We start from the raw sequence: 112680 nt of genomic DNA on the forward strand, positions 1-112680 counted from the left end.
ATGATCGTACGCACCACTTCCTCGAGCTGGGCGCAGGGCATCGTGCAGAGCCTGGAATCGGCAGGGGTCGATTGCCGCCAGCTGTTCGGCGAACTTGGCCTTGATTATTCGGCCCTGAACGATCCCGATGCGCGTTTTGCGCAAGACGACATGACCCGCCTGTGGCAGCGTGCGGTGGCAGTTTCCGGCAATCCCGCGATCGGACTGGACATGGCGCGCCAGGTGCGTCCCGCTGCGCTGAACGTCGTTGGCTATGCGTTGATGTCCAGCTGCAATCTGAAGGAAGGTTTCGCCCGGCTGGTGCGTTATCAGCGGATCATCGCCGAAGGGGCCGACCTGGATTTCCAGCCCTGTGCAGAAGGGTATCGGCTGAGCCTGACGATCCTCGGCGACCGATTGCCCCCGGCTCGACAAAGCGCTGAAGGCTCGCTGGCGGGGTGTCTGACGTTCTGCCGTTGGCTGAGCGGCACGATGCTGCGGCCGTTGGAGGTGAGTTTTCAGGGACCGGCACCGGACGATCTCGAGCCCTACCGGCAACTGTTCCAGGCGCCGCTGCGCTTCGATGCGCAGCGCTATGCGCTGCTGTTCCGTCAGGCCGACGTCGAAATGCCCTTGCCGACTGCCAACGAGGCGCTGGCGCAGCTGCACGATCGTTTCGCTGGTGAGTACCTTTCACGATTCGCCGACACTCGGGTGCTGCATCGCACACGGCAGATTCTGTGTCGGCTGCTACCCCAGGGCGAACCCCGACGCGAGATCGTTGCGCAGGCATTGTGTCTGTCCGAGCGCACCCTGCAGCGGCGCCTGCAGGAGGAGGGGAGCACCTTTCAGCAACTGCTCGACGATACCCGTCGCGACCTGGCCGTCCAGCATCTGGCTCAGCCGGATCTTGCACCACTGGAAATTGCCTATCTGCTGGGCTTTGCCGACCCGAGCAATTTCTACCGTGCGTTCAAGCGCTGGTTCGGCATGACGCCTGGCGAGTACCGTCTGGCTGCGCGATCCCGACTCTAGGAACCAGCGTGCATGGGCGTAGCCTTAGCTACAGCAGATCGGGTATTGATATGCGCCTTTTCAAGTAGCGGAGACACCCAATTGGCTAGCAGCCTCCTCGCGTTGATTGACGATATTGCCAGCGTGCTTGACGACGTGTCGGTCATGACCAAGGTCGCGGCGAAGAAGACCGCCGGTGTGCTGGGCGATGATCTTGCCCTCAATGCCCAGCAGGTAACCGGCGTAAAGGCCAACCGCGAACTGCCGGTGGTCTGGGCGGTGGCCAAGGGATCGTTTCGCAACAAGGCGATTCTGGTACCGGCTGCATTGTTGATCAGTGCCTTCCTGCCGTGGGCGATCACGCCCTTGCTGATGCTCGGGGGCGCCTTTCTCTGTTACGAGGGCTTCGAAAAACTGGCGCACCGCTTTCTGCGCAAGGATCACGGCGAGCATGACGAGACGGTGAAGGCGCTTGCCGACCCTTCGGTAGACATGGTCGCGTTCGAGAAGAAAAAGATCAGCGGCGCGGTGCGCACCGACTTCATCCTGTCTGCCGAAATCATCGCCATCACCCTCGGCACGGTCGCCGCGGCGTCATTCAGCCAGCAGGTGCTGGTGCTGGTCGGCATCGCCATTCTCATGACGGTGGGCGTCTATGGCTTGGTCGCCGCCATCGTCAAACTCGACGATCTTGGCCTGGCGCTGAGCAAACGGGCCAGTGGCGTGGCCAGTGCCGTTGGGCGCGGCATTCTGAGCGTCGCGCCCTGGCTGATGAAGTCGCTGTCGGTCATCGGCACCGCGGCAATGTTCATGGTCGGTGGCGGCATCCTCACCCACGGCATCCGCGCCGTGCATCATTTCATCGAGAGCAGCGCGCATGACGCCCTCGGGCTGCCTTACGTCGGGGCGGTGCTCGGCGGACTGCTGCCAACGCTGCTCGATGCCGCGTTCGGCATCGTCGCAGGCGGTGTGGTGCTGGCTCTGGTGACACTTGGCGGCCGGCTGTTCAAACGCGGCTCAGGAGCTGCAGCCTGATCAGTGACGCCAGAATGCCGGGGTCAGCAAGACCAGGACGGTGATGATCTCCAATCGACCCAGCAGCATGCCGATCGACAGTAACCATTTGGCGGTGTCGGGCAGCGTGGAGAAGTTGCCCGCCGGGCCAATGATCTCGCCCAGTCCCGGGCCGACGTTGCAGACGGCAGTCGCCGCGCCGGTGAGCGCGGTGATCGGATCCAGCCCGAGCAGCGCCAGGCACAGCGCCAGTACGCCGATGGTCATGGTGATGAAGAAAGAGAAGGTGAGAATCGAGCGGACGATTTCTTCGTCGAGATTGTGCCCGTTGTACTGCTGACGGATTACGGCGCGGGGGTGAATCAGCTGCTTGAAGTTGGCCCGCAGCAGCGAATAGGCAACCTGAAAGCGGAACATCTTCAGCCCGCCGGACGTCGAGCCCGAGCAGCCGCCGACGAAGGTGAGATAGAAGAACGCCATGACGGCGAAGCCGCCCCACTGGGTGTAGTCGTCCACCGCAAAGCCGGTGGTGGTGACCACCGATACCACGCTGAACGTGACAATGCGCAGGGCATCCAGCGCGGGAATATCGTTGTTCAACCAGTACCAGCCGCTGAACAGCAGGCTGGTGATGGCAAGCATCATCACGAAGCCTCGTACCTGCTGGTCCCTGAATAACGCCGTGTGATGGCCACGCAGCGTCATCACATACAGGGTGAACGGCAGGCTGCCAAGCAGCATGAAGAAGATCGCGACCCAGTGCGCGGATGGACCGAACTTGCCCATCGATGCATCGGAGGTGGAGAAGCCGCCCGTGGCGACCGTCGACATCGCATGGTTGATGGCATCGAAGATGCTCATGCCCGTCAGGAGGAACGCCACGAATGCCGCGATGGTGAAGGTCACATAGATGACCAGCAGGTACTGACCGGCAACGTGCGAGCGTGGCATCACCTTCTCGGACCAGTCCGACGACTCGGTCTGGAACAGCCGCATGCCGCCGACGCGCAGCAGCGGCAGGATCGCGATCGCCATGCCGATGAAGCCGATACCGCCCAGCCAATGCAGCAGCGAGCGCCACATGAGCAGCCCCGGGGACGCGCTGTCGAGTCCCGAGAGTACTGTGGCGCCGGTGGTGGTGATGCCCGACATGGTTTCGAAGAAGGCATCCGAATAGCTGATGTGCTGTATCAGCATCAGTGGCAAGGCGGCGAAACAGCAGACCACTACCCAGCTGATCGTGGTCAGGAAGTACATGTCACGCGGTCGCAGGTTGGTGTTGGCCGGTCGACCCGGCGCGACCAGGGCGAAGCCGCAGGAGAAGGTGATCAGGCTGCCCCAGATGAATGCCTGCAGGTCATCGGTGCGTTCGAACGCCAGTAGGGTCAGCATCGGAATGATCATGCTGACGGCCAGGGTAATCAGGAAAATGCCGAGGATGAAACCGATTATGCGTAACGTCGGCAAGGCCATGTAGAGGGTGCTCGGCACGGTGAAAGAGGGCGGACATTCTACTCGCGTCGCTCCGCCAGTAAACCGCCCGACGGCTGGTTGAAAAATGTTTTCTCGGCAGCCGCGGCGCCTCTTCCCAAGCGCAGCGGCATGAATAGAATAGCCGCCCGGGCGCCGGCCCATTCCGGTCTCTGGGTGTTCACCTGCCATGTCCATCGAAAATCCCTGCCTCACGTGCGGCGCTTGCTGCGCGTACTTTCGTGTGTCCTTCTATTTTGGTGAATGCGTATCGGCTGGCGGCGCGGTTCCGGATCATCTGACGGTCCAGGTTTCGCCATTTCATGTGGCCATGCTCGGCACCGACAGCAAGCCCGCCCGCTGTGTTGGCCTGCTGGGCGACGTAGGTTGCGGGGTTCGTTGCAGCATGTACGAACAGCGATCCAGTACCTGTCGCGAGTTCGAGGCCTCCTGGGAGAATGGCGAGCACAAACCGCACTGCGATGCGGCGCGGGCGGCACATGGGTTGCCGCCGCTGGTGCCACCGTTGCAACCGCAGCTGTCTCCGGATCGCGTGGCCTGAGCATCAGACCGGATCAAGTGCCGGCCATCACTCGCGATACAGCGGCAACACCCTCTAGAATGTCCGACCGCCTTAGGAGGTAATGGATGGACGCTCTGGACCTGTTGCTCAATCGCGTATCGGTCACTCGCCTGTGCGAGCCAGCCCCCGATGCCGCTCAACTCGATCTGCTCTTCCGCTCGGCGTTACGCGCGCCGGATCACGGCCAACTGCATCCCTGGCGCTTTCTGACCATCGAGGGCGACGCGCGACACAAGCTCGGTGAGCTGTTTGCCGCCGCCTTGCAATTGCGTAACCCGGAAGCCTCCGAAGAGGCCTTGCAGAAAGCGCGCAACATGCCGCTGCGTGCGCCGATGCTGATCGTGGTGATTGCGAGCCTCAAGGCGCACCCGAAAGTGCCCGACGGCGAGCAGTTGCTCGCTGCAGGATGTGCAGCCCATGGCCTGCTGCTGGCTGGGCACGCCCAGGGTATCGGTGCGGTGTGGCGCACCGGTGAGTTTGCCTACGACCCTCATGTACTCGAGGGGCTGGGTTTGCGCGAGCAGGAGCACGTGCTCGGCTTCCTGTATCTCGGAACACCCGAAGGACGGGTGCGCACGGCGCCGGTGCTCGACCCGCAGGCCTTCGTTGCTGGCTGGGATGGTCAACCCGGTATCTGAAGGCTTTGGCCTTGGGCCGAATCGTCTGCCAGCGGCAGACGCAGACTGGCAACAAAGCCGCCGTCGGGATGGTTGGTCAGCTCCAGTTGTCCACCATGCCGCTCGGCTGCGCGGCGGGCGATGGCCAGTCCGAGGCCATGCCCGGCAGCCGTCTGCCCAGGCGCGCGGAAGAAGGGCTCGCTGAGTTGCAGTAGATGCTTGTCGGCGACTCCTGGGCCGTGGTCGCGCACGCTGAGTACCACCTCGTTTCCTTCGCGCTGCGCATGCAGCTCCACGGGTACACCCTCTGGGTTGAAGCGCAGGGCATTGCGCAACAGGTTGTCCAGCGCCCGTTCCAGCATGTCCGTCCAGCCAATCAGGCGAAGCCCGGGTTGTACCCGGCTGTCGATGCGCTGATTCGGGGCGATGATGCGGGCGTTGTCTTCCAGTTGTTCAAACATTGCTGGCAGATCGACGCCCGTTGCGGTGCCTGGCTCGGCATCCAGGCGCGAGAGTTCGAGAATCTCGCTGATCAGGGCTTCCAGTCGGTCGCACTCCTTGGCCAGGCGCGGCCAGATCACTTCGCGCTCGCTCGGACTGGCGCGCTCGGCGAGTGCCTGGGCTATGCGCAGGCGCGCCAGGGGGGAGCGCAGCTCGTGGGACACATCGCGCAACAGCTGACGCTGGCTGCTGATCAGCGCCTGCAAGCGCGCGCCCATACGGTTGAAGTCGCTGGCCAGTAGGCCAAGCTCGTCGCGGCGGGTCGCCAGGCGGGCCAGAGATTGCTGTTGATAGCTGGTTTGCCCCAGGTCATGCACCGCCCGGCGCAGTCGATCCAGCGGGCGGGTTATCGATAGCGTCAGTAGCAGGCTGAAGCCGGTGAGCACCACCAGGGCGATGCCCAATGCGCTCAGCGGCCACGCCAGGCTGCCTCGGTGCCAGGCTTGCAGCTCGGGATGCGGAATGCGGTAAATGAACAGATAGGTTTCACCGCTGGTGGGGCTGGTGTAATCAGCGGTCAGGCGCCGCCAGGGTAGCTGGCGCTCGCGATTCTGATGGCGTGCCTCGAAAGCGGCGGCGCGCGCGGGAAAGGTGCCGCGAATGATCGGCTGACCGTTTTCGGCGAGTACCTGCACATCGACGCGCGAGCGATGCCGGTGCTGTTCGAGCAGACGCTGCGCGGCCACGGGGCCTTGGCGCTCGTAGACTTCCGTCCATGTTTCGGCAAGACCTTGCAGGGCCGGGTGACGACCGAGAATCCAGGCGTCCTGGTTCAACGCATGGCCAAGCAGCATCGCCAGGCCGGCAACCAGCGCGATGGCCAGCCAGAATGTCGCGAGAATGCGCCAGAACAGTGATCGCACAGGTCTCTCCACGGCAAAGCCCGGCCAGCTTCCGTCCAGCGTTGCGTACGCTGGCGGAAACTGGCCGGGCAGGTTTCAGGAAAGCCCGGGATCAGTTCTTCTGATCGCGTTCGGCTTTCCATTCAAGGAATTCGGCACGCTCGGCGCGCTTTTCTTCCATCTTCTTCATGCCTTCGTCGAAGGCTTGTTGCTGCTCGGGCTTGAGCAGGGCTCGCATGCTCTGGTGGGTCGTTTCCCGACTGGCGTCCAGATCCTTCTGCATGGCCTTGCGCTCGGCTTCAGGCAGCTTGTCGAGATAGCGCTGGGTGATTTCCTGGCGCTGCTTCATCTGCTCGCCCATCAGCTTGCGCATTTCGCGCTGTTGCTCTTTGGTCAGGTCCAGGCCGTGAAACATGTGTGGGGCGCGCTTGCCCGCATGCTGACCGTCCTGCATGCCACCAGGCATGGCTACGGCGAGGGCTGGCAGGGCGGCGGCGAACAGTAGGGCTACGAGTGATTTGCGCATCTGAATACTCTCCTGGATATGGGACACCGGCCGTGCCGCAGCATGATCTGATTGCTGGCGGCGGGCTGTGACCGGATGAGCTCAGTCTATGCAGGGCAAGGTCAAGCGCGGTCAGCCCAGGGTAAAGCCTCGGTAAAGACGGTCAGACAGCGTAAAGGTAGCCACGGCTGCGCAGCGCCACGATGCGCGGGTTGCCGTCGGCGTGGGGGCCGAGCTTGCGGCGCAGGTTGCTGACGTGCATGTCCAGGCTGCGGTCGTAGAGGGTGAGCTTGCGCCCCAGTGCGTGCTGGGCCAGGGCCTGTTTGTCCATCGGCTCGCCGGGTTGCGCCAGCAGCGCCTCGAGAATGCGGCCCTCCGACAACGTCAGGCTGACCTCGGCACCGCCGACACTGGCTATGCCGCGCGCTGGGCTGTAGCAGAGATCGCCGAGTTCGACCTGACTCGGCGTCGCCGTCGGCTGGCTACGGCGCAGAACGGCACGCAGGCGCGCGGTAAGTTCGCGCGGGTCACAGGGCTTGGCAAGGTAATCGTCGGCGCCGAGTTCCAGACCCAGAATGCGATCCAGCGGTTCGCCACGGCCGGAAAGCATCAACACCGGCAGCTGCGGATGCTCGCTACGCAGCTGTTTGAGCAGCTCCAGGCCGCTGCCATCGGGGAGCATCACGTCCAGGACCACCGCTGCCGGTTGGTGCTCTGCAAGTGCCTGGCGCGCACTTTTGCCATCGTGGCAGGCGTGGGCGACGAAGCCTTCCTGAGCCAGCCAGCTGATCAGCAGCTCGCAGAGCTCCTGGTCGTCGTCGATAAGCAGTAGTTCACTCATGTCGGCTCGATTGATCAGTTGAGCCATTGGCGCCGGCGGCGACCGCGCGAGACCAGCAGGCCCAGGGTAAAACTGACGACACCGACTGCACCGCCCACGGCAAACCATTGCTGCTGATCGTTCAGCAGTACCGGCATCGCTTTCGCCTGCTCGGTTTGCAACTGCAGGCGCAGGCGCCGGTTTTCTTCGCGCAGGCGCAGCAGCAATGCTTGGGTAGTGTCGGCACCCGGCGTCGCGGCCTGAGGTTCAGGGGCGACTTCCATCCCTTCGAAGTCGATGAGCTCACTGGATTCGACCGCTGGAACGTAGGGTTCCGGTGCCGCTTCCTCGGCGTGTAGCACGGGGGCGAGTAGTGTCAGGGCAAGCAGCAGGGAGAGCGGTCGTTGACGCATCGGAACTCCTATTTCCTTACGAGGCCGTGGAGCGCCAACGGCCGGGGCAGAATCGCTATTCCCTGCTGTGTCGGCTCAGGGCAGTACTTTCTTGAACGGCTTGACCACTACGTTCGCGTAAACACCCGCGACTATATAGGGATCGGCATCGGCCCACTGCTGTGCCGCTTCCAGAGAGTCGAACTCTGCGACAACCAGGCTGCCGCTGAAACCCGCTTCGCCCGGGTCGTTGCTGTCGATGGCCGGGTGCGGACCGGCGAGCACCAGGCGACCTTCATTCTTCAGCTGTTCCAGGCGTGCCAGGTGGGCCGGGCGGGTAGCGAGACGGTCTTGCAGGGAGTTCGGGGCGTCAGTGGCGATAACGGCGTACAGCATGGTCGGTCCTCGTTCGCGTGGATTGCGGGTGTAGCGGTAGAAAAGCTAAGCGCATGCATGTTGGCGGCAGCAGCGTTGCCGGCGGCGCTAGTACGGACGCGTTGCGTTGCGTTGCCTGCCGTGCAGCGCGGCATCATAGCAAACGGCGCTTGTGGCGGAAGTGGCACGCTTGTTCGGGACGCAGGTAGACCGCACGGTGAACGGGATCAGCGGTCGAAGCAGGAACAAGTTTGCAGGCAGCGGCGCTGTGCCGAAGGCGCGTATGCAAGCCAAAGCCTCGGCGCGGCGTTAGACTAGCCGGCCGTTTGCACGTGAGCGCCTGTTTGTTCGGGCCGGTAAAACGCCAAACGCCACGGCTCACGGTTGTTTTTTCTCGAGGTCTCAGCACCTCACTGGAGTGCGTTACTAGATGATTGTCGATCTGCATTGCCACAGCACCGCCTCGGATGGCGCGCTGGCACCTGCCGTTGTGGTAGAACGCGCTCATGCGCGGGGCATCCGGTTGCTGGCACTCACCGACCACGACACGGTGGACGGTCTTGCCGAGGCGCGGAGCACAGCACAGAGGCTGGGCATGCAGCTGGTCAACGGCATCGAGCTGTCGTGTCTATGGAACGGGGCTACCATTCATGTATTGGGCTATGCGTTCGACGCCGAGGCACCGGCGTTGCAGCAGTCGATCGCGCAGTTGCACGAGGGGCGCTGGCGCCGCGCCGAGCTGATTGCTCAGCGGCTTGAGGCGAAGGGGATGCCCGGTGCGCTCGAAGGAGCCCGCGCGGTCCAGCAGGAACTCGGCGATAGCGGTAACGCACCGGCGCGGCCGCACTTCGCCGATTTCCTGGTACGCGCCGCTCATGTGCGTGACCGCGCCGAGGCGTTCCGCAAGTGGCTGGGCTCGGGCAAGCTCGGTGATGTCAAGCAGCACTGGCCGAGCCTTGAGCAGACGGTGCAGACCTTGCGCGACTCCGGTGCCTGGATCAGCCTGGCGCACCCCTGGCAATATGATTTCACGCGCAGCAAGCGGCGCCGACTGGTCGTCGATTTCGCCCAGGCTGGCGGTCATGCGCTGGAAGTGGTTAATGGCATGCAGCCGCTGGAACAGGTCGGCGGTCTGTCCACGCTGGTACGAGAGCTGGGCCTGATGGCCACGGTTGGCAGTGATTTCCATGCGCCCGGCGACTGGTCGGAGCTTGGGCTGTACCGCAGCTTGCCGGAAGACCTGTCGCCGCTTTGGAGACATTTCGATCATGAGCGCCGCACATCTGCTGCCAGCTGAACAGGGAGTTTCCATGAGCCAGTTTTTTCAGATCCACCCGGATAACCCCCAGCCACGCCTGATCAAACAGGCCGTGGAAATCATCCGCAAGGGCGGCGTGGTGGTGTACCCGACCGATTCCAGTTATGCCGTCGGTTGCTCGATGGGCAACAAGGCAGGCATCGAGCGCATCCGTCGCCTGCGCCAGCTGGACGACAAGCACAACTTCACCCTGGCCTGTCGCGATCTGTCGCAGCTGGGGCTGTTCGCCAAGGTCGATACCGCGGCCTTCCGCCTGCTCAAGGCTCATCTGCCGGGGCCGTACACCATCATCCTGTCGGCCACCCGCGAAGTGCCACGCATGTTGCTGCACCCCAAGCGGCGCACCATCGGCCTGCGTGTGCCGGCGCAGCCAATCGCCCAGGCACTGCTGGAGGAACTCGGTGAGCCGCTGATGAGCGTCAGCCTGATCCTGCCCGGGCAGGAACTGCCGATGAGCGATCCGTACGAGATGCGCGATGCGCTGGAGCATCAGGTAGACCTGATCATCGATGGCGGTTACGGTGGCGTCGAGGCATCGACGGTGGTCAGCCTGGTCGACGATCAACCCGAGGTAGTGCGGGTCGGTTGTGGCGATCCGGCACCCTTTATGGCCTGAGGCTGAAAGGCAGCGTGCCCGTACACTATCAACTAAGGACACCCTTTTGAGCTCCATGGATTCGCAGCGGCGCGTGGTTTCCGGTATGCGCCCGAGTGGCCGGCTTCACCTCGGCCACTACAACGGCGTGCTGAAGAACTGGGTCAAACTGCAGCACGAGTACGAGTGTTTCTTCTGCATCGTCGACTGGCACGCGCTGACCACCGACTACGAAAACTCCGGCGAAATCTCGCAGAACATCATGGATATGGCGGTGGACTGGCTGGCCGCAGGCGTCAGTCCGAGTTCCGCAACGCTATTCATCCAGTCACAGGTGCCGGAGCACGCCGAGCTGCACCTGCTGCTGTCGATGATCTGCCCACTGGGCTGGCTCGAGCGGGTGCCGTCCTACAAGGAGTTGCAGCAGAATCTGCAGCACAAGGATCTGGATACCTACGGCTTCCTCGGCTATCCGCTGCTGCAGGCGGCGGACATCCTGATCTATCGTGCCGGGCTGGTGCCGGTTGGTGCCGACCAGCTGCCACATATCGAATTCGCCCGCGACGTCGCGCGGCGCTTCAACCATCTGTATGGGCGCGAAGCGGATTTCGAGGACAAGGCCGAAGCGGCGATCCGCAAGCTCGGCAAGAAGACCTCGCGGCTCTATGTCAGCCTGCGCAAGAGCTATCAGGAGCAGGGTGACGTCGACGCGCTGAACACCGCGCGCGCCATTATCAAGGAACAGCAGACCATCACCATCGGCGATCAGGAGCGCCTTTACGGCTATCTGGAAGGCTGCGGCAAGCTGCTGCTGCCTGAGCCACAGGCGCTACTGGGCGAGTCGCCGAAGATCTCCGGGCTCGACGGCGGCAAGATGGCCAAGTCGAACAGCAACGCCATTTACCTGCGCGACACGCCGAACGAGATCGAGGAGAAGATCCGTCGCATGCCCACCGATCCGGCACGCGTACATCGCAGCGACCCGGGTGAACCCACGCGCTGCCCGGTCTGGCAAATGCATCTGGTGCACTCCGCTCAGGATGTCTGCCAATGGGCCGAACAGGGCTGTCGCAGCGCCGGTATCGGCTGCCTGGAGTGCAAGGCGCCGCTGATCGACTCGATCAAGTCGGACCTGGCGCCGTTGCAGGAACGCGCGCTGGACTACGAGCAGAACCCCGATCTGGTTCGCAGCATCCTCGCCGAAGGCGCTGAACACGCGCGTGACGAAGCCCGTGAGACGCTGATCGAAGTTCGTCAGGCGATGGGCCTGAATTACCGCTGACGCGCGCCCGCAGCCTCTGAGGATGTCCATGCAGCAAACCGAGTCCCCCAGTCCCGAAGCGCTCCAGCCCGGCGAGCAGCTACGCCTGGCGCTGGTCTATGGCGAGGCGGTGACCGAGTTGCCGCTGGACCTCTACATCCCGCCGGATGCGCTGGAAGTCTTTCTCGAAGCGTTCGAAGGCCCGCTGGATCTGCTGCTCTACCTGATCCGCAAGCAGAACATCGACATCCTCGATATTCCGGTCGCCGAGATCACCCGGCAGTACATGGGCTACGTCGAGCTGATGAAATCGGTGCGCCTGGAGCTGGCCGCCGAGTATCTGGTGATGGCCGCGATGCTCGCCGAGATCAAGTCACGCATGCTGCTGCCGCGCTCGGCGGAGGTCGCCGAGGAAGAAGACGATCCGCGCGCGGAGCTGATCCGCCGGCTGCAGGAGTACGAGCGTTTCAAGGCCGCCGCCGAAGACATCGACGAGCTGCCGCGGGTCGGCCGCGACCTGCAGGTGCCGCGTCTCGATGCGCCCGAGGCCCGGGCGCGCAAGCTGCTTCCGGAAGTCAGTCTGGAAGAGCTGCTGGTGTCGATGGCCGAAGTGCTGCGCCGCGCCGATATGTTCGAGAGTCACCAGGTCACCCGCGAAGCGCTGTCGACCCGCGAGCGCATGAGCGAGGTGCTCGAACGCTTGAAGAATGGTGGCTTCGTTCCCTTCGTAGCGCTGTTCCGCATCGAGGAAGGGCGCCTCGGCGTGGTGGTGACCTTCATGGCCGTGCTCGAACTGATCAAGGAGTCGCTGGTCGAGCTGGTGCAGAACGAGCCCTTTGCGCCGATCCATGTGCGCAGCCGTACCGAATAGGCATTTGCAGGAGTCAATCGTGGACCTGTCCGATCCCAAGGATCTCGCTTCGCTGCTCGAAGCCTTTCTGCTCGCATCCGGCAAACCGCTATCCCTGGAGCGCCTGGGCGAGCTGTTCGAGGAAAACGAACGGCCGTCATCGGCGCAGCTGAAAAAAGCGCTCGAGGTGCTGGAAAAATCCTGCAAGGGCCGCGCCTTCGAACTCAAGGAGGTCGCCAGTGGTTACCGCCTGCAGGTGCGTCAGCGCTTTTCGCCGTGGGTCGGTCGGCTCTGGGAAGAGCGTCCGCAGCGTTACTCCCGCGCGATGCTGGAAACCCTGGCGCTGATCGCCTATCGACAGCCGATCACCCGTGGTGAGATCGAGGACATCCGCGGCGTCGCGGTTAACAGTCAGATCGTCAAGACACTGCTGGAACGCGAGTGGGTTCGTGTGGTGGGCCATCGTGACGTGCCGGGTCGGCCGGCGATGTTCGCCACGACCCGGCAGTTCCTCGACCATTTCAACCTGAAGAACCTCGATGAGCTGCCGCCGCTCGCCGTGCTGCGCGAAATGGAGCCCGAGTTGCGGCCGATACTCGACGATGAGGACGCTCCGGTGCCCGTCGCCTTGCAGGCGCGGGCCGACGAGGTGGCCGACGAGGAGGCGGCGCCGCTGCGTGAGCAGACCAGCTTCCGCAGCCTGCTGGCCGAACTCGACGGCATGGAGCAGGGCCTGAAGACCGACTTCGACGATCTGCTCGAAGCGCAAGCCTCGGACATCGATCCCGACGAGGAACAGTCGAGCCCCTGAGTGCGGCTATCGCGGGATGCCGAGCGCGTCTCGCTGCGAACGCTCGCCCGAGGCGCCCGCACTGTCTGGCTGCACGTCGCGCGCAACCATTGGCCTTGCGTCCTGTCCGAACGCCAACCGACTCCGGATGGTTTATGGTTGTCGAAGAACAAAATTCCGCAGCAGGAGAGACGCATGCACCCGCGAGTTCTGGAAGTCACCGAGCGCCTGGTCGAGCGCAGCCGCAAGACCCGCGAGCGCTATCTGGCGATGATGGCCGCCGCCGCTAGTGAAGGCCCGCAGCGAGGTGGGTTGCAATGCGCCAACTTCGCCCATGGCGTCGCCGGCTGCAATTCTCCCCAGGACAAGCAGAGTCTGCGCCTGATGAACGCGGCGAATGTCGCAATCGTTTCCGCATACAACGACATGCTGTCGGCGCATCAGCCCTACGAGCATTTTCCGGAAATGATTCGCCAGGCGCTGCGCGAGATCGGTTCGGTCGGCCAGTTCGCTGGCGGCGTGCCGGCCATGTGCGATGGCGTGACCCAGGGCGAGGCGGGCATGGAGATGAGCCTGGCCAGTCGCGAAGTGATCGCCATGAGCACCGCCGTTGCGCTGTCGCACAACATGTTCGATGCCGCGCTGATGCTCGGCATCTGCGACAAGATCGTACCGGGCCTGATGATCGGCGCGCTGCGCTTCGGCCATCTGCCGACCATCTTCGTGCCGGGTGGGCCGATGCCCTCGGGGATTCCCAACAAGGCGAAGGCCGAGGTGCGCCAGCGCTATGCCGAGGGCAAGGCCAGCCGCGAGGAGCTGCTGGAATCGGAGATGAAGTCCTATCACAGCCCCGGCACCTGCACCTTCTACGGCACCGCCAACACCAACCAGGTGGTGATGGAGATCATGGGCCTGCATCTGCCGGGCTCATCGTTCGTCAACCCCTACACGCCGCTGCGCGATGCGCTGACTCGCGAAGCGGCGCAGCAGGTCACGCGCCTGACCCATCAGGCCGGCAACTACACGCCGCTGTGTCAGGTGGTCGACGAGAAATCCATCGTCAACTCGGTGGTCGCGCTCAACGCCACCGGTGGTTCGACCAACCACACCCTGCATATCCCGGCGTTCGCCCGCGCCGCTGGCATCCAGCTGACCTGGCAGGACATGGCCGATCTTTCCGAGGTGGTGCCGACGCTGGCCAAGGTCTACCCCAACGGTCAGGCCGACGTGAACCATTTCCACGCCTGTGGCGGAGTGCCGTTCATGGTGCGCACGCTGCTCGACGCCGGGTTGTTGCACGAGGACGTGCACACCGTGGTCGGCAAAGGCCTGCGCCGCTACATCCAGGAACCGTTCCTCGACGGTGACAGGCTGGTCTGGCGCGACGGCCCGACGCAGAGTCTCGATGAGAGCATCCTGCGTCCGGCGGAGCGGCCGTTTTCGCCGGAAGGCGGATTGCGCGTGCTGGAGGGCAACCTCGGTCGCGGCGTGACCAAGATTTCCGCCGTGGCACCCGAGCACCGTGTAGTCGAGGCGCCGGCGCGGGTATTCATCGATCAGAGCGAGCTGGCGGCGGCGTTCAAGGCCGGCGAGCTGGAGCGCGATTTCATTGCCGTGGTGCGTTTCCAGGGGCCGAAAGCCAATGGCATGCCCGAACTGCACAAGCTCACGCCATTCCTCGGTGTGCTGCAGGACCGAGGCTACAAGGTGGCGCTGGTCACCGACGGGCGCATGTCCGGTGCGTCGGGCAAGGTGCCGGCGGCCATTCACGTCTGCCCCGAGGCGCTGGACGGCGGGCCGCTGGCGCGGGTGCGCGATGGCGACATCCTCCGCGTCGACGGCGAAAGCGGAGAGCTGCTGGCGTTGGTCGACCCCGTCGAGTGGGGCGCGCGGGAACCGGCGATTCGCCCAGAAGACATGGGCATCGGTTGCGGCCGTGAGCTGTTCGCCTTCATGCGCGCCTCGTTCAGTACGGCAGAGCAGGGCGCCAGTGCCTTCACCGAGAGCCTGGAGGCGCTCAGATGAGCACTGCGCTGGTTGGAGATATTGGCGGTACCAATGCACGTTTCGCCCTCTGGCGTGATCAGCGCATCGAGCAGATTCGCGTGCTCCCCACCGCGGACTACGCGAGCCCGGAGTTGGCGATTCGCGCCTATCTGCGTGAAGTCGACCAGCCGCTGGAAGCGCTCGAGGCGGTCTGCCTGGCCTGTGCCGGGCCGGTGGGCGGCGATCTGTTTCGCTTCACCAACAACCATTGGCAGCTGAGCCGCGAAGCCTTCTGCCGCGAGCTGGGCGTGAAGGAGCTGTTGCTGATCAACGACTTCACCGCCATGGCCCTCGGTATGACGCGGTTGCACGACGGTGAGCGCATCACGGTTTGCCAGGGCGAGCCTGAACCAGGACGCCCGAGGCTGGTCATAGGGCCCGGCACCGGGCTTGGCGTTGCGGGATTGTTGCCGTTGTCGGGCGGCGGATGGCGCGCGTTGCCCGGAGAGGGCGGGCATATCTGCCTGCCGATCGGCAGCGAGCGCGAAGCGGCAATCTGGGCGCATCTGCATCGTTCGCTCGGCCATGTGAATGCCGAAGCGGTGCTAAGCGGCCCGGGGCTGCTGACGCTCTACCGCGCCTGCTGTGCGCTGGACGGGCAGCAGGTGGAGTTCGATTCGCCTGCGGGTATCACCAAGGCCGCGCTGGCGGGCGACGCCTACGCGATGGCGGTGCTGGAACAGTTCTGTCGCTGGCTGGGGCGTATCGTCGGCGACAACGTGCTGACCCTCGGCGCCCGTGGCGGCGTTTACATCGTCGGTGGCGTAGTGCCGCGTTTCGCCGAGATGTTCCTGCGCAGCGGTTTCAGCGAGGCGCTGCGCGAGAAGGGGCAGATGAGCCGCTATTTCGATCGCCTGCCAGTATGGCTGGTGACCGCGCCGTATCCGGGCCTGGAAGGCGCGGGCGTGGCATTGCAACCGTTGTTGGAGGGAGCCTAGGCTGCGACATGGCGGGTCGGCGGGTGACCCCATAACAACAAGAAAAGGGACGTGACGTGAGCCAAGCAGGTAAGAACATCCTTCTGGTCGATGACGATCAGGAAATCCGCGAACTGTTGCAGACCTATCTCAGCCGCTCGGGTTTTCAGGTGCGCGGCGTGCCGGACGGCGGTGAGTTTCGCGCTGCCCTGTGTGCCGAGCCGGCCGATCTGGTGATTCTCGACGTGATGCTGCCCGACGAAGACGGCTTCAGTCTCTGTCGCTGGATTCGCCAGCACGAGCGGCTGGCTTCGATGCCGATCATCATGCTCACGGCGAGCTCCGACGAGGCCGATCGGGTGATCGGCCTTGAACTCGGCGCCGACGATTACCTGGGCAAACCCTTCAGCCCGCGCGAGTTGCTGGCGCGGATCAAGGCATTGCTGCGGCGGGTCAGCTTCGCCCAGGAACGCGGCAGCGATGTGCTGGCCTTCGATGAGTGGCGGCTGGACATGATCAGCCACCGCCTGTTTCACGCTGACGGCGAAGAAGTCTTTCTCTCTGGCGCCGATTTCGCCCTGCTCAAGCTGTTTCTCGACCATCCGCAGCAGATCCTCGACCGCGACACCATCGCCAACGCCACGCGCGGCCGCGAGGTGATGCCGCTGGAGCGCATCGTCGACATGGCGGTCAGCCGTCTGCGCCAGCGCCTGCGCGACACCGGCAAGTCGCCGCGGCTGATCCGCACCGTGCGTGGCAGCGGCTATCTCTTGGCCACCCAGGTAACGCCGCACCATGAATCTGCGCACTGAGCGGCGGCGCCTGCGGCTGGTGCCGCGCTCGCTGCTCGGACGGATGCTGCTCCTGACCCTGCTGGCGGTGTTGCTGGCTCAGGGCCTGTCGAGCCTGGTCTGGCTGTCACAGCTGCGCGCCAGCCAGATGGAAGGCCTGCTCACCAGCGCCCGCAGCCTGGCGCAGTCGATGGCCGCCAGCGTCAGCTACTTCCGTTCGTTGCCACTGGGCTATCGTCCGCTGGTACTCGATCAGTTGCGCAGCATGGGCGGCACGCGCTTCTTCGTCTCGCTCAACGACAATCCGCTGGACATGAAGATCCTCCCCGAAACGCCGCGCAAGCGGGCCGTCCTGCATGAGGTCGAGCAGGTGTTGCGTCAACGGCTTGGTGGCGAGGTGGATCTGACCATCGAGTTCGTCAGCCCGGATGACCTGCGCATCTTCAACAGCGGCATCAAGCTCGACGAACTGCCGCGCTCCTGGGCGCATTACGCGCTGGGGCTGGAGCCGCTGTCGCCACCGGTACTGGTGACGCAGATCCAGATCGCCCCGCAGGAGTGGCTCTATCTGGCCTCGCTGATGCCGGCACCCTACGTCAGTCTGGAGGACGAGGGTCTGCCGATTCAGCAGCTGTGGTTCATCGTGCTGACCAGCGCCTTTCTGCTGCTGTTCATCGGCTTGCTGGTGCGCTGGCAGAGCCGACCGCTGAAGCGCCTGGCCAAGGCGGCGCGGGAAATGTCCGTGGGCGGCGAAGTGCGGCCGCTGACCGAGGCTGGGGCCAGTGAGATCGTCGAGGTGAGTCGCGCCTTCAACAACATGCGCGAGCGTATCAGCCGCTACCTGACCGAGCGCGGCCAGTTGTTCAGCGCGATTTCCCACGACTTGCGCACGCCGATCACGCGGCTGCGTCTGCGCGTCGAGCTGCTGGAGGATGAAGCCCAGCAGATCAAGTTCACCCGTGACCTCGACGAGCTGGAATTGCTGGTCAAGGGCGCTTTGCAGTGCGTGAAGGACACCGATATCCACGAGAACGTCGAGGCGGTGGATCTCAATCTGCTCCTCGAGCATATCGTCGAGCCGTATCAGGCCTGTGACCGCACCCGCGTGACCCTCGACGGGCACGCTTCGGCGCCTTATCCCGGCAAGCCACTGGCGCTGAAGCGCTGCATTGGCAATCTGCTGGATAACGCCTTGAAGTACGGCGAGCGCGCCCATCTGCATGTCGAGGATGGCAAGGAGGCGCTTGTGCTGCACGTCGATGATGAGGGCCCCGGTGTGCCGGAGCAGCGTCTCGAACAGGTCTTCGAGCCTCACGTGCGGCTTTCCGGTCAACAGCAGGGCTATGGGCTGGGCCTCGGCATTGCGCGCAACATCGCCCACGCCCACGGCGGTGAGCTGAGCATGCGCAACCTGCAGCATGGCGGGCTGAGGGTGACGCTTACCCTGCCGCGCTGACCCGTGCGTCCGCCCCGTGCGTCCGCCCCGCGTTACCTGCCGCGTACCTTTGTAACGGCCTTGTGACCATCGGCCATCCCTTCGTTACCCAGTGTCCATTTTTCTGCGCATAGACTCGATCCATCGCAAGCGACCATGACTTGCAGGATAAAAACAAGAAGGTGCCCCTCCATGAATGCGTTCCATCGTCTCGCTCTATCCGTTTCCCTTGCCCTGCCTGTACTCGCCCATGCTGGTGAAGTCGAAGTTCTGCACTGGTGGACCTCCGGCGGTGAAAAGCGCGCGGCCGATACCCTGCAGAAGCTGGTCGAGCAGAAAGGCCACAGCTGGAAGGACTTCGCCGTCGCCGGCGGTGGTGGCGAGGCTGCCATGACCGTACTGAAAACCCGCGCCGTTTCCGGCAACCCGCCATCCGCCGCACAGATCAAGGGCCCGGACATTCAGGAGTGGGGCGAGCTCGGCCTGCTCGCCAACCTCGATGACACCGCCAAGGCCGAGCGCTGGGACGAACTGCTGCCCGAGCAGGTGCGCAAGATCATGCAGTACGACGGCTCCTACGTAGCCGTGCCGGTCAACGTGCATCGGGTCAACTGGCTGTGGATCAACCCGGAGGTGTTCGAAAAGGCCGGCGCCAAGCCGCCGAAGACTCTCGATGAATTCTTCGCCGCTGCGGACAAGCTCAAGGCCGCCGGCTTCATTCCGGTCGCCCATGGCGGCCAGCCTTGGCAGGACGGCACCGTGTTCGAGGGCTTCGTGCTGGGCATTCTCGGCCCGGACGACTATCACAAGGCCTTCGTCGAGCTGGATAACGACACCCTGACCGGCGACAAGATGGTCCAGGCCTTCACCGCCCTGAAAAAGCTGCGCGACTACATCGATGCCGATGCGGCCGGGCGCGAGTGGAACCGTGCGACCGGCATGGTCATCGACGGCAAGGCTGGCATGCAGATCATGGGCGACTGGGCCAAGAGCGAGTTCACCGCCGCCAACAAGGTCGCCGGCAAGGATTACCAGTGCCTGCCATTCCCCGGCACCCAGGGCAGCTTCGCCTTCAATATCGACTCCCTGGCGATGTTCAAGCTCAGCAGCGACGACAACCGCAAGGCTCAGGACGACCTGGCGCGCACCGTGCTGGAGCCGGAATTCCAGACCTTCTTCAACCAGAACAAGGGCTCGATTCCGGTTCGCCAGGACCAGGACATGAGCGAGTTCGATGCCTGTGCCCAGCAGTCGATGACCGACTTCAAGGAAGCCGCCAAGGGCAGCGGTCTGCAGCCCAGTCTGACTCATGGCATGGCTGCTTCTAGCTACGTGCAGGGCGCGGTGTTCGACGTAGTCACCAACTTCTTCAACGACCCCAAGGCCGACCCGCAAAAGGCGGCCAAGCAGCTGGCGGCGGCGATCAAGGCCGTGCAGTAACGCCAAGGGCGGACCGCGTCCGCCCCGGTTCCCGAAACGTGCGTCCCGGTACAGGCTTTGGCCTGTGCCGCGGGCGACGACATCCCGGATTTCCATGAGGGATCACACCAATGAGCTCCATCGCGCTTCAAGCCAGGCCCGCCAAGGCCTCGCCGCTCGACGCCCTGCAGCGCTGGCTGCCCAAGCTGGTGCTGGCGCCGAGCATGCTGATCGTGCTGGTCGGCTTCTACGCCTACATCGGCTGGACCTTCCTGCTCTCGTTCACCAATTCGCGCTTCATGCCCAGCTACAAGTGGGTCGGTCTGCAGCAGTACGAGCGCCTCTGGGACAACGACCGCTGGTGGGTCGCCAGCCAGAACCTGCTGGTCTTCGGCGGCTTGTTCATCGCCGTCAGCCTGATCATCGGCGTCGTGCTCGCCGTGCTGCTGGACCAGCGCATCCGTCGCGAAGGGCTGATCCGCACCATCTACCTGTACCCCATGGCGCTGTCGATGATCGTCACCGGCACCGCCTGGCAGTGGCTGCTCAATCCCGGCCTGGGCCTGGACAAGCTGCTGCGCGACTGGGGCTGGGAAGGCTTTCGCTTCGACTGGCTGGTCGATCCGGATCGGGTCATCTATTGCCTGGTGATCGCGGCGGTGTGGCAGGCCTCGGGCTTCGTCATGGCGCTGTTCCTCGCCGGTCTGCGCAGCGTCGATCAATCGATCATCCGCGCCGCCCAGGTGGATGGTGCGAGCCTGCCGACCATCTACCTGCGCATCGTGCTGCCGAGCCTGCGCCCGGTGTTCTTCAGTGCCTTGATGATTCTGGCCCATATCGCGATCAAGAGCTTCGACCTGGTCGCGGCGATGACTGCCGGTGGTCCGGGGTATTCCAGTGATCTGCCGGCGATGTTCATGTACGCCCATACCTTCACCCGTGGCCAGATGGGCCTGGGTGCGGCGAGCGCCATGCTGATGCTCGGCGCGGTGATGGCGATCATCGTGCCTTATCTGTACTCCGAGCTGAGGAACAAGCGCCATGTCTGACTTCGCGCAACCGCGCCTGACCCTCGGGCGCCTGACCATCTACGCCACCTTGTTGTTGGCCTGTGCCGTCTACCTGGTGCCGCTGATCGTGATGCTGCTGACCAGCTTCAAGACCCCGGAAGACATCCGCACCGGCAACCTGCTGAGCTGGCCTGAAGCGTTCAGCGCCATGGGCTGGCTGACGGCCTGGGACAGTATCGGCGGCTATTTCTGGAACTCGGTGAAGATCGTCATTCCGGCGGTGCTGATTTCCACCGCGTTGGGTGCGCTCAATGGCTATGTGCTGTCGATGTGGCGCTTCCGTGGCTCGCAGCTGTTCTTCGGTCTGCTGCTGTTCGGCTGCTTCCTGCCGTTCCAGGTGATCCTGCTGCCGGCGTCCTTCACCCTCGGCAAGCTAGGCCTGGCCAATACCACCACCGGTCTGGTGTTGGTCCATGTGGTCTACGGCCTGGCCTTCACCACACTGTTCTTCCGCAACTTCTACGTCAGCGTGCCGGATGCGCTGGTGCGCGCGGCGCGGCTGGACGGTGCCGGCTTCTTTACCATCTTCGGCCGCATCCTGCTGCCGATGTCGGTGCCGATCATCATGGTCTGCCTGATCTGGCAGTTCACCCAGATCTGGAACGACTTCCTCTTCGGTGTGGTGTTCGCCAGTGGCGACACCCAGCCGGTCACCGTGGCGCTGAACAACCTGGTGAACACCAGCACCGGTGCCAAGCAATACAACGTCGATATGGCCGCCGCGATGATCGCAGGCCTGCCCACACTGGTGGTCTACGTGGTCGCCGGCAAATATTTCCTGCGCGGGCTGACTGCCGGCGCCGTCAAGGGTTGAGGAGAACAACGATGGCTTCCCTGGAACTGCGCAACGTTCAAAAGAGTTATGGCAACAGCCAGATCGCGACGCTTAAGGACATCGCGCTGAAGATCGACGCCGGTGAGTTCCTGATCCTCGTCGGGCCTTCGGGCTGCGGAAAATCCACCCTGATGAACTGTATCGCCGGGCTGGAGAACATCACCGGCGGCGAGATTCTCGTCGACGGCGAGGACATCAGCCAGGCCAGCCCGAAGGATCGCGACATCGCCATGGTGTTCCAGTCCTACGCGCTGTATCCGACCATGAGCGTACGCGACAACATTGCCTTCGGCCTGAAGATGCGCAAGGTGCCGGCGGCGAAGATCGAGGAGGAGGTGGCGCGGGTCGCCAAGCTGCTGCAGATCGAACCGTTGCTCGAGCGCAAGCCGTCGCAGCTCTCCGGTGGCCAGCAGCAGCGCGTGGCCATGGGCCGGGCGCTGGCGCGGCGGCCGAAGATCTACCTGTTCGACGAGCCGTTGTCGAACCTCGATGCCAAGCTGCGGGTGGAGATGCGCACTGAGATCAAGCTGATGCACCAGCGGCTGAAGACCACCACTGTGTACGTCACCCATGACCAGATCGAGGCGATGACCCTCGGCGACAAGGTCGCGGTGATGAAGGATGGCGTGATCCAGCAGTTCGGCACGCCCCACGAGATCTACAACAACCCGGCCAACCTGTTCGTCGCCAGCTTCATCGGCTCGCCGCCGATGAACTTCGTACCGCTGCGCATCCGTCAGCGTGACGGGCGCTGGGTGGGTGTGCTCAACAGCGAGCAGGGCAGCTGTGAATTGCCGTTGCCGATTACCAGCGACGACGGGTTGCGTGATCGCGAACTCATTCTCGGCATCCGACCGGAACAAATCGGCCTGGCTCCAGCAGGATCAGCGGATTTTTCTCTGGCGGTCGACATCGAAGTGGTGGAACCCACCGGGCCAGACACCTTGGTGGTGTTCACGCTGAATCAGGTCAAGGCCTGCTGCCGCTTGGCGCCGGATCAGGCGCCGCGGGTGGGGGAAACGCTCAGTCTGCAATTCGATCCGCGCCGGGCGCTGCTGTTCGATGCCCAGACCGGCGAGCGGCTGGGCGTGGTGCAGCCTGAGCCCGTGCGTGAGAGCAAGGTCACCCGATTGGTTTCCAACGGAGCGGGTACCGCGCAGTGAAACGCCGCCTGCCTTGCCAGCAGGCGGTGCGAAAAGTGGACGGTTAAGGAATGAACAGAGTCGTCTTGGCTCGATCCAGCGATCAATAACAACAAAAGCGGAGTGGATATGAAAAAAAACCTGACAGCCCTGGGCGTAGCGACTGCCGTTGCCGCGATGGCCCTGCCATTGAGCGGCCATGCCCTGGAATTCACCGGCTACATGCGTAGCGGCGTCGGTGAATCGGTCAACAGCGACTCGCAATCGTGCTTCCAACTGCCCGGCGCACCGACCAAGTACCGCCTCGGTAACGAATGTGAGCAGTACGGCGAGCTGGACCTTCGTCACGACCTCTACACCTTTGCCGATGGTTCGGTGCTGAGCGTGGAGGGCATGGCGGCGCTGTACAACCAGTACAACCATACCCCGAAGTTCACCGGTGATCATGGCTGGGCGCGGATGGTGCAGGCCTATGCCGAGTGGAGCAAGGTGCCGGCGCTGAACAACGGTTCTTTCTGGGCTGGTCGCCGCTTCTACAAGCGTAATGACATTCATATCTCCGATTTCTACTACTGGAACCAGAGCGCCACCGGCGCCGGTGTCGAGGACATGGAGATTGGCGGGCTGAAGTACAGCTACGCCTTCTCGCGCAAGGACAGCGTGTTTCAGAAGGACTACGTCAATCGCCACGACTTCAACGTCGGCGGCTTCGACAGCAACCCGGGCGGGGAGCTGGAATTTGGCCTCAGCTACATCGATAAACCCAGTCGAGACGACGCCAATAGTGGTTGGGCGGTGACGGTGCAGCACGTGCAGTCTGACTTTCTCGGTGGCAAGAACACTCTGGCGTTGCAATATGGCGAAGGGCCCGGCACCGGCCTCGGCTATACCGGCGACGTGACCCTGGACGACAGCGCCAAGAGCTGGCGCGTGGTGGAGTATTTCGACTGGCAATTGACGCCGCGCTTCGGCGGCCAGTTCCAGGTGGTCTATCAGAAGGATAAGCGTGCTGACGGCGGCGATCAGGACTGGTGGTCGGTGGGTGCGCGCCCGGTCTATGCGTTCAGCGAGCAGTTCAAACTCGTCACTGAAGTGGGGCATGACCAGATCGACGCCACCGACGGTACGCGCAAGCTGAGCAAGTTCACCGTCGCGCCGACCTGGTCACCGTCAGGTCCGGGATTCTGGGCGCGCCCGGAATTCCGCCTGTACTACACCTACGCCAGCTGGAACGATGCCGCGCAGCGTGCCGCCAACCTGATGGCCGAGGGCTCTGCGTTGTCCGACAGCGGCGCGTTCGGCAATGCGCAGCACGGTTCGAACTTCGGCGTACAGGTAGAACACTGGTGGTAACAGTCGCGCCTTAGCGCGTCGCCATCCAGATCAGCAGTCCGGCCTGGAACAGCGCCAGCGCGATCAGGCAAACGATGGTGAATCGCAGCGCACCGTCCTCACGACGGAAGCGGGCGATTCGCTCCTGCAGATCGCGGATCTGGTTTTCCTGCGCCTGCAGGTTGCGGTCGGCCTGCTCCAGCATCGCTGCGGCATCCTGCAGTTCAACGACCTGCACCTTCTCGCCGTTCCAGTCGGGGCGCAGCGCGCTGACCCGCGGCGCGCCGTAAGTCGCCTTGGTCGCCTGATCCTTGGGGTAGTCGATATCGAAGCCCTGGGTGCGCAGGCAGTGGTCACGGCGCAGGCGCTGGTCGTCGCTCGTCACATCCTTGGGCAGCGATCCGCCCTCGACCAGATAATGGCCCCAGCGTCGCTGTGCCCACGCCGCGCCTTGCGCCAGCAAAAAACGGCCGAGTCCGCGATTGGTCGGTTCCAGCCACAGACCCGAGTCCGGCCCGAAGCGCAGCTCCTTGCTGCGGTGATCAGCCCAGACCTCCAGTACGTTGTTCTTGCGCGAGCGCACCTGGCCGGGGATGTTGATGAACATCCGCAGCAGACTCTGCTCAGGTGTATGGCGTTCCAGTTGTGCCAGTTCGACGAAGCGCAGTGGGCGCGCGCCGCCGTCGCGCTCGGTTGGCAGCGGGGCCAGGCGCAGCAAGCGGAAACGGTCAGGCTTGAGCTCCGCCCACGGATGCTTGGGCGGTGCCGGCTGTTCTTTGTCGGTGCTCTGGGCGGTCTCGGTGTCGGTCATCTGCGCGTTCCTGGCCTGCGCGGCGGCTCGTTCCGGAGTGATATCGGGCCATCGTCACGGTGCTATCGGCTGCGCGCCGCCTAACTGGAGGCTGGCAGGATGCCATTAGTCCGCAGGAAGTGCTGGATGTGCTCGAGCACGCCGCGTGCGAGCGGCAGATTCGGGTCGTCGTAGGAAGCCAGCTGCGCGGCGCTCGCCGGCACGATGCGCAGCACGTGGTTCATGCCGTCGACCAGGGCCAGCTGGGCGTCCGGCTTCGCTCGCTGCAGCGCTTCGGCGTCTTCGACACCCACCTGGATGTCGTGTCGGCCCTGGAGGATCAGCGCCGGAACATCCACCGCCGCGAAGGCCGCGGCCGGGTCGTAGGCGAACAGCGAGATCAGATAAGGCTGCACGCTGGGTCGGAACAGCACCTGCAGTGGTTCGGGCACTTCGGCGTGGGTGCGTCCGGCCTTGAGTTCGTCAATCAGGAATTGGCTGGTGGCGAGCAGCGCGGGCGGCAGGCGACCCTGCAACTGCGCACGCAGTACTTCGTCGATCGACCTGCCGCTGCCGGCGATGCTGATCAGCGCGGCGGCGCCCGACTTCGGCGCGGCGAGACTGGCGATCAGTGCGCCCTCGCTGTGGCCGACGAGGATCAGCTCGCTGAAGCGGGGGTCGCCCTTGAGCCTCGCGCTCCAGGCCAACGCGTCGCTGACGTAGGCGTCGACGCTGAGGTCGCGCTCGTTCGGTGCGGCTGCCAGGCTGGCGCCAACCCCGCGCTTGTCATAGCGCAGACTGGCCACGCCTTGTCGCGCCAGGCCTTGGGCGAGGCGTTTGAGGCTGTCGTTGTGCCCGGCCGGGTTGTTGCCATTACGATCGGTCGGCCCGGAGCCTGCGATCAGCAGTGCCACCGGCACCGGTTGCTCACTCTTGGGCAACAGCAGGCTGCCCTGCAGTACGCCGTTGCCGGTGTCCAGATTCAGGGTCTGATTGAGCAGGGTCTGAGCCTGCGAGAGAGAGGGCATGGTCAGTAGCAGCAGTATCAGCAGGGCACGCATGGATGGACTTCGTTGGTCACGGAGCAGGTTGGACGCAGCAATCGGCGCAAAGGTCAGTATGCGCCGGCAACAGGGGCGATGACACCGCAGCGCCCTCAGGTATACTTCCGGCCCCTGTTTTTCGGTCGATCGCGGAGCGTCCTGCATGTCCGGCAATACCTACGGCAAGCTGTTCACCGTCACCACTGCCGGCGAAAGCCATGGTCCTGCGCTGGTGGCCATCGTCGACGGTTGCCCGCCCGGGCTGGAGCTGTCGCTGGAAGATCTGCAGCGCGACCTCGACCGTCGCAAGCCGGGCACCAGCCGGCACACGACCCAGCGCCAGGAAGCCGACGAGGTGGAAATCCTCTCCGGCGTATTCGAGGGCAAGACCACCGGTTGCCCGATCGGCCTGCTGATCCGCAACACCGATCAGAAGTCCAAGGACTACTCGGCGATCAAGGACCAGTTCCGCCCGGCCCACGCCGACTACACCTATCACCACAAGTACGGCGTGCGCGACTACCGTGGCGGTGGCCGCAGCTCCGCGCGCGAGACTGCCATGCGCGTGGCGGCCGGCGCCATCGCCAAGAAGTACCTGGCGACGCTGGGCATTCAGGTGCGCGGCTACATGAGCCAGCTCGGCCCGATCGAAATTCCGTTCAAGACCTGGGACAGCGTCGAGCAGAACGCTTTCTTCAGCCCCGATCCGGACAAGGTGGCGGAGCTGGAGGCTTACATGGACCAGCTGCGTCGCGATCAGGATTCGGTGGGTGCGAAGATCACCGTGGTCGCCGAGGGCGTGCCGCCGGGCCTCGGTGAGCCGATCTTCGACCGCCTCGACGCGGAGCTGGCCCACGCGCTGATGAGCATCAACGCGGTGAAGGGCGTGGAGATCGGCGCCGGTTTCGCTTCGGTCGCCCAGCGTGGCACCGAGCACCGCGACGAGCTGACGCCGCAGGGATTCCTCTCCAACAATGCCGGCGGCATTCTCGGCGGCATATCTTCGGGGCAACCGATCATTGCCCATCTGGCGCTCAAGCCAACGTCCAGCATCACCACGCCGGGCCACTCGATCGATGTGAGTGGTGCGCCGGTCGATGTCATCACCAAGGGCCGCCATGACCCGTGCGTCGGCATTCGTGCCACGCCGATCGCCGAGGCGATGATGGCCATCGTGCTGCTCGATCACCTGCTGCGTAATCGCGGCCAGAACGCCGACGTGCAGGTGACGACACCGGTGCTAGGCCAGCTTTGACCAGCAATCGACACGCTGCGAGCCGCACACGGTTGGCCTCTATGCCTCCGTTTGCGGCCTGAAGCCTGCCGCGTATGAATGCTCCGCTGCCGTACTGGCGCCTGTCCGGCTTCTATTTTTTCTACTTCGCTTTGCTCGGCTCCACGGCGCCGTTTCTCGGCCTGTACTTCGATCATCTGGGCTTTTCGCCGGAGCGGATCGGTGAGCTGATCGCCATTCCCATGCTGATGCGTTGCCTGGCGCCGAATTTATGGGGCTGGTTGGGCGATGCCACCGGGCGTCGGCTGGAGATCGTTCGCCTCGGTGCGCTGTGCACCTTGTTGTCCTTCGGGCTGATCTTTTTCGACAAGAGCTTTGCCTGGCTGGCGATGGTGATGGCGTTGCATGCCTTTTTCTGGCACGCGGTGCTGCCGCAGTTCGAAGTCATTACCCTGGCCCATCTGCATGAACAGGCGGAGCGCTACAGCCAGGTCCGGTTGTGGGGCAGCATCGGTTTCATCCTCGCGGTGGTCGGGCTCGGGCTGCTGTTCCAGCGGCTGAGTCTTGATCTCTACCCGACAGCGGTGGCCGTGGTCATGGTCGGTATCGTGCTGAGCAGCTTCTGGGTGCCCAATGCCCACCCGCGCCAGCGCGCCGAGGTGGCCGGGCAGGGTGGTTTTCTCGCTCAGCTGCGGCGTCCTGGTGTGCTGGCTTTCTACGCCTGCGTGGCGCTGATGCAGCTGGCACACGGCCCGTATTACACCTTCTTCAGCATCCACCTCGAAGCGCTCGGCTACAGCCGCAGTTTCATCGGGCTGATGTGGGCGCTGGGCGTGGTCGCGGAAATCCTGCTGTTTCTGGGCATGGCGCGCCTGCTCGAGCGTTTCTCCCTGCGCCAGGTGCTGCTGGCCAGTTTCCTGATTGCCGCGCTGCGCTGGGTCCTACTGGGACAGTTCGCCGATCATCTTGCGGTGCTGCTGATTGCACAGCTGATGCACGCCGCTACGTTTGGCAGCTTCCATGCCGCGGCCATTCACTTCGTTCAGCGCAGTTTCGGCCACCGCCAGCAGGGCCAGGGCCAGGCGCTGTACGCCAGTCTGTCCGGTATCGGTGGGGCCCTGGGTGCACTTTACGCCGGCTATGCCTGGTCCGGTCTTGGGCCGGGCTGGTCCTTCGCCATCGCCAGCCTGGCGGCATTGGCCGCAGCCGTTATCATTGCCTTCCGCTTGCAGGAGAACCGAGCCTGACAATCACGCGCCGCCAATTTCTTTCGGGCGCGAACTGAGAATGGCGCCCTGCAGCCCAGCTAAATTCCTGCCTGGCCGGTAGCGACCGACCAGACGACTTTTCGGAGAGCCGAACATGAGTGTCCTCAGCGTCTACCACGAGACCCGCCCCGATCAGCCGCTCAAGGTGCTGACCCACCTCGAAGACATCGCCCCGACGCTGGCCAAGGTCGGTGTGCAGGTGGAGCGCTGGGAAGCCAACGCGCCAATTGCCGCCGGGGCCAGCCAGGAAGAGGTGATTGCCGCCTACCGGCCGCAGATCGACAAGCTCATGACCGAGCGCGGCTTCGTCACGGTCGATGTGATCAGCGTGACCCGCGACCATCCACAGAAGGACGAGCTGCGCGCGAAGTTCCTCGACGAGCATCGACACGCTGAAGACGAGGTGCGCTTCTTCGTCGCCGGGCGCGCGCTGTTCAGTCTGCACATCGAGGACATGGTCTACGCCGTACTGTGCGAAAAGAATGACCTGATCTCAGTGCCCGCCGGCACACGCCACTGGTTCGACATGGGCGAGGAGCCGCACTTCGTCGCCATCCGCCTGTTCAAAAACCCCGAAGGCTGGGTCGCCGAGTACACCGGCGAAAGCATTGCCGATCAGTTCCCGCGATTGGACGACTGAGACGCCGGTCAACGCGTCCTCGCCGATATCGCCGCAGGCACCGCAAGCGCGCTTAGCTTCATCATCGACGCGCATCGCAGGCGTACATCCGCCTTCGCACCGGCGCTGCGCAGCGAAGCAGCGCGTCGCGAAGGCGGCGAGGCCGATGTCGGTATCAAGCGCGTCATCCAGATACTGCTCGGCTGGATTCGTCAGCGCCCGCTATCGAGCCGCTCTGGACTGGGAACTGAACCCTGCCGCCGCGCTGGCATCCTAGATTAGGTACTCACCCAAACAGGAGCGAACCCATGGGAGATGCCTTCGGCGGTATTTTCGGCCTGCTCATCCTGATACTGGATATCTGGGCAATCATCAGCATCGTTCGCAGCGACAGCACCAGCGGCAAGAAGGTGCTTTGGGTTCTGTTGATCGTCCTCCTGCCGGTGCTCGGCCTGATCATCTGGGGAATCATGGGGCCGCGTGGCAATCGTCCCGATGCGCGCGGGCCATACCGGTAATCCGTGGTGGAAAGCCTGAGCGGTCCGTTCGCCATTCTGGTGCTGGTGCTGGATATCCTGGCGATCGTGCAGGTCTGGCGCAGCTCCATCGAGATGGGCCGCAAGGTGATCTGGTCACTGGTAATCGTCCTGCTGCCGGTGGTCGGCCTGATCATGTGGGCGGTCGCTGCCGGGCCGTTCGGCAAGGCACGACTGTAGACCGTGGGTCGCGCTGGCCTGTTGATCTGCCTGCTGTTCAGCCTTGAAGTGGCGCAGGCAGATGACCGCGGTGGGTGGCAGGCGCTGCGTGAGGGACGTGCTGTTCTGATCATGCGCCATGCAGCGGCGCCCGGCCTCGGTGACCCTGACGGCTTTCGCCTCGACGACTGCACCACCCAGCGCAACCTCGACGAGCGTGGCCGTGCCGAGGCCCGACAATGGGGTGTGCGGCTGCGCGACGCCGGCATCACCAACGCTCGTATCTTGAGCAGCCGCTGGTGCCGGGCGCGGGACACGGCGGAGGGCATGGCCCTTGGTGAAGTTGAAGCGCTCCCGGCGCTGGACTCCTTCTTTGCATTGCCCGCAACCGAGCGACGGTACACTGCCGCGCTGCGTCAGGCGGTCGGGGCGCTGGAGCCGGGCTTGGTCGCGGTACTGGTGACCCATCAGGTCAACATCACTGCGCTGACCGGCATCTTCCCGCAATCGGGAGAGGGGCTGATTGTGGCGCTGCCGCTCGCAGAGCCGCCGGTGATATTGGCGCGCCATGCTCCGTCCTAGCCAGCCTTGGTTCCTTTGGCGTAGTTATCCCAGATGTGGATGGCGGCGTAGGCCCGCCAGGGCCGCCAGCTTTCGGCGCGTGCCGTCAGCGCCTTTGCGGTGATACCGCCGTTTCCCCACAGCGGGGCTTTGAGCAGCCCCAGATCGGCCGCTGGAAAGGCATCCGCAACGCCGAATCCGCGCAAGGCAATGTACTCGGCCGTCCACGGGCCGATCCCCGGCAGTTCGCAGAGCTTTCTGACCAGTGCGTCGGCACCATCCTCCACATGCAGCTGCAGTGCTCCGTCAGCCACCGCCGCCGCCAGGCGTCGTAGAGCCTGTGCGCGTCTGGCTGGCATGCCGATGTTCTCCAATGGATCATCGGCGATCGCCCGGGCGGTAGGGAAAAGCAGTTCCAGCCCCGAGGGTGCGCCCTGCAGTGGCTCGCCCAGCCGCTCCACGAGACGACGGGTGATGGTCACCGCCGCTTTGACCGTGACCTGCTGGCCGACCACCGCCCGCACGGCCTGTTCGAAAGGGTCGTAGGCGGCGGGCAGACGCAGGCCGGGTTGTACCGCAATCAGCGGCCCCAATGTCGGATCGCTGGTGAAATGCGCCGCGATGGCTTGTGGGTCGGCGTCCAGGTCGAACATCTTGCGTACCTGGCTGACCAGCGGTTTGGCGGCGTGCTGCAGGGAATCGCTGAGAGTCATTTCGAGGGCCGGGCGATCGGCCAGCGCTCGCACGCTGAGCCAGCCGCGGGCGTCGCCGAGGCGCAACGTGCGGGCGTAGCCGTCGGCGTCCAGGCGCTCCACGCCCGGCAGCAGACGCAGGGCAAAATGCCGATGGAACTGTTGCCAGTCCCAGGGTTGCAGGTAGGGCAAATGCAAGGTTTCGGTCATAACCAGACACTAGCGTCCGTCATTCACTTTGTCGCCCCGAAGTGTGCTTTCCAGTCCCACGCCTCCCGCTGTCATGTTGGCCAACGTAGAATGCCTCTCTTTTCGGTGGGCGATTCGGATCGTCCGTCACCTCAGCCAGCTTCAGACACCGGAGCGCTGTGCCGGTGTCTGCCAACGGAGATACCCCATGAGTGACTTTCAGGAAACTCTCTTCGAGGGATACGGCCAGCGGTTCCAGATCGACAAGCTGCTGCACGAAGTGCGTACCGAGCATCAGCATCTGGTGATCTTCGAGAACGCGCGCATGGGTCGGGTCATGGCCCTCGATGGCGTGATCCAGACCACCGAAGCCGACGAGTTCATCTATCACGAGATGCTTGCCCACGTGCCGATCCTGGCCCATGGATTGGCGCGCCGCGTGCTGATCATCGGTGGCGGTGACGGTGGTGTGCTGCGCGAAGTGGCGCGCCACCGCGATATCGAAAGCATCACCATGGTCGAGATCGATGGCGCCGTGGTGGAAACATGCAGGGAATTCCTACCGAACCATTCCGCTGGAACCTTCGATGATCCGCGGCTGAAACTGGTGATCGCTGACGGCATGCACTTCGTGACGAATACCGAGGAGAAGTTCGACGTCATCATTTCTGATTCCACCGATCCCATCGGTCCTGCCGAGGCGCTGTTTTCAGAGCACTTTTATCAGGCCTGCCGGCGTTGCCTGAACGACGGTGGCATCCTAGTCACTCAGAACGGCACGCCCTTCATGCAGCTGGGCGAGGTGCAGACGACTGCCAAGCGCCTGCATGGCCTGTTTGCCGATTGGCACTTCTACCAGGCAGCAGTGCCTACCTATCTGGGTGGCTCAATGGCTTTCGCCTGGGGCGCCTGCAACGCCGAGAGTCGCAAGCTGCCGCTGGAAACCTTGCTGCAGCGTTTCGTCGGCAGCGGCATCGTTACACGCTATTACAACCCGCACGTGCACATCGCTGCGTTCGCACTGCCTCAGTACGTTCTGCACGCGATCGCCAAGCCCAGCAACGACTGAGCTCAGCTGCGGATAGGTCGGCAATCGCAGCTCGGCGGCCCGCCCCGGCAACGGGGCGGGCCGCTTTGCGTCCGCAGGCATGTTGAACTGCCGGTACGTCACGGGGTTCTACTGACATGAGGTCGTGATCGCTGAAGCTGGCGTGGCGGTTTGCCACATAGCCCGTGCAGTCAGCTTCGCGGCCTGCTAGCTTGTCAGCGTGGACAGTGTCCACCGCGTCTCTTCGACTAGCTGTTGCGACTTCCGTTTGCCCGATGTCTTGACGACGGAGCCGATCTCCCGCTGAGCTCGTGGCAACTTCATCCAGGTATGAGAGGAGGTTGATTTATGAGCACCACCTTCCACGAGGATGTCAGCAGCACCGTTCTGCGCCGGATGAAGGAGGGCGGTTTCGATTTTGCCCGAGTCCATCCCATCGAGTTCTACGCGGTATTCCCGGAACAGGACCGCGCCCAGATAGCCGCACAGAACTTTCGCGGCGAAACCATCAATACCCAGGTGTTTCCGCGTGAGGACGGAAGCTGGAATCTGCAGATAAGCAAAGTGATGTATGCAACGTTCGATGGCATCGGCGATTTCGAGCAGGACCTCGAACACCTCGTCGAACCTCTCGGCGGAGTGCTCGATGGCTGGGGTGTCACCCAGGAAATCGAAGGTCTGAGCGTCTGATCCTTTTCATCCTCTCTTGAAACCGCTCTGAAGTGCCTGGTCCCAGGGAGGGACCGGGCCGAAGCGGTTCTTCAGAAACTCCAGCAGCAAGCGACTGCGCGAGTCAGCTTCTCGGGTCAGACGCAGCGCGTAGATGCCGCTGGCTTCCGGTTGCGGTAACCCCCCTTCGCAGAACAACGGCAGCAGCTCGCCGCGCAACAGCTGATCGCTGATCAGCCAGGTTGGCAGGTGCGCGATGCCGAGCCCGGCCAGCGTGCCGGTCAGCAGTGCCTCGGCGTTGTTCGCCACCATGCGCATTCGGCCCGGCCGCAGCAGCTGTGGCCGACCGCCACGTTCGAACCGCCAGGCGTGGGGCGGCGCCAGCGCATCCCAGTCCAGCCCGTCATGCTCGGGGAGTTCTTCCGGTTGCAGCGGCACCCCGCGACGTTCCAGATAGGCCGGGCTGGCACAGACGATGCGCACCATCGGCGCCAGCGGCGTGGCGACCAGCCGCGTGTCGGCGAGCGGGCCGATACGCAGAACCAGATCTACCTCACCCAGGTGCTCGCCGTGCAGATCGACGAAGCTGTCGATCAGCCGCAGCTGGATGTCCACCCCGGGGTAGGCCTGGAGAAACTCGGCCAGTGCCGGGGCCAGATGGCGACGACCGAACGGCGCTGGCGCGTCGATTCGAATGCGACCCTCCGGCGCGCTGTCCAGCGAGGCAGCCTCCGCGCGCGCCAGGTGCAGTTCCTGGACGATCCGCCGTGCACGCTCGGCAAATGCCAGCGCGGCCGGCATTGGGCGAACGGCATGGGTAGTGCGGCTGAACAGCTGGCAGCCAAGGGCTTGTTCCAGTGCATCGATACGGCGAGCGACTGCCGATGGCGTCAGACCATGGCGGCGCGCCGCCGCCGAAAAGCTGCCGGTATCGAGTACGTCGATGAACAGGTTCAGCTGGGCGGAGAGGGCATCGGGCAGCATTCGATTCTCGCTTTTGCGGTTTTCGCAAAACCATTGTGCGTGGCTATGCGTACCGGTGCCAGCCATGGCGGCGTAGCATAAGCGCCTCATTGACGTTGGAGCGGACGAATGTTGCTGGATATCGGACTGAACGTGCTGCTGGGACTGGCATTAGGCAGCCTCGGCGGGTTGTTCGGTATCGGTGGTGGATTGATCGCGATTCCCGTGCTGGGTGTGCTGTTTGACCTGGACCAGCAACTGGCGCAGGGCACCGCACTGGTGATGGTTGTGCCCAACGTCCTGCTCGCCATCTGGCGCTACCACCAGCGCAATCGCATCGACTGGCGCAATGCCGTTGCGCTGGGCAGCACCAGTTTTCTCTTTGCGATCCTCGGCGCGGCCGTTGCGGTGTCGTTGGATGCCGGACGCATGCGCATGGCGTTCGTCGGCTTCTTGCTGGCATTGGCCGCGTACACCTTGCTGCGGGTGTTCCTGCGTCCGACGCCGGGTAACGGTCAGCTGCGCCATTCCTGGCCCTGGCTCAGTCTGCTCGGTGCAGGTGCCGGCGCAGCTGGCGGCCTGTTCGGCGTGGGTGGTGCGGTCATCGCCACGCCGATTCTTACCAGCGTATTCGGCGCCTCGCAGGTGGTCGCCCAGGGGCTTTCGCTGGCATTGGCAGCGCCAAGTACCGGCGTCACGCTGGTCACCTATGCGCTGCACGGTCAGGTCAACTGGCTGCTGGGGATTCCGCTGGCGGCCGGTGGGCTGCTCAGCATCAGCCTTGGCGTCAGGCTTGCGCATGCTTTGCCTGAGCGGTTGTTGCGGTTGCTGTTCAGCCTGTTTCTGGTGGCCAGCGCCGTGCTGCTGGCCCTGGAAAGCTGATCGGTCAAGTCAGCAGCGCGAGCGCCCAGCCGCCGAAGGCCCCGCCGACCACCACCAGCCAAGGCGGCAGCTTCCAGTACATCAGGGCGGCAAGCGCGAGGAGGGCCAGAAGGAAGTGTTCCGGTGCCTTTATGCCGCTGGTCCAAACCGGGTCGTATAGCGCGGCCAACAGCAGGCCGACCACCGCCGCGTTCACGCCTGCCAGCGCCGCCTGAGTGCGTCGATTACTACGTAGTTTTTCCCAGAATGGCAGCACGCCGATCACCAGCAGGAACGAAGGTGCGAACACCGCCACCAGGCACAGCGCCGCGCCCAGCCAGCCACTGGGGCCGACATTCATCGAGGCACCGAGAAACGCCGCGAAGGTGAACAGCGGCCCTGGTACCGCCTGTGCAGCGCCGTAACCGGCCAGGAATGAATCGTTGTCCACCCAGCCCGCCGGCACCACCTCCGCCTGCAGCAATGGCAGCACTACGTGACCGCCGCCGAACACCAGCGCGCCGGTGCGATAGAACGCATCGACCTGGGCCAGAGCCTGGCTGCCCGTGCCGCTGGCGAGCAGCGGGAGCAGGGCAAGCAGCGCGAAAAACAAAGCCAAGGCCATCAATGCCATCCGCGTTGTCACGCTTACGGGCACCGCTACATGCGCCGCGCTGGCGACTGGACGAAAGATCAACAATCCAAGCAGACCGGCGACAAGAATGACGCCAACCTGACTCCAGATGAAGGGAAGCAGCAACACGGCGCTAGCGGCGGTCAGGGTGATGGCTACTCGCGGCCCGTCGGTGCACAGCGTGCGCGCCATGCCCCACACGGCTTGAGCAACCACTGCCACGGCGACGATTTTCAGGCCTTGGAGAAAGCCATTCGGCAGTGCATCACCCCACCGCGCGATGCCCAGCGCAAATAGCGTCAAGGCGACCGCTGAGGGCAGGGTAAATCCGGCCCAGGCGGCAAGCGAGCCCCGATAGCCCCCGCGCAGCAGGCCGATCGCCAGGCCGACCTGGCTGCTGGCTGGTCCGGGGAGAAACTGGCACAGGGCGACCAGGTCGGCGTAGCTGCGCTCGTCGAGCCAGCGGCGCTGCTGGACGAACTCGGTGCGAAAATAGCCGAGATGAGCCACCGGCCCGCCAAAGGAAGTCAGGCCGAGGCGAAGAAACACCAGAAAGATGGTCCAGGCGCCGAGTCGGCTGTTTGCCGTATCGCGGTGAGATTCGTTAGGCATGCGGGTTCTGAAATGTGCAGGGATGAGTCGGGCGGCATTCTATCCGCTGAACATGTCAGGCTGGTGACGTTCAAGCGTCGCTGCGCCGTTGTGCGGCCAATCGTCCGCAACCAGAAAAAGCCGCTCCTGCTCGTGCCAGACGCCGTCCGTATCCGGTTCCAGCCGTGCCAGCAGTTGCGCCCGGGCCTGCGCCGGATTGCCCGCGAGCCAATCGGCGTAGCGGCTTGCCTCCCACACGTCAGCAGGTGCAATGCGCGCCGGTGCCAGCCAGGCCGCACGGGCAATGGGCTGCCAGACCGAGTCCGGTGTTCCTGCTGTGAAACCCGGCCAATCGGCCTGGCGCAACCACTGTCCACGCAGATGGAGTGGATTCGCGCCGCGTGGTGGTCTGCAGCCCTGGGGCCACGGCTGGAACAGATAGCCGCCTAGCCAGAAGCTGCTCTGCACGGCACGCCCGGTCAGCTCCGCCAGTACGGCCAATGTTGCCGGCTGGCTGCACAGCGGCAGCTGGTGCTCGCACAGATGGGCCAGCTTGAGATCGAGGCGGTCGTGGCTGCCTGGGCCAAGCCATTGCGCGTGCAGGCTGCCATCGCCTTGTCCGGTTCCGAGATAGAACTTCACCGCCAGCTCGAGGTGGTGCACGCCCTCGTCATCGCAGAACAGCAGGTCCAGCTCACCCAGGGTGGTGCCGTTCTGGCGAACTGGCAGATTGGCTGCAAGCAATTGAATGTCCGGCGCCTGGGACAGTGCGTACTGCCATAGGCGTTCGTAATAGAGGCCGAGCCGTCGGATGCTGTGCAGCGACAGCCAGGCTTCGAGGATGGACGGACCGGCATCCTGCTGCAGCAGCCAACCTGCCAACAACTCCGGCTCGCTGCTCCAGCGGCTTGCGTGCAATGGATGGCGCTGGCGCTGCGGCGCTTCGCTCAACAAGGGTGGCGATAGAATCGTCCAGGCAAGATCGCGCACCTGCGGATGCTGGAGACGGCGGGGGAGGTCGGCAAGACTGCGAAGGCTCATGGGTGCAGCATAGCCGTCGGTTTGCTGATGGTCTGGCGTTTCGCCGATAATCCGCTGCCGCTGAACACCGCCGCCGCTCAGGCGCTCTAACGCCTGTTGGTGGAATGCAGACTGGCGCAGATCGCTGATCGGTCACGTTGCCGGCGCGCTGCATGGTACTTTTCGAGCGTTGCGACTGCCCGCAACCATCCGCCCAGCCACACCAGGGAACGTCAATGGAGCAATTCCGCAATATCGGCATCATCGGCCGCCTGGGTAGCTCCCAGGTGCTGGATACCATCCGCCGGCTGAAGCGATTCCTCGTCGAACGCCATCTGCATGTGATTCTCGAAGAAAACATCGCCGAGGTGTTGCCGGGCCATGGCATGCAGACATCATCCAGGCAGCGCCTCGGCGAATCCTGCGATCTGGTGATCGTGGTTGGCGGTGACGGCAGCCTGCTCGGCGCCGCTCGCGCGATGGCCAAGCACCGGGTGCCGGTATTGGGCATCAACCGCGGCAGTCTCGGCTTTCTCACCGATATCCGTCCGGATGAGCTGGAAGAGAAGGTTGCCGAGGTGCTCAACGGCCAGTACACGCTGGAGAATCGCTTCCTGCTCGAAGCCCAGGCGCGACGCTTCGACGAACCGATCGGCGAGGGCGATGCGCTCAACGATGTGGTGCTGCACCCCGGCAAATCCACGCGGATGATCGAATTCGAGCTGTACATCGACGGCCAGTTCGTCTGCAGCCAGAAGGCCGACGGCCTGATCGTGGCGACGCCCACCGGATCCACCGCTTACTCACTGTCGGCGGGTGGCCCGATCATGCATCCGCGTCTGGACGCCATCGTCGTCGTGCCCATGTACCCGCATACCTTGTCGAGCCGCCCGATCGTGGTCGATGGCAACAGCGAGCTGAAGATCGTGGTGTCGCCGAACATGCAGATCTACCCCCAGGTGTCCTGCGATGGGCAGAACCATTTCACCTGCGCGCCGGGCGACACCGTGACGGTGCGCAAGAAACCGCAGAAGCTGCACCTGATTCACCCGCTGGATCACAACTACTACGAAGTGTGCCGAACCAAGCTGGGCTGGGGCAGTCGCCTCGGCGGGGGCGATTGATGCAGCTTGATCCCGAACGCGGCTACGACCTGATCGGTGATGTGCATGGCTGCGGTCGTGCGCTGGCGCGTCTGCTGGATCAGCTGGGCTACCGCCTGCAGGGCGGTGTCTGGCGCCATTCGCGGCGACAGGTGATCTTCCTCGGCGACATCATCGACCGCGGCCCGCATATCCGCGAGGCGCTGCATCTGGTCTACGACATGGTCGATCGTGGGCAAGCCTACTGCATCATGGGTAACCACGAGTTCAATGCGCTGGGCTGGTACATGCCGGCTCCGCCGGGCAGCGGCCGGGAATTCGTGCGTGACCGCACGCCGCGCTTCGCCCGCCTGCTGCAGGAGACGTTCGAGCAGTTCGAGCGGTATCCGGACGAGTGGCGAGCGTTCCGCGAATGGTTCTACGAGTTGCCACTGTTCTTGGAATCCGAGCGCTTCCGCGTGGTGCATGCCTGCTGGGACAGCTGGGTGATCGCACGCCTGCGTCCGTTTCTCAACGACGCCTGCCTCAATCCGGCAATCCTGCGCGAAGCCGGCCTGCCGGGCACCTTCATCTGCCAGGCGCTGGACCGGCTGCTGCGCGGCACCGATATGCCGCTGCCCGAGGGCATGACGCTGACCAGTGAGGAAGGTTTCGTGCGTACCTTCTTCCGCACCAAGTTCTGGGAAGAGAATCCACAGACCTACGGTGACGTGGTGTTCCAGCCCGATGGGCTGCCGGACCATGCGGCGCGCATGCCGCTGTCTGCGCAACAGAAGAATCGCCTGTTCCTCTACGGTCCGGACGAGCCGCTGTTGTTCGTCGGCCACTATTGGCGTCGCGGCCAGCCGGGGCCGCTGCGCGACAATCTGGCCTGCCTGGACTACAGCGCGGTGAAGAACGGCAAACTGGTGGCCTATCGGCTGGATCAGGAAGTCCGGCTAGACCCGGCGAAGTTCGTCTGGGTCGATGTTTGCGCGGTGTTCCGAACATGAGTGTCGAGGTGAGCGAAGCGCTGCGCCTGCCGCTGTCGGAAGACCTCAGCGGCTTCATCGCCCTGCTGCGCCGTCTGCGGGTGCCGTGCCGGGTTTCGGAAGAGGGCGATCAACAGGTACTGCGTGTGCCGGTTGAGGTCGTCGAGCAGGTTCGTGACCTGTACGCGCGGCATCCCCATGGCGATGACAGCGTCGTCATCGAACAGCCGCGTCGCCGCGGCGGTTTCGTCGCCGCCCTGCGCGCCAGCCCGCTGACCGCGGCGGTGTTGGTCATCACCCTGGTTGTCGCGGCTATCACCATGCTTGGTGAGAATTTCGCGACGATCCGCTGGCTGAACTTCGTCGACTTCCGTATCGACGGTGAATACGCCTACTTCGCCTCGCTGGAGCAGACACTCGCTGCCGGACAATGGTGGCGGCTGATCACGCCGATCTTCGTGCACTTCGGAATTCTGCATCTGGCGATGAACAGCATGTGGTTCTGGGAGCTGGGGCGGCGCATTGAGGCCCTTCAGCGTGCCTGGATGCTGCTGGCGCTGACGCTGCTGTTCGGCCTGGTATCCAACTTCGCCCAGTACCTGTTCGGTGGGCCGGGCATCTTCGGCGGCCTGTCGGGTGTGCTCTACGGCCTGCTCGGGCATTGCTGGCTGTACCAGAAACTCGCCCCCAACGAGGCCTACCGGCTGCCGCCCGGCGTGGTGGTGCTGATGCTGGTTTGGCTGGTGATCTGCCTCACTGGCGTCATCGAGGTGCTCAGTTTCGGCGCGCTGGCCATTGCCAATGCGGCGCATGTGGGCGGGTTGGTCGCAGGCTGCGTCACCGGCGTGATTGGCGGCATGCTCGCTCGCCGCCGTTAGCTTGCGAGGCTTTTCCCTAAAGCATGACTGCCCGGTAGAATGGCCGTTCGTTTCCCTCGGAGCTGGCCATGTCGACCTTTATCCAAACCGCCGAAAACATCACCCCGGAAATCTACCAGAGCCTCAAGCAGGCCCTCGAACTCGGCAAATGGGCTGATGGGCGCAAGCTGACCCCCGAGCAGAAGGAAACCTGCATGCAGGCGGTGATCGCCTGGGAGCTGAAGAATCTCCCTGAAGAGCAGCGCACCGGCTTCATGGGTGGTCAGGAATGCGGCTCCAAGAGCAAAAAGGCCGAGCCGGCCGTTGATACCAGTCTGTTCTCTCCCGCTTCGGGAACTCGCCACTGATGCTTGAATTGGGACGCGGTGCGCTGAGCAAGATGTCGATCCAGCTGGGCGCGCCGGCGCAGTATTCCTTCCGTCTGAACGACGAGCTGGTGCCGGTCAACCCGCTGATCGGCAAGACTCTGCGGCTGGAATACCTCGGCGCCATCAACTGCACCCATTGCGGGCGCAAGACCAACAAGAGCTTCAGCCAGGGCTATTGCTATCCCTGCTTCAAAAAGCTGCCGCAGTGCGATGTCTGCATCATGAGCCCGGAAAAATGCCATCACGATTTCGGCACCTGCCGTGATCCGCAGTGGGGCATGGACTTCTGCATGACCGACCACGTGGTGTATCTGGCCAACTCGTCGGGCATCAAGGTCGGCATCACCCGCGCCACGCAGCTGCCGACGCGCTGGCTCGACCAGGGTGCCAGCCAGGCGCTGCCGATCATGCGCGTCGCCACGCGCCAGCAGTCCGGCATGGTTGAAGACTTGCTGCGCAGTCAGGTGGCCGATCGCACCAACTGGCGGGCGTTGCTCAAGGGCGATGCGGAGCCGATCGACCTGATCGAGATGCGTGAGCAGATCTTCGATGCCTGCGCCGATGGCCTGCGCGAGCTGCAGCAGCGCTACGGGCTGCAGGCGATCCAGCCAGTGGCGGATGCCGAAGTGCTGGAGATTCGCTATCCGGTCGAGGCCTATCCAACCAAGGTGGTCAGCCTCGATCTGGAGAAGACACCGGTGGTCGAAGGCACGCTCAAGGGTATCAAGGGCCAGTACCTGATTCTCGATACAGGCGTCATCAACATCCGCAAGTTCACCGCTTATCAGGTCGCCGCCAGCGCTACGGCGTAGGGTGGATAACGCTTCGCTTATCCACCGATTGGCCCCGCCCTCAGGCTCAAGTCGAGCGGCCCGGACCATCGCGTGGAAAAGGCTGCGCCGTTTCCACCCTACAAGTCCGCTGCGACAGGCGCTAAGCTCGAACTCATCCGCAGCCCGGTTTCCGGGCTGGCATCCATATTTCCGCTTGAAGCTAGCCGCTTGAAGCTCAGCCGACGAGGTTTCCATGCGTACCGAACAACCGAAAGTCATTCATCTGAAGGATTACCAGGCGCCCGAGTACCTGATCGATGAAACCCACCTGACCTTCGAGCTGTACGAGGATCGCACCCTGGTGCACGCCCAGCTGGTGATGCGCCGCAACCCCGAGCGTCCGTCCGGCAAGCTGCCACCGCTGGACCTGCACGGGCAGGAACTCGAATTGCTGTCCATCGCGCTGAACGACCGCGAACTGGCTGCAGGCGACTACCAGCTCAGCGAAGACTGCCTGACCCTGCAGCCGGACAGTGACAGCTTCGTCATCGACAGCTCGGTGGTGATCCACCCGGAAAGCAACACCGCGCTGGAAGGGCTGTACAAGTCCGGCAGCATGTTCTGCACCCAGTGCGAGGCCGAGGGCTTCCGCAAGATCACTTACTACCTCGACCGCCCGGACGTGATGAGCAAGTTCACCACCACCGTGAGCGCCGAGCAGAAGGCCTATCCGGTGCTGCTGTCCAACGGCAACCCGATCGCCAGCGGCAGCGAGGACAACGGTCGCCACTGGGCAACCTGGGAAGATCCGTTCAAGAAGCCGGCCTACCTGTTCGCCCTGGTTGCAGGTGACCTCTGGGCCATCGAAGACAGCTTCACCACCATGAGCGGTCGCGACGTGGCGCTGCGCATCTATGTCGAGCCGGAGAACGTCGACAAGTGCCAGCACGCCATGGACAGCCTGAAGAAGTCGATGAAGTGGGATGAAGAGGCCTACGGTCGCGAGTACGACCTGGACATCTTCATGATCGTCGCAGTCAACGACTTCAACATGGGCGCCATGGAGAACAAGGGCCTCAATATCTTCAACTCCAGCGCCGTGCTGGCCCGCGCCGAAACCGCCACCGATGCCGCGCACCAGCGTGTCGAGGCGATCGTCGCCCACGAGTATTTCCACAACTGGTCGGGCAACCGCGTGACCTGTCGCGACTGGTTCCAGCTGTCGCTCAAGGAAGGCTTCACCGTCTTCCGCGACTCACAGTTCAGCGCCGACATGAACTCGGCGACGGTCAAGCGCGTCGAGGACGTCGCTTACCTGCGCACCCACCAGTTTGCCGAGGATGCCGGCCCGATGGCGCACTCGGTACGCCCGGAATCCTTTATCGAGATTTCCAACTTCTACACCCTGACGGTCTACGAGAAGGGCGCCGAAGTGGTGCGCATGATCCAGACACTGCTGGGCGAAGAGGGCTTCCGCAAGGGCAGCGACCTCTATTTCGAACGGCATGACGGTCAGGCGGTGACCGTCGACGATTTCGTCAAGGCCATGGAGGACGCCAACGGCGCCGATCTGACCCAGTTCAAGCGCTGGTACAGCCAGTCCGGCACGCCGCGCCTGGCGGTCAGCGAGCAATACGACGAGGCGGCGAAGACCTACAGTCTGACCTTCCGCCAGAGCTGCCCGCCAACGCCGGGCCAGCCGACCAAAGAGCCCTTCGTGATTCCGGTGAAGCTTGGGCTGCTGGCTGCCGATGGTTCGGACATGCCGCTGCGTCTGGACGGTGAAGCCACTGCCGTGGGGACCAGCCGGGTGCTGGCGGTGACCGAGGCCGAGCAGACTTTCACTTTCGTCGACGTCGCCGAGCGCCCGCAGCCATCGCTGCTGCGTGGGTTCTCTGCGCCGGTGAAGCTGGATTACCCGTACAGCCGCGACCAGCTGATGTTCCTCATGCAGCATGATTCCGATGGCTTCAACCGCTGGGAAGCGGGGCAGCAGTTGTCGGTGCAGGTGCTGCAGGAGCTGATCGGTCAGCATCAGCGTGGTGAAGCGCTGGCGATGGACGAGCGCCTGATCTCGGCGCTGCGCACCTTGCTGCAGAACGACGAATTGGACGCGGCGATGGTAGCGGAGATGCTGTCGCTGCCGGGTGAAGCCTATCTGGCTGAAATCAGCGAAGTGGCGGACGTCGATGCCATCCACGCTGCACGCGAGTTCGCCCGCAAGCGCATCGCCGATGCGCTGTTCGAGCCACTGTGGCAGCGCTACCAGGCCAATCGCGAAACCTCACGCAACACCGCCTATGTCGCCTCGGCCGAGCACTTCGCTCGTCGCGCGCTGCAAAACATCGCGCTGTCGTACCTGATGCTGAGCGAAAAAGCCGAGGTCGTCGCGGCCTGTCTGGAGCAGTTCGAGCAGGCCGACAACATGACCGAGCGCCTGACCGCGCTCGCCGTGCTGGTCAACTCGCCATTCGAAGCAGAGCGCGACAAGGCGCTGCAGACGTTCGCCGAGCACTTCAAGGACAACCCGCTGGTGATGGATCAGTGGTTCAGCGTTCAGGCCGGCAGCCCGTTGCCCGGCGGGCTGGAGCGCGTGCAGACGCTGATGCAGCACACGGCGTTCACGCTGAAGAATCCGAACAAGGTGCGCGCGCTGATCGGTGCCTTTGCCAACCAGAACCTGGTCAACTTCCACCGCGCCGATGGTGCGGGCTACCGCTTCCTTGCCGATCAGGTGATCACCCTCAATGCCCTGAACCCGCAGATCGCCTCTCGCCTGCTGGCGCCGCTGACCCGCTGGCGCAAGTACGACAGCGCGCGCCAGGCGCTGATGAAGGGCGAGCTGGAGCGCATCCTCGCTTCCGGCGAGCTTTCCAGCGACGTCTACGAAGTGGTGAGCAAGAGCCTCGCCTGATTCACCTGGGCCGATCGTGCAATGCGATCGGCCTTTCTCTGACTCGAGCCTGTTGCCGGGCTGCTGTCCCCGAAAACTACCTTCTGCATATCGTGACCATGCGCCGGCACTCCGCGTCCGATCGCCACTTCGACGTCGACTCAGCCAGCCGCCATACTGGCCACTGGCCCAATCAGCCTGGGTGATCACGCGTCAATCATTGCGTGAGAGTTAACAATTCATAACGTCCGGCCAATTGTGCCTGTCTGTGTAAGCTGGCTAGGATGGCCGAGCCTGCACTACAGGCCTTACCTAATAAGAATAAAGGGGGTATGTATGAGTGAGCCCGTTCTGCGGCGCACACTATCCGGCCGCGCCAAGGTTGCAAACCAGGCGAGGGCGTCGCGTTTTCACTCATCGGTTGCCGGCATGCTTTCGCTATGCGGCACGTTTTCGCTCCTGCTGCTCTCGGCATCGATGCCCGCTCAGGCCGCTACCGATGGCCAGATTCGCTATTCGATCGAGTCGGCCAAGGCCGCATCCAATCTTCTGCTCGATATCACGCAGGCCGGTGACCGTATCGTTGCGGCGGGTGATCGGGGCCACATCCTCTTTTCCGACGACGAAGGCAATAGCTGGACCCAGGCCAAGGTGCCGACACGTCAGCTGCTGACTGCCATCGATTTCATCGATGACAAGCATGGCTGGGCGGTTGGACACGACGCGCTGGTACTGGCTACTGCCGATGGTGGTGAAAGCTGGGCGGTGCAGTACGAGGAGCGCGAGCGCGAGGCGCCACTGCTGGATGTCTGGTTCGAAGATACCCAACACGGCATCGCCGTCGGAGCCTACGGCGCGTTGATCGAAACCATCGATGGCGGCCAGAGCTGGGATGACATCAGCGAGCGTCTCGACAACGAAGACGGCTTCCACCTCAACGCCATCACCCATATCGAAGGCTCCGGCCTGTTCGTGGTTGGCGAAATGGGCGGCATGTTCCGCTCCGCCGATATGGGCGAGACCTGGGAACGGGTCGAATCGCCCTATAAGGGTTCGTTCTTCGGCGTAGTGGGCGGCTCGGAGCCAGGCGTGGTGATCGCCTTCGGCCTGCGCGGCCACCTGTTCCGTTCCACTGATTTCGGCGACAGCTGGCAGGCCATCGAGCTCAGCAACGGCAACGGCCAGGCGCTGGAGTCTGGTCTGGCCGATGGCAGCCTGCTGCGCGATGGTCGCATCGCGGTGGTCGGCCACGGCGGTGCCGTGCTCACCAGCGATGATCAGGGCCGCAGCTTCAAACTCGTCAACCGTCCCGACCGCCGTTCGCTGTCGGGCGTTACCTCCGATTCCCAAGGCAACCTGATCTTGGTAGGGCAGGGCGGTGTTCGCATCGCCTCGCCATCGGGCGCGGATCTGGCCCCAAAACAATAAAGCCGGGAGAGTCTGCATGACCAAGCACCAACAGAAGCCGGCGTCGTTCCTCGAACGCCTGATCTTCAACAACCGGCCGGCAGTCGTCGTACTCTGCCTGCTGATCAGCGCGTTCCTGTTTTATCAGGCGGCCCAGGTTCGGCCGCAGACCAGCTTCGAGAAGATGATTCCGCTGGCGCATCCTTACATCCAGAAGATGCTCGAGCACCAGAACGACCTGGCCAACCTCGGCAACACCGTACGGATTTCCGTGGAAGCGGTGGAGGGCGACATCTTTTCCAAGGAGTACATGGAGACGCTGCGGCAGATCCATGACGAAGTCTTCTACATCCATGGTGTCGACCGCTCCAACATGAAGTCGCTGTGGAGCCCGAGCGTGCGCTGGACCGAGGTCACCGAGGAAGGCTTCGCCGGTGGCGAAGTGATCCCGCAGACCTACGATGGCTCGGCCGAAAGCCTGGATGACCTGCGCGACAACATACTCAAGTCCGGCCAGATCGGTCGTCTGGTAGCCAACAACTTCAAGTCAAGCATCATCGACGTGCCGCTGCTCGAGTCCTACCCGGACCCGGAAGACCAGAGCCGGCAGATCAAGCTGGACTACCAGAAATTCTCCCACGAGCTCGAAGAAAAGATCCGCGAGAAGTACCAGGCGCAGAACCCGAACGTGAAGGTGCATATCATCGGCTTCGCCAAGAAGGTCGGTGATCTGATCGACGGGCTGGTCGGCGTGGCGTTGTTCTTCATCGTCGCCATCGGCATCACCTTCGTCCTGCTGCTGTGGTTCACCCGTTGCCTGAAGAGCACCATCGCGGTGTTGATCACCACGCTGATCGCCGTGACCTGGCAGCTCGGCCTGTTGCACACGCTGGGCTTCGGCCTCGATCCGTACTCGATGCTGGTACCGTTCCTGGTCTTCGCCATCGGTATTTCCCACGGCGTGCAGAAGATCAACGGCATCGCCATGGCCTCCGGCTACACCGAAGACCCGGTTACGGCGGCGCGCATGGCATTCCGTCAGCTGTTCATCCCCGGCATGGTGGCGTTGCTGTCGGATGCGGTGGGTTTCGTAACCCTGCTGCTGATCGATATCGGCGTGATCCGCGAGCTGGCCATCGGCGCGTCGCTGGGCGTGGCGGTCATCATCCTGACCAACCTGATCCTGCTGCCGGTGGCGATTTCCTATATGGGCATCAGCCAGCGGGCGATCAAGCAGGCCCGTGAAGAAGCCTCGCGTGATCATCCGTTCTGGCGCGCGCTGTCGAACTTCGCCAGTCCGAAGGTGGCGCCGATCTCCATCACCATCGCGGTGGTCGCGCTGGCCGGTGGCCTCTGGTACGGCCAGAACCTGAAGATCGGCGACCTCGATCAGGGCGCACCGGAACTGCATCCGGATTCGCGCTACAACCTGGACAACGACTTCGTCATCCGCAATTACTCGACCAGCTCCGACGTACTGGTGGTGATGGTCAAGACGGCGCCGGAAGGCTGTTCGCACTACGACACGCTCGCCGCCATGGACGAGCTGATGTGGAAGATGCAGAACACCGAGGGCGTACAGTCGGCGGTGTCGATGGTCTCGGTGGCGCGCCAGGGCATCAAGGGCATGAACGAGGGCAGCCTGAAATGGGAAACGCTGTCGCGTAACCCGCATGTGTTGAACAACTCCATCGCCCGCGCCGAAGGCATGTACAACAGTGACTGCTCGCTGGCGCCGGTACTGGTGTTCCTCAACGACCACAAGGCGGAGACGCTGGAGCACGTGGTCGCCGCGGCGAAGGATTTCGCCGAGGAAAACAACCGCGAAGGTCTGGAGTTCGTCCTGGCCGCGGGTAACGCCGGTATCGAGGCGGCCACCAACGAGGTCATCGCCGCGTCGGAAACCACCATGCTGATCGCGGTCTACCTGGCTGTGAGCATCATGTGCCTGCTGACCTTCCGCTCGCTGGCGGCCACGCTCTGCGTGATCCTGCCGCTGGTGCTGACCTCGATCCTCGGCAACGCACTGATGGCCTTCATGGGCGTCGGCGTCAAGGTGGCCACGCTGCCGGTGATCGCGCTGGGCGTGGGTATCGGTGTGGACTACGGCATCTACATCTACAGCCGTCTGGAATCCTTCCTGCGCCAGGGCATGACCCTGCAGGAAGCCTACTACCAGACTCTGAAATCCACCGGCAAGGCGGTGATCTTCACCGGCGTGTGCCTGGCGATCGGCGTGGTGACCTGGGTGTTCTCGGCGATCAAGTTCCAGGCCGACATGGGCATGATGCTGACCTTCATGTTCCTCTGGAACATGGTCGGCGCGATCTGGCTGCTGCCGGCCCTGGCGCGCTTCCTGATCAAGCCGGAGAAGCTGCGTCAGAAGGCGTGATGTTCATGCAGTAACGAAAACGCGGCCCTAGGGCCGCGTTTTTTTATGGCGGATCGTGATGGGTCGGCTGAGATCAGGCGCTCTGGCTTACCGCCTGGAATGCAGCCTGCGCGGCCACTTCGCCGATCACCAGGATCGCCGGGCTCTTCAGCTTGAAGGCCAAGGCATCGCGGCACATGCCGCCGAGGCTCGAACGGCATTCGCGTTGCTGCGGCAGTGAAGCGTTCTCGATCATCGCCACTGGTGTACCGGCGGAAAGTCCGCCCTCCAACAGCCCGGCCTGCACCTGTTCCAGCTTGCTCACACCCATGTACACCACCAGCGTGGTGCCGCTTTTGGCCAGCGCCTGCCATTCCGGACTGCTGTCGTCGAGCGTGTGCGCTGTTACCAGGGTGACGCCGCGGGCGACGCCGCGCTGGGTCAGCGAGATGCCGCATTGCGTGGCGCCGGCCAGGCCGGCGGTGATGCCGTTCACCAGCTCGACCTCGATCCCGCGTGCCGACAACCATTCGGCTTCTTCGCCACCGCGGCCGAAGATGCACGGATCGCCACCCTTGAGGCGCACCACGCACTTGCCCTGGCGGGCGTAACGCAGCATCAGACGGTGGATGAAGGCTTGCGGTGTGGAGCGGCAGCCGCCGCGCTTGCCCACCGGGATGATGCGAGCGTTCGGGCAGTGTTCGAGCACGGCGGGGTTGACCAGGTCATCGATCATCACCACCTGTGCCTCGCCCAGCGCGCGCACGGCCTTGAGAGTCAGCAGTTCCGGATCGCCAGGGCCGGCGCCTACCAGCCAGACTTTTGCGCTCATGGGGTAATCCTCGTCTTGGTTGGTATCAGAGAAGTGCGCGTTCCGGCTGGCTGGCCAGCAGACGCTTGATTTCGGGTACGCAGGAGCCACAGCTGGTGCCGCAGCCGAGTTCCTGCTTGAGGCCGGTCAGATCGAGACCGCGCTCGATGCCTGCACGGACCTTGCTCTGGCTGACGTTCATGCAGTTGCACAGTGTGCGGTCGGTGTTGATGGTCGCGCCGCCAGGTGGCGCGCTGAGTGGAGCCAGCAGCCAGCGACGCAGTTCGGCGTCGGCGCTGCCGCTTTCCCAGAGTCCGCGCAGCCACTGCCGGGCGGCGGTCTCGCCGGCCAGGCGCAACGCGACGATACGGCCTTCCTCGATGCGTACGCGCTTGCCGACTGCACGACGCGGGTCGTCATAGGCCAGCACCGGGCCTTCGTCGAGGCCGAGCAGGCTGTCGATGGCGTCCAGCTCGGCAGCCGTTGGGGCCGCATTCCGGGCGGCGCGGATCAGCAATGCCGAGCGTTCGCGCCCGCCGAGGCTGAAACTGGCGTAGTCGAAGGTTTCGAACAATCGCCGCAGCGCCTCGAAGCGTCGCTGCACATCGCCTTCAACCAGCGCAAAGAACTGCCAGGGCAATTCGACCTGTTCGACTTCGATGCCGGCGTGCTTGAGTTCCGGCTGCTTCGACAGCGGATCGACGCTGGCCAGAGTCAATACGTTGCTGCCCAGCCCCTTGAGAAAGCGATCGCCCCAGTGCATCGGCAGGAAGGCCTGGCCGGCACGCAGGCTGTCGTCCTTCTGCACCGGCAGGATCAGGCTGCCGCGACGGCTTTTCACCGTCACCAACTGGCCGTCCAGCAGACGCCGGCGGCGCATGTCTTCAGCGTTCATGCCGAGCAGTGCTTCCTCGACATGACCGAACAGCCGCGCCGCGGTGCCGGTGCGGCTCATGCCGTGCCATTGGTCGCGCAGCCGGCCGGTATTTAGCGTCAGCGGATAGCGCGCCTCGCGCTTTTCCTTCGGCGCCTGATAATGCTCGGCGATAAAACGCGCGCGGCCGTTGGCAGTGGGGAACACACCGTCGCCATACAGCTGCGCTGTGCCCTGTTCGCTGCCCGGCGGGAATGGCCACTGCTGCGGACCGAGGGTATCGATCAGTGCATAGCTCAGGCCGCTGTAGTCCAGATCGCGACCGGCAGTGAGCGGCTTGTACTCCTCGAACAGCGCTTCGGCATTCTCGAAGGCAAACAGGCTCGGCGCACCGGGGCGCAGGTGGCGTTCCAGGCGCCGGGCGAAATCACAGGTGATCGCCCAGTCCGCACGGGCTTCGGCGGGCGCCGGTACGGCGCGGCGTACATGGCTGATACGGCGCTCGGAGTTGGTCACCGTGCCTTCCTTCTCGCCCCAGCTCGCGGCCGGCAGCAGAAGGTCGGCGTGGCGGCAGGTTTCGGTGGTGAAGAAGGCTTCCTGCACCACGACGAAGGTGCAGGCCGCCAGGGCCTCATGGACTTTCTGTTGGTCCGGCAGCGACTGGGCCGGGTTGGTGCAGGCGATCCACAGCGCCTTGATCTTGCCTGCGCGCACCGCCTCGAACAGCTCGATGGCGGACAGTCCGGGCTGTTTCGGTAGCTGCTCGATACCCCAGTAGTCGGCAACCTCTGCACGGTGTTCGGCGTTGGTCGCATCGCGGTGGCCGGGCAGCAGATTGGACAGGCTGCCGGTTTCGCGGCCGCCCATGGCGTTCGGTTGACCGGTCAGCGAGAAGGGCCCGGCTCCTGGCTTGCCAATCTGTCCGGTGGCCAGGTGCAGGTTGATCAGCGCACTGTTCTTGGCGCTGCCGGCGGTGGATTGATTCAGGCCCATGCACCACAGGGAGAGGAAGGCTGGCGCGCTTCCAATCAGCCGTGCGCAGGCTTGCAGATCATCGACAGAGATGCCGCAGAGGTCGGCGACCATCGCCGGGGTGTAATCGCGCACCAGGCTTTTCAGCGCATCGAAGCCTTCGGTATGGGCATCGATGAAGCGGCGGTCGATCCAGCCTTCCCACATGAGGATATGCAGCAGCCCGTGGAACAGCGCGACATCGGTTCCCGGCAGGATCGGCAGGTGCAGGTCGGCCAGCTCGCTGGTGTCGGTGCGCCGCGGGTCGACGACGATGATGGTCATCTCCGGTCGCTTCGCCTTGGCTTCTTCCAGGCGGCGGAACAGCACCGGATGCGCGTAGGCCATGTTGCTGCCGGCGATCAGCAGGCAGTCGGCCTGCTCGATGTCCTCGTAGCTGCAGGGTGGGGCGTCGGCGCCCAGGCTGCGCTTGTAGCCGACCACCGCCGAGGACATGCACAGCCGCGAGTTGGAATCCAGGTTGTTGGTGCCGACCAGGGCCCGGGCCAGTTTGTTGAAGGCGTAGTAGTCCTCGGTCAGCAACTGACCGGAGACGTAGAAGGCGATGCTGTCCGGGCCGTGCTCGCGGATGGTCTCGGCGAATACGCTGGCCGCGTGCTCCAGGGCACTGTCCCAGTCGGTACGGCTGCGCACCAGGCCCTTGCCCAGACGCAGCTCGGGGTAGAGCGCGCGAGCGTCCAGATCGCCGGTCAGGTGCAGGGTCGAGCCCTTGCTGCACAGCTTGCCGAAGTTGGCCGGATGGCTGGGGTCGCCGGCCACATCGAGGATGCGCTCGCCGTCGTGCTCGATCAGCACGCCACAGCCGACACCGCAGTAGCAGCAGGTCGAGGCGGTTGTCATACGCATGGCGTCGTCTCCAGGGAAAAGGTGCTGGTCAACTGCGGTGTGTTCAGGCCGCGCAATCCTTGCGCTGGTTAAGCGACAGCTGCACGCGACCATTCTCGACGCGCGCCTCGTGGCGATGGGCGCAGCCGACGTCCGGGGCCAAGGCCTCGCCGCTGGCCAGGTCGATCTGCCAGTTGTGCAGCGGACAGGCGACCTGCTTGCCGTAGACGATCCCCTGCGACAGGGGGCCGCCCTTGTGTGGGCAGCGGTCGTCGAGCGCAAAGACCTGATCGTCCGAGGTGCGGAAGATCGCGATGTCGCCCTTGGGGCCGGCGATGATGCGCGAGCCGAGCGGGTTGATTTCATCCAGTGCGCAGATATCGAGCCAGTTCATGCGGTGTCTCTCCAGATCAGATTCTCAGGCGTTTTCCAGCTGCTTGACGGCGATGCGGTCGAATTCCTTCTTCAGCTGCGGCTTGGAGAGCTGCTCCTGCCACGGGTCCTGCTCGAAGGAGAGCGAGAACAGCAACCGCTGGTGCAGCGCCTTGCGTCGCTCGGCGTCGTTCAACACGGCCTTCTTGATGTGATCCATGCCGACGCGCTGCATGTAGTGCACGGTGCGCTCGAGGTAGAAGGCTTCTTCGCGGTAGAGCTGGAGGAACGCCAGGCTGTATTCCATGACCTCCTCGGCTGTCTTCACCTTGACGAAGAACTCGCCGGCCTCGGTCTTGATGCCGCCGTTGCCGCCGATGTACAGCTCCCAGCCGGAGTCCACGCCGATGATGCCGACGTCCTTGATGCCGGATTCGGCGCAGTTGCGCGGGCAGCCGGAAACAGCCAGCTTGACCTTGTGCGGCGACCACATGTTGAACAGCGCGTGTTCCAGATCGATGCCCATCTGCGTCGAGTTCTGCGTGCCGAAGCGGCAGAACTCGCTGCCGACGCAGGTCTTCACGGTGCGGATGGATTTGCCGTAGGCGTGGCCGGAAGGCATATCCAGGTCTTTCCAGACACCCGGCAGGTCTTCCTTCCTGATGCCGAGCAGGTCGATGCGCTGGCCGCCGGTAACCTTGACCATCGGCACCTGATATTTGTCCGCCACGTCGGCGATGCGCCGCAGCTCGGCGGCATTGGTGACGCCGCCCCACATGCGTGGGATGACCGAGTAGGTGCCGTCCTTCTGGATGTTGGCGTGGGCGCGCTCGTTGATGAAACGCGACTGCGGATCGTCCTTGGCTTCGCCCGGCCAGGTGGAGATCAGGTAGTAGTTCAACGCCGGGCGGCAGGTGGCGCAGCCGTTCGGCGTGCGCCAATCCATGAAAGCCATGGCCGCCGGAATGCTGGTCAGGTGGTGCTCGCGAATGGCCTTGCGCACTTGGCCGTGGTTAAGGTCGCTGCAGCCGCAGATGGCCTTCTCGCTCTTCGGCTTGACGTCGGCGGCGCCGCCGACGGTATTGATCAGAATCTGTTCGACCAGCCCGGCACAGGAGCCGCAGGAACTGGCGGCCTTGGTGTGCTTTTTCACCTCGTCTACCGAGAACAGTCCGTGCTCCTGGATTGCCTTGACGATGGTGCCCTTGCACACACCGTTGCAGCCGCAGACCTCCATGTCGTCCGGCATCGACATGGCCTTGCTCTGGCCCTGATGGCCAGCATCGCCGATGGCGCCCTCGCCGAACATCAGATGGTCGCGTATCTGGCCCACGTTCTGGCCCTCGCGGACCTGGCGGAAGTACCAGCCGCCATCGGCGGTGTCGCCGTACAGGCAGGCGCCGACCAGCACGTCGTCCTTGATCACCAGCTTCTTGTAGACGCCGCCAATGGGGTCGGAGAGGGTGATGGTCTCGGTGCCGTCGCCGCCGATGAAATCGCCGGCCGAGAACAGATCGATGCCGGTGACCTTGAGCTTGGTGGAGGTCACCGAACCCAGGTAGCGGGAGAAGCCGAGCATGGCCAGATGGTTGGCGCAGACCTTGGCCTGTTCGAACAGCGGCGCGACCAGGCCATAGGCGGTGCCGCGATGGTTGGCGCATTCGCCGACGGCATAGATGCGCGGGTCATAGGTCTGCAGGGTGTCGTTGACCAGAATGCCGCGGTTGCACGGGATGCCGGCCTGTTCGGCCAGTTCGCTGTTGGGTCGGATGCCGGCGGCCATCACCACCAGGTCGGCGGGGATCACGTCGCCGTCCTTGAACTTGACCGCGCAGACCCGGCCTTCGCCGTTGTCGAGCAGTTCGGCGGTGTGCTTGGGCAGGAGAAACTTCAGGCCACGGCTTTCCAGCGCGCTCTGCAGCAGGGTGCCGGCGGTCTTGTCCAGCTGGCGTTCCATCAGCCAGTCACCGATGTGCACCACGGTGACGTCCATGCCGCGCAGCTTGAGGCCATTGGCCGCCTCCAGGCCAAGCAGGCCGCCGCCGATGACCACCGCGTGTTTGTGGGTCTTGGCGGTTTCCATCATCACCTGGGTGTCGGCAATGTCGCGGTAGCCGATTACGCCCTGCAGGTCCTTGCCGGGAATCGGCAGGATGAACGGGTTGGAGCCGGTGGCGATGAGCAGGCGGTCGTATTCCGCCTCGCTGCCGTCATCGGCGATCACCCGGCGTTTGACCCGGTCAATCTTCACCACCTTGCGGTTGAGCTTGAGGTGGATGTCGTTCTCGGCGTACCAGTTGAGGTCGTTGAGCACGATCTCTTCGAACTGTTGTTCGCCGGCCAGCACGGGGGAGAGCAGGATGCGGTTGTAGTTGGGATGCGGCTCGGCGCCGAACACCGTGATGTCATAGAGCTCGTTGGTGAGCTTGAGCAGTTCCTCAAGGGTCCGCACGCCGGCCATGCCGTTGCCGATCATTACCAGTTTGAGTTTCTTCATGCCCGTTCTCCGTGCCAGTCGACAGCTGCCGTCCGGCCTGCTCAAAATTTTTCAACAACAAAAAAGGCGTCCCACCGGTTACCCAGTGAGGACGCCTTTGTCCGTGTCCCGCTCTGTCGGGAAACCTGGCCGCTCCACGTTGAGGGTCAGGTCGTAATGATTCTTCGATATTTCACATTGCAGAGGCTGTGCCAACTTTCCAATACGCCATTTTTCAATGGGTTGGAGCTTCCCGGCGCGTGGTTCAGAGGTTGATCGCTGCACTGATATGCAGCGGCTTGCGCCGTGGTGGTGCGAATTGCGCCTGTTGTTGATCCTTAAAAGGCCGTTGACAGGCTGCGACCAGCTTTCTAAAGTTTCGCCCATGCGCCGATTTAGTCAGCTACTTGCGGGGCGCCTGGAGCCGATGGCTTCGAAATACCGCTAAAGCGCTGGTTCCGGTGTCGCCTCCCACCGCTGCCCAGCGGAATCCTCGAGGCGGAAGTTGAATCAATGAACGCAAAGCACGCCCAGTTGCGCCTGGCCCCGATCACCAGCGGCCTGCACCCCAGTAATCCGAAAATCCTCCTTGGCGGCACTCACCAGCCGTCCCTGTTGCGCTACCTAGAAGGGTGGCCGCGACGCCATCGCAAATCCCGCGCCCTGCTTATCCAGTTCGCCACGGCCGACGAGTCGCTGGCACGTTTCGCCACCGACAGCTTCGATCTGGCCGTCATTCAGGCACCGAGCGCTGAGCGCCTGGAAGAATGTGTGCGCGAGCTGACCCGGGTGGCGCGCCAGGGGCTGATTACCCGTCGCTGAGCGTCACGCACCTTTTATCAGCAACACGACCAGCAGCAGGTTGAGCAGCAGCGAAAGCAGTGCCATGCCGCGCCATACCTTGAGCGGCTCACGCTCGAGCAGCGGGCGCGGCCGAAGGCTGGCGCTGCGCTGCTCGCCCTGTTCCAGTTCAAGCAGCCATTGCTCGGCGGTTTCGAAACGCTGTCGTGGATCGACCGCTAGCGCGCGGGCGAGACTCTCCTCCAGCCAGGTCGGCACGTCCGGGCGATAGCGGCTGGCCGGTGTCGGGTTGCCGAAGCGCGGGCGCTGGAAGGCTTCGATCTCGCCGTAGGGGTAATGCCCGGTCAGCAGGTAATAGAGCGTCACGCCGGTCGCGTAGAGATCCTGCGCCGTGCTGGGTTCGGCTCCCGTAAACGCCTCCGGGGCAATGAAACTCGGGGTTCCGGGCAGGTGATTGGGCAGGTCGCGGGACAGTCCTGGGCAGAACGCCAGGCCGAAATCCAGGATGCGCAGCTCGCCGTCCTCGCCCAGCAGCAGGTTCTCCGGCTTGATGTCGCGGTGCAGAATGTTGCGCCGATGCAGCATGCCTACCGCGCGGATCAGCCGGGAGGCGACCAGCAGCAGATCGGCCAAGGGCAGGGGACCGTCCCGTTCGAAGCGTCGCGCCAGGGTCGCCCCGCTGTATTCGCGCTGCACGTAATACAGGTGTTGGCGCTCCGGCAGAGGATGCAGCTCGGCGAAGTTGCGCCCGGCTACCCGACGCATGAACCACTCTTCCTGCAGCAATGCCGGCCCGGCGTCCGCTTCGTCCTGTCGGCTGGGTGGCAGCGTCTTCAGCAGCCACGGTTGGCCCTGGCCATCGAGCACGCGGTAGATCAGTGATTGTCGCGACTCGTGCAGCAGCTCAATTACCTGCCAGCCTTCGAACAGTTGACCGGGTCGCAGCTTTGGCGGCAGCGGCCAGTGATCGAGCTGGGCGAGGGCGTCGGCCAGCACCGCTTCGGGCAGCGTTTCTACGCGCAGCAGCAATGCACTGGCGTTGTCCTGGCTGCCGCTCTGGTGCGCCAGATTGACCAGCGCCCGTGCTGCGGCGCCGAGGTCAGGCTGATCGTGCAGGATATGCGCGATGTCGCGCTCGGGGACGCACGACCAGACGCCGTCGCTCAGCAGCAGGTAGCTTTCCCCTTCTTGCAGCTCGCCGTCGAGGTAGTCCATCACCAGGTGCTGATCCAGTCCCAGCGCACGCTTGAGCACATGCTGCATGCCCGACTGTTCCCAGACATGGTCTTCGCTGAGTCGCTCGAGCTGCGAGCCGTTCCAGCGGTAGGCGCGGCAATCGCCGACGTGGGCCAGGGTGAAGCGTCGACCGCGCAGCACCAGTGTGGTGAGCGTGGTCAACAGCGGCTGGTTGCCGCCGTTGGCCTGCAGCCAGCGGTTGTGCGCGACCAGCACGCGGTCGAGTGATTGCGCGACGGCCCAGGTTTCGGGTGTCGCGTAGTAATCGAAGGCCAGGGCCTGCAAGGTCGCGCGGGCCGCCAGCCCGCCATCGGCGCACTGGCTGACGCCATCGGCCAGCGCGAACAGATAGCCCTTGCCAGTCGCCAGCCCGGGTGCCGGGGTGACGATACGTATCGCATCCTGGTTTTCCGGGCGCGGTCCGGCGGCGCTGGCCTCGCCATAGCTCAATCGCAGGGGCATGGTCGTTCTCGAATGACGGCGTACTGCAGCAGAGCACTATTCGCGCCCTGCAGAATCTGCGTGGGCATCACACCCGCGCCGCGGTTACCGCAGCCGAGCCCCAGGTAGTGCGCCAGCGACGCTTGACGCCATGCAGGCCGAACCAGGCCAGTACGCCGAGGCTGGCGAACAGCCAGAGGCCAAGCTGGTAATCGCCGGTGGACTGCTTGACCGCACCGAGACCGGCGGTGAGCAGGAAGCCGCCAATGCCACCGGCCATGCCGACCAGTCCGGTCATCACGCCGATTTCCTTGTTAAAACGCTGCGGTACCAACTGGAACACCGCGCCGTTGCCAGCACCGAGGCTGAGCATGGCGACGACGAACAGCGCCAGCGCAGCGGTGGAGCTTGGCAGGTTGAAGCCCACCGCGGTGATGCAGATGGCGGCGACGGTGTACATCACCAGTAGCGCCCGGATGCCGCCGATGCGGTCGGCCAGTGCGCCGCCGAGGGGGCGCAGCAGGCTGCCGGCGAAGACGCAGGCCGCGGTGTAGTAGCCGGCCTTGACCGGGTCGAAGGCGTACTGGTCGTGGAAATAGCCGGGCAGGGTACTGGCCAGGCCGAGAAAGCCGCCAAAGGTCACGCTGTAGAAGAACATGAACCACCAGCTGTCGCGGTCGCCCAGTGCCTTCATGTAATCGGCCAGCGACTTCGGTGCGGGGCGGTTGGGTGCGTTCTTCGCCACGCTGGCGAAGATGATCAGGGTGAGCACCAGCGGAATCAGCGCCAGGCCGAAGACGTTGTTCCAGCCGAAGATGGCCGCCAGGACGGGCGCGAAAAGGGCCGCCAGCACGGTGCCGGAATTGCCGGCCCCGGCAATGCCCATGGCCTTACCCTGATGCTCGGCTGGATACCACTGCGAGGCCAGCGGCAGCGCAACGGCAAAGGAAGCGCCGGCCATGCCGAGGAACAGGCCAAGCAGCAAAGCTTGCTCGTAGCTGTGGATGCCATGCAGCCAGGCGACGAACAGCGCAACGATCACCACGACCTGGCCGAACAGGCCGGCGGTTTTCGGGGAAGTGCGATCAGCGAGGATGCCCAGCACCAGGCGTAATACCGCGCCGGCGAGAATTGGCGTGGCGACCATGAAGGCGCGTTGCTGGGTGGTCAGGCCGAGATCGGCGGCGATCTGCACGCCCAGCGGGCCGAGGACGTACCAGACCATGAAACTCAGGTCGAAGTAGAGGAAGGAGGCAAACAGGGTCGGCGCGTGGCCGGCTTTCCAGAAACTCGTACTCATTGGGTCGGCTCCAGGGCTTTCATAGTGCGGCGTTGGCCGCCAGGGCTGCTCATACCGCCCCGTCGTCGAGGCGGAAAACAAAAAGGCGCCGCAGCACGCCTGCTGGAGCAGGAGTGGTGCGACGCCTTTGTCGTGTTGCGCAGACCGCCGTTGGCCTGCCTGAAGGGGATCTAGCATCTAGCGTGCCAGCCGGTGGAGGCCCCGTGTTATGCGGGCTACGCCTTGCTTGCAGCGAGTCACTGCCGGGAAACGCACAAAGACCGAGCAAGTGCGGGCCAAATCAGGGCAAGCTCCGCCGCATTGCACGAAACCCTGCCGCTGCGGTTGCTGTTAGGCTTGGCTGCAATTGCCATGGAGTAAGCGATGCCCCTGATTGCGACCCTGACCCTCAACCCCGCAATGGACCTCTCCGTCAGCACTGCTCGGGTGATCAGCACCGAGAAGTTGCGTTGCTCGCTGCCGCGTCACGATCCGGGTGGCGGTGGAATCAACGTGGCGCGCGTGGTGAAAACGCTGGGCGGCAAGGCGGTGGCCGTCTACCCGGCGGGCGGTCCTTTCGGCGATCTGCTGCAACGTTCGCTGGATGAGTTGGGCCTGGTGCATCGGCCGGTGCCGATTGCTGGCGACACCCGCGAGAGCTTCACTGTCGATGAGCTGGCCTCAGGCCTGCAGTACCGCTTCGTGCTACCCGGCCCGACGCTGTCCGCGCAGGAGTTGCAACAGTGCCTCGACAGCCTGGCGGCGCTGCGCCCGGCGCCGGTTTATGTGGTGCTGAGCGGCAGCTTTCCACCCGGCGCCGACCTTGGTTTTTTCGATGAGCTACTGGCGTTGGCACGACGTATCGGCGCTCGCCTGGTTGTTGATCTGTCCGGCGAGCCCCTGCGTCATGCGGCCCGGCAAGGCGGCGTGTATCTGATGAAGCCGAGCCTTGACGAGCTCGGAACCCTGATGGGCCGCACCGTCAGCGCTGAAGCCGAGCAGGAACAAGCGCTGCGCAGCCTGATCAGGCAGGGCTGTGCGGAGGTCATCGTGCTGTCGCTTGGTGCCGAAGGGGCGCTGTATGCCTATGGCGACCAGGTAGGCCGCCTGCGCACGCCGGAAGTGCCGGTCGCCAGCGCGGTGGGTGCGGGTGACAGCATGCTTGGAGCCATTGTGCTGGCGATGGCCGAAGGACGTTCGATTCCTGAGGCGGTGTGCCAGGGGATTGCCGCCGGCGCAGCGACGGTGATGCGCCCAGGCACCGAGCTATGCCACCGCGAGGATGTCCAGCGCTTGCTGCAGCTGATGGAAAGCGCGCACTAATCGAGCCGGTTGACCCGCGGAAACTTCGCCGCAAAGGCTTCGGGCATGGCGACCACACGGCTTTGGGAGTAGTCGTAGAAGACGAAGCCGGACTTGGCCATGGCGATCAGCGTGCCGTCGGCAGGGCGAGTGATGCGGAAGATGATATCGCCGCCGTACTTGTTGAAGTCCATCACGCCAACCTCGAACAGCAGCGCGTCACGGGCATGGGCCTCGGCTTTATAAGTCGTGGCCAGGTCGGTGACGATGATTCCGGCACCGTCCTGGCGGGTTTCGGCCACGCCGTAGGCAAATAGAAAGCGCGCCCGCGCCTCGGAAATCATCGAGATCATCGAATCGTTGGCCAGATGGTTGCCGGCGTTGATGTCGGTGATGCGTACGGTGAGCTGGGTGGAGAAACAGTACTGGTCTTCCGGGAACTGCAGGTTCAGGCGCGCCATGGATCGCTCGGTTATTGATCGAAGGCGCGCATTCTAGCGTTGTGTCACTCCACTGGGCAGATCGGCCCTGGCGGGCGCAGCCTTGACCGCGAACGGGCTGGCACCCGCGTGAGTGCTTTGCCGAGCGCTTCCCCTGGGAACTTCAAACATGACTGCTCGGACTTGGTCACGCTCCTCTGGGCAAGCCGGGCTGCGCCTGTGCAACGCTGTGCTGCAGGCGCTGCTGGATCCGTTGCAGCCGTGCATCGATCAAGGGTGTGACCAGTGCGAAGCATTCGGGCGGGCTCAGCCGCGGTTGGGCTGAGTGGACGACGCTGCGCTCCAGCTTGCCCACCAGACGCTTGAGCTCCATGTCCACACCGCTGCCGATACGGCGACAGAGCCCTTCCAGGCGCCCTTGCAAGGCCGGCGTGCAGCCGCCCTGCAGCGATGCGATCACGCATAGACCGCGCAGGCGCGCCACCTCTTCCAGCTCGCGGCATGTTTGAGCGATCCGTGCGCCCTCGTGGTCCAGCGATGCTCGCTGCGCAAGGCTATCTATAAGGGTTTCGATCAGTACACCGTGGCTTTCGAAGTCCGTTGGCGTCTCACGCAGGGCCAGCCAGGCCTCGCTTATCGAGTAGGCGTCGGGCAAAGCGGCGCGTTGTTGCAATCGCTGCGTCAGGTTGGCCGCGAGGGCAGAGCGCAGAGTGACCGCGGCCACATCGGAGAGCGCACCCAGCCCCCGATGCTGCTGCAGCAGACGCAGGATCTCCAGATCCTCTTGAACGGCCAGCAGGCGCAGGCTTGCAACGCGCCGGGAATGTTGGGCGCTGGCGATGCCGTTCAGGTAGTGGCCCAGCAACAGCAGGGCACAGGCGATCGCCAAGGTTGCGGTAATGGTCATTCTGCAAGTCCCTTGTCTACGGGTACGGCACGGCGGCGCGTGCAACAAAAAAGGCGTCCAAACCGGCATGCGGCTGCATGCGGTCAAGGGACGCCTTCGTCTTAGCCCGACACCTTCGTTGGGTCGGCTAATGGCATCTAGCAAGTCGCTTGCCAGCCGGCCAATGCCAGCACTTTTCCGCTGGACTCCACATCGTTACGGTTGCTGGGGCTGCGGCCGTCCTACAATCCAAATCCTGACGGCTACGGATGTGCGCGCCGACGGTGCGCTGGACCTCGCGACCGCACCGCGGACGGGCAGGATTACTGCCCAAGGAGTTCGTTCATGGCGATGATCTGTTCGGCGACCTGGATCAGTTTCTGTTGCCGGCTCATCGCCTGGCGGCGCATCAGCGTATAGGCCTCTTCCTCCTTGCAATCGCGCATCTTCATCAGCATGCCCTTGGCCAGTTCGATGCGTTTGCGTTCCGCCAATTGCTGCTCGCGGGCCTGGAGTTGTGCCCGCATCGCCTGGTCGGTCTCGAAGCGGGCCATGGCCACATCGAGGATTGGTTTCAGCCGCTGGGCCTGGATGCCTTCGACGATATAGGCGCTGACACCGGCGCGGATTGCCTGGCGCATGGCGCCCGGATCGCTATCGTCGGTGAACATGACGATCGGCCGTGGCTGGTCGCGACTTACCAGTACCACCTGTTCGAGCACGTCGCGGCCGGGTGAGTCGGTGTCGATCAGCACCACGTCCGGGCGGATCGCCTCGACTCGTTCGGGCAGGTCTATGCTCAGGCCGGACTCAGCGATGACTTCGAAGCCAGCCTCGATCAGCGCGCTCTTCAGACGGCCGATCTTTCGCGGGGTATCGTCGATCAGCAGGATGCGCAACATACCGGTCTCCCTCCTCAAAGCGCGGCCGCCACGGTCTGATCGGCCATGGCGTGCAGGGCGAAGCTGCGTGCGTAGGCCGCCGGGTCGCTGCCGTCCCAGGTCGTGCCGTCCATGAGCGTGGCGCTGCGTAGCGGCGACTGCGGCACCGGCATACCGAGCGCTTCGGCAGCCTGGCGATACAGGTCGGCCTGCTGAACCTGCTGTGCAATCTCCAGGTAGTTCGGGTCCTGACGCAGCAGGCCCCAGCGCCGCAGCTGGGTCATGAACCACAGGCCGTCTGACAGATAAGGCATGTTTGCCGCACCGTCGGCGAAGAAACGCAGTGGATGCATGTCGGTCCAGGCGTTGCCCAGCCCGTCGTCATACGCGCCGAGAAAGCGCGACTCGATGGCCGCGAGCGGAGCGTCGACGTACTCGCGCCCGGCGATCAGCTGTGCCGTGCTGCGGCGGTTTTCCAAGCTCTGGTCGATGAAACGGCTCGCCTCCAGTATTGCCATCACTAGCGCGCGGGCCGTGTTGGGGTACTGCTCGACGAAAGTCCGGGTGCAACCGAGCACCTTCTCCGGGTGGTCGGGCCAGATCGATTGGCTGGTCGCCAGGGTGAAACCGACACCTTCGGCGATCGCCTGGGCGCCCCATGGCTCGCCGGCGCAGAAACCATCGATGCGTCCCGCCCGCAGGTTCGCCACCATTTGCGAGGGTGGCAGCACAAGCGTTCGCACATCTTGCAGGGGGTGGATGCCATTGGCGGCTAGCCAGTAGTACAGCCAGAGCGCATGGGTGCCGGTGGGAAAGGTATGCGCGAGCGTCAGGCGCGCACCGCTTTGGCGCACGCTGTTGCGCAACGCCTCGGGATTGGTCACGCCGGCTGCCTTCAGCGAGGCAGACAGGCTGATGCTTTGTCCGTTCTGCGCCAGCCCCATGAGCACCGCCATGTCCACCGCGGGGCTGCCGCCGATTCCCAGGTGTACGGCGTAGATCAGTCCGTACAACCCGTGCGCAGCGTCCAGTTCGCCACCGACCAGCTTGTCGCGCAGGGCCGACCAGGAACTCTGGCGCTGCAGGTTCAGCGTCAGGCCGAACGGCTGGGCGAAGCCCTGAGTGGCCGCGACGATCAGCGATGCAGCATCGGTGAGCGGCAGAAAGCCCAGATTGACCGAGCTCTTTTCCGGTGCGTCGCTGCCGGCAACCCAGGCCAGTGCGTCGTGGCGGTGCGGCGAGAAGGGGTCCGTCATGCTGTGTTGGCCTTTTCGATTGCGAAGCGCGCGGTAAATGTCGACGTTTGCCGCGACGGCTCAGGTATGGTCTGTGCCAAGCCTGAAGCAAGCGATATGCCAGCGTGGTAATGGTGCACGGCGCGGTGCATGCGCACCGCGTCGGTGAGGGGCGGTTAGCTCAGGCTGCTGGTTAGCGCGGGTAGAGTGGCGGCAGGGCGCTCTGGTCCTGCTCGATGCTGGGAGTGATCGCCGGAGGCAGGGCCTGGATTGCCTGCCACAGGGCGTCGCCCTGCCAGCGCTGGCCGGCTTCGCTGTACAGCGCACCATTGAGCCCATCCAGCGCATCGGACAGCGGTACGAAGCGCGCAGCCATGTCCGCCAAAGTCTCCGGTTGTTGTCGCGCCCAGGCGTCCAGCGCCTGGCGAGTGGCATGGGAGTCGTTGGCCTGGCAGGCGCGACGCAGGTCGTCGAGCAGGCTGCGCGGGGTGGGTCCAGGCTGGAGCGCACGTAGCACTGCCGGCTGTCGGCGCGCACGCGTCCACAGCCCGAAGCCGACGAGCGTGCTGAGTGCAAAGAACGCTGTGCTCAATTGCCACGGCCAGAGCAGCTGCTGTTCGACAGGCGCCGGGATTGCGACGGGCTGTTCGGCAGGTGGCTGCACAAGATTCGGATTGTCCGCGACGTTCAGGGTGCGCTTGTCCAGCGTGGTGCGTTCGAGGCGATCTTCAACGGTATTCCACCAGACCACTTCCAGTGCAGGCAGCTGCAGCGTGCCACTGCGCGTGGGGATCAGCGCCTCGCGTTGTTCGCGGCTGCCGATCAGCCCGGTAGCGCCGACTTCGTTCGCCAGGCTCGGTTGATCCGGATAGCGGCGCAACTCCGCGCTCTGCGCCGAGCCGATGGCGGGCAGCTGCGTGCTGGTGAGGCCTTCGGCCTTGAGCAGCAGGCTGCGGGTAAGTGATTCGCCGGCCTGCGCCTGATCCGGTTCTGGGCTCCAGGCCTCCACCAGCGTCAGACTGCGTGCCGGCAGCCAGGGCGCATCGGCGGGATAATCTGCCGGCTTGGCTTTGACTGTCAGTGGGATGCTGGGTGAGCGCACCTGAGTCGAGCGTCCCGAGCGCGAGCCGAACAGTGGGTTGCTGCTGCCGGTCACGGTAGTCGCGCTGAACAGCTGGGCGGGGATGGTCAGCTCGCCGGATTTCTGCGGAAACAGCGCATAGCGCACCTCGATGACGCCATGTCGGATGCCGTTGATGGTTTTCTCGTAGGTACGCGGCTCGCCGAGTCGCTCGACCAGGGCTTCGGGCATTTGCAGCGGCGACAGGGTGCTGTCGTCGTAAAGCGAAACCGAATGGTAGATGCGCAGCGTGAGGATCACCTGGGCCTGCACATAGACGCTTTCCTGGTCGACGCTGGCGTCGATGAAGATGGGTGCCAGTTGATCGCTGTCGCTGCTTTTCAACGATTCCTGGACCAGCAGGGTGATCGGCTCGCTGCGCCAGTCGCCCAGCTGCAGCGGTGGAATGATCACGTAGCCGGTCTGCTTCGGACGCAGGGTGATCAACCAGCGGGTGATTGCGCGCGCCTCGCCATTGCTGCTGGAGAGCTGATTGACCTGGCGGGTGTCGAAAACCTCGAACAGGTCATCCAGCGGCTGCAGGTCGGGCTTGCCGAACACCGCGCCGCCTTGGCTTTCCAGGCTTAGTTCGAGGGTTTCGTCGATGCTCAACTGGGTGCGGTCCACTCGGGCGAAAAGACCGGCCGCAGCAGCCTGGCCGGCAAGAATGCTGAGCAGAAGAAAGGCCATCAGGCGCATCATCGACTGGTTTCCTGGTGCTTGCGTTGTTCGTAAAGGAATTTCCGCCGCAGCAGCTCGCCGGGGTTATCCGGGATCTGTCGCAGCCATTGTTCCATTGCCTGTTGCCGCTCCTGATCGGGGAGCGCCTCATGCTGCGCCAGCGCCGTGGCGGCATCCTGTTCCGACGCCTCTGTTGTCGTTTCGCTCGTGGAAGGCTGTACGGCGCCGCTGGCCGCACGCTCCGGCTCGCCCTCGGCGTGCTCAGGGCTGGGCGCACTGGCCGACCCGGACTCCGGCGGTTGCGGCTGGGGCTGCGGTCCGTCCGGCTCCGTCTGTTCCTGCTGCTGTTCCGGCTCGGGTTCGGGTTCCGGCTGCTCCTGTCGACGGCGCAGCAGTTCCTCCACCAGTGCCTTGTTGCGCTGTGCCTGTTGCAGGTCAGGCTGCAGCTCCAGCGCCTGTTCGTAGGCTTCGATAGCGGCTTCCAAGGCTTCGCCGCGCGCCAGGGCATTGCCGCGATTGTAGTGGTCGGCGGCTGTATTGCCCTCGGCGAACAGCTCTGCGGCGCCGGCGTAGTCGCCGGCCTGGTAGCGTGCGGTCGCCTGCCAGCGGCGATCGACGAAGCGCTCTGCCGCCTCGTCGGGCTGTTGGGCCTCGAGCAGACGTTGCCCCTGCTGATCGCGCCGTAGCCAGAGGTCATCCATCTCGAATGCGCTGGCCGCTTGCGGCTGCAGCAGCAATAGCGGCAGGCAGAACAGCCAGCCGCGCCGGCCGGCCAAAGCGGCAAGCAGGAGCAGCGGAACAAGGAGCCAGTGGCCCTGGTCCAGCCAGGCTTCCAGACGGGTGAGTTCGTCGTCGTGCTGCAGTGTTCCCGTTTGATCGAGCAGACCGAGCGCCGCGAGATCGTCGTCGCCCAGGCGCGCCTGTTGGTAGTGGCCGCCCAGCTCTGTGGCCAGGCGCTGCAGCCTGGCGTTGTCCAGGCGTGGGATCAGAATGGCGCCGTGATCGTCCTTGAGAAAGCTGCCGTTCTCGCCGGCAATCGGCGCGCCCTGTTCTGTGCCGACACCGAGGGCCAGCAGGCGCTCATCGCGTCCCTGCATCAGCGCTTTGATGGCGCCACGCTCGTGTTCGTCCAGGCTGCTGCCAATCAGCAGCAATCGCCCCCGACCCAGCCCCGCCTGTTCCAGCAGAGCTAGCCCCTTGGCCACGGCGAGATCGGCACGCTGGCCTGGTTCGGGCATCAGCGCCGGATGCAGGGCATCCAGCAGGTTGCGGGTAGTCGCCAGATCATCGGACAGCGGCACCACGGTATGGGCGCTGCCGGCGTATACCACCACGGCGGTCTGCACATCCTGCCGCCGTTCCAGCAGGTCGAGCAGTTTGCGCTTGGCCTGCTCGAGGCGCGTGGGCGGCACGTCGCCGGCGAGCATCGATGGGGTCAGTTCCAACAGGACTACCAATGGGTCACTGCGCTTCACGCTGGGTTGCTCGAAGCGCTGCCAGCTTGGGCCGAGCAATGCGATGACGGCCAGCAGCCAGGCAAGGCCGAGCACCAGCCAGGGCAGGCGACTGTGGCGCAGCCGGCCGCGGGTCAGCAGGACCGCATGAAAGGCTTCGGGGAGCAGGCGCTGCCAGCGGCCGATCTGCAACTGGCGATGCCACAACCGCCACAGCAGCCAGATCAGCAGTGGCAGGATGATCAGCCAGTAGGGCCGCAGCAGATGGGGCAAGAGTTCGCTCATCGGCGCTGCTCCCGCCGCCAGGCCAGGCGCTGCAGCTGGGCGCTCCACAGGCTGGCGGCGACCATCAGCAGGCTGATCAGCAGTGCCGCTGCCAGTGGCCAGAAATACAGCGCTTCGGCCACGCGCGCCTGGATTGGTTGCTGCGCGGCGGGCTCGAGCCGATCCAGGGTAGCGCCGATGGCCTTAAGCTCAGCGCTGGAGGCGGCGCGAAAGTACTCCCCGCCGGTCTGTTCGGCGATGGCGCGCAGGGTGGGCTCGTCCAGGTCCAGGCCGGGATTGAAGCCGAAGCGGCTGAGCACACCCCCTTCTTCCGGAACGGCGCCGATGCCGATGGTATGGATTCGTACGCCTTCCTCGGCCGCCAAAGAAGCAGCCAGCAACGGTTCGATTTCACCACCATTGCTGGCGCCATCGGTGATCAGCACCAGCACGCGGCTGCTCGCCGGTCGATCTCGCAGGCGTTTCACCGCCAGGCCGATGGCATCGCCGATGGCGGTGTTGCTGCCGGCAATGCCAACTCGCGCCTCGTCCAGCCAGACACGCACGGTGCGGCGGTCGAAGGTCAGGGGCGCCTGCAGGTAGGCCTTGCTACCGAACAGGATCAGACCGACGCGATCGCCGTGGCGCTGCTCGATGAAATCGCCGAGCAGCACCTTGACCAGCTCCAGGCGCGTCAGCTCCTCGCCCTGCCATTGCATGTCGGGGTAATCCATCGAGCCGGATACATCCACGGCGAGCAGCAGGTCGCGGCCACTGGTGGGCAGTGGTAGCGGTTCACCGAGCCACTGCGGGCGCGCTGCGGCGAACAGCAGCAGCAACCAGATGGTGAGGTAGGGCAGTTGCTGGCGCCAGGCCGGCAGCGCAACCCGGGCACGGCGCCCGGCAAGCTGTTGCAGCTCATCGAGGAAGCTGACCTTCAACGCCGCTTCGCCGCTGTCGGCTGGCGGTAGCAGTGCACGCAGCAGCCAGGGCAGGGGCAGCAGCACGAAGATCCAGGGCCAGGCCAGTTCAAACATGCTTGCGAATCCAGATGTCGACGGATTGTTCGAGGCCGTCGATGGCCTTGTCGTCGAGACGGCACTCGGCTCGATAGGCACCTTCGACCAGGATCATCCAGCGTGTCAGCCCGGCGGCCGGACAGCGGCTGTCGAGAAAGGCCAGCCAGGCGCGCCCGCTGAGCGTGTGCGGATGATCGTTTGGATAGCGGATGCGGCACAGTCGCTTGAGCAGTCCGTTGAGCTGCTGCAGCCACTGGCTGGCCGGCTGGCCGCCGTAGGGTTTGTTCAGGCGGGACAGCTCGATCAACGCCTCCTGGCGCTGCGGGTCCAACGGCGCTTCGGGCTGAACGCGTGGTTTACGCGGGGTCAGTCGATGGCGAAGCCGCCAGAGCGCAGCTACCGCACCGAGCAGCACCAGCCCGAGCAGCCACCAGCCCGGTGCAGGCGGCCACCAGTGAACGGGCTCCGGATTGATCAGTGGTGCCAGTTGGTCGAGCGGGTTCATGGTCGTGCGCTCGGATGCCGGACGCTCAGGTGCTCGCGCAGCTGTTCGATCAGATCATCCTGGGTATCGAGCGGCATCAGCGGCACCCGCAGCCGATTGGCCAGACGCTGCCAACGTGCACTGCGCGCTTCGCCCAGCTCGCGGTAGCGCTGACGCAGTGCCGCGTCGTGGGTATCCAGTTCCAGCCGCGCATTGCCTTCGCTGAAGCGCAGCAGGCCGGCGGCGGGCAGTGCGCGATCCAGCGGATCGAACAATGGCAGCAACAGCAGATCGACATGACGCGCCAGCAGGCTGAGCTGCTGTTCGGCGGCATCGGTCAGGGTGCGCTCGTCGCAGAGAATCACCGACAGGCTGCCGGGGCGCAGCACTTCTCGCGTCCTGCGCAATGCCATGCTGAACGCCTCCGGATCGAGCGGGCTCTCGGGATGCAGCCGGTTGTTGGCCTGCGTGACGCGATCAAGCAGCTGCAGCAGGCTCTGCTTGCTGCGACGTGGCTTGATTTCCTGCTGCTCGCTACCGAATACCAGACCGCCGACCCGGTCGTTGTGGCTCAGCGCTGCCCAGCCGATGAGGGCCGCGGCCTGGGCAGCCAGCACCGACTTGAACAGGTGTCCGCTGCCGAAGAACAGGCGCGGACTCTGCTCGACGACGATATAGATCGGACGCTCGCGTTCTTCGTGGAAAAGTTTGGTATGCGGCTCCTGGGTGCGCGCGGTGACCCGCCAGTCGATGGTGCGCACGTCATCTCCGGCCTGGTAGACACGTACCTGGTCGAAATCCACGCCACGCCCGCGCAGTTTGGAATGATGCAGCCCGACCAGTGGGCTGCGACGATGGGGCGTGGAGAAGATCGGTACTTCACGGACGCGATGGCGCATGTCGATCAGCTCGGCCAGGCTCACCTGGATGCCGGTGTGCTGCTCGCTCGGCTGTCCGCTGCCGGAAGCCTGCGCTTGCATCAGGCCACCGCGACCACGTCGAGAATGCGCTGGATCACACGGTCCTGGTCGATGCCGGCCGCTTCCGCCTCGAAGGAAAGGATCAGGCGATGACGCAGCACGTCGAAGAGCATCGCCTGGATGTCTTCGGGACTGACGAAATCACGTCCAGCCAGCCAGGCGTGGGCGCGGGCGCAGCGGTCCAGCGAGATGGAGCCGCGCGGGCTTGCGCCATAGGCGATCCATTCGGCCAGCTCGGCGTCGAACTTGGCGGGGGTGCGTGTCGCCATGACCAGCTGTACCAGGTATTCCTCCACCGCATCGGCCATGTACAGCCCGAGGATGTCCTTGCGCGCGGCGAAGATGGCCTGCTGGCTGACCCGGTGCTCCGGTGCCGCTTCGCCGTTGATGGCTTCGCCTCTGGCCTGTTGCAGGATGCGCCGCTCCACCGAGGCATCCGGGAAGCCGATCTTCACGTGCAGCAGGAACCGGTCCAGCTGGGCTTCGGGCAGTGGGTAGGTGCCTTCCTGTTCGATCGGGTTCTGCGTGGCCATCACCAGAAACAGCGGCGGCAGATCGTAGGTACTGCGACCAACGCTGACCTGCCGCTCGGCCATTGCTTCGAGCAGTGCCGACTGCACCTTGGCCGGCGCGCGGTTGATTTCGTCGGCAAGCACCAGGTTGTGGAAGATCGGCCCCTGCTGGAAGACGAAGCTGCCGGTCTCCGGCCGATAGATCTCGGTACCGGTGATGTCGGCCGGCAGCAGGTCGGGTGTGAACTGGATGCGGTGGAACTCGGCCTCCAGACCTTCGGCGAGCTCCTTGATGGCACGGGTCTTGGCCAGGCCCGGTGCACCTTCGACGAGCATATGGCCGTCGGCGAGCAGGGCGATCAGCAGGCGTTCGATCAGCCGTTCCTGGCCCAGGATCTGGGTAGACAGGAACTGTCGCAGCGCGATTATCGATTCACGGTGATCCATCGTTTCGCTTCTTCCAGGGTGGGCGGCAAATCGGCTGACGTGGCTGGCGGACGCGCCGGCCGCTACTGACTGCTACAGACAGTCGCAGGGGACTGTTGGAGAGCCGCCACTTTACTGCATTAACCCTCGACTAGACTAACCTTGAACCTTCGTCCTGTGCCGTCAGTCACTACCGACGAGCCTTTCCCCAGCAAGCCAAGCGGAGCCATACATGGCGTTCTTTTCAGCGGCCAGCAAGGCCGACTTTCAGCAGCAATTGCAGACAGCATTAGCGCAACACGTAGACAGCAAAATCCTGCCGCAACTGAATCTGTTCGCCGAACAGTTCTTCGGTATCGTCGCGTTGCCGGAACTCACCGAGCGGCGCATGAGCGACCTGGTCGGTTCGACGCTGGCCAGTTGGCGCCTGCTGGAGCGCTTCGAGCCTTCCACGCCCGAGGTGCAGGTCTTCAACCCAGATTTTGAAAAGCACGGCTGGCAGTCGACGCACAGCGTGGTTGAAGTGCTGCATCCGGACATGCCGTTCCTGGTCGATTCGGTGCGCATGGAGCTGACGCGCCGCGGCTACAGCATCCACACCCTGCAGACCAGCGTGCTGCAGGTGCGCCGCGCCGCCGACGGCAGCTTGCTGGAACTGCTGCCCAAGGATGAGCGTGCTGCCGATAGCCATGCCGAATCGCTGATCTTCGTCGAAATCGACCGCTGCGCCAGCCCGTCTGCGTTGCGCGAACTGGAGCAATCATTGCTGGGCGTACTCGCTGATGTGCGCCAGGTTGTGGGCGATTTCGCTGCGATGAAGGGTAAGGCCGTCGAGCTGCAGGGGCGCCTGGAGCAGGTCAACCTGAGTATCGACGGCGACGAGCTGGACGAGATTCGCGACTTCATGCGCTGGCTGGCTGATGACCACTTCACCTTCCTCGGTTACGAAGAGTTCTCCGTGCAGGAGCAGGCCGACGGTGGACGAATCTTCTACGACGAAAGCTCGCTGCTGGGGCTGTCGCGCAGCATGCGTACCGGGCTTTCAGAGGAGGAGCAATCACTCACCGCGCAATCGGTGAGCTATCTGCGTGAGCCGCTGCTGCTTTCATTTGCCAAAGCGGCGATGCCCAGCCGGGTGCATCGTCCGGCCTATCCGGACTTCGTCTCCGTACGTGAATTCGATGAAGCAGGGCGTGTAGTGCGCGAGTGCCGCTTCCTCGGGCTGTTCACCTCGTCGGTCTACACCCAGAGCGTTCGACGCATTCCGTTCATTCGCCGCAAGGTCGAGACGGTGGTGCAGCGCGCCAACTTCGGCAGCTCCGCGCACCTGGCCAAGGAGCTGGTGCAGGTTCTCGAAGTGCTGCCGCGTGATGAGCTGTTCCAGGCGCCGATCGACGAGCTGTTCGAGAATGCCATCGCCATCGTGCAGATCCAGGAGCGCAATCGACTGCGCCTGTTCCTGCGTTTCGATCCCTACCGGCGTTTCTGCTACTGCCTGGTATATGTGCCGCGTGACAGCTATTCCACCGAGACACGACTGAAAATCCAACAGGTTCTGCAGGAGCGGCTCGAGGCGAGTGACTGCGAGTTTTCGACCTACTTCTCCGAATCCGTGCTGACGCGGGTGCAGTTCATCCTGCGCCTGGACCCCAGTAGAGCGGTACAGGTTGATCCGGTACGTCTGGAACAGGAGGTGCTGCAGGCCTGTCGCACCTGGCAGGACGACTATCAGAGTCTGGTGGTCGAGCGCTTCGGCGAAGCCAAGGGCACCCATCTGCTCAGCGAATTTCCCAAGGGTTTTCCGGCTGGCTACCGCGAACGTTTTTCGCCGCAATCGGCCACCGTCGACATGCAGCATGTCCTCGACCTGAGTGAAGAGCGCCCGCTGGTGATGAGCTTCTATCAGCCGATCACCGCGGAAGAAAATCGCCTGCACTGCAAGCTTTACCACCTGAACACGCCGCTGCCGCTGTCGGACATTCTGCCGATCATGGAGAACCTCGGGCTGCGCGTGCTCGGCGAGTTTCCCTTCCGGCTGCGTAACCGCAGCGGCCGCGAATACTGGATCCACGATTTCGCCTTCACCTATGCAGAAGGGCTGGAAATCGATCTGCTGGAGATCAACGAGGCACTGCAGGATGCCTTCATCCATATCTATGGCGGCGCCGCCGAGAATGATGCCTTCAACCGGCTGGTGCTGACCGCCGGCCTGGCTTGGCGGGAAGTCGCGCTGCTGCGTGCCTATGCGCGCTACCTCAAGCAGATCCGCATGGGCTTCGACCTCGGCTACATCGCCAGCGCGTTGCTGAACCACACGGATATCGCCCGTGAATTGGTGCGGCTGTTCAAAATGCGCTTTTACCTTGCGCGCAAGCTGGGTGACGAGGATCTTGCGGACAAGCAGCAGCGGCTGGAGCAGGCGATTCTCAGCGCGCTGGATGACGTCGCAGTGCTCAATGAGGACCGGATTCTGCGGCGCTACCTGGCCTTGATCCAGGCGACCCTACGGACCAACTTCTATCAGCCGGACGCCAATGGCCGGCCCAAGCCGTATTTCAGCTTCAAGCTCGATCCGCGCGCCATCCCCGAGATGCCGCGGCCAGCGCCGATGTACGAGATCTTCGTCTATTCGCCGCGGGTCGAGGGCGTGCATCTGCGCGGTGGCAAGGTGGCCCGCGGCGGGCTGCGCTGGTCCGATCGCGAAGAGGACTACCGCACCGAAGTGCTTGGTCTGGTCAAGGCGCAGCAGGTGAAGAACGCAGTGATCGTTCCAGGCGGTGCCAAAGGCGGCTTCGTACCGCGGCGGCTGCCCACCACCGGCACCCGGGATGATATTCAGGCCGAGGCGATTGCCTGCTATCGGATATTCATCAGTGGCCTGTTGGATATCACCGACAACCTGCGCGAAGGCCAGGTCGCTCCGCCGGCCAACGTGCTGCGCTATGACGGTGACGACCCTTACCTGGTAGTAGCTGCGGACAAAGGCACCGCGAGCTTCTCGGATATCGCCAATGGCATCGCTGCCGAGTACGACTTCTGGCTCGGCGATGCCTTCGCCTCAGGCGGCTCGGCAGGTTATGACCACAAGAAGATGGGCATCACTGCGCGTGGCGCCTGGGTTTCCGTGCAGCGCCATTTCCGCGAACGCGGGATCAATGTGCAGAGCGATGTCATCAGCGTGATCGGCATCGGCGACATGGCCGGTGACGTCTTCGGCAACGGCCTGCTGATGTCGGAGACCCTGCAGCTGGTGGCCGCGTTCAACCACCTGCACATCTTCATCGACCCCAATCCGGACCCTGCGCGCAGCTTCCTTGAGCGCAAGCGCCTGTTCGATCTGCCGCGCTCGTCCTGGACCGATTACGACGCCTCGCTGATCTCGGAGGGCGGTGGTATCTTCCCGCGCTCGGCAAAACGGGTGCAGATCTCGCCGCAAATGAAAGAGCGTTTTGCCATCGAGGCAGACCAGCTGACGCCAGCCGAGCTGATCAACGCGCTACTCAAGGCGCCAGTGGATCTGCTTTGGAACGGCGGTATCGGGACCTATGTGAAGAGCAGCAGCGAAAGCCATGCTGAGGTGGGTGACAAGGCCAATGATGCTGTACGGGTCAACGGCGCCGAACTGCGGGCAAAGGTCGTGGGCGAGGGCGGCAACCTCGGCATGACGCAGCTGGGGCGCGTCGAGTATGCGTTGCACGGCGGTTCGAGCAATACCGACTTCATCGACAACGCCGGCGGCGTCGATTGCTCGGATCATGAAGTGAACATCAAGATCCTGCTCAACGAGGTAGTCAGCGCGGGTGACATGACCGCCAAGCAGCGTAACCAGCTGCTGTTCGAGATGACCGATGCAGTGGCCGAGCTGGTGCTGCAAAACAACTACAAGCAGACCCAGGCGCTTTCACAGGCGCAACACCGCTCACGCGAGCGGGCCGCCGAATATGTTCGGTTGATCAACGCGCTGGAGGCGGCGGGGCAGCTCGATCGTGCACTCGAGTTTCTGCCCTCCGACGAGGCGCTCGCCGAGCGTGCCAGCATCGGCAAAGGGCTGACCCGTCCCGAGCTATCCGTACTGATCTCCTATAGCAAGATCGAGCTCAAGAAAGCGCTGCTCGATTCCCGTGTGCCGGACGATGATTACCTCGCTCGCGAGATGGACAGTGCCTTCCCGCAACAGCTCGCCGAGCATTTCCGCGCCGCGATGCTGCAGCACCGCCTCAAACGCGAGATCGTCGCCACGCAGATCGCCAACGATCTGGTCAACAACATGGGCATCACCTTTGTTCAGCGGCTGAACGAGGCGACCGGTATGAGCGCCGCGAACGTTGCCGGCGCCTACGTGATCGTGCGCGATATCTTCCATCTGCCGCACTGGTTCCGGCAGATCGAGGCGCTTGATCACAAGGTGCCTGCCGAGTTGCAACTGAGCCTGATGGACGAGTTGATGCGCCTGGGGCGGCGCGCCACACGTTGGTTCCTGCGCAACCGTCGCAGCGAGCTGGATGCGGCTCGGGATGTCGCGCACTTCGGTCCGCGTGTCGCCGCCCTTGGGTTGAAACTCGACGAGCTGTTGCAGGGCTCGACCCGTGACCATTGGCAGGAACGCTATCGGCGTTACACCGAAGCCGGCGTGCCCGAGCTGCTCGCACGCATGGTGGCCGGGACGAACCATCTGTACACGCTGCTGCCCATCCTCGAGGCGGCTGATGAGACCGGTCAGGTTCCTGCGCAGGTTGCCGCGGCGTACTTTGCCGTCGGCGGGGCACTGGAGCTACCGTGGTATCTGCATCAGTTGACCAATATGCCGGTAGGCAACAACTGGCAGGCGCTGGCCCGGGAAGGCTTCCGTGATGATCTGGACTCGCAGCAGCGCAGCATCACGGTTTCGGTGTTGCAGATGGAGAACGGCGCGGAGTCGATCAGCGAGCGAGTCGATGCCTGGCTCGCGCAACGGCCGGTACCACTGGCACGCTGGCGTTCGATGTTGGCGGAGCTGCGTAATGCGAGCGGCAATGACTACGCCATATACGCCGTCGCCAGCCGAGAGTTGCAAGGCTTGGCCCAATCGGCAAGGCACGGCTGAGGCTGCGCTGGCCGTCTGGGGATTCCCGGCCGGCTAGCCCGTGACCGAAGCAAAACAGCGCACCGCCCTTAGGGCCGTGCGCTGTTTTCATTTTTATGGTTCGAGTTTTACGAGCGGAGATTACGGTCGGTGATGCTTCAGTCTTGCGCGGGCAGACCCACCTTGAAGCGCGTGATCTGCGGCAGGTCTCGCAGGTAGCGAATGAGGTCCGGTGCGCCAGCTGCTTTCAGCCCCTCACCAATCGCATTGGCGGTCGGGTCGCGCTTTTCGAGCAACAGGAGTTCCGAATTGCTGCTATCACGTAGCAGCGTCAAGCGGGCGTAGGGCACCTGGCTGTCGAGGAGCAAGGCCATGAACTCACGGTCGCTCCAGGCCTGGGCTGGCATGGTCACGGCGTGATAATCGGCGTCCAGCGCATGAACGCCGGAGCGATCAAGGCGGTAATCGGTTACGTCCGCGGTCAGCATCACTTCCAGCCCGCGCAAGCGGGCATAGGCCACGGCGCAGGCGAATGCTTCGAGGTGGTGTTCACCAGCCCAGTACAGCCGCTCGCCGAGCCAGCTGGCCTGGCGCACTTCTATCGGGGCTCCTTCATCGAACCCGGGCAGGGCGCTACCGAGCGCGCGAAGAAAATCCTTGTAGCTGATGATCCGCACCTGCCTGCAGGCGGCGGTGGCGGCGAAGGCCTCGAAGGTCGGGTAGCTCGGGTCGCCTCTGCGTTGCCCTCCGAAGCCGTCGATCTGTCGCAGGTCGAGCCGAGACCGGGCGCACTCCTTGCTGATCAGCCGAGTAAGCGCAGCGTGGGCGCGCGCCTTGTCCTCCTGGACCGGGCCGGAAAGTGCGCCCCGCGGAAGCTCAAGCAGACGCTGCAGGCAGGGGCCGTCATGCCAGAAGATGCTGGGCTCGGGTTCGGGTAAACGGGAGAAGGGCAGCTGCAAGCTGCTGGCGCGCGCCTGAATGGGCAGCGAAGCCTTCGAGCGCAGTCCGAGGCGTTGCGCGAGTCTGGCGATTTGAGATGTCAGTAAAGGCATGGGCTCGGGCAGGCTCATCATGATGCTTGAGCTCTCAGGGCTACGGCCGAAGTGTGGCAGACCTGTGACGATTGCGCACGGGCTTTGCGCCGTTGATGCCTGCAGTCAGGCAACCAGGCCTGGCCAGTTTTCGGCTGCTGATGTGGCAATATCGCGGAATAGATCATTGAGGAGCCTCCATGCCATATCTGGTGCTGGATATCGCGCTATCCGCCGAACGAATGAAAGCGGTATATCAGGGCCATGCGAATCGAGTCCTGATCCGAAGCCGCGACGGCACGCGCGTCAGCCTGCCTGCGCATCATCTGCGCCCGTTTCTGACCCACGAAGGTGTGTATGGTTCCTTTGAGCTGGAATTCGCTGACCAGGGTCATCTGCTGTGCTTGCGGCGCTTGAAGTAAAACCGCTGGCACAGCTCAAGTGCTGTTCTTTCGTAGCTGGCGCCAGCGCTGAGCGCGCCTCGGGCTGCTATACTCCGCGTCCACATTTACCGAGACTTTAGGCTGCGTATGTATAACCTGGCCCGCCAGCTGTTGTTCAAGTTATCTCCGGAAACTTCCCATGAACTTTCCCTCGAGCTGATTGGCGCCGGTGGCCGTCTCGGGCTCAATGCGATGTTGAGCAAATCTCCGGCCAGTCTGCCAGTGCGGGTAATGGGGCTGGACTTTCCAAACCCTGTAGGTTTGGCAGCCGGGCTCGACAAGAATGGCGAGGCCATTCGCGGAATGTCGCAGTTGGGCTTCGGTTTCATCGAGGTGGGAACCGTGACGCCGCGCCCGCAACCGGGCAACCCGAAACCCAGGATATTCCGCCTGCCCGAGGCCGAGGCGATCATCAATCGCATGGGTTTCAATAACCACGGTGTAGATGCGTTGCTGGCACGCGTTGAAGCCGCCAGGTTCAAGGGCGTACTCGGTATCAACATCGGCAAGAATTTCGATACCCCCGTCGAACGGGCCGACGAGGACTATCTGCTTTGTCTGGATAAGGTCTATCACCACGCCAGCTATGTCACCGTGAATGTCAGCTCGCCAAATACGCCGGGCTTGCGCAGCCTGCAGTTCGGCGATTCGCTCAAGAAGCTGCTCGACGCGCTGCGCTTGCGCCGCGAGGATCTGGAAATCATGCATGGCAAGCGTGTGCCGCTGGCCATCAAGATCGCTCCGGACATGACCGATGAGGAAACTGCATTGGTAGGCGAAGCGGTTTTTCAGGCGGGAATGGATGCGATCATCGCCACCAACACCACCCTCGGTCGTGAAGGGGTTGCCGGCCTGGCTTATGCCGATGAAGCCGGCGGCTTGTCGGGTGCACCCGTACGGGAAAAAAGCACTCACACGGTCAGGGTGCTGGCGCAGACTCTTGGTGGGCGACTGCCGATCATCGCCGTTGGCGGGATTACCGAGGGTCGCCATGCGGCGGAGAAAATCGAGGCGGGTGCCAGTCTGGTCCAGTTGTATTCGGGCTTTATCTACAAGGGACCGGCATTGATCCGCGAGGCGGTGGATGCTATCGCGGCGTTGCGCTCACAAGCGCGCTGATGATTGTCGGAAGGGGCTCCTGTTGGAGCCCCTGGGCTGCTAGCCCGCCGCCCGGATAGGGCGTGCCGTACCAAGTCGGATGGATCGGTGAATCAGCCGACCGCGTGAAGTTCGTTGAGTCTATGCAGACCGGCCGTGCCGGTCAGACCATCCCAGTTGTCGCCGCGACCCTCCCGCCAGCCGTTTATCCAGGCTTGGCGAACATTGGGATGCGAAAAAGGACAGAGGTCGCGAGATTTGCCATGTATGCCATGTTGATAACCGCGCAGAAATGCTCGTTCCATCGGATCACGCTTGAGTCTTCTCATTGGGTATTGCCCTCAGTGGTTGACTGGTGTTCCTGTGGCCTCATGGCGAGACCTGGCAGATAGACTGCCTATGAAGCGCGCTGCCGGCGTGGCGCACTTCGCCGACACCATTGCGATGCCGGCCTGAGTTGAGTTCTAACCCAATGCTGAAGGCGCTGGAATGATCGTTTTGTCATAAGTAGGTAACGAATCTATGGTTCTGCCCATAAGCCTGAATTACGCGGTAATCGGAGCGTGGAGTTGAGCTGCTTCGCGGCGCTCCTGGCATCATTTTCGTTACAGATTTTTCTTTTTTCTGCTGGGCCTGTTCCGACGAAAGGGTCGAAACGGTCTGAAGCACCTTTTGTGGAAACACCATGACCGACCGCCATGAACTGATCCTGACCTGCCCCAAAGGGCTTGAAGGTCTGCTGCTCGAGGAAGCCACCGCACTCGGACTGGAAGAAGCCCGTGAGCAGACATCTGCTATTCGTGGATTCGGTGCGCTGGAGGTCGCTTATCGGCTCTGCCTGTGGTCGCGACTGGCCAACCGCGTGTTGCTGGTGATCAGCCGTTTTCCTACGGTTGATGCCGAGACGCTCTATCAGGGTGTCCACGCCATCGATTGGGCGGAACACCTGCAGCCTGCCGGCAGCCTGGCGGTGGAGTTCAGTGGTCGCGGCTCCGGCATCGACAACACCCATTTTGGCGCGCTCAAGGTCAAGGATGCCATCGTTGATCGCCTGCGCACCGCATCGGGTGAGCGGCCTAGCATCGACAAGCTCGACCCTGACTTGCGCGTGCATCTGCGCCTCGACAAGGGGCAGGCGGTCCTTTCCCTGGACCTGTCCGGGCACAGCCTGCATCAGCGCGGCTATCGCCTGCAGCAGGGGGCCGCGCCGTTGAAGGAAAACCTTGCTGCCGCGATTCTGATCCGCGCGGGCTGGCCGCGTATCGCTGCTGCTGGCGGTGCGTTGACTGACCCCATGTGCGGCGTCGGTACCTTCCTCGTAGAAGGAGCAATGATGGCGGCGGACATCGCACCGAATCTCAAGCGCGAACGCTGGGGATTCAGCGCCTGGCTCGGTCACGTACCAGCGATCTGGACCCGCCTGCACGCTGAAGCAGTGGCGCGCGCGGAGACCGGATTGGCCAAGCCCCCGCTGTGGATCCGCGGCTATGAGGCCGACCCGCGATTGATCCAGCCAGGGCGCAACAACATCGAGCGTGCCGGTCTGGCCAGCTGGATCAAGGTTTATCAGGGCGATGTCGGCGATTTCGAACCGCGCCCGGACCAGAATCAGAAGGGCCTGGTCATTTGCAACCCACCATACGGCGAACGCCTGGGTGACGAGGCGAGCCTGCTTTATCTCTACCAGAATCTTGGCGAGCGTTTGCGCCAGGCGTGCCTTGGCTGGGAAGCTGCTGTATTCACCGCTGCGCCGGACCTCGGCAAGCGCATGGGCATTCGCAGCCACAAACAGTACGCATTCTGGAACGGCGCACTGCCGTGCAAGCTGCTGCTCATAAAGGTCGAACTGGACCAGTTCGTTACCGGTCAGCGCGGCGCCGCAAGCGAGGAAAGTACGCAGCAACAGGCACCGGTCGAGCAGGCGCGCCTCAGCGAAGGCGGGCAGATGTTTGCCAATCGGTTGCAGAAGAACCTGCGTCAGCTTGGCAAATGGGCGCGTCGGGAGGGCATCGAGTGTTATCGGCTGTATGACGCCGATATGCCGGAGTACGCGCTGGCAATCGACCTCTACCGTGACTGGGTGCATGTGCAGGAGTATGCGCCACCCCGTTCAATCGACCCGGATAAGGCCCAGGCTCGGCTACTCGATGCGTTGGCGGCCATTCCACAGGCCTTGGGGATTGCGCGGGAAAAGGTGGTGGTCAAGCGCCGGGAACGGCAGTCCGGCACGCGCCAGTACGAGCGTCAGGCCACTCAGGGCGAGTTTCTTGAGGTAGCCGAAGGCGGCGTCAAGCTACTGGTCAATCTCACCGACTATCTCGATACCGGGTTGTTTCTCGACCATCGCCCGCTGCGCCTGCGTATTCAGCGCGAGGCGGCCGGAAAACGCTTTCTCAACCTGTTCTGCTATACCGCTACCGCAACGGTGCACGCCGCGAAGGGTGGGGCGCGGAGCACCACCAGCGTCGATCTGTCGAAAACCTATCTCGACTGGGCGCGACGTAATCTTGCGTTGAATGGACTGTCGGATCGGCAGCGGCTGGAGCAGGGGGATGTGATGGCATGGCTGGAGGAGGATCGTGGCGAGTACGATCTGATCTTCATCGACCCGCCGACCTTCTCCAATTCAAAGCGGATGGAAGGGGTTTTCGACATCCAGCGCGATCATCTGGCGTTGCTCGATCTGGCCATGGCGCGGCTGGCGGCGGGCGGTACCCTGTATTTCTCCAACAACTTCCGCAAGTTCGTGCTCGACGCAGGTCTGAGTGATCGTTATGCGGTGGAGGAAATCACCGCCTCGACGCTGGATGAAGACTTCCGTCGAAATCCGCGAATTCACCGCGCCTGGAAGCTGCAGGCACGGTGATCGCGTAAAGGGCAGGCCGCTGGGCCTGCCTTACGGTGCTCAGCGTTGCGCGGTGCTTTCGCTGCGCTGGTTGTACAGGCTGACCAGCACCTGGTCGAGAATCGACGAGGCACCCCAGGGACGCGGATGGTTGAGGATGGCCACGACCGCCCAGACGTTGCCATCACCGTCGCGACTGTATCCGGCAATGGCGCGGACATTGTTCAGCGTTCCGGTCTTCACATGTGCCTTGCCTGCGACGGGCGTATTACGTAGCCGCTTGCGCATGGTGCCGTCCACGGCAGCCAGCGGCATCGACGAGATAAATTCGGCAGCGTACGGGCTGCGCCAGGCGGCCTGCAGCAGGTTGCCAAACTCCCTCGCGCTGACGCGCTCGGCGCGGGAAAGTCCTGAGCCATTCTCGATCACCAGATGCGGGGAGATCAGTCCTTTCTTGGCCAACCACTGGCGAATGACCCGCTGCGCCGCCTTAGCGTCGTCGGCGTCGGCTTCGTTGCGGAATGTCGCGCCCAGACTCAAGAACAGCTGCTTGGCCATGGTGTTGTTGCTGTACTTGTTGATGTCACGAATGATCTCAGTTAGATCGGGCGAATAGGCCCTTGCCAGCAGTCGTGCACTGCTGGGCACTTGAGCCACGCGGTCACGGCCGAGAATGCTGCCGCCGAGTTCACCCCAGATCGCGCGAACCGCACCGGCGGCATAACGCTCGTGATCCAGCAGGGAAAGGTAGGTCTGGGCGCTGCAGCCAGCGGCGAGCTTGCCGGTAACCACGACGGTCACGCCATCGCCGTCCGCCACCGGGTTGTAGAGTACCTCCGGCCAGCCTGGGCATTTGGCTGCAGGCAGCGCCTGTACGCGGTTGTCGATGCGCACGCTGGCAATGGGCGGCTCGACCGCGATGTTCACCTTGCCGCCATCGTTGCGCACGATGAAGCGCAGCGCCTTCAGATTGACCAGTAACGAATCCGGTCCGACCAGAAAGGGCTTATTCTGGTCCCCGCCGTCGTCATCGAACACCGGCAACTCGGGTTGAACGAAGTGGCTGCGATCAAGCACCAGGTCGCCGGTCACTTTGTTCACGCCGTTAGCGCGAAGATCCCGCAGCAGCAGCCAGAGCTTCTCCATGTTCAGCTTTGGATCGCCACCGCCCTTGAGGTAGAGGTTGCCGTTGAGGGTGCCGTCCACCAGAGGACCGTCTGCATAGAACTCGGTCTTCCATTGGTGGTTCGGACCTAGCAGTTCGAGCGCGGCATAGGTGGTAACCAGCTTCATGGTCGAGGCCGGATTTACCGAAACATCGGCGTTGATGAAGGTTGGCGCTGCCTTGCCGGTCAGCGGCAGCATGACTACCGATAGCGCGTCGTTGTTGATCTTGTTCGCTTTGAGCGCCTGCTCGACCCGGGTAGGGAGAGTCTGATTTACCCCTGCAGCAACGGCGGGCAAGGTCACCGGCAAGGCAAGAATGGCGAAGGTAATGCCGCGGAGGATTCGGTTCATGTACGAGCACCTCTGGGCAAACACAGGGAGCTGCTGGCAATTCGGTTTGACATGGGTTTCCCACTGCTCTTAGGGAAGAAGTGCGGCCATTATGCCCGCGCTGTAGCGGCGCAGTGCCTCTATCCGATAAGCGTAGCTGCGGTATATGGGTTACTGCAAAGAGATATACGTGGCTCGGGTCCTCTAGCGCTACGGTCCATCACCGGTCATCGCCTTGGCACAGGTTTCTGTTAGAGTGCGCGCCGTCATCAAGTAGAAAAAGGATCGCTCCAATGGCTACCAATCGTTCGCGTCGCCTGCGCAAGAAACTCTGTGTCGATGAGTTCCAGGAACTGGGCTTCGAGGTCAATCTCACCTATCGCGAAGGGATCGAAAGCAAGGCCGTGGATGACTTCCTCGAAGCGTTCATCGATGAAGCGATGGAAGCTAACGAACTCGGCTACATCGGCGGTGAAGATTACGGTTTCGTGTGCCTCGGCCGCCGCGGGTCGGTCAGCGAAGAGCAGCGGGCGACGGTGGATGCCTGGCTCAAGGGCCGCAACGAGCTGGCTGAGTACAGCGTCAGCCCACTGATGGATGTGTGGTACCCGGAAAACCCGATCAGGGCTGAGAAGTAGTCTGCTCATCTGATCGCTGTGCTGCCAGCTGGGCCTTCCTGCGTGAACGCCTGGCCAGCAGCATCTGCAGCAGATGCATCAACGTGGCGATGAGCAGCGCGACGCCTACGCCGATAGCGGCGTTTATGAGACGAATCTGCGGCAGATTCCAATCCTGAGCCAGCGTTTCTGCCAGCAGCAGGAACAGCAGGGTGGTCTGCAGTACGAACAATCCGTAGTGATTAGCCTGGAATGCCCTGCCCAGCACCACCAGCGGCAGCAGAATCATCACCATCAGCGGTGGATCGGCCAGGCCGTGACCGATGTAGATCAGAATCGCCGCTGCCGCCAAGATCCCCAGACTTGCTTGAAGCGCCCGCACCAGGCTGCGCTCCAGATCCATCTGCAGCGTGGTGAACACGGCCAGCGTCAACCAATAGCCTCTCGGCAGCGATGCCATATTGACGATCACCCCACCGATTGCGCCGGCCAGCGTGTAGGTTAGTGCATGCACTCGCCATTGCCGGATGGGCGTGCGCCGCGCATGCCGGCGTAGCACGCGCAGAATGCTCATCAATCGCGGCATGTATGGCCACATGCGCAGCCCGTGCATCCCGCGCATGCCGAATGCGAGCAAAGTGACCCAGAGGCCACCGAGAGCAAAGAGCACAGCAATCGCGTAGGGGTTATTGAACTCACCGATACCATATTGGCCCTGGCCCAGACAAAGGCAGATCGCCAAGCCGATTCCGAGCTTTCCTGCTTCGCTGCCGTAGCGCTGCAGCCAGGCCAGCAGCAAACCGTAGAAGGCGAACAATCCGAGACTGATCAATGGGTGGGTCGCGGACCAAAAACCGAGTCCGGCACTACCGGCGCCCAACGCGATGAGCAACAGCATGCGCAACATGCCGAATCGGTGAAGCGGGTTGGCTTTGGCTGCCTGAAATGCGCCCACGGTCGCCCAGAGGAAGCCTGGGTGGCCACTGAAAAGCCCGAGCAGCAAGGGCAGGGCACAACCGAAGCCGGCGACCATGGCGGCACCCCAGGCGGGACGCCCAGGATGCCAATGGATGCTTTGTCGCAACAGGCGCTTCATGATGATCAGACCGGGCTGGAGCGGCCGGTCATTTCGCCTGCCATCTCCGTAGCGTAGCTGTCGGTCATGCCTGCAATGAAGTCGATCATGCGCAGGAATGACTGATAGAGCGGCAGCTCCGGGGAGGGCGCGCTTCTGCCCAGCAGGTCAAGGATTCGCTGATTCTTGAACGAAGGGGTTCCGCCACGATGTTGTTCCAGCGCTGCTCCACAAAACGCGTTGAGCAATATTTCCAAAGTTGTGTAGGCGCCGATCTCGTGCAGGGTTTTGCGCTTGTCCTGAAAAATCTTTTGCCGGGCCATCGCCTTTGCCTGCAATACGCACTCCTTGGCCGGGCCGTGCATGTGCTCGACCAGATCGCCATGCAGTTCACCGCGGAGCAGAGCGCTTTGCTGCTCCACGAACGCACCGGCTGCTGCATTGGTCAGGTGTTCGATTGCCTTGCCACGTAGGATCGCCAACTTGCGCCTCCTGGAATCCCGAGGGCCGAGCTGGCGATAAGTCTCTGGAATGTCATCACCTACCAGTGCCAGCAGCAGTGCCTCTACCTCGGAGTATTCCAGCAACTCCATCTCCAGGCCGTCTTCGAGATCGATCAGGCCGTAGCAGATGTCATCTGCCGCTTCCATAAGATAGACGAGGGGGTGGCGCGCCCAGCGCTGTTCTGCAACTTGCGGCAGACCCAGCTTCTGTGCGATCTGTTCCAGCAATTGCCGCTCGTTCTGGTAACAGCCGAACTTGTGTTTCTTGTACCCCAGCGCCTCAGCATGGCGGGACGTCCATGGGTACTTTAAGTAGGTGCCGAGGGTGGCATAGGTCAGCCGCGTGCCTCCGTCGAACTGGTGATATTCCAGTTGTGTCAGTACGCGAAAACCTTGGGCGTTACCTTCGAAATTGAGGAAGTCAGCACGCTGCGCGTCGCTCATGTCATCAAGCCATCCACGGCCTGCGGCCTGTTGAAACCAACAGCGGATGGCGTCTTCGCCGGAATGCCCGAAGGGAGGGTTGCCAATGTCGTGGGCCAGGCAAGCCGACTGCACGATCATGCCGAGGTCCGCAGGGCTGCACCATTCAGGCAGATCGTCGCGCAGTACTTCACCGACGCGCATGCCCAGCGACCGTCCTACGCAGCTGACTTCCAGGGAGTGGGTCAGGCGAGTATGAATATGGTCGTTGCTGGAAACCGGGTGAACCTGGGTTTTGCGCCCGAGTCGGCGAAAGGCCCCGGAAAAAATGATGCGATCATGGTCCTTATGGAACGGGCTGCGGCCAAGTTCGTCACCACTATGAGCGGACTTGCCGAGTCGTTCGCGAGTAAGCAGCGTGTGCCAGTCCAAAGACCATCTCCATATTGCCATTAGCGGGCTGGTGCAAAACTACCATAACTGCTCAGCGCTGATCGGTACTAACGTATCGGCGCCAAGCGGACGACACCGCGCGTCCCGCTTCCGCCTGAGGGCGGAGAAGGAATCGCGCTGGTTTTTTGGGGGATTCAGTGTGCTAGTGCAGCTTTTCCCGTAGCTTTTGCTGGCCCTTGATCAGCGGATACAACGTTAACGCTACACGAGCCAACTTGCCTACCTTACCCATCCGGCGGCCAAACAAGGCGAGTACCACCGTGGCGGCCACCATCAATGGGCCTTTACTCGAGGACGGCTCAGAGGGTGAGCGCCGCGAAGTTACGAAGTTCTTAATCTGATGCAATGGATGAGAAAGCGGCTGCGCATGATAGAGCATCTGTTGGCGGTGCATCTCCATTCGCAGGCGCACAAGATCCTTGCGCATGCTTAGCTCATTCGCTGTGCTCAATGGACGGCTCATGGCAATAAACGCTCCCGGTTGCGCTCCAATTCTTCGAGGGTCGCCTGAAACGGTGCTGCACATTGCTTTGCAAGCGCGACGGCGCGGCTGATACAGACACCCATTACAACCGCATAGACAGCACACAGGGTCAGGACTGCCGCGATCCGGTGGGTGTCCCAAAACGCGATAACAATCGCTGCTGAAAGACCAACCAGAATCAACAGACCAAGAATGAGGCTGACGCCCGCCAGCAGAAACAGCCGGAACGTCCGCGCTTTCTCTTCCTGTACCTCGATGCCGACAAGCTCTAGGTGCCCTTGCAGCAGACCGACAAACGCGCCGCCCAGCTTCTTCAGCGATGGCTTAGGCGCCTCAGCGCCGGGCTTTGCTTCCATTGGTAGCTCTCCCATCAACGACGTGTAATCAGACCCAGCAGAAAACCAACACCGGCAGCAATGCCGATCGACTGCCACGGATGCGTATGAACATACTCTTCCGTGCACTGGATGGCGGCCTGCCCTTGATCGCGCATAGAGCCCTCACGCTCTTTGAGCATCTCCCGGGCCTTCGCGATGTTCGCGTTGATCTTGCTGCGCAGTTCTTCGGTCTGGCCGCCGGCGGTTTCCTGGGTATGCTTGAGTAGTCGCTCGGTGTCGCCGATCAGGGTATGGAACTCCTCGATCAGGGCGTTTTGCGCTGCCTGTAGATTGCGTCGGTGGGCCGATGTATCGATCAGGGGGCGGGTGCTCCCAGCAGGCCCCTCGGGGATAGGGGTGTTGTCGCTGGTGCCGAAGGTGGATTCGGTAGACATTCGCAGCTCCTTCTTGAAACTCGCAGGGACAGAAGGTCCCGTTGCCTCAAGTTTCGAGCGCGGAGTCGTTGTAAAGGTTCCCCGTTTCGTTACTCTAGCCGCAAGGGCTTCGGGCGCAGTTAGAAAACGTACTGCAGCGGATAAGCCGCTAAATTGCTGGCAAAAGAAAACCCGCCGAAGCGGGTTTTCTTATTACTGCACCATACCTACCGTCATTACATCAGCGGAATGGTGTAGCTGACGATCAGACGGTTTTCGTCGACGTCGTTGCTGGCGGCAATATTGCCCCGGGCAGTCGCGTTACGCCATTTCACGTTCAGGTTCTTCAGAGTACCTTCCTGGAAGGTGTATCCGATGTCCATGTCGCGCTCCCAGATCTTGCCTTCGGACTGACCTGCACCACGCTCCACGTTATCGCCTGTTACATAGCGGGTCATGAAAGTCAGGCCAGGAATGCCGACAGACGCGAAATTGAAGTCGTAGCGTGCTTGCCAGGATTTCATGTCCGCAATCGCGAAATCATTGATCTGGACATAGTTGACCAAGTACGGATCAGTGACTTCTCCGACATATGCGAAACCAGTATCACCACTCATCTTCTGGTAGCCGAGACCAAAGCTGTGGCCGCTAAGCGAGTAGGTGAGCATGGCACCTAATGCGCGGTTGTCGACGTTGGAAGAGCCGTCTTCAGAAGAGCGAGCGTAGCGCAGATCGGTCTTGAGGGATTGCTTGTCGCCCAGCGGCAGTATATGCACCAAGTTGGTCGAGTGCTGCTTATAGACTTCTTCCAAGTTGCTGTAGTAGTAAGACGCTGTTAGGTCATTAGTTAGCTTATAGCTGGCCCCTGCGAAGATGAAATCATCCACATCGCTAGAATCGATAGCTGTTTCGCCTACCGCTGCACCTTTGCCGCCATAAGCTAGAGCTTCGTTATTGGACGAGTTGCGATGGTTAGCGCGGTTCAGATAGCCACCATCCAGCGTCAAGCCCTGGATTTCTTTGGAGACGATCTGCGCCCCTTGAAAGGTTTGCGGCAGCAGACGAGAGTCGCTCGACGAGATTGCCATGTTCTTCAGCTGAAGCGTGCCGACTTTCAGAACGGTCTCGGACACTTTAGCTTTTGCGGCCAGGCCAAGCATGGAGTAATCGTCTGCAGATCCGTCGCCGTCGGCAGGCAGCAGCCCAGAGCCGGTGCGACCACTGCCCGAATCAAGCTTGACGCCCAGCAGGCCGAGTGCATCGACACCAAAGCCCACGGTGCCTTCGGTATAGCCCGACTCAACGCGCAGCAGGAAGCCCTGAGCCCACTCTTCAGCTTTGCTGTTCGAGGTGTTTGGGACTTCGCGGAAATCACGATTGAAATAGAAGTTACGCAGTTCCAGACCAGCCTTGGTGTCTTCGATGAAGGCGGCTTGGGCCATGGTTGGAATAGCCAGTGTTGCTCCCAGTGTGGCGAGGGCCACGCCCCGGGCGATGGGGGTCTTGAGCATTTCTTATTTCTCCTCGTTGGATGATGCTCTGAAGTCGCTCTTTACGGCGCCATGCAATAAAACATTACAGAGGTTTTTCAACCTTTAGACTTTAGTCGCCAAGCCTCCCAAGTCAACGTGCTAGACGGTCGCAGGCCAAGGTGCCCAATTCTGGCAGTCGGCTATAAATCGGGACGTCACTTGGGATTGGCGATTAAAGACTAAAGGGTGCACCGGACAATCTGTGCTGCCGCGGGTCGCAGCATCCTAGCGTTTTGCTCGGGCAGAGTCGAATCAAGCTCGAATAATTGCCTGATGACTGGGGTGGAATTCACACTTTCCAGGCGTCTCGGGGCAACGATTAGCCAGTAATGCCGGTGTTGCAATTGAGCCTTGCTAGAATCATCGAGCCGACATAGCGAGAATTTCAGATGTTGCCAGAATGCCAACTCTTCGGGACCTTGGGCTGCCATCTCTGTGAGCAGGCGGAGGAAGTGCTCATGCCTTTGGTTGAACACGGCCTCCTTGTCGAGCTAATGGATATTGCTGAGCGCCCCGAGTGGGTTGAGCATTACGGCCTGCGCATACCGGTACTCCGGCGCATCGACACTGGCGCTGAGCTGGATTGGCCATTTGAGCCAGAGCAGGTGGTGGGCTTTCTGCAGATTCCTAGCGGCTAGGCGAAAACTGCAGGCATAAAAAAACCGGCTGATTTAGCCGGTTTTTTCGTTCCACTCAAAACGAGTGGCGGGATTTGGTCGGAGCGACTGGATTCGAACCAGCGACCTTCTCGTCCCGAACGAGACGCGCTACCAAGCTGCGCTACGCTCCGAAGATGGCGCGCATTCTACAGAAAAAGTTTTGTCGCACAAGGTGTTAGGCGGGATTTTTTTGGGGCGGGGCGTTGAAGAAGAAAGGTTCAGCAGAGTGATCCGCCGCGCTGCAAAACCCATTGGTTCGGCTAAGCGCGGCGGCTCTGTGATCAGAGTTCGCGAACGGTGCGTACTTGGTCCTTGTTCACCTTGCCTGGCTTGCCATCGATCTGCTCGTACTCGTAAAAACCTGACTCATCATCATAGTCCGGGCGGTCCAGTGTCTGGATTTCACGGCCGTCGTTGAGGGTAATCACGCTCGGATTGGAGCAGCCGGCCAGGACACCGAAGCTCAGCGCGAGGACAAGAGCGGGAAGTTTGAGTGACTGCATGACGCTGTTCCTTCTGCGGTTTTCGATACTCATCCGACGAGGCGTACTAGCATGAAGTTCCCGTACTTGCTCTGGCCATCTCAAGCAGCTCCGGCGTGTTGAGATTTGCCAAGCGTGGGTCGCCTGGCTGAATTTGGAGTTCAGCTGCCCCCAGCTGAAGCAGAACGCGTTGCGGGCTGCGCTCACCGCGATGCCAGCAAGCTTCGATCTGTCCGCGCAGGCTGGTTGGGATAATGCTGAACAGTGGTTCCCGCTGGTCCCCGCTGCGGAGCATGAGAGGCCTGTCCGGTGTTTCGATTGCAGTGGAGTACAACGACTGCAGCAAAGGTCGATCAATTAGTGGCGTGTCGCAGGGGAGCAGAAGCACCCAGCGGTTGCGCGCAGCTGCAAGGCCCGCGCGGATTCCAGCGAGTGGTCCAGGGAATCCTTCAGTTTCGTCGGCGACCAAGCGGTCGGCATACATGGCGTAGCGTGACTGATTGCGGTTGCACGATATCAATAGCTCGTCGGTCAACGGCCGAACAACATCGTGCATCCATTCGATTAGCGGGCGGCCGTGCCAGTTGATCAGCCCCTTATCCTGCCCGCCCATGCGTTGTCCGCGACCGCCGGCCAGAAGCAGAATGGAGCAGGACGAAAAGGCGGGGGCAATCATTGGAGCGCTCCGAAAAAAGGTCCGTATAGCACTGCGTCCGATTGGCGGCAATCGCTGTGGTTGCCGGATTTTCAGCTGGTGCATGGGAGGTTTTGTGCCAGGCCGAGGCCGTCGGTAAACAAACCCGAAAACCTGTTGTCTATCTCCTCCATCCGCTTTTTTTCATGAGGCGGATGCCGCCTGCTTATTGGCCGACAAAGGAGAACAAGCACATGCAGGAGAGAAACGTTTGGGTTGATTATGCCAAGGCGATCGGGATTATCCTCGTTGTCTACGGGCATGTCGCACGAGGTGTCTTCAATGCGGGACTGCCAATGGATGAGGCCGAGTTCGTATTGGTAGACAGCATTATCTACAGCTTTCACATGCCGCTGTTCTTCTTCCTTTCAGGGTTGTTCTTCTTCGATTCGCTGCAGAAGCGTGGGCGCGGTGGTCTGATTGTCAACAAAGTCGACACGATCGTTTATCCATTTATTGTCTGGTCGCTACTGCAGGGGTTGTTCGAGGTCGGAATGTCCAACTATACGAATGGGCAGGTTACCCTGGTCGAGGTCTTCTCGCTGCTGTGGATGCCAAGAGCTCAGTTCTGGTTCCTTTATGCGCTATTTCTGGTTTTCGTCGTCTGTACCTTCCTTTATGCGCGTGCCGATCGTCGGTATTTTCTGCCGTTCGTAGTGCTTTTCGGTGTGCTATTCGTGTTCCAGCAGGAGCTGACGGTCAACCAGATGACCCGTTTCATTCTAGGGAACACGGTGTTCTTTGCGTTGGGGGTCTGGTTCAACGAGGTTAAAGCCTTCTTCCTGGCGCGCCACACCCAGCTGACTTTGTTTTTCGGTGTTTTGTTCGTGGTCGGGCAGTATCTATTCCACGTTACGTTTGGCATGAATTACGTCGATGGTGGCCTGCCAGTGCTGGCGCTCGCCACGGTATCCATTTTCTTCATGATTGCACTGTCGATGTGGCTTGGTCAGTTCCGTGTCGACTGGTTCCTGTTCATCGGCGCTTCATCGATGACGATTTATCTGATGCACATTCTGGCGGGCAGCGGCGTCCGCGTGATACTCAGCAAGTTCCTCGGTATCGACTCGATTGCTGCGCATCTCATAATCGGAACGTTGATAGGTATCGCCGCCCCGCTATTGGCGCAGGTCATTATCGACCGCTTCAAGCTGCATTTTCTGCTCACGCCGCCCAAGCGAATCTCCGCATCCCATCTGCGCATGCGAAGGGCGATGGCATAGCGGGGTTCTCCGGTTGCCGCTCAGCACTGGAAAGTGTGGGCGGTAACCGGGGTTGGTGTCCTGCCTGAAAGCGCTAACCGCAGCTGATTCGCTCTATTGTCATGCCTGCGTCGGTATTGATGTTCAGGCGTCTAGAGTCATATTCGAGCGTGACGATATCGTCGGGCCCGAGTATGCGCGCGGTATCCGCTCCTGACCGACTCTTGGCTTCTTCCAGTAATGCGGGCGTCGCCGTTTTGCCTATGAGATTGCGCACCGCTTCGGCGTTGCAAGCGTTCGGTGCCTCGCTAAACCCTGTTGGCGCTGAGGCCGTGGATTGGCAGCCGGCCGAAAGTACTGTCGCCGCCAGCAGCGTAGGGATGGACAGTTTGGGTAGGTGCACGTGTTCTCCTTATTCGGTCGTTTCGTTCAATCGCAACTATTATCAAAGTTGCGAGCAGGTCGATAGGGCAGGGGCTGGCCGTCGGCGTGACGGGGTGCGTTTAGAAAAAGCAGCCAGTACGTCGGGAACCGAAACGGCACGGGCTCGTCTTATTGCCTGATGGCGCTTTGCAATCCTCAGTTGACGAAAACAAGGAGTTTCCCGCTATGTTCACTTCCCCACTACTCAAGCGAGTTGCGACGGTGCTGGCTGCGCTGCATATTCTTCTGGTAGCACAGATCCCCCTTGCTCAAGCAGCGATGATCGGTACGCCGGAGGTCATCGCTGAGCATCAGCAGCAGGTGGATCGGCAACAATTGCTGACTATGCTCGACGATCAAGATGTGCAAAAGAAGCTCGTGTCCATGGGTGTTGATCGCGACCAGGTCGAGAAGCGTATCAATGGTCTGACGGCCGCCGAACTGGCCCAGTTCAATCAGCAACTCGACCAGGCGCCGGCTGGTGCCGGAGTGGTGGGCGTGATCGTATTGTTCCTGGTGATCTTCATCATCACCGACATGCTCTGCGCCACCAACATCTTCAACTTCGTCAACTGCATCAACCGTTGAGTCTGCGGCTACTCATACTGCTGCTTCTCGGTCTGCTCGGCGGCTGCGCTCGGACGACGGTTACTCTAGTCGACGATGCGCAGCTTCCGGCCAGAGCAGAGCTGACGGAAGTACCGTTCTACCCCCAGGATGATTACCAATGCGGGCCTGCAGCCTTGGCAGCAATGCTTTCGCAGCGGGGTATCGCTACGACGCCGGATGCGCTGGTGGATCAGGTTTACATTCCCCAACGCAAAGGCAGCCTGCAGGTAGAAATGGTCGCCGCGGCTCGTTCGAGCGGTCTCCTTGTGTACCCGTTGCAACCTCGTCTAGAGGATCTGCTTGCCGAAGTGGCGGCGGGTAATCCGGTGCTGGTACTGCAAAACCTGGCCTTTGACCGCTGGCCGCAATGGCACTTCGCTGTGGTTGTGGGGTATGACCTTTCCACGCAGCAAGTTGTGTTGCGCTCCGGCACTACGAAGCGCTGGGTCGGTAGCTTCCGGGAATTCGAGCGTTCCTGGGTCAAGGCCGATCGTTGGGCCGTGGTTACGCTGAGCGCCGATCAGATGCCGCATACGGCCCAGGAGACGGTCTGGCTGCGCAGTGCGAGCGATCTGGAAGAGGTGGGGCAGGTCCGTGCTGCTCGCGCCGCGTACGAGGCGGCCGTAACGCGCTGGGATTCAGCTCTTTCAAGGTTCGCGCTAGCAAATAGTCAGTACACGATGGGTGAGAAATCAGCGGCCGAAGGGTCGTTGCGCGCCAGCGTTCGGCTGGATCCCGGCTTTGCCATCGGTTGGTTCAACCTTTCACAGCTGCTAGCTGAGCAGGGTTGCGGCTCCAGTGCTCAAGAAGCGCGAAATTGCGCGATACGACTTGCTCCAAATGACAAACGCTTCAGGGTCGCGCTGCCAGCGCAAGAAGAAAGGCGGGCGGCTCAATGTGTGCCGAGCCCGCCTTGTTCTGCGCCTTGACTGTCAGAAGCCGAGCCTGTCGCGCAGGTTGTAGTACATCGCGCCGAGTGCGCTGAGTGGAACTTGAAGGCGCTGCCCGCCAGGGAACGGATAATGGGGCAGGCTCGCGAAGGCGTCGAATCTCTCTGCCTGGCCGCTGAGGGCTTCGGCAATCACTTTCCCTGCGACGTGCGTATAGGTCACGCCATGACCGCTACAGCCCTGGGAGTAATAGATATTGCTGCCCAGTCGTCCGACCTGGGGCAGGCGCGAGAGCGTCAGCAGGAAATTGCCTGTCCAGGCATAGTCGATCTTCACCTTTTCCAATTGTGGGAAGGTCTTCAGCATTTTGGGTCGGATGATCGATTCGATATCGGCAGGGTCCCGTGCGCCATAGACGACGCCACCGCCATAGATCAGGCGCTTATCGGCGGCGAGTCGATAGTAGTCAAGCAGGTAATTGCAATCCTCAACGCAGTAGTCCTGCGGCAGAAGGCTGTGCGCAAGTTCTTCGCTCAGCGGTTCGGTTGCTATCACTTGCGTGCCGCAGGGCATTGACTTGGCTGCGAGCTCGGGAACCAGATTGCCTAGATAGGCGTTACCTGCAACCACTACGAATTTCGCGCGAACGGTTCCCTTGGGTGTATGCACCAGCGGTGTTTCGCCTCGTTCGATACGAATGACGGGGGAATGCTCGTGGATGGTTCCGCCTAGCGACTCGACGGCCGCGGCTTCGCCGAGCGCAAGATTGAGCGGGTGGATGTGGCCGCCATGCTTGTCGAGCATGCCTCCGATGTATCGGTCGCATGCGACCACCTGCCGTATGCCTCTATCATCCAGTAGCTCCAGATGTTGGTAGCCGTATCGTTCCCAGAGGGCTTTCTGTGTTTCGAGGTGGAGCATCTGCTTCTGATTGAAAGCAGCGAATACGCCCCCGTCTTTCAGATCACATTGAATATCGTAGCGTGCGACTCGTTCGCGGATAATGCGGCTGCCTTCGAACGCCATCTCGCCGATCAGTTTCGCCGCTGCAGCGCTAGCGGTGCGCTCGATGCTATCCAGGTCGCGGCTATAACTATTGACGATCTGGCCGCCGTTTCGTCCGGATGCGCCGAAGCCGACTTTCGCAGCTTCCAGTACGGCCACGCTGTAACCCTTTTCGAGCAGGAACAGAGCGGTGGACAAGCCGGTATAGCCTGCGCCGATCACGCACACGTCCACCTGCTTGTTGTCCTGAAGTTCGGATCGAGCAGTCGCTGAATTAGCCGTGGCCGCATAGTAGGAAGCTGGATATCCCTTGTTCGGCATACTGGATACTCCGTTCTGAATATTTTACGCATGCTAGCGTTTAACGTTGCGGGTCGCCAGGCTGCCAACCTGAGGCGTATGTATTTTCAAATTTTCCAGATATCAGTGAGTTAGAAGAAAAAAGCGCTTGACTCTTTTTTTTGTCGCTTTAGAATGCGCCCCCATCGAAGGCACATAGCTCAGTTGGTTAGAGCACCACCTTGACATGGTGGGGGTCGTTGGTTCGAATCCAATTGTGCCTACCAATTCGATTAAAGGGTCGCGCAAGCGACCCTTTTTTTTGGCTTGCTTGTCAGTGCTTCGGCTTTCTGAAAGCATCGCCAGTCTTTGTTTTCTCCAGTGACTTCGGTTCGGTCGAGAATGAGCTCAACAGGCGCCTGCCATTGTGCGGCAGGCTGGCTCGCCGAATCGCTTTACTGGCTCATCCCAACCCATGTGGCCTTTGGTACGGGTCACCACTAGGAGAGGAGGCGCCATGCCCACCATTACTCTTCCCGATGGCAGTCAGCGTTCGTTTGATCATCCCGTTACCGTTGCCGAAGTGGCTCAGTCCATTGGCGCCGGTCTTGCCAAGGCGACCGTGGCAGGCAAGGTCGATGGCAGGTTGGTCGATGCCTGTGACCTGATCGATAGCGATGTTGCGTTGCAGATCATCACCCCGAAGGATGAGGAAGGGCTGGAGATCATTCGTCACTCCTGTGCGCATCTGATTGGGCACGCCGTGAAGCAGCTTTATCCAACGGCGCGAATGGTTATTGGGCCGGTGATTGATGAGGGCTTCTATTACGATATCGCCTACGAGCGACCCTTCACTCCTGATGATGTGGCTGCAATCGAGCAGCGTATGCGGGAGCTGATCGATCGCGATTACGATGTCATCAAAAAGATGACGCCGCGTGCTGAAGTTATCGAAGTGTTCAAGTCTCGTGGTGAGGACTACAAGCTGCGTCTGGTAGACGACATGCCCGACGAACAGGCGATGGGTTTGTACTACCACGAAGAGTACGTCGACATGTGCCGTGGCCCGCATGTGCCCAATACGCGCTTCCTGAAGTCGTTCAAGCTAACCAAGCTGTCCGGTGCATATTGGCGCGGCGACGCAAAAAACGAGCAGCTGCAGCGCATATACGGCACTGCATGGGCGGACAAGAAGCAGCTGGTAGCCTACATCCAGCGCATTGAGGAGGCTGAAAAGCGCGACCATCGCAAGATCGGCAAGCGGCTGGATCTGTTCCATACGCAGGAAGAGGCGCCGGGCATGGTGTTCTGGCACCCGAATGGCTGGACTGTTTATCAAGTACTCGAGCAGTACATGCGTCAGGTCCAGCGTGAAAACGGCTACCTGGAGATCAGAACTCCGCAGGTTGTCGATCGCGTGCTCTGGGAGAAGTCCGGGCACTGGGCGAACTATGCCGAGAACATGTTCACCACTGAGTCGGAAAGTCGTGATTACGCTATCAAGCCTATGAACTGCCCGTGCCACGTGCAGGTTTACAACCAGGGCTTGAAGAGCTATCGCGAGCTGCCACTTCGACTGGCCGAGTTCGGCGCTTGCCACCGTAACGAGCCATCTGGTGCGCTGCACGGCATCATGAGGGTGCGCGGCTTTACCCAGGACGATGCGCACATCTTCTGTACCGAAGAGCAGATGCAGGCCGAGTCCGCAGCGTTCATCAAGCTGACGCAGGCGGTATATGCTGATTTCGGCTTCTCAGATATCGAGCTGAAATTGTCGACTCGTCCCGAGAAGCGTGTTGGTTCCGATGATCTTTGGGATCGTGCTGAGGCAGCTCTGGCGTCGGCTCTGGAAAGTGCCGGCTTGCCTTACGATCTGCAGCCAGGCGAGGGCGCGTTCTATGGTCCCAAGATCGAGTTTTCTTTGCGTGATTGTCTCGGGCGGGTGTGGCAGTGCGGCACACTACAGCTGGACTTCAATCTGCCGGTGCGCTTGGGTGCTGAGTACGTCAGCGAGAATAATGACCGGCAGCATCCAGTCATGCTGCACCGGGCGATACTGGGCTCCTTCGAGCGTTTCATCGGTATTTTGATCGAGCACTACGAAGGGGCTTTCCCAGCATGGCTTGCGCCGACGCAGGCAGTGATCATGAATATCACTGACAAGCAGGCCGCTTTTGCCGCTGAAGTTGAAAAAACGCTCACCCAAAGCGGGTTTCGTGCCAAGTGTGACTTGAGAAACGAAAAGATCGGCTTTAAAATCCGCGAGCATACTTTGCTCAAGACTCCTTATCTCTTGGTTATCGGGGATCGGGAGGTTGAGACACGATCCGTTGCTGTGCGCACCCGTGAAGGCGTCGATCTGGGCTCCATGCCCCTCGAGCAGTTCGCGCAAATGTTGGCACAGGCGGTTTCCCGGCGTGGTCGCCAAGAATTGGAGTAATGACTATTAAGCGTGAAATGAGACAGGATAAACGAGCTGCACCCAAGGCCCCGATCAACGAGAATATCTCGGCTCGTGAGGTCCGTTTGATTGGTGCTGACGGCGAGCAGATTGGCATCGTCTCGATTGATGAAGCGCTGCAAGTAGCAGAAGAAGCCAAGCTGGATCTGGTTGAGATTTCTGCCGATGCGATTCCGCCGGTATGCCGGATCATGGATTACGGCAAGCACCTGTTCGAAAAGAAGAAGCAGGTTGCTGCGGCGAAGAAGAATCAGAAACAGATTCAGGTCAAAGAAGTAAAGTTTCGTCCAGGGACGGAAGAAGGGGACTACCAGGTCAAGCTACGCAATCTGGTGCGTTTCCTGAGTGACGGGGACAGGGCCAAGGTGTCGTTGCGATTCCGCGGTCGTGAGATGGCCCATCAGGAGCTGGGGATGGAGTTGTTGAAGCGGGTCGAAACCGATCTCGCTGAATATGGCTCGGTCGAACAGCATCCTAAGATGGAAGGACGCCAGCTGATCATGGTCATCGCTCCCAAGAAGAAAAAGTAACCTCCAGGGCACTGGCAGGCCTTGCGGTTATTTGTAATCACCCACAATGTGGAGTACCGAACATGCCAAAGATGAAGACTAAAAGTGGTGCTGCGAAGCGCTTCAAGAAGACTGCTAACGGCTTCAAGCACAAGCACGCTTTCAAGAGCCACATCCTGACCAAGATGACCACCAAGCGTAAGCGTCAGCTGCGCGGTTGCTCGCAAGTGCATCCGTCCGACGTTGCAAAGGTGGAGCGCATGCTGCGCGTTCGTTGATCCGGTCAAGACTCAGAGGAATAACTCATGGCTCGTGTTAAGCGTGGCGTCGTTGCCCGTCGCCGTCACAAGAAAATTCTGAAACTCGCCAAAGGCTACTACGGAGCGCGTTCGCGCGTATTCCGCGTTGCCAAGCAGGCGGTAATCAAGGCTGGCCAGTATGCCTACCGTGACCGCCGTCAGCGCAAGCGTCAGTTCCGCGCTCTGTGGATCGCCCGTATCAATGCTGGTGCTCGTGTCAACGGTCTGTCCTACAGCCGTCTGATCGCCGGTCTGAAGAAGGCGGCCATCGAGATCGACCGTAAGGTTCTGGCCGATCTGGCAGTGAACGAAAAAGCGGCGTTCGCTGCGATTGTCGAGAAAGCCAAAGCTTCTCTGGCTTAAGCCCCGGCAATCACGAATCTTCGGGTTCGTTGCAACGTCATCAATAGGGGAAGAGCCTTGTGCTCTTCCCCTATTTCGTATCTGAGATGGGGCTTTTGCAAAAATGCGCTTGGCGTTAGGTCGTTTGCCAGCGCGGTTCTGCAAGAACCTCTGGAGGTTATGTACATGGAAAATTTGGATGCGCTGGTCTCGCAAGCGCTTGAGGCCGTGCAACGAAGCGAGGATATCGCTGCCCTTGAACAGGTGCGTGTTCAGTACCTGGGGAAGAAGGGCGAGCTTACCCAGTTGATGCAAACGCTGGGCAGGCTCTCTGCTGAGGAACGTCCGCAGGCCGGCGCTCTGATCAACGCAGCCAAGAACAGCGTTCAAGATGTGTTGAACGCTCGCAAGGCTGACTTGGAACAGGCGGCCCTAAATGCCAAGCTCGCGGCAGAGCAAATCGATGTGACATTGCCCGGGCGTGGCGAGCTGTCAGGTGGTCTGCATCCGGTAACTCGTACCTTGGAGCGCGTCGAGCAGTTCTTCAGCCACATCGGCTATAGCGTGGCAGAAGGCCCCGAAGTCGAAGACGATTATCACAACTTCGAAGCGTTGAATATTCCCGGGCATCACCCCGCGCGTGCGATGCACGATACCTTCTATTTCAATGCCAACATGCTATTGCGCACGCATACCTCACCGGTCCAAGTGCGCACCATGGAATCACGGCAGCCGCCAATTCGTATTGTCTGTCCTGGGCGTGTCTATCGTTGCGATTCGGATATCACTCATTCACCGATGTTTCATCAGGTCGAAGGTCTGTTGATCGATGAGGGCATCAGTTTTGCCGATCTAAAAGGCACCATTGAAGAGTTCCTGCGGGTGTTCTTCGAGAAGCCGCTGGGGGTTCGCTTCCGTCCGTCCTTCTTTCCTTTCACTGAGCCCTCTGCAGAAGTCGATATGCAATGCGTGATGTGCAGTGGCAAGGGCTGCCGTGTGTGCAAGCAGACCGGCTGGCTTGAGGTGATGGGCTGCGGCATGGTGCATCCGAACGTACTGCGGATGTCTGGGATCGATCCGGAACGGTACTCCGGATTTGCTTTCGGTATGGGTGTCGAGCGTCTTGCGATGCTGCGTTACGGTGTCAATGACTTGCGCCTGTTCTTCGACAACGACCTGCGGTTTCTCGCGCAATTTCGCTAGTACCGCCGCCAGTCAACGATCTATTAGGAGAGCAGGATGAAATTCAGTGAACAATGGCTGCGGAGCTGGGTCAATCCGCAGGTTTCTCGCGAGGAGCTGGTAGCTCGTCTGTCTATGGTCGGGCTCGAGGTTGATGCGGTGACACCCGTTGCTGGCAGCTTCAGCGGAGTGGTTGTCGGTGAGGTGCTAGAAGCGGCGCAGCACCCCGATGCCGATAAGCTTCGGGTCTGTCAGGTCAGCAATGGGAGTGAAACCTTTCAGGTCGTGTGCGGCGCGCCTAACGTGCGGCCAGGCCTGAAGATTCCGTTTGCCATGATTGGCGCCCAGTTGCCGGGCGATTTCAAAATCAAAAAAGCCAAGCTCCGCGGTATTGAATCCAACGGCATGCTCTGCTCGGAAACCGAGTTGCAGGTAGGTAGTGACGATAGCGGTCTGATGGAGCTAGCTAACGACGCACCAGTTGGTACTGATTTCCGCGAGTTTCTAGGTCTCGATGATGTAAGCATCGAAATCGGCCTGACGCCTAATCGCGGAGACTGTCTATCCATTGCTGGCTTGGCACGGGAGGTTGGCGCGATCTATGGCGTAGTGGTCAGTCCGGTGGATGTTGCTGCGGTGCCAGTTGGTCATGACGACTCGCGTCCAGTCGAGGTTTTTGCGCCTGCTGCATGCCCGCGTTACCTCGGACGTATCATTCGAGGCGTCGATCTGTCACGTCCGACGCCTATGTGGATGGTCGAGCGCCTGCGCCGTTCAGACATCCGCAGCATTGATGCGGTCGTCGATGTAACCAACTACGTAATGCTCGAACTGGGCCAGCCCCTGCATGCCTTTGATCTTGCCGAGATCAACGGTGGTATTCGGGTTCGAATGGCTGAAGAGGGCGAAAAGCTCGTCCTGCTCGACGGCCAGGAAATCACCCTGCGGGCGGACATTCTGGTTATCGCAGATCATCAACGGGCGCTTGCGATCGCGGGTGTCATGGGTGGGGAGCATAGTGGCGTAACTGCATCTACGCAGAGCATTTTCCTGGAGAGCGCGTTCTTCGACACCATTGCGCTGGCTGGCAAAGCGCGTTCCTACGGTTTGCACACCGATGCGTCCCACCGCTACGAGCGCGGGGTCGATTCGCAGCTGGCGCGTCAGGCTATGGAGCGCGCAACAGGGTTGTTGCTGGCGATCGTCGGTGGTGAGGCTGGACCCATTGTCGAAGTAGTCAGCGAAAGTAATTTGCCTAAGGTAACGCCGGTCACGCTGCGTACTGAGCGCATCACTCAGATGTTGGGCCTGGAAATGGACGGCACCGAGGTGGTACGCCTACTCACATCGTTGGGGTTGGCGGTGACCGAAGAGGCTGAAGGTCGTTGGCAGGTCAGTGTTCCAAGTCATCGTTTTGACATCGGCCTTGAAGTCGACCTGATCGAAGAGTTGGGGCGCCTGTATGGCTACGATCGCCTGCCGGTGCGCTATCCGCAAGCCCGCCTTGCGCCGGAAGCCAAGCCGGAAGCCCGCGCCGAGTTGCCACTGCTTCGTCGTCTGCTAGTGGCTCGTGGTTATCAGGAGGCGATCACCTACAGTTTCATCGATCCCAAGCTGTTCGAGCTGTTCAGTCCGGGCGTGAAGCCATTGGAGCTGGCCAACCCGATTTCTGCAGATATGGCCGCGATGCGCGCCTCGCTCTGGCCAGGTCTGGTCAAGGCATTGCAATACAACCTCAATCGACAGCAGTCGCGTGTGCGCCTGTTCGAAGCAGGGCTGCGTTTTGTCGGTCAGCTGCCGGAGCTTGAGCAGGAGGCCATGCTGGCCGGTGTGGTAACGGGCAGCCGTGAGCCCGAGGGCTGGACGAATGCTCGCGAAGCGGTGGATTTCTTTGACGTAAAGGCAGATGTTGAAGCTCTACTGGCTAATGCCGGCAACGCCGGCGCTTATCGATTCGTCGCTGGAGAGCATCCGGCTTTGCACCCTGGGCAGACCGCACGTGTCGAGCGCGAAGGAACGCTGATTGGGTTCGTAGGTAGTCTGCATCCTGAGTTGGCGGGCAAATTAGGGATCGAACAGCCTGTGTTCATGTTCGAACTCAAGCTCAGTGAGATCGCCGAGGGGCGGATGCCGTCCTTTGCAGAGCTGTCGCGTTTCCCCGAGGTGCGCCGCGATCTAGCTGTGGTGGTCGCGCGGGAAGTACCTGCTGAGGAAATCCTCACCTGCATTCGTGACGCTGCGGGCGACTATCTGACGGACCTCAAGCTATTTGATGTCTATCAGGGCAAAGGTATTGATCCTCTTGGCAAAAGTGTGGCAGTCGGCTTGACCTGGCAACACCCATCGCGCACTCTAAACGACGATGAGGTGAACGGTTCGATGCAGAAAATCCTCACCTCCCTGGAAGAAAGGTTCAATGCCACGTTAAGGAAATAGCGTATGGGGGCTCTGACGAAAGCTGAAATGGCAGAACGTCTGTATGAAGAGCTGGGCTTGAATAAGCGCGAGGCCAAGGAGTTGGTGGAGCTTTTTTTTGAGGAGATCCGCCAGGCGCTCGAGCATAACGAGCAGGTCAAGTTGTCTGGATTCGGCAACTTTGACCTGCGCGACAAGCGTCAGCGGCCCGGGCGAAATCCGAAAACAGGCGAGGAAATTCCTATCACGGCGCGTCGGGTAGTGACGTTCCGTCCCGGGCAGAAACTCAAAGCGAGAGTCGAGGCCTATGCTGGAACCAAGTCATAACGACGAGCTTCCGTCGATCCCCGGCAAGCGCTATTTCACCATTGGTGAAGTCAGCGAGCTTTGTGCTGTCAAGCCACATGTGCTGCGTTACTGGGAGCAGGAGTTTCCTCAGCTCAACCCGGTGAAGCGACGCGGCAACAGGCGGTACTACCAGCGTCAGGATGTCCTGATGATTCGTCAGATTCGAGCGCTTCTCTACGATCAGGGTTTCACCATTGGTGGTGCGAGACAGCGTATGTCCGGCGAGGAGGCGCGCGACGATACTACACAGTACAAGCAACTGATCCGGCAGATGATTTCGGAGCTGGAAGAGGTTCTTCAGGTGCTGAGGAAATAGTTGATCCGGCATCTAAAAAACTTTCACATTTTCAGATGCTTAATGTATAGTGCGATCCGCTTTCAGCAGTGCTGATGGCGACAGTCGGGGCGTAGCGCAGCCTGGTAGCGCACTTGCATGGGGTGCAAGGGGTCGAGTGTTCGAATCACTCCGTCCCGACCAAATAGATCAACGAAAAAGGCCGGTTGCGAAAGCATCGGCCTTTTTCGTTGTGGGACATTTTTCATCCTGCCTTCCTCCTCAGTTTCGTCAGCGCCCGGCCCCCTCGAATCCGTCGCCGATATCTTGTTGGCCTCATCGACTATTTTGCCTAAATCAGCCGCCGAGTAGCGGCTTGTGATGCTGCCGTTCATGGGGTCAAGCAGGGCCTTTCGGCTTTCCTCCGCCACGCCTGCGGCGCGAAGCCTGCGACAGACTAACGAGTGCAGTCTGATCACTGAAAATCGCGGCTACGCACATCGAGCCCGGTAAGCAGAGGCGTGAGGTCGCTCAGGCGGCCGGCAATGAGATGTCGTACGCCGCTGGCCGACTCAAGATGGCCATCCACACGAAGCAGTTGCGACTGGATCAGCGGTCGCCTTTGGCGCTCGGCCAGATCGCGCCAGACCACCACGTTGACCATGCCGAACTCGTCTTCCAGGGTAACGAAGATGACACCGCTGGCGGTCTGTGGGCGTTGTCGGCCGATCACCAGGCCGGCAACGCTGACCGGGCGGCCATGCTCGATCATGGCCAGTTCCCGTGAGCTGCGGCAGCGCCGGGCCTTGAGCTCATCTCGTAGCAAGGCCAGGGGGTGTGGTCCCAGCGTCGTGCCAAGGGTCGCGTAGTCGTTGAACAGGTCTTCGCTCACCGAAGGCAGCGGCAGATTGATGGGCGTTTCCTCCGTTGCGGGCAGGCTGGCGAACAGCGGTAGCTGTGGTTCGATTCCGGCGACGGTCCAGCGCGCTCGATGTCGATGGCCGGCCAGGCCGCCGAGGGCGCCGGCATCGGCGAGCTGCTCGCGCGCACGCGGTTCGAGTTCGGCGCGAAGGCACAGGTCATGGATATTCGTGAATAGCTGGCGTTGGCGTGCGGCTTCGATGCGCCGGGCATCGGCTTCCCGAAAGCTGCGCACCATGCGTAGCCCCAGGCGGATTGCCGGTTGCTCCTGGCTGCATGGCTCAAGACTGCAATCCCAGCCGCTGTGGCGAACGTCCACCGGGCGGATTTCCAGCCCGTGGCGACGGGCGTCCTGGAGAATCTGGTCAGGGTTGTAGAAGCCCATCGGCCAGCTGTTGATCAGGGCGCAGGCAAATGCAGCCGGCTCGTGGCGTTTCAGCCAGCAGCTGGCATAGGTGAGCAGGGCAAAACTCGCAGCGTGCGATTCGGGAAAACCGTAGCTGCCGAACCCTTTGATCTGCTCGAAGATCCGTGCGATGAATTCAGGCTGGTAGCCTTTGGCGAGCATGCGCTCGGTCAGGCGCACGCGGTGGGGCTCCAAGCTGCCGTGACGCTTCCAGGCGGCCATGGCGCGGCGCAGCTTGTCGGCCTCGTCTGGGGTGTATTCGGCCGCCACGATCGCCAGCTCCATCACCTGCTCCTGAAACAGTGGCACGCCAAGGGTGCGCGCGAACACCGGTTTCAGTTCTTCGGATGGGTAATCCACCTTTTCTTCATCGTTACGTCGACGCAGGTATGGATGCACCATGTCGCCCTGGATCGGCCCGGGGCGTACGATGGCGACCTGGATGACCAAGTCGTAAAAGGTCTTCGGGCGCAGGCGCGGCAACATGGCCATCTGTGCCCGTGATTCGATCTGGAAGACGCCGATGGTGTCGGCCCGGCTGATCATCTCGTAGGTGGGCTTGTCCTCCGTGGGCAGCGTGGCGATGGTCCAGCGCGTGCCGCGATAATGTTCGATCAGGTCGAAACAGCGGCGTATCGCGCTGAGCATGCCCAGTGCTAGCACGTCGACCTTAAGCAGACCGACGGCATCGAGGTCATCCTTGTCCCACTGAATCACCGTGCGCTCGGCCATGCTGGCATTCTCGATCGGCACCAGGGTGTCGAGCGGCTGTTCGGAGATCACGAAGCCGCCAGGGTGCTGGGACAGGTGGCGGGGGAAGCCGATAAGCGCATCGGTCAGTACCAGAACTCGGCGCAGAACCGGATTATCCCGGTCGAAGCCGGCTTCGCGCAGCCGCGAGTCGTCGGGTATGTGCTCACTCCAGCGTCCACAGCAGCCTGCAAGGGCGTTGATCTGGTCCGGTGGCAGGCCTAGGGCCTTGGCGACATCCCGCAGGGCGCCAGTGGCGCGGTAGCTGCTGGCGACGGCGGTGAGGGCGGCACGATTGCGCCCGTAGCGCTGAAAGACGTACTGGATGACTTCCTCGCGCCGGTCGTGCTCGAAATCCACGTCGATATCGGGTGGCTCGTTGCGTTCGCGGGAGAGGAAACGCTCGAACAACAGTTTGCTGCGCACCGGGTCGAGCTCGGTGATACCCAGCACGAAGCAGACGCTCGAGTTGGCCGCCGAGCCCCGACCCTGGCAGAGAATGCCCCGCTCGCGGGCGAAGCGGACGATGTCGTGCACGGTCAGGAAATAGCTTTCGTAATGCAGATCGGCGATCAGCTCCAGTTCATGTTCGAGCTGCGCGCGGGCCTTTTCCGGAATGCCGTCCGGCCAGCGCCAGCGTGCGCCATCCTCGACCAGCTTGCGCAACCATGAGGTGGTGTCATGTCCAGGCGGGACCAGTTCGTGGGGGTAGTGATATTTCAGCTGGTCGAGCTGGAAATGGCAGCGCTGGCTGATGTGAAGGGTTTCGGCGAGCAGTTCGGCTGGATAGAGCTGGGCCAGCTCCTCGCGCGACCGCAGGTGGCGTTCGCCATTGGGAAAGAGATGGCGTCCGGCCTCTGCCACCGGCAGATGGTGGCGGATGGCGGTCATGCAGTCTTGTAATGCCCGACGACCGCGGGCATGCATGTGTACGTCGCCACAGGCCACGGCGGATATGCCCAGGCGTGAAGCCTGGGTCAGGGATTGCCGCAGCTGCAGCGCGTCGTCCGGCCCCCGATGCAGTTCGATGCCAAGCCACAGCCGCTCGCGAAAACGATCGAGCAGCCAGCGGCCTTCGGCATCGGCGCCGTCGTGGTCGGGCAGCCAGATCGCCAGCAGCCCCTCCAGCGGCCAGTCGCGCAGGTCTTCGCGCAGCGCCTGGTACCGACCTTTTTCGGCCCTTCGGCGGGCGCGGGTGATCAGCTGGCACAGGGCCTGGTAGCCGGTCAGGTTTTCCACCAGCAAGACCAGTTTGGGCCCGCCCTCGATCTGCAGCTCGCTGCCAATGATCAGCGGCAGGCCGGTGTCCTTCGAGGCCTGCCAGGCGCGCACGATACCGGCCAGGCTGCATTCGTCGGTGATTGCCAGAGCGTCATAGCCCTGGCGTTTGGCGCGTTCGAAGAGTTCGCGCGCGCTGGATGCACCCCGCTGGAAGCTGAAGTTGGACAGGCAGTGCAGCTCGGCATATTCGGTGTTCATGCGAACCAGCCATGCAGCAGCAGGGGCCCTCCGGTGAGGGCGCGAAACGCCCAGCCCTGTTGGCCGGTAGCGGTTTGTACCCGGTAGTAGTCGCGTCGCGCGTCGCCACCATCCCACCAGCCGGACTCGATGCGCTCGGGGCCAGCCAGGGTGAGCAGACCCTCTTCGCGCAAGGGCTGCGGGGTACTCAGGAGCCAGCTGGGGCGCAAACCTATTTGAGGCAAGGGTTCGGTGTGGGCGAGGCTGCTTTCCCGCCAGGCGCACTCCGGGCGGTGGTCCGCTCGTGCGCTCAGCGAGACCACGGCGTCGTCGCCCAGTCGAGCGCGGAGGCGTTCGCGCAGTTGCTCCCAGGACACATTCTGTTGCGGGCGCTCGTCGAACAGGGCCTGATGGGCCGGCGTGAAGGCTGGCAGATCACGAGCCAGCAGACGCACGGCCAAGACGGGGGCCGGCAGTTGCAGGTGCTCGAGGCGGCCGCGGGTCAGTTCGAACAGCATGACGGGCTCGCGTTCGGTACTGAGCAGGCCGACCGGCACCTCGCTGTCGGGCAGGGTGCGATGTTCCAGGTACAGGCTGAAACGCTGGACTCCGCTGTCCCGTCCGGCGAGAAAGGCGGCCAGGTCGGCGGTCAGTCTGCGCAATGGAAACAGCAGAGCCTGATGGGACTCGACCTCGAAATTCAGTTCGATGCGGGTGTCGAAGACATCCGGCGGGCGGTAGAACTCCAGAGGTAGCGGCCGATGCCCGAACAAGGTGTCGAGCTGGGCCAGCACTTCGGCCGGAAAGCGTCTGGCCAGGCTGTCGCGCGGCAGGGCGAGCAGTTGATGTAGATGGCGTACGCCCATGCGTACCAGCGATGTGCTTACTTCACGGGGCAGGCCGAGGCGCTCGACCGGCAATCCCCCTAGCGCCTGATGCAGCGTGGCTGTATCGGTCACAACCAGCCCGTCATGGGCATTGGCGAGGATGCGCGCGGCCGCCGGGTTGGGCGCCAGGGTGATGCGGTGGCGGAAGCCCAGGGCCGTGAGTTCCTCGCGCAGACGCGTCTCGAATCGTGGCCAGGGGCCGAACAGGCCGAGGCTGGAATGCACCTCCAGCAGCAGGCAGCGCGGGTAGTGCAGGCTGACCTGAGCGCTGTAGCCATAACCCCAGGCCGCCAGAAACCGCTGCCAGCGTTCGATCATCAGCGGGTTGTAATCGGCGGTGGCGAAGTCGTGGGTCAATGCCTGGGCTGCGATCAGCGATTGCCCTGGCTTGAGGCCGAGCTTGCGGGCGGCTGCGTTGACGGCCTGCAGAACGCGGCGCTGTGGCGGGCCGGCGAGCAGGGCCAGCGGCGCGTCGGCATCGTCGCGGTGGCGCAAAACGCCGTCCATGGCCAGTTGCGGCAGCAGAATGCAGGCCCAGAGCATCGTCACACCTATTGCCAAGCGCTGGCTGGTAGCGGCCGGGCCGGAGCCAGGCCGCCGCGGCACTTGATGACCCGCAGCTGCACCGGCTGTGCTTCGAGGGTCAGGCGCAATGCTGCGGGCGACGGATTTTCCGCTTCGCGCAGCGGGCGATAGGCAAAGGCCAGGGTCTGGCCGGTTTCGGCGGCTATCTGCAGTCGCCGCAGGGCGCGGTCGTCGGCCTGTCGCGGCCAGCACAGCACGGCGGCGCAACTGCCGGAGCGCAGGCACTGTTCGGCGCTCCACAAGGCATCGCGGTCCTTGGCCTGGACGATGACCAGATGGCGCAGATCCACTCCAGCCGCAAGCCAGGCCTGGGGGCAGGGACGATGGGGCGGGGCGACCAGCACGACACGTTCGCCTGCGCTGGTCAGCCTGGCGAGCGTCGGCCACAGCAGGCGCAGTTCGCCGATCCCCGGGGCTGCGAAAAGGATTTCGCTGAGTGCCGAATCCGGCCAGCCGCCAGCGGGCAAGAGCGCATCCAGCATGGCATGTCCGGTCGGTTGGGCCGCCGTAGGAGATGCAACGGGCTGGCCACGCCAGATGCGGCGAGCATCCAGCAGGCGGTCAAGGGCGACCACGGAAGACATGAGAGAAATATCCGAATAACTGTATATAGATACAGTATTAGGGTGGCCAGGTCTGGTCAAGTTGCCTCGGATAGGCGTGTAGTATCCGGTGTCTGGTGATAGGTCGAGCGGCGCTGTCTGGTGAAAAAAACCAGCGTCAAGGGTCAATAGGCGCTGCTTGTACTTGGAAAATCAGTGCATTAGCATTCGCGCCCGGGATAAAGGCCGCAGTGCCTCTATTTGCTGTTCCCGGCCATATCGAAATAGAAAGCCCGGTTCGCCCGCGATCCGGGCTTTTTCTTTGCTGTGCGGGGCGCATGATGGTCCTGTATCGACGAAGCTGAACGAGGGAAATGCCATGCGCGAGCGTTTGTTGGCTACGGAAAAGGTTAAGTCGATCGAATGGCTGGACGGGCGCCTGAATCTGCTCGATCAGCGCAAGCTTCCCGTCGAAGAAGTTTGGTGCAGTTATGATTCCGCCGCGTCGATCGCTGCGGCGATCCGGGATATGGTCGTGCGCGGCGCGCCGGCAATCGGAATCAGCGCAGCCTATGGCCTAGTCCTTGCCGTGCGTGCCCGTATCGCCGACGGCGGTGATTGGCGGCAGGCGCTGGAGGAAGACTTCAAGGTGCTGGCCGATTCCCGTCCCACCGCAGTCAATCTGTTCTGGGCTCTGAACCAGATGCGCGAACGGCTGGAGCGCCTCAAGCCGGGTGAAGACCCGTATGCAGCGCTGGAAGCCCAGGCCATTTCGATCCATGACAGCGATCGCGAGGCAAATCTGGCGATGGCGCAATTTGGCGTCGACCTCATTCGCAGGCATCAGGGCAGTCCGCAGAACCTGCTCACCCATTGCAACACCGGGGCACTGGCGACCGGCGGTTTCGGTACGGCGCTCGGAGTCATCCGTGCGGCGCATCTCGAGGGGCTGGTGGAGCGGGTATACGTCGATGAGACCCGGCCTTGGTTGCAGGGCTCCCGGCTGACGGCCTGGGAGCTGCTCGGTGATGGTGTTCCGGCTATGGTGAATGCTGACTCGGCAGCTGCTCATCTGATGAAATCCAGAGGCATTTCCTGGGTAATCGTCGGTGCGGATCGCATCACCGCCAATGGCGATGTGGCGAACAAGATTGGCACCTACCAGCTTGCGGTCCTGGCGATGCACCACGGCGTGCGTTTCATGGTGGTGGCGGCAAGTTCGACCATCGACATGGCGTTGGAGAGCGGTGAAGAGATCCAGATCGAGGAACGCGCCGGCAGCGAGCTGCTTGAGGTCAATGGTCAGCGCTTCGCGGCTGATGTCGAGGCATTCAATCCGGTGTTCGACGTGACGCCGGCCGACCTCATCGACGCCATCGTCACCGAGAAAGGTGTGGTCGAGCGCCCGAACGCCGCGAAGCTGGCTGAGCTGATGAGCCGCAAACGGCTGCACTGAGCAACGGTCGATCGCGCTTGGGCGTGGTGTGCAAGCCGGTTTTGCTCCGTGCAAGGCTCAGTTTATAGCAGTCGTCTGTGTTACCATCCCGCGCTTATTACAGGACCCTGCTGACTATAAGGAACCAGGCTTCCATGGGCGAACTGGCCAAAGAAATCCTCCCGGTCAATATCGAAGACGAGCTCAAGCAGTCCTACCTTGATTACGCCATGAGCGTGATCATTGGCCGTGCGCTGCCGGACGCGCGCGATGGCCTGAAACCGGTACACCGCCGCGTGCTGTTCGCCATGAGCGAGCTTGGCAATGACTGGAACAAGCCTTACAAGAAATCCGCCCGTGTGGTCGGTGACGTGATCGGTAAATACCACCCGCACGGTGACTCGGCGGTATACGACACCATCGTGCGTATGGCGCAGCCTTTTTCGCTGCGCTACATGCTGGTCGACGGCCAGGGCAACTTCGGTTCGGTCGACGGCGACAGCGCTGCAGCGATGCGTTACACCGAAGTGCGCATGGCCAAGCTGGCCCATGAGCTGCTGGCCGACCTGGAGAAAGAAACTGTCGACTGGGTGCCCAACTACGACGGCACCGAGCAGATCCCGGCGGTCATGCCGACCAAGGTTCCCAACCTGCTGGTAAACGGCTCCAGCGGTATTGCGGTAGGCATGGCAACCAACATCCCGCCGCATAACCTGGGCGAAGTCATCGATGGTTGCCTGGCGCTGATCGACAACGCCGATATCACCATCGACGAACTCATGCAGTTCATCCCGGGTCCCGATTTCCCTACAGCCGGCATCATCAATGGTCGTGCTGGCATCATCGAGGCCTATCGCACCGGCCGCGGGCGCATCTATATCCGTGCGCGTGCCGATATCGAAGATATCGACAAGGTCGGTGGCCGTCAGCAGATCGTCATCACCGAGCTGCCTTACCAGTTGAACAAGGCACGGCTGATCGAGAAGATCGCCGAGCTGGTGAAAGAGAAGAAGATCGAAGGCATCACCGAGCTGCGTGACGAGTCCGACAAGGACGGCATGCGCGTGGTCATCGAGCTGCGCCGCGGCGAAGTGCCCGAGGTGATCCTCAACAACCTCTATGCGCAGACTCAGCTGCAGAGCGTCTTCGGTATCAACGTGGTCGCGCTCATCGATGGCCAGCCGCGCACGCTGAACCTCAAAGAGCTGCTGGAAGCCTTCGTTCGCCACCGGCGCGAAGTCGTCACCCGCCGTACCGTCTATGAGCTGCGCAAGGCGCGCGAGCGTGGGCACATTCTTGAGGGGCAGGCGGTCGCGCTGTCCAACATCGATCCGGTCATCGCGGTGATCAAGGCTTCGCCAACTCCAGCCGAGGCCAAGGATGCGCTGATTTCCACTGCGTGGGAATCGAGCGCCGTCGAGGCGATGGTAGAGCGCGCAGGTGCTGATGCCTGTCGTCCGGAAGGTCTCGATCCGCAGTTCGGGTTGCGTGATGGCAAGTACTTCCTTTCGCCAGAGCAGGCCCAGGCGATTCTCGATCTTCGTCTGCACCGCCTGACCGGCCTCGAGCACGAGAAGCTGCTCAGCGAGTACCAGGAAATTCTCACCCAGATCGGCGAGCTGATCCGCATCCTGACCAATCCGGTTCGCCTGATGGAAGTCATCCGCGAAGAACTGGAAGGCGTGAAGCGCGATTTCGGCGATGCACGGCGCACCGAGATTCTCGAGTCGCGTCTGGACCTGACGTTGGCGGACCTGATCACCGAAGAAGAGCGCGTCGTCACCATCTCGCATGGTGGTTATGCCAAGTCGCAACCGCTGGCCGCCTACCAGGCGCAGCGTCGCGGCGGTCGCGGCAAGGCTGCGACTGGGGTGAAGGAAGAGGATTACGTCGAGCATCTACTGGTTGCCAACAGCCATACCACGCTGCTGCTGTTCTCCAGCAAGGGCAAGGTGTACTGGCTGAAGACCTACGAGATTCCCGAGGCATCGCGTACTTCGCGTGGTCGCCCGCTGGTCAACCTGCTGCCGCTCGACGAGGGCGAGCGCATCACCGCGATGCTTCAGGTCGATCTGGAAGCGCTGCGCAAACAGGCCGCCGAAGGTGAGGACGACCTGGACGACGCCGAAGGCCTGGTCATCGAGCACGATGATGCGGACGAGGTCGAAAGCGATGACGCCGACAGCGACGAGAAAGACGAGCCGACCGGCTCCTACATTTTCATGGCTACTGCCAATGGCACGGTCAAGAAGACACCGCTGGTGCAGTTCAGCCGGCCGCGTACGTCCGGCCTGATCGCGCTCAAGCTGGAAGAGGGCGATACCCTGATCGCCGCAGCCGTGACCGATGGCGCCCAGGAAGTGATGATGTTCTCCGATGGCGGCAAGGTCATCCGCTTCAAGGAAAGCAAGGTGCGCATCATGGGGCGTAATGCCCGCGGTGTGCGCGGTATGCGTCTGCCCGAAGGGCAGCGCATCATTTCCATGCTGATCCCGGAGACGGGCGCGCAGATTCTCACCGCGTCCGTGCGTGGCTACGGCAAGCGCACCGCGATGGAAGAGTTCCCGCGTCGCGGCCGTGGCGGCCAGGGCGTCATCGCCATGGTCACCAACGAGCGCAACGGCCCGTTGGTAGGCGCCGTGCAGGTGCTCGAGGGTGAGGAGATCATGCTGATTTCCGATCAGGGCACGCTCGTGCGGACCCGCGTCGACGAGGTGTCATCGCTGGGCCGCAATACTCAGGGTGTCACCCTGATCAAGCTGAGCAAGGGCGAGCATCTGGTAGGCCTGGAGCGCGTGCAGGAGCCATCCGAGGAAGACGTGCTGGAAGACATCGAAGCGTTGCTCGATGACGATGCCCTCGAGAAGGAAATGCCTGTGCTCAGCACCGAGCCGAGCGAGGATGAACTGCTCGGCGGGGCTGGCGACGTATCTCCGGATGTGGTGCCGACAGACGACGAAGACTGATCGGCGAAAGCAATCCGCAAACAGGTGGTAGCGCGGTGGTCGGTAGAGGTACCGGTCGCCGCGCCGCGGGAATCAACATCGAGCAAGAGCGAGAGAACAGCAGTGAGCAAACGCGCCTTTAACTTCTGTGCCGGTCCGGCTGCGCTTCCCGAAGCCGTCCTTCAGCGCGCCCAGGCGGAGCTTCTCGACTGGCATGGCAAGGGCCTGTCGGTCATGGAGATGAGTCACCGTAGCGACGAATACACCGCCATCGCCGAAAAGGCCGAGCAGGATCTGCGCGACCTGCTGGCGATTCCGTCGAACTACAAGGTGCTGTTCCTCCAGGGGGGCGCCAGCCAGCAGTTTGCCGAGATTCCGCTGAATCTGCTGCCGGAAGATGGAGTTGCGGACTATATCGATACGGGTATCTGGTCACGCAAGGCGATCGAAGAAGCCCGTCGTTTCGGCAACGTCAACGTCGGGGCCAGCGCCAAACCCCTCGATTACTTCGCGATCCCGGGGCAGAACGACTGGCAGCTCAGCGAGCGCGCTGCGTACCTGCACTACGCGAGCAACGAAACCATTGGCGGCCTGCAGTTCGACTGGGTCCCTGAGGTTGGTGATACACCGCTGGTCGTCGACATGTCCTCGGACATTCTGTCGCGGACCATCGACGTGTCGAAGTTCGGCCTGATCTACGCCGGTGCGCAGAAGAACATCGGGCCGTCGGGCCTAGTGGTCGTCATCGTTCGTGAAGACCTGCTTGGTCGCGCGCGTTCCGCCTGCCCGACCATGCTCGACTACAAGATCGCCGCGGATAACGGCTCTATGTACAACACACCGGCAACCTTTTCCTGGTACCTCTCGGGGCTGGTTTTCGAGTGGCTGAAGGAGCAGGGCGGCGTCGAGGCGATGGAGCAGCGCAACCGCGCGAAGAAGGACATGCTCTACGGCGCCATCGATGCCAGCGATTTCTACACCAATCCGATCGCCGTCAACGCGCGTTCGTGGATGAACGTGCCGTTCCGTCTGGCCGACGAGCGTTTGGACAAGTCGTTCCTGGCCGGTGCCGACGCGCGCGGCCTGTTGAACCTCAAAGGTCATCGCTCCGTGGGCGGCATGCGCGCATCGATCTACAACGCTGTCGGTCTGGACGCGGTCGAAGCGCTGGTGGCCTACATGGCCGAGTTCGAGAAGGAGCACGGCTGATGAGCGACGCCGATCAGCTGAAGGCCCTGCGGATTCGAATCGACAGTCTCGACGAGCGCATTCTTGACCTGATCAGCGAGCGCGCCCGCTGCGCCCAGGAGGTTGCCCGGGTCAAGACCGCGGCGCTGGCCGAAGGCGAGTCGGCGGTGTTCTATCGTCCGGAGCGTGAAGCCTGGGTGCTCAAGCACATCATGGAGCTCAACCGCGGGCCGCTCGACAACGAGGAGATGGCGCGTCTGTTCCGCGAGATCATGTCGTCCTGCCTGGCCT

The 112680-nt window shown here is 62.5% G+C and carries 102 protein-coding genes, 3 tRNA genes and 1 pseudogene (1 of these 106 cut by a window edge); 60 read left to right on the plus strand and 46 right to left on the minus strand.

What is annotated here, in order from left to right:
• A complete protein-coding gene (locus BHD08_RS19575) occupies positions 1–1014 on the plus strand; it encodes an AraC family transcriptional regulator (RefSeq protein ID WP_125024603.1) in 1014 nt (337 codons plus the stop codon).
• An 81-nt stretch (positions 1015–1095) separates the two neighbouring features.
• Positions 1096–2028, plus strand: coding sequence for a DUF808 domain-containing protein (locus tag BHD08_RS19580; RefSeq protein ID WP_125024451.1), 933 nt, complete (start codon positions 1096–1098; stop codon positions 2026–2028).
• Here the strand turns inward: BHD08_RS19580 and BHD08_RS19585 are convergent, their stop codons facing one another.
• The gene (locus tag BHD08_RS19585; protein WP_015276723.1) at positions 2029–3480 is read right to left on the minus strand and encodes a TrkH family potassium uptake protein; all 1452 of its coding nucleotides are present in this window, start codon (positions 3478–3480) and stop codon (positions 2029–2031) included.
• Between the two features lie 187 nt (positions 3481–3667).
• Here BHD08_RS19585 and BHD08_RS19590 point away from each other — a divergent pair, with 187 nt between their 5' ends.
• Together BHD08_RS19590 and BHD08_RS19595 are read left to right on the plus strand one after the other, a co-directional pair.
• Entirely contained in the window at positions 3668–4039 is a 372-nt protein-coding gene (locus tag BHD08_RS19590; RefSeq protein ID WP_015276724.1) for a YkgJ family cysteine cluster protein, read from the plus strand.
• Positions 4040–4125: 86 nt separating this feature from the next.
• Positions 4126–4698 carry an NAD(P)H nitroreductase gene (locus BHD08_RS19595; RefSeq protein WP_125024453.1) on the plus strand — a complete coding sequence of 191 codons (573 nt, stop codon included), beginning with the start codon at positions 4126–4128 and terminating at the stop codon, positions 4696–4698.
• Here BHD08_RS19595 and BHD08_RS19600 read toward each other — a convergent pair.
• From BHD08_RS19600 to BHD08_RS19620, 5 genes are all read right to left on the minus strand, one after another.
• Complete coding sequence (locus tag BHD08_RS19600; RefSeq protein WP_125024455.1) at positions 4683–6041, minus strand: cell wall metabolism sensor histidine kinase WalK; 1359 nt, start codon at positions 6039–6041, stop codon at positions 4683–4685. The two genes, BHD08_RS19595 and BHD08_RS19600, sit on opposite strands and share 16 nt — an antisense overlap.
• Positions 6042–6132: 91 nt before the next feature.
• Entirely contained in the window at positions 6133–6546 is a 414-nt protein-coding gene (locus BHD08_RS19605; protein WP_125024458.1) for a Spy/CpxP family protein refolding chaperone, read from the minus strand.
• A 142-nt stretch (positions 6547–6688) separates the two neighbouring features.
• A complete protein-coding gene (locus tag BHD08_RS19610) occupies positions 6689–7366 on the minus strand; it encodes a response regulator transcription factor (protein WP_015276728.1) in 678 nt (225 codons plus the stop codon).
• 14 nt (positions 7367–7380) lie between these two features.
• The gene (locus tag BHD08_RS19615) at positions 7381–7758 is read right to left on the minus strand and encodes a hypothetical protein (RefSeq protein ID WP_125024460.1); all 378 of its coding nucleotides are present in this window, start codon (positions 7756–7758) and stop codon (positions 7381–7383) included.
• Positions 7759–7833: 75 nt separating this feature from the next.
• Complete coding sequence (locus BHD08_RS19620) at positions 7834–8133, minus strand: YciI family protein (protein WP_125024462.1); 300 nt, start codon at positions 8131–8133, stop codon at positions 7834–7836.
• Positions 8134–8542: 409 nt separating this feature from the next.
• Between BHD08_RS19620 and BHD08_RS19625 the strand changes: the two genes are divergently transcribed.
• From BHD08_RS19625 to BHD08_RS19690, 14 genes are all read left to right on the plus strand, one after another.
• Positions 8543–9409: a PHP domain-containing protein gene (locus tag BHD08_RS19625; RefSeq protein ID WP_125024464.1), complete on the plus strand. Its 867-nt coding sequence runs from the start codon at positions 8543–8545 to the stop codon at positions 9407–9409.
• Between the two features lie 13 nt (positions 9410–9422).
• Positions 9423–10046 carry an L-threonylcarbamoyladenylate synthase gene (locus BHD08_RS19630; protein WP_015276732.1) on the plus strand — a complete coding sequence of 208 codons (624 nt, stop codon included), beginning with the start codon at positions 9423–9425 and terminating at the stop codon, positions 10044–10046.
• A 55-nt stretch (positions 10047–10101) separates the two neighbouring features.
• Positions 10102–11307 carry a tryptophan--tRNA ligase gene (locus BHD08_RS19635; RefSeq protein ID WP_177412703.1) on the plus strand — a complete coding sequence of 402 codons (1206 nt, stop codon included), beginning with the start codon at positions 10102–10104 and terminating at the stop codon, positions 11305–11307.
• Between the two features lie 151 nt (positions 11308–11458).
• A complete protein-coding gene (locus tag BHD08_RS19640) occupies positions 11459–12157 on the plus strand; it encodes a ScpA family protein (RefSeq protein ID WP_177412704.1) in 699 nt (232 codons plus the stop codon).
• Between the two features lie 19 nt (positions 12158–12176).
• Positions 12177–12947, plus strand: coding sequence for an SMC-Scp complex subunit ScpB (gene scpB / locus BHD08_RS19645; protein ID WP_125024468.1), 771 nt, complete (start codon positions 12177–12179; stop codon positions 12945–12947).
• 174 nt (positions 12948–13121) lie between these two features.
• The gene (gene edd, locus BHD08_RS19650) at positions 13122–14951 is read left to right on the plus strand and encodes a phosphogluconate dehydratase (protein ID WP_125024470.1); all 1830 of its coding nucleotides are present in this window, start codon (positions 13122–13124) and stop codon (positions 14949–14951) included.
• Positions 14948–15910 carry a glucokinase gene (locus BHD08_RS19655; RefSeq protein WP_125024473.1) on the plus strand — a complete coding sequence of 321 codons (963 nt, stop codon included), beginning with the start codon at positions 14948–14950 and terminating at the stop codon, positions 15908–15910. Before edd ends, BHD08_RS19655 begins: the two co-directional genes overlap by 4 nt.
• Before the next feature lie 56 nt (positions 15911–15966).
• On the plus strand, positions 15967–16701 hold the full coding sequence (locus BHD08_RS19660; RefSeq protein WP_015276738.1) for a response regulator: 735 nt from the start codon (positions 15967–15969) through the stop codon (positions 16699–16701).
• A gap of 19 nt (positions 16702–16720) precedes the next feature.
• On the plus strand, positions 16721–18136 hold the full coding sequence (locus tag BHD08_RS19665) for an ATP-binding protein (RefSeq protein ID WP_177412705.1): 1416 nt from the start codon (positions 16721–16723) through the stop codon (positions 18134–18136).
• Positions 18137–18307: 171 nt separating this feature from the next.
• Positions 18308–19555: an ABC transporter substrate-binding protein gene (locus tag BHD08_RS19670; protein ID WP_125024477.1), complete on the plus strand. Its 1248-nt coding sequence runs from the start codon at positions 18308–18310 to the stop codon at positions 19553–19555.
• A gap of 110 nt (positions 19556–19665) precedes the next feature.
• A complete protein-coding gene (locus BHD08_RS19675; RefSeq protein WP_015276741.1) occupies positions 19666–20583 on the plus strand; it encodes a carbohydrate ABC transporter permease in 918 nt (305 codons plus the stop codon).
• Positions 20576–21418, plus strand: coding sequence for a carbohydrate ABC transporter permease (locus BHD08_RS19680; RefSeq protein ID WP_015276742.1), 843 nt, complete (start codon positions 20576–20578; stop codon positions 21416–21418). The genes BHD08_RS19675 and BHD08_RS19680 overlap by 8 nt, the downstream gene beginning before the upstream one ends.
• 11 nt (positions 21419–21429) lie before the next feature.
• The gene (locus tag BHD08_RS19685; RefSeq protein WP_125024479.1) at positions 21430–22602 is read left to right on the plus strand and encodes an ABC transporter ATP-binding protein; all 1173 of its coding nucleotides are present in this window, start codon (positions 21430–21432) and stop codon (positions 22600–22602) included.
• Positions 22603–22710: 108 nt separating this feature from the next.
• Positions 22711–23934, plus strand: coding sequence for a carbohydrate porin (locus BHD08_RS19690; RefSeq protein WP_125024481.1), 1224 nt, complete (start codon positions 22711–22713; stop codon positions 23932–23934).
• 10 nt (positions 23935–23944) lie between these two features.
• Here BHD08_RS19690 and BHD08_RS19695 read toward each other — a convergent pair whose 3' ends face one another.
• Positions 23945–24724, minus strand: a complete 780-nt coding sequence (locus BHD08_RS19695; protein ID WP_125024483.1) for a hypothetical protein — start codon at positions 24722–24724, stop codon at positions 23945–23947.
• An 80-nt stretch (positions 24725–24804) separates the two neighbouring features.
• A complete protein-coding gene (locus BHD08_RS19700; RefSeq protein WP_125024485.1) occupies positions 24805–25764 on the minus strand; it encodes an alpha/beta hydrolase in 960 nt (319 codons plus the stop codon).
• Positions 25765–25909: 145 nt separating this feature from the next.
• Here BHD08_RS19700 and aroC point away from each other — a divergent pair, with 145 nt between their 5' ends.
• The 6 genes from aroC (at position 25910) to BHD08_RS19730 (ending at position 30144) form a co-directional block, all read left to right on the plus strand.
• Positions 25910–27001 (plus strand): chorismate synthase, encoded by a 1092-nt coding sequence (aroC, locus tag BHD08_RS19705; protein ID WP_015276747.1) that lies wholly within the window; start codon positions 25910–25912, stop codon positions 26999–27001.
• Positions 27002–27075: 74 nt separating this feature from the next.
• Positions 27076–28227 carry an MFS transporter gene (locus tag BHD08_RS19710; RefSeq protein ID WP_125024487.1) on the plus strand — a complete coding sequence of 384 codons (1152 nt, stop codon included), beginning with the start codon at positions 27076–27078 and terminating at the stop codon, positions 28225–28227.
• A gap of 115 nt (positions 28228–28342) precedes the next feature.
• Positions 28343–28888, plus strand: a complete 546-nt coding sequence (locus tag BHD08_RS19715) for an acireductone dioxygenase (RefSeq protein ID WP_125024489.1) — start codon at positions 28343–28345, stop codon at positions 28886–28888.
• Between the two features lie 287 nt (positions 28889–29175).
• Positions 29176–29385, plus strand: a complete 210-nt coding sequence (locus BHD08_RS19720) for a PLDc N-terminal domain-containing protein (RefSeq protein ID WP_015276750.1) — start codon at positions 29176–29178, stop codon at positions 29383–29385.
• A 6-nt stretch (positions 29386–29391) separates the two neighbouring features.
• Entirely contained in the window at positions 29392–29583 is a 192-nt protein-coding gene (locus tag BHD08_RS19725) for a PLDc N-terminal domain-containing protein (RefSeq protein WP_125024491.1), read from the plus strand.
• Positions 29584–29586: 3 nt separating this feature from the next.
• Positions 29587–30144 (plus strand): histidine phosphatase family protein, encoded by a 558-nt coding sequence (locus tag BHD08_RS19730; protein WP_125024493.1) that lies wholly within the window; start codon positions 29587–29589, stop codon positions 30142–30144.
• Here the strand turns inward: BHD08_RS19730 and BHD08_RS19735 are convergent.
• Entirely contained in the window at positions 30141–31025 is an 885-nt protein-coding gene (locus BHD08_RS19735) for a DNA-3-methyladenine glycosylase (RefSeq protein WP_125024495.1), read from the minus strand. The genes BHD08_RS19730 and BHD08_RS19735 overlap by 4 nt on opposite strands.
• Before the next feature lie 187 nt (positions 31026–31212).
• Here BHD08_RS19735 and speE point away from each other — a divergent pair, with 187 nt between their 5' ends.
• Positions 31213–32073 (plus strand): polyamine aminopropyltransferase, encoded by an 861-nt coding sequence (gene speE / locus BHD08_RS19740; RefSeq protein WP_125024497.1) that lies wholly within the window; start codon positions 31213–31215, stop codon positions 32071–32073.
• A 327-nt stretch (positions 32074–32400) separates the two neighbouring features.
• The gene (locus tag BHD08_RS19745; RefSeq protein ID WP_015276755.1) at positions 32401–32742 is read left to right on the plus strand and encodes a ribonuclease E inhibitor RraB; all 342 of its coding nucleotides are present in this window, start codon (positions 32401–32403) and stop codon (positions 32740–32742) included.
• Between the two features lie 6 nt (positions 32743–32748).
• Here the strand turns inward: BHD08_RS19745 and BHD08_RS19750 are convergent, their stop codons facing one another.
• On the minus strand, positions 32749–33705 hold the full coding sequence (locus BHD08_RS19750; protein WP_015276756.1) for a LysR family transcriptional regulator: 957 nt from the start codon (positions 33703–33705) through the stop codon (positions 32749–32751).
• Between the two features lie 108 nt (positions 33706–33813).
• Here BHD08_RS19750 and BHD08_RS19755 point away from each other — a divergent pair, with 108 nt between their 5' ends.
• Positions 33814–34566 carry a sulfite exporter TauE/SafE family protein gene (locus BHD08_RS19755; protein WP_125024499.1) on the plus strand — a complete coding sequence of 251 codons (753 nt, stop codon included), beginning with the start codon at positions 33814–33816 and terminating at the stop codon, positions 34564–34566.
• Positions 34567–34570: 4 nt separating this feature from the next.
• Here BHD08_RS19755 and chrA read toward each other — a convergent pair whose 3' ends face one another.
• Positions 34571–35791, minus strand: a complete 1221-nt coding sequence (chrA, locus tag BHD08_RS19760; protein ID WP_125024501.1) for a chromate efflux transporter — start codon at positions 35789–35791, stop codon at positions 34571–34573.
• A gap of 39 nt (positions 35792–35830) precedes the next feature.
• A complete protein-coding gene (locus BHD08_RS19765; protein WP_125024503.1) occupies positions 35831–36811 on the minus strand; it encodes a DUF1853 family protein in 981 nt (326 codons plus the stop codon).
• Positions 36812–37026: 215 nt separating this feature from the next.
• Here BHD08_RS19765 and BHD08_RS19770 point away from each other — a divergent pair, with 215 nt between their 5' ends.
• The 8 genes from BHD08_RS19770 to BHD08_RS19805 all read left to right on the plus strand — a co-directional run bounded on the left by BHD08_RS19770 (position 37027) and on the right by BHD08_RS19805 (position 47575).
• Positions 37027–37914: an NAD(+) kinase gene (locus BHD08_RS19770; RefSeq protein WP_003280695.1), complete on the plus strand. Its 888-nt coding sequence runs from the start codon at positions 37027–37029 to the stop codon at positions 37912–37914.
• The gene (locus BHD08_RS19775) at positions 37914–38885 is read left to right on the plus strand and encodes a metallophosphoesterase (protein WP_125024505.1); all 972 of its coding nucleotides are present in this window, start codon (positions 37914–37916) and stop codon (positions 38883–38885) included. Before BHD08_RS19770 ends, BHD08_RS19775 begins: the two co-directional genes overlap by 1 nt.
• Complete coding sequence (locus BHD08_RS19780) at positions 38882–39742, plus strand: rhomboid family intramembrane serine protease (protein WP_125024507.1); 861 nt, start codon at positions 38882–38884, stop codon at positions 39740–39742. Before BHD08_RS19775 ends, BHD08_RS19780 begins: the two co-directional genes overlap by 4 nt.
• Positions 39743–39810: 68 nt before the next feature.
• On the plus strand, positions 39811–40089 hold the full coding sequence (locus BHD08_RS19785) for a YeaC family protein (protein WP_125024509.1): 279 nt from the start codon (positions 39811–39813) through the stop codon (positions 40087–40089).
• Positions 40089–40922 carry a DUF2797 domain-containing protein gene (locus BHD08_RS19790; RefSeq protein ID WP_125024511.1) on the plus strand — a complete coding sequence of 278 codons (834 nt, stop codon included), beginning with the start codon at positions 40089–40091 and terminating at the stop codon, positions 40920–40922. The genes BHD08_RS19785 and BHD08_RS19790 overlap by 1 nt, the downstream gene beginning before the upstream one ends.
• A gap of 214 nt (positions 40923–41136) precedes the next feature.
• Complete coding sequence (gene pepN / locus BHD08_RS19795) at positions 41137–43797, plus strand: aminopeptidase N (RefSeq protein WP_125024513.1); 2661 nt, start codon at positions 41137–41139, stop codon at positions 43795–43797.
• Positions 43798–44205: 408 nt separating this feature from the next.
• A complete protein-coding gene (locus BHD08_RS19800; RefSeq protein WP_125024605.1) occupies positions 44206–45204 on the plus strand; it encodes a YCF48-related protein in 999 nt (332 codons plus the stop codon).
• 16 nt (positions 45205–45220) lie between these two features.
• The gene (locus tag BHD08_RS19805; RefSeq protein WP_125024515.1) at positions 45221–47575 is read left to right on the plus strand and encodes an RND family transporter; all 2355 of its coding nucleotides are present in this window, start codon (positions 45221–45223) and stop codon (positions 47573–47575) included.
• 73 nt (positions 47576–47648) lie between these two features.
• Here the strand turns inward: BHD08_RS19805 and cobA are convergent, their stop codons facing one another.
• From cobA to nirB, 4 genes are read right to left on the minus strand one after another with little or no spacing between them, the layout of a single operon-like run.
• Positions 47649–48386: a uroporphyrinogen-III C-methyltransferase gene (gene cobA, locus BHD08_RS19810; protein WP_125024517.1), complete on the minus strand. Its 738-nt coding sequence runs from the start codon at positions 48384–48386 to the stop codon at positions 47649–47651.
• A 25-nt stretch (positions 48387–48411) separates the two neighbouring features.
• Positions 48412–51117 (minus strand): nitrate reductase, encoded by a 2706-nt coding sequence (locus tag BHD08_RS19815; protein ID WP_125024519.1) that lies wholly within the window; start codon positions 51115–51117, stop codon positions 48412–48414.
• 43 nt (positions 51118–51160) lie between these two features.
• Positions 51161–51490 (minus strand): nitrite reductase small subunit NirD, encoded by a 330-nt coding sequence (gene nirD / locus BHD08_RS19820; protein ID WP_125024521.1) that lies wholly within the window; start codon positions 51488–51490, stop codon positions 51161–51163.
• A gap of 24 nt (positions 51491–51514) precedes the next feature.
• Complete coding sequence (nirB, locus tag BHD08_RS19825; RefSeq protein WP_125024523.1) at positions 51515–53965, minus strand: nitrite reductase large subunit NirB; 2451 nt, start codon at positions 53963–53965, stop codon at positions 51515–51517.
• A 492-nt stretch (positions 53966–54457) separates the two neighbouring features.
• On the opposite strand from nirB, the gene BHD08_RS19830 reads away from it, so the two are divergent.
• Entirely contained in the window at positions 54458–54766 is a 309-nt protein-coding gene (locus BHD08_RS19830) for a hypothetical protein (protein WP_038659180.1), read from the plus strand.
• 3 nt (positions 54767–54769) lie between these two features.
• Here BHD08_RS19830 and BHD08_RS19835 read toward each other — a convergent pair whose 3' ends face one another.
• Both BHD08_RS19835 and BHD08_RS19840 read right to left on the minus strand, forming a co-directional pair.
• Positions 54770–56443, minus strand: coding sequence for a bifunctional protein-serine/threonine kinase/phosphatase (locus tag BHD08_RS19835; RefSeq protein WP_125024525.1), 1674 nt, complete (start codon positions 56441–56443; stop codon positions 54770–54772).
• A gap of 67 nt (positions 56444–56510) precedes the next feature.
• Positions 56511–57722, minus strand: coding sequence for a NarK/NasA family nitrate transporter (locus BHD08_RS19840; RefSeq protein ID WP_125024527.1), 1212 nt, complete (start codon positions 57720–57722; stop codon positions 56511–56513).
• A 363-nt stretch (positions 57723–58085) separates the two neighbouring features.
• Between BHD08_RS19840 and BHD08_RS19845 the strand changes: the two genes are divergently transcribed.
• Positions 58086–59024, plus strand: a complete 939-nt coding sequence (locus tag BHD08_RS19845; RefSeq protein WP_125024529.1) for a 1-phosphofructokinase family hexose kinase — start codon at positions 58086–58088, stop codon at positions 59022–59024.
• Here the strand turns inward: BHD08_RS19845 and BHD08_RS19850 are convergent.
• From BHD08_RS19850 to BHD08_RS19895, 10 genes are all read right to left on the minus strand, one after another.
• Positions 59021–59464: a thioesterase family protein gene (locus tag BHD08_RS19850; RefSeq protein ID WP_015276774.1), complete on the minus strand. Its 444-nt coding sequence runs from the start codon at positions 59462–59464 to the stop codon at positions 59021–59023. The genes BHD08_RS19845 and BHD08_RS19850 overlap by 4 nt on opposite strands.
• Positions 59465–59630: 166 nt before the next feature.
• A complete protein-coding gene (locus BHD08_RS19855; protein WP_125024531.1) occupies positions 59631–60350 on the minus strand; it encodes a hypothetical protein in 720 nt (239 codons plus the stop codon).
• Between the two features lie 302 nt (positions 60351–60652).
• Positions 60653–61231 (minus strand): ANTAR domain-containing response regulator, encoded by a 579-nt coding sequence (locus tag BHD08_RS19860; RefSeq protein WP_015276776.1) that lies wholly within the window; start codon positions 61229–61231, stop codon positions 60653–60655.
• A 14-nt stretch (positions 61232–61245) separates the two neighbouring features.
• On the minus strand, positions 61246–62466 hold the full coding sequence (locus BHD08_RS19865) for a CmpA/NrtA family ABC transporter substrate-binding protein (protein ID WP_125024533.1): 1221 nt from the start codon (positions 62464–62466) through the stop codon (positions 61246–61248).
• A gap of 172 nt (positions 62467–62638) precedes the next feature.
• The gene (locus BHD08_RS19870) at positions 62639–64267 is read right to left on the minus strand and encodes a BatD family protein (RefSeq protein ID WP_125024535.1); all 1629 of its coding nucleotides are present in this window, start codon (positions 64265–64267) and stop codon (positions 62639–62641) included.
• Entirely contained in the window at positions 64264–65985 is a 1722-nt protein-coding gene (locus tag BHD08_RS19875) for a VWA domain-containing protein (protein ID WP_125024537.1), read from the minus strand. The genes BHD08_RS19870 and BHD08_RS19875 overlap by 4 nt, the downstream gene beginning before the upstream one ends.
• On the minus strand, positions 65982–67001 hold the full coding sequence (locus BHD08_RS19880) for a VWA domain-containing protein (protein ID WP_015276780.1): 1020 nt from the start codon (positions 66999–67001) through the stop codon (positions 65982–65984). Before BHD08_RS19880 ends, BHD08_RS19875 begins: the two co-directional genes overlap by 4 nt.
• Complete coding sequence (locus BHD08_RS19885) at positions 66994–67488, minus strand: DUF4381 domain-containing protein (RefSeq protein ID WP_125024538.1); 495 nt, start codon at positions 67486–67488, stop codon at positions 66994–66996. The genes BHD08_RS19880 and BHD08_RS19885 overlap by 8 nt, the downstream gene beginning before the upstream one ends.
• Entirely contained in the window at positions 67485–68447 is a 963-nt protein-coding gene (locus BHD08_RS19890; RefSeq protein WP_125024540.1) for a DUF58 domain-containing protein, read from the minus strand. The genes BHD08_RS19885 and BHD08_RS19890 overlap by 4 nt, the downstream gene beginning before the upstream one ends.
• Complete coding sequence (locus BHD08_RS19895; RefSeq protein WP_003298329.1) at positions 68447–69406, minus strand: MoxR family ATPase; 960 nt, start codon at positions 69404–69406, stop codon at positions 68447–68449. The genes BHD08_RS19890 and BHD08_RS19895 overlap by 1 nt, the downstream gene beginning before the upstream one ends.
• 211 nt (positions 69407–69617) lie before the next feature.
• Here BHD08_RS19895 and BHD08_RS19900 point away from each other — a divergent pair, with 211 nt between their 5' ends.
• Positions 69618–74468, plus strand: a complete 4851-nt coding sequence (locus tag BHD08_RS19900; RefSeq protein ID WP_125024542.1) for an NAD-glutamate dehydrogenase — start codon at positions 69618–69620, stop codon at positions 74466–74468.
• A gap of 137 nt (positions 74469–74605) precedes the next feature.
• Here BHD08_RS19900 and BHD08_RS19905 read toward each other — a convergent pair whose 3' ends face one another.
• Positions 74606–75520 carry a DUF6685 family protein gene (locus tag BHD08_RS19905; RefSeq protein ID WP_125024544.1) on the minus strand — a complete coding sequence of 305 codons (915 nt, stop codon included), beginning with the start codon at positions 75518–75520 and terminating at the stop codon, positions 74606–74608.
• Between the two features lie 158 nt (positions 75521–75678).
• Here BHD08_RS19905 and BHD08_RS19910 point away from each other — a divergent pair, with 158 nt between their 5' ends.
• Together BHD08_RS19910 and BHD08_RS19915 are read left to right on the plus strand one after the other, a co-directional pair.
• Positions 75679–75900: a DUF2835 domain-containing protein gene (locus tag BHD08_RS19910; RefSeq protein WP_125024547.1), complete on the plus strand. Its 222-nt coding sequence runs from the start codon at positions 75679–75681 to the stop codon at positions 75898–75900.
• Positions 75901–76008: 108 nt separating this feature from the next.
• Positions 76009–77040, plus strand: coding sequence for a quinone-dependent dihydroorotate dehydrogenase (locus tag BHD08_RS19915; protein WP_015276786.1), 1032 nt, complete (start codon positions 76009–76011; stop codon positions 77038–77040).
• Between the two features lie 92 nt (positions 77041–77132).
• Here the strand turns inward: BHD08_RS19915 and rmf are convergent, their stop codons facing one another.
• Positions 77133–77348, minus strand: coding sequence for a ribosome modulation factor (rmf, locus tag BHD08_RS19920; protein ID WP_003280740.1), 216 nt, complete (start codon positions 77346–77348; stop codon positions 77133–77135).
• A gap of 356 nt (positions 77349–77704) precedes the next feature.
• On the opposite strand from rmf, the gene rlmKL reads away from it, so the two are divergent.
• Complete coding sequence (gene rlmKL / locus BHD08_RS19925; protein WP_125024549.1) at positions 77705–79885, plus strand: bifunctional 23S rRNA (guanine(2069)-N(7))-methyltransferase RlmK/23S rRNA (guanine(2445)-N(2))-methyltransferase RlmL; 2181 nt, start codon at positions 77705–77707, stop codon at positions 79883–79885.
• Between the two features lie 39 nt (positions 79886–79924).
• Here the strand turns inward: rlmKL and dacB are convergent, their stop codons facing one another.
• The gene (gene dacB, locus BHD08_RS19930; protein WP_125024551.1) at positions 79925–81382 is read right to left on the minus strand and encodes a D-alanyl-D-alanine carboxypeptidase/D-alanyl-D-alanine-endopeptidase; all 1458 of its coding nucleotides are present in this window, start codon (positions 81380–81382) and stop codon (positions 79925–79927) included.
• 272 nt (positions 81383–81654) lie between these two features.
• Here dacB and BHD08_RS19935 point away from each other — a divergent pair, with 272 nt between their 5' ends.
• The gene (locus BHD08_RS19935) at positions 81655–81999 is read left to right on the plus strand and encodes a YggL family protein (RefSeq protein WP_015276789.1); all 345 of its coding nucleotides are present in this window, start codon (positions 81655–81657) and stop codon (positions 81997–81999) included.
• Here the strand turns inward: BHD08_RS19935 and BHD08_RS19940 are convergent.
• The 6 genes from BHD08_RS19940 to BHD08_RS19965 all read right to left on the minus strand — a co-directional run bounded on the left by BHD08_RS19940 (position 81983) and on the right by BHD08_RS19965 (position 87178).
• Complete coding sequence (locus BHD08_RS19940; RefSeq protein ID WP_015276790.1) at positions 81983–83074, minus strand: FUSC family protein; 1092 nt, start codon at positions 83072–83074, stop codon at positions 81983–81985. The two genes, BHD08_RS19935 and BHD08_RS19940, sit on opposite strands and share 17 nt — an antisense overlap.
• 5 nt (positions 83075–83079) lie before the next feature.
• A complete protein-coding gene (locus tag BHD08_RS19945) occupies positions 83080–84411 on the minus strand; it encodes a deoxyguanosinetriphosphate triphosphohydrolase (RefSeq protein WP_125024553.1) in 1332 nt (443 codons plus the stop codon).
• 163 nt (positions 84412–84574) lie between these two features.
• Positions 84575–84895 carry a hypothetical protein gene (locus tag BHD08_RS19950; RefSeq protein ID WP_015276792.1) on the minus strand — a complete coding sequence of 107 codons (321 nt, stop codon included), beginning with the start codon at positions 84893–84895 and terminating at the stop codon, positions 84575–84577.
• Positions 84892–85272 carry a phage holin family protein gene (locus BHD08_RS19955; protein WP_125024555.1) on the minus strand — a complete coding sequence of 127 codons (381 nt, stop codon included), beginning with the start codon at positions 85270–85272 and terminating at the stop codon, positions 84892–84894. Before BHD08_RS19955 ends, BHD08_RS19950 begins: the two co-directional genes overlap by 4 nt.
• Positions 85273–85286: 14 nt before the next feature.
• Positions 85287–85688 carry a YqjD family protein gene (locus BHD08_RS19960; protein WP_015276794.1) on the minus strand — a complete coding sequence of 134 codons (402 nt, stop codon included), beginning with the start codon at positions 85686–85688 and terminating at the stop codon, positions 85287–85289.
• A gap of 215 nt (positions 85689–85903) precedes the next feature.
• Positions 85904–87178, minus strand: coding sequence for an OprD family porin (locus BHD08_RS19965; protein ID WP_125024557.1), 1275 nt, complete (start codon positions 87176–87178; stop codon positions 85904–85906).
• A 410-nt stretch (positions 87179–87588) separates the two neighbouring features.
• On the opposite strand from BHD08_RS19965, the gene BHD08_RS19970 reads away from it, so the two are divergent.
• Positions 87589–87837 carry a glutaredoxin family protein gene (locus tag BHD08_RS19970; RefSeq protein ID WP_015276796.1) on the plus strand — a complete coding sequence of 83 codons (249 nt, stop codon included), beginning with the start codon at positions 87589–87591 and terminating at the stop codon, positions 87835–87837.
• A gap of 75 nt (positions 87838–87912) precedes the next feature.
• Here the strand turns inward: BHD08_RS19970 and BHD08_RS19975 are convergent.
• The 3 genes from BHD08_RS19975 to mobA all read right to left on the minus strand — a co-directional run bounded on the left by BHD08_RS19975 (position 87913) and on the right by mobA (position 89016).
• Positions 87913–87989: transfer RNA gene (locus BHD08_RS19975), tRNA-Pro, on the minus strand.
• Positions 87990–88139: 150 nt separating this feature from the next.
• Positions 88140–88361 carry a YgdI/YgdR family lipoprotein gene (locus BHD08_RS19980; protein ID WP_015276797.1) on the minus strand — a complete coding sequence of 74 codons (222 nt, stop codon included), beginning with the start codon at positions 88359–88361 and terminating at the stop codon, positions 88140–88142.
• 46 nt (positions 88362–88407) lie between these two features.
• On the minus strand, positions 88408–89016 hold the full coding sequence (gene mobA, locus BHD08_RS19985) for a molybdenum cofactor guanylyltransferase MobA (RefSeq protein WP_125024559.1): 609 nt from the start codon (positions 89014–89016) through the stop codon (positions 88408–88410).
• Positions 89017–89228: 212 nt separating this feature from the next.
• Between mobA and BHD08_RS19990 the strand changes: the two genes are divergently transcribed.
• Entirely contained in the window at positions 89229–90257 is a 1029-nt protein-coding gene (locus tag BHD08_RS19990) for an acyltransferase family protein (protein WP_015276799.1), read from the plus strand.
• Positions 90258–90330: 73 nt separating this feature from the next.
• Here BHD08_RS19990 and BHD08_RS19995 read toward each other — a convergent pair whose 3' ends face one another.
• Positions 90331–90639 carry an I78 family peptidase inhibitor gene (locus BHD08_RS19995; RefSeq protein WP_125024561.1) on the minus strand — a complete coding sequence of 103 codons (309 nt, stop codon included), beginning with the start codon at positions 90637–90639 and terminating at the stop codon, positions 90331–90333.
• 206 nt (positions 90640–90845) lie between these two features.
• Here BHD08_RS19995 and BHD08_RS20000 point away from each other — a divergent pair, with 206 nt between their 5' ends.
• Positions 90846–91247: a PA2779 family protein gene (locus tag BHD08_RS20000; protein ID WP_125024563.1), complete on the plus strand. Its 402-nt coding sequence runs from the start codon at positions 90846–90848 to the stop codon at positions 91245–91247.
• Entirely contained in the window at positions 91244–92197 is a 954-nt protein-coding gene (locus BHD08_RS20005; RefSeq protein WP_125024565.1) for a PA2778 family cysteine peptidase, read from the plus strand. The genes BHD08_RS20000 and BHD08_RS20005 overlap by 4 nt, the downstream gene beginning before the upstream one ends.
• A 3-nt stretch (positions 92198–92200) precedes the next feature.
• Here the strand turns inward: BHD08_RS20005 and BHD08_RS20010 are convergent, their stop codons facing one another.
• Positions 92201–93484 (minus strand): FAD-binding oxidoreductase, encoded by a 1284-nt coding sequence (locus BHD08_RS20010; RefSeq protein WP_125024567.1) that lies wholly within the window; start codon positions 93482–93484, stop codon positions 92201–92203.
• A 168-nt stretch (positions 93485–93652) separates the two neighbouring features.
• Between BHD08_RS20010 and BHD08_RS20015 the strand changes: the two genes are divergently transcribed.
• The 10 genes from BHD08_RS20015 (at position 93653) to BHD08_RS20060 (ending at position 101476) form a co-directional block, all read left to right on the plus strand.
• Positions 93653–93729, plus strand: a tRNA-Val gene (locus BHD08_RS20015).
• A 230-nt stretch (positions 93730–93959) separates the two neighbouring features.
• Complete coding sequence (gene thrS, locus BHD08_RS20020) at positions 93960–95882, plus strand: threonine--tRNA ligase (RefSeq protein ID WP_125024569.1); 1923 nt, start codon at positions 93960–93962, stop codon at positions 95880–95882.
• On the plus strand, positions 95882–96433 hold the full coding sequence (gene infC, locus BHD08_RS20025) for a translation initiation factor IF-3 (RefSeq protein ID WP_015276805.1): 552 nt from the start codon (positions 95882–95884) through the stop codon (positions 96431–96433). The genes thrS and infC overlap by 1 nt, the downstream gene beginning before the upstream one ends.
• Positions 96434–96495: 62 nt before the next feature.
• A complete protein-coding gene (gene rpmI / locus BHD08_RS20030) occupies positions 96496–96690 on the plus strand; it encodes a 50S ribosomal protein L35 (RefSeq protein WP_003298367.1) in 195 nt (64 codons plus the stop codon).
• Positions 96691–96717: 27 nt separating this feature from the next.
• Complete coding sequence (gene rplT / locus BHD08_RS20035; protein WP_003282569.1) at positions 96718–97074, plus strand: 50S ribosomal protein L20; 357 nt, start codon at positions 96718–96720, stop codon at positions 97072–97074.
• Between the two features lie 165 nt (positions 97075–97239).
• On the plus strand, positions 97240–98256 hold the full coding sequence (gene pheS / locus BHD08_RS20040) for a phenylalanine--tRNA ligase subunit alpha (protein ID WP_125024572.1): 1017 nt from the start codon (positions 97240–97242) through the stop codon (positions 98254–98256).
• Between the two features lie 36 nt (positions 98257–98292).
• A complete protein-coding gene (pheT, locus tag BHD08_RS20045; protein WP_125024574.1) occupies positions 98293–100671 on the plus strand; it encodes a phenylalanine--tRNA ligase subunit beta in 2379 nt (792 codons plus the stop codon).
• A gap of 3 nt (positions 100672–100674) precedes the next feature.
• Positions 100675–100977: an integration host factor subunit alpha gene (gene ihfA, locus BHD08_RS20050; RefSeq protein WP_003282572.1), complete on the plus strand. Its 303-nt coding sequence runs from the start codon at positions 100675–100677 to the stop codon at positions 100975–100977.
• Positions 100958–101314 carry a MerR family transcriptional regulator gene (locus tag BHD08_RS20055; protein WP_015276808.1) on the plus strand — a complete coding sequence of 119 codons (357 nt, stop codon included), beginning with the start codon at positions 100958–100960 and terminating at the stop codon, positions 101312–101314. Before ihfA ends, BHD08_RS20055 begins: the two co-directional genes overlap by 20 nt.
• A gap of 85 nt (positions 101315–101399) precedes the next feature.
• Positions 101400–101476: transfer RNA gene (locus BHD08_RS20060), tRNA-Pro, on the plus strand.
• Between the two features lie 61 nt (positions 101477–101537).
• On the opposite strand, the pseudogene BHD08_RS23585 reads toward BHD08_RS20060, so the two are convergent.
• The 4 genes and pseudogenes from BHD08_RS23585 to imuA form a co-directional block, all read right to left on the minus strand.
• Positions 101538–101763: pseudogene (locus tag BHD08_RS23585) on the minus strand (site-specific integrase); the annotation flags it as partial.
• Complete coding sequence (locus tag BHD08_RS20070) at positions 101748–104828, minus strand: error-prone DNA polymerase (RefSeq protein ID WP_125024576.1); 3081 nt, start codon at positions 104826–104828, stop codon at positions 101748–101750. The gene BHD08_RS20070 and the pseudogene BHD08_RS23585, both read right to left, overlap by 16 nt.
• Positions 104825–106237, minus strand: coding sequence for a DNA polymerase Y family protein (locus BHD08_RS20075; protein WP_125024578.1), 1413 nt, complete (start codon positions 106235–106237; stop codon positions 104825–104827). The genes BHD08_RS20070 and BHD08_RS20075 overlap by 4 nt, the downstream gene beginning before the upstream one ends.
• Before the next feature lie 8 nt (positions 106238–106245).
• Complete coding sequence (imuA, locus tag BHD08_RS20080) at positions 106246–106863, minus strand: translesion DNA synthesis-associated protein ImuA (RefSeq protein WP_015276811.1); 618 nt, start codon at positions 106861–106863, stop codon at positions 106246–106248.
• A 337-nt stretch (positions 106864–107200) separates the two neighbouring features.
• Here imuA and mtnA point away from each other — a divergent pair, with 337 nt between their 5' ends.
• From mtnA to pheA, 4 genes are all read left to right on the plus strand, one after another.
• Entirely contained in the window at positions 107201–108277 is a 1077-nt protein-coding gene (gene mtnA, locus BHD08_RS20085; RefSeq protein ID WP_125024607.1) for an S-methyl-5-thioribose-1-phosphate isomerase, read from the plus strand.
• Positions 108278–108411: 134 nt separating this feature from the next.
• Positions 108412–111222, plus strand: a complete 2811-nt coding sequence (gene gyrA / locus BHD08_RS20090; RefSeq protein WP_015276813.1) for a DNA gyrase subunit A — start codon at positions 108412–108414, stop codon at positions 111220–111222.
• Positions 111223–111324: 102 nt separating this feature from the next.
• Positions 111325–112410, plus strand: a complete 1086-nt coding sequence (gene serC, locus BHD08_RS20095; RefSeq protein WP_125024580.1) for a 3-phosphoserine/phosphohydroxythreonine transaminase — start codon at positions 111325–111327, stop codon at positions 112408–112410.
• Positions 112410–112680, plus strand: the 5' end (the start) of a protein-coding gene (gene pheA, locus BHD08_RS20100; RefSeq protein WP_125024582.1) for a prephenate dehydratase. The gene runs 827 nt beyond the window's last position; only the first 271 of its 1098 coding nucleotides appear in the window; the start codon lies at positions 112410–112412; the stop codon falls past the right edge of the window. The genes serC and pheA overlap by 1 nt, the downstream gene beginning before the upstream one ends.

This window comes from Pseudomonas sp. SCT, assembly GCF_003864275.1.
Taxonomy (GTDB): domain Bacteria; phylum Pseudomonadota; class Gammaproteobacteria; order Pseudomonadales; family Pseudomonadaceae; genus Stutzerimonas; species Stutzerimonas stutzeri_AE.

What these genes read in the sequence shown, in the direction of transcription:
- BHD08_RS19905 (WP_125024544.1), bottom strand. Translation starts at nt 75,520, where the DNA reads ATGATGAGCCTGCCCGAGCCCATGCCTTTACTGACATCTCAAATCGCC.
- BHD08_RS19790 (WP_125024511.1), top strand. Translation starts at nt 40,089, where the DNA reads ATGCTTGAATTGGGACGCGGTGCGCTGAGCAAGATGTCGATCCAGCTG.
- BHD08_RS19835 (WP_125024525.1), bottom strand. Translation starts at nt 56,443, where the DNA reads ATGCCCCTGCGATTGAGCTATGGCGAGGCCAGCGCCGCCGGACCGCGC.
- BHD08_RS19875 (WP_125024537.1), bottom strand. Translation starts at nt 65,985, where the DNA reads ATGAGCGAACTCTTGCCCCATCTGCTGCGGCCCTACTGGCTGATCATC.
- thrS (WP_125024569.1), top strand. Translation starts at nt 93,960, where the DNA reads ATGCCCACCATTACTCTTCCCGATGGCAGTCAGCGTTCGTTTGATCAT.
- rpmI (WP_003298367.1), top strand. Translation starts at nt 96,496, where the DNA reads ATGCCAAAGATGAAGACTAAAAGTGGTGCTGCGAAGCGCTTCAAGAAG.
- speE (WP_125024497.1), top strand. Translation starts at nt 31,213, where the DNA reads ATGAGTGACTTTCAGGAAACTCTCTTCGAGGGATACGGCCAGCGGTTC.
- pepN (WP_125024513.1), top strand. Translation starts at nt 41,137, where the DNA reads ATGCGTACCGAACAACCGAAAGTCATTCATCTGAAGGATTACCAGGCG.
- BHD08_RS19605 (WP_125024458.1), bottom strand. Translation starts at nt 6,546, where the DNA reads ATGCGCAAATCACTCGTAGCCCTACTGTTCGCCGCCGCCCTGCCAGCC.
- gyrA (WP_015276813.1), top strand. Translation starts at nt 108,412, where the DNA reads ATGGGCGAACTGGCCAAAGAAATCCTCCCGGTCAATATCGAAGACGAG.
- BHD08_RS19950 (WP_015276792.1), bottom strand. Translation starts at nt 84,895, where the DNA reads ATGAGCCGTCCATTGAGCACAGCGAATGAGCTAAGCATGCGCAAGGAT.
- BHD08_RS19785 (WP_125024509.1), top strand. Translation starts at nt 39,811, where the DNA reads ATGTCGACCTTTATCCAAACCGCCGAAAACATCACCCCGGAAATCTAC.
- BHD08_RS19680 (WP_015276742.1), top strand. Translation starts at nt 20,576, where the DNA reads ATGTCTGACTTCGCGCAACCGCGCCTGACCCTCGGGCGCCTGACCATC.
- nirB (WP_125024523.1), bottom strand. Translation starts at nt 53,965, where the DNA reads ATGAAGAAACTCAAACTGGTAATGATCGGCAACGGCATGGCCGGCGTG.
- BHD08_RS19915 (WP_015276786.1), top strand. Translation starts at nt 76,009, where the DNA reads ATGTATAACCTGGCCCGCCAGCTGTTGTTCAAGTTATCTCCGGAAACT.
- BHD08_RS19800 (WP_125024605.1), top strand. Translation starts at nt 44,206, where the DNA reads ATGCTTTCGCTATGCGGCACGTTTTCGCTCCTGCTGCTCTCGGCATCG.
- BHD08_RS19830 (WP_038659180.1), top strand. Translation starts at nt 54,458, where the DNA reads ATGAACGCAAAGCACGCCCAGTTGCGCCTGGCCCCGATCACCAGCGGC.
- BHD08_RS19635 (WP_177412703.1), top strand. Translation starts at nt 10,102, where the DNA reads ATGGATTCGCAGCGGCGCGTGGTTTCCGGTATGCGCCCGAGTGGCCGG.
- rlmKL (WP_125024549.1), top strand. Translation starts at nt 77,705, where the DNA reads ATGACCGACCGCCATGAACTGATCCTGACCTGCCCCAAAGGGCTTGAA.
- BHD08_RS19720 (WP_015276750.1), top strand. Translation starts at nt 29,176, where the DNA reads ATGGGAGATGCCTTCGGCGGTATTTTCGGCCTGCTCATCCTGATACTG.
- BHD08_RS20010 (WP_125024567.1), bottom strand. Translation starts at nt 93,484, where the DNA reads ATGCCGAACAAGGGATATCCAGCTTCCTACTATGCGGCCACGGCTAAT.
- BHD08_RS19585 (WP_015276723.1), bottom strand. Translation starts at nt 3,480, where the DNA reads ATGGCCTTGCCGACGTTACGCATAATCGGTTTCATCCTCGGCATTTTC.
- BHD08_RS20075 (WP_125024578.1), bottom strand. Translation starts at nt 106,237, where the DNA reads ATGCTCTGGGCCTGCATTCTGCTGCCGCAACTGGCCATGGACGGCGTT.
- BHD08_RS19990 (WP_015276799.1), top strand. Translation starts at nt 89,229, where the DNA reads ATGCAGGAGAGAAACGTTTGGGTTGATTATGCCAAGGCGATCGGGATT.
- BHD08_RS19685 (WP_125024479.1), top strand. Translation starts at nt 21,430, where the DNA reads ATGGCTTCCCTGGAACTGCGCAACGTTCAAAAGAGTTATGGCAACAGC.
- BHD08_RS19965 (WP_125024557.1), bottom strand. Translation starts at nt 87,178, where the DNA reads ATGCTCAAGACCCCCATCGCCCGGGGCGTGGCCCTCGCCACACTGGGA.
- BHD08_RS19575 (WP_125024603.1), top strand. Translation starts at nt 1, where the DNA reads ATGATCGTACGCACCACTTCCTCGAGCTGGGCGCAGGGCATCGTGCAG.
- BHD08_RS19840 (WP_125024527.1), bottom strand. Translation starts at nt 57,722, where the DNA reads ATGAGTACGAGTTTCTGGAAAGCCGGCCACGCGCCGACCCTGTTTGCC.
- BHD08_RS19850 (WP_015276774.1), bottom strand. Translation starts at nt 59,464, where the DNA reads ATGGCGCGCCTGAACCTGCAGTTCCCGGAAGACCAGTACTGTTTCTCC.
- BHD08_RS19750 (WP_015276756.1), bottom strand. Translation starts at nt 33,705, where the DNA reads ATGCTGCCCGATGCCCTCTCCGCCCAGCTGAACCTGTTCATCGACGTA.
- dacB (WP_125024551.1), bottom strand. Translation starts at nt 81,382, where the DNA reads ATGAACCGAATCCTCCGCGGCATTACCTTCGCCATTCTTGCCTTGCCG.
- nirD (WP_125024521.1), bottom strand. Translation starts at nt 51,490, where the DNA reads ATGAACTGGCTCGATATCTGCGCACTGGATGAAATCAACCCGCTCGGC.
- BHD08_RS19630 (WP_015276732.1), top strand. Translation starts at nt 9,423, where the DNA reads ATGAGCCAGTTTTTTCAGATCCACCCGGATAACCCCCAGCCACGCCTG.
- pheT (WP_125024574.1), top strand. Translation starts at nt 98,293, where the DNA reads ATGAAATTCAGTGAACAATGGCTGCGGAGCTGGGTCAATCCGCAGGTT.
- rplT (WP_003282569.1), top strand. Translation starts at nt 96,718, where the DNA reads ATGGCTCGTGTTAAGCGTGGCGTCGTTGCCCGTCGCCGTCACAAGAAA.
- BHD08_RS19590 (WP_015276724.1), top strand. Translation starts at nt 3,668, where the DNA reads ATGTCCATCGAAAATCCCTGCCTCACGTGCGGCGCTTGCTGCGCGTAC.
- BHD08_RS19615 (WP_125024460.1), bottom strand. Translation starts at nt 7,758, where the DNA reads ATGCGTCAACGACCGCTCTCCCTGCTGCTTGCCCTGACACTACTCGCC.
- BHD08_RS19935 (WP_015276789.1), top strand. Translation starts at nt 81,655, where the DNA reads ATGGCTACCAATCGTTCGCGTCGCCTGCGCAAGAAACTCTGTGTCGAT.
- BHD08_RS19655 (WP_125024473.1), top strand. Translation starts at nt 14,948, where the DNA reads ATGAGCACTGCGCTGGTTGGAGATATTGGCGGTACCAATGCACGTTTC.
- BHD08_RS19735 (WP_125024495.1), bottom strand. Translation starts at nt 31,025, where the DNA reads ATGACCGAAACCTTGCATTTGCCCTACCTGCAACCCTGGGACTGGCAA.
- ihfA (WP_003282572.1), top strand. Translation starts at nt 100,675, where the DNA reads ATGGGGGCTCTGACGAAAGCTGAAATGGCAGAACGTCTGTATGAAGAG.
- BHD08_RS19775 (WP_125024505.1), top strand. Translation starts at nt 37,914, where the DNA reads ATGCAGCTTGATCCCGAACGCGGCTACGACCTGATCGGTGATGTGCAT.
- BHD08_RS19910 (WP_125024547.1), top strand. Translation starts at nt 75,679, where the DNA reads ATGCCATATCTGGTGCTGGATATCGCGCTATCCGCCGAACGAATGAAA.
- BHD08_RS19620 (WP_125024462.1), bottom strand. Translation starts at nt 8,133, where the DNA reads ATGCTGTACGCCGTTATCGCCACTGACGCCCCGAACTCCCTGCAAGAC.
- BHD08_RS19845 (WP_125024529.1), top strand. Translation starts at nt 58,086, where the DNA reads ATGCCCCTGATTGCGACCCTGACCCTCAACCCCGCAATGGACCTCTCC.
- BHD08_RS19895 (WP_003298329.1), bottom strand. Translation starts at nt 69,406, where the DNA reads ATGGATCACCGTGAATCGATAATCGCGCTGCGACAGTTCCTGTCTACC.
- BHD08_RS19690 (WP_125024481.1), top strand. Translation starts at nt 22,711, where the DNA reads ATGAAAAAAAACCTGACAGCCCTGGGCGTAGCGACTGCCGTTGCCGCG.
- rmf (WP_003280740.1), bottom strand. Translation starts at nt 77,348, where the DNA reads ATGAGAAGACTCAAGCGTGATCCGATGGAACGAGCATTTCTGCGCGGT.
- BHD08_RS19625 (WP_125024464.1), top strand. Translation starts at nt 8,543, where the DNA reads ATGATTGTCGATCTGCATTGCCACAGCACCGCCTCGGATGGCGCGCTG.
- chrA (WP_125024501.1), bottom strand. Translation starts at nt 35,791, where the DNA reads ATGCCTAACGAATCTCACCGCGATACGGCAAACAGCCGACTCGGCGCC.
- imuA (WP_015276811.1), bottom strand. Translation starts at nt 106,863, where the DNA reads ATGTCTTCCGTGGTCGCCCTTGACCGCCTGCTGGATGCTCGCCGCATC.
- BHD08_RS19765 (WP_125024503.1), bottom strand. Translation starts at nt 36,811, where the DNA reads ATGAGCCTTCGCAGTCTTGCCGACCTCCCCCGCCGTCTCCAGCATCCG.
- BHD08_RS20000 (WP_125024563.1), top strand. Translation starts at nt 90,846, where the DNA reads ATGTTCACTTCCCCACTACTCAAGCGAGTTGCGACGGTGCTGGCTGCG.
- BHD08_RS19890 (WP_125024540.1), bottom strand. Translation starts at nt 68,447, where the DNA reads ATGCAAGCGCAGGCTTCCGGCAGCGGACAGCCGAGCGAGCAGCACACC.
- BHD08_RS19860 (WP_015276776.1), bottom strand. Translation starts at nt 61,231, where the DNA reads ATGTTGCGCATCCTGCTGATCGACGATACCCCGCGAAAGATCGGCCGT.
- BHD08_RS19870 (WP_125024535.1), bottom strand. Translation starts at nt 64,267, where the DNA reads ATGATGCGCCTGATGGCCTTTCTTCTGCTCAGCATTCTTGCCGGCCAG.
- BHD08_RS19755 (WP_125024499.1), top strand. Translation starts at nt 33,814, where the DNA reads ATGTTGCTGGATATCGGACTGAACGTGCTGCTGGGACTGGCATTAGGC.
- cobA (WP_125024517.1), bottom strand. Translation starts at nt 48,386, where the DNA reads ATGAGCGCAAAAGTCTGGCTGGTAGGCGCCGGCCCTGGCGATCCGGAA.
- pheS (WP_125024572.1), top strand. Translation starts at nt 97,240, where the DNA reads ATGGAAAATTTGGATGCGCTGGTCTCGCAAGCGCTTGAGGCCGTGCAA.
- BHD08_RS19595 (WP_125024453.1), top strand. Translation starts at nt 4,126, where the DNA reads ATGGACGCTCTGGACCTGTTGCTCAATCGCGTATCGGTCACTCGCCTG.
- BHD08_RS19980 (WP_015276797.1), bottom strand. Translation starts at nt 88,361, where the DNA reads ATGCAGTCACTCAAACTTCCCGCTCTTGTCCTCGCGCTGAGCTTCGGT.
- BHD08_RS20055 (WP_015276808.1), top strand. Translation starts at nt 100,958, where the DNA reads ATGCTGGAACCAAGTCATAACGACGAGCTTCCGTCGATCCCCGGCAAG.
- BHD08_RS19900 (WP_125024542.1), top strand. Translation starts at nt 69,618, where the DNA reads ATGGCGTTCTTTTCAGCGGCCAGCAAGGCCGACTTTCAGCAGCAATTG.
- BHD08_RS20070 (WP_125024576.1), bottom strand. Translation starts at nt 104,828, where the DNA reads ATGAACACCGAATATGCCGAGCTGCACTGCCTGTCCAACTTCAGCTTC.
- BHD08_RS19970 (WP_015276796.1), top strand. Translation starts at nt 87,589, where the DNA reads ATGTTGCCAGAATGCCAACTCTTCGGGACCTTGGGCTGCCATCTCTGT.
- BHD08_RS19940 (WP_015276790.1), bottom strand. Translation starts at nt 83,074, where the DNA reads ATGAAGCGCCTGTTGCGACAAAGCATCCATTGGCATCCTGGGCGTCCC.
- infC (WP_015276805.1), top strand. Translation starts at nt 95,882, where the DNA reads ATGACTATTAAGCGTGAAATGAGACAGGATAAACGAGCTGCACCCAAG.
- BHD08_RS19780 (WP_125024507.1), top strand. Translation starts at nt 38,882, where the DNA reads ATGAGTGTCGAGGTGAGCGAAGCGCTGCGCCTGCCGCTGTCGGAAGAC.
- BHD08_RS19865 (WP_125024533.1), bottom strand. Translation starts at nt 62,466, where the DNA reads ATGACGGACCCCTTCTCGCCGCACCGCCACGACGCACTGGCCTGGGTT.
- mobA (WP_125024559.1), bottom strand. Translation starts at nt 89,016, where the DNA reads ATGATTGCCCCCGCCTTTTCGTCCTGCTCCATTCTGCTTCTGGCCGGC.
- BHD08_RS19770 (WP_003280695.1), top strand. Translation starts at nt 37,027, where the DNA reads ATGGAGCAATTCCGCAATATCGGCATCATCGGCCGCCTGGGTAGCTCC.
- BHD08_RS19880 (WP_015276780.1), bottom strand. Translation starts at nt 67,001, where the DNA reads ATGTTTGAACTGGCCTGGCCCTGGATCTTCGTGCTGCTGCCCCTGCCC.
- BHD08_RS19610 (WP_015276728.1), bottom strand. Translation starts at nt 7,366, where the DNA reads ATGAGTGAACTACTGCTTATCGACGACGACCAGGAGCTCTGCGAGCTG.
- BHD08_RS19855 (WP_125024531.1), bottom strand. Translation starts at nt 60,350, where the DNA reads ATGACCATTACCGCAACCTTGGCGATCGCCTGTGCCCTGCTGTTGCTG.
- mtnA (WP_125024607.1), top strand. Translation starts at nt 107,201, where the DNA reads ATGCGCGAGCGTTTGTTGGCTACGGAAAAGGTTAAGTCGATCGAATGG.
- BHD08_RS19955 (WP_125024555.1), bottom strand. Translation starts at nt 85,272, where the DNA reads ATGGAAGCAAAGCCCGGCGCTGAGGCGCCTAAGCCATCGCTGAAGAAG.
- BHD08_RS19700 (WP_125024485.1), bottom strand. Translation starts at nt 25,764, where the DNA reads ATGCGTGCCCTGCTGATACTGCTGCTACTGACCATGCCCTCTCTCTCG.
- BHD08_RS19805 (WP_125024515.1), top strand. Translation starts at nt 45,221, where the DNA reads ATGACCAAGCACCAACAGAAGCCGGCGTCGTTCCTCGAACGCCTGATC.
- edd (WP_125024470.1), top strand. Translation starts at nt 13,122, where the DNA reads ATGCACCCGCGAGTTCTGGAAGTCACCGAGCGCCTGGTCGAGCGCAGC.
- BHD08_RS19960 (WP_015276794.1), bottom strand. Translation starts at nt 85,688, where the DNA reads ATGTCTACCGAATCCACCTTCGGCACCAGCGACAACACCCCTATCCCC.
- BHD08_RS19670 (WP_125024477.1), top strand. Translation starts at nt 18,308, where the DNA reads ATGAATGCGTTCCATCGTCTCGCTCTATCCGTTTCCCTTGCCCTGCCT.
- BHD08_RS19695 (WP_125024483.1), bottom strand. Translation starts at nt 24,724, where the DNA reads ATGACCGACACCGAGACCGCCCAGAGCACCGACAAAGAACAGCCGGCA.
- BHD08_RS19815 (WP_125024519.1), bottom strand. Translation starts at nt 51,117, where the DNA reads ATGCGTATGACAACCGCCTCGACCTGCTGCTACTGCGGTGTCGGCTGT.
- BHD08_RS19885 (WP_125024538.1), bottom strand. Translation starts at nt 67,488, where the DNA reads ATGAACCCGCTCGACCAACTGGCACCACTGATCAATCCGGAGCCCGTT.
- BHD08_RS19715 (WP_125024489.1), top strand. Translation starts at nt 28,343, where the DNA reads ATGAGTGTCCTCAGCGTCTACCACGAGACCCGCCCCGATCAGCCGCTC.
- BHD08_RS19675 (WP_015276741.1), top strand. Translation starts at nt 19,666, where the DNA reads ATGAGCTCCATCGCGCTTCAAGCCAGGCCCGCCAAGGCCTCGCCGCTC.
- BHD08_RS19710 (WP_125024487.1), top strand. Translation starts at nt 27,076, where the DNA reads ATGAATGCTCCGCTGCCGTACTGGCGCCTGTCCGGCTTCTATTTTTTC.
- BHD08_RS19745 (WP_015276755.1), top strand. Translation starts at nt 32,401, where the DNA reads ATGAGCACCACCTTCCACGAGGATGTCAGCAGCACCGTTCTGCGCCGG.
- aroC (WP_015276747.1), top strand. Translation starts at nt 25,910, where the DNA reads ATGTCCGGCAATACCTACGGCAAGCTGTTCACCGTCACCACTGCCGGC.